This window comes from Stenotrophomonas thermophila (assembly GCF_001499715.1).
In the GTDB taxonomy this organism is placed as follows: domain Bacteria; phylum Pseudomonadota; class Gammaproteobacteria; order Xanthomonadales; family Xanthomonadaceae; genus Stenotrophomonas; species Stenotrophomonas hibiscicola.
Genome location: NZ_CVIW01000001.1, coordinates 340,178 through 452,798, shown reverse-complemented (window position 1 = coordinate 452,798; position 112,621 = coordinate 340,178). Strand labels below are relative to the sequence as shown.

Below are 112,621 nucleotides of genomic sequence, written 5' to 3'. Positions count from 1 at the left end.
AGTTCGTGCCGGGCCACCCGAACCGCGAGCTGGTGGCGCGCGTGCGCGGCCCGGCGGTGGCGCATCTGGAAGCCGTATTCGCCAGCGACTGGTACATGGAGACCGGCCAGCGCCTGGATGTGATCACCGATGTGCCCGAATGCGGCGACGACATCGCCACCCAGCTGCTGCCCAGCGGCCCGGCCTACCCGTACAGCAACGCGCGCGACGCGGTTGCGGCGCTGATCCACCTCGCACGGCGCCGGCTGGTGATGGTCACCCCGTACTTCGTGCCTGACGAAGCCACGCTGAGTGCGCTGCGTATCGCCGCATTGTCCGGCGTGCAGGTGCAGCTGATCCTCTCGGCCAGCAACAACCAGCGGCTGACCTCGTGGGCGCAGGAGGCGTACTACGACGAACTGCTGCGCTGTGGCGTGCGCATCGCGCTGTACGAGCCGCAGTTCCTGCATGCCAAGCACATGAGCGTGGACGAGGACATCGCCGTGCTCGGCTCGATCAACATGGACATCCGCTCGTTCGCGCTGAATGCCGAGATCGGCCTGGTCTGCTACGACCGCGCGCTGGTGCAGCAGCTGTGTGCGATCGAGGATGGCTACCTGCGCGAGTCGCGGCAGCTGGACCTGCAGCAGTGGCGCAGTCGCCCCACGTGGCGGCGCAGCCGCGAAGGCATCGCACGGCTGGCCGATGCGTTGATGTGAGCGGAGCGCGCAACCGGCGGGGTAGATGCAAGCGGCAGGGGGGATGCAACCGATGGGGTGGATGCAACCGGCGGGGTAGAGTCGACTGTTAGTCGACTGCTCTTGCGACAAAATCCCGCGCTGCGCGCGATAGTCGACTAACAGTCGACTCTACCCTGTCACTTCCGACGTTTCAGTCATTCCCGTCATTACAGCGGTCGTTCCCGCCCGCTTCGGCAACCCGGCCCGTCATCGCCGATGGCCTACAATCGGCGCATGACTGATTCACCGCGTAATGGCGAACTGGACCTGGCGATCATCGGTGGTGGTGCGGCCGGGGTGCTGGTGGCGATCCAGGTACTGCGCCAGGCCCAGGCGCCGCTGGTGCTGGCCATCTTCGAACCGGCTTCGCAGCTGGCGCAGGGCATCGCCTATGCCACGCCGTGGCCGGAGCACCTGCTGAACGTGCCGGCGGCGAAGATGAGTGCGTTTGCCGACCAGCCTGGCGATTTCCTCGACTACCTGATGGCCGCCAACGCCTACCCGGGCGAGGCGCGCGAGGTGCTGGGCGAGCGTTACGTGTGCCGCCACTACTTTGCTGCCTACCTGCAGCAGCGCCTGCAGGAGGCCGCCGCGGCGAGCCCGGCGCAGCTGCAGGTGATCGCGCAGCCGGTACTGGGCCTGCAGCCGGATGACCACGGCTACCAGCTGACACTCGGCGATGGCAGCACGCTGCATGCCGCGCAGGCGGTGCTCGCCACCGGCAACAGCATGCGACCGCTGCCGGTGGCTGGTGCCGACGCACTGCCCGCCGATGACGTGATCGAGGCCTGGGACTACGACGGTGTGCGTACCCTGGCCGGCGACCAGGCCGTGGCCATTGTCGGCTCCGGCCTGAGCATGGCCGACACCGTGCTGGCGCTGGTCGCCGCCGGTCATACCGGCCCGCTGCATGTGATCTCGCGCCACGGGCTGCTGCCGCTGCCGCATGCGCATGGTGGCCTGCCCACGTTCGACCCGGCTGCGCTGCTGCCGATGAGCCTGCGCCAGCGCCTGCGCGCGTTGCGCGGGTTCGCGCGCCAGGCGCAGGCCGACGGCCTGCCGTGGCAGGGCGTGATGGACCGCATCCGTCCGCACGGGCAGGCGCTGTGGTGCAGCCTCGACGCGGCCGACCAGCGCCGCTTCCTGCGCCATGTGGTGCGCTACTGGGACGTGCATCGCCACCGCATCGCCGAAGAGGTCGACGCACAGCTGCAGGCGCTGACCGAAAGCGGCCAACTGCGCATTCACCGGTCCCGCCTGCAATCCGTCGGCCGCGAAGGCGATGCCCTGCGGCTGTCGGGTCGCGATGCCAACGGCAATGAACAGCACTGGACGATCGGCGGTGTGGTCAACGCCACCGGCGTGGAAATCCGCGCCAGTGCGTTGCGCAATCCGTTGCTGCAGCAGCTGCAGGCCGATGGCCTCGCTCGCCCCGGCCCGCATGGGCTGGGCCTGGACAGCACGGTGCCGGGCGACCGCCTGCGCAGCGCCAGTGGCCAGCCGCAGGCACGGCTGGGCGTGCTCGGCAGCCTGCGCATCGGCAGCCTGTGGGAAAGCCTGGCGGTGCCTGAACTGCGTCAGCAGGCACAGGCACTGGCCACCCAGGTGGTCGCAGGAGCCGCGACGGCGATGCCGTAAAATGGGGGCATGGATGTCTCCCACCTGCTTGATGGCCTGAACCCGGCCCAGCGCGAAGCCGTCTCCGCTCCTCCCGGCCACCACCTGGTGCTGGCCGGTGCCGGTTCCGGCAAGACCCGCGTACTCACCCACCGCATCGCCTGGCTGCATGAAGTCGATGGCGTGCCGACCCACGGCATTTTCGCGGTGACTTTCACCAACAAGGCGGCCGGCGAGATGCGCCACCGCATCGACGCCCAGCTGCCCCATGGCAGCCGCGGCATGTGGATCGGCACCTTCCACGGCCTGGCCAACCGTCTGCTGCGCCTGCACTGGCAGGACGCGAAGCTGCCTGAAGGCTTCCAGGTGATGGACTCGGACGACCAGCTGCGGCTGGTCAAGCGCGTGGTACAGGCACTGGAACTGGACGACGGCAAATACCCGGCCAAGCAGATCGCGTGGTGGATCAACGCGCAGAAGGACGAAGGCCGCCGCCCGCAGCACATCCAGCCCGAACCGCACGACGCGTGGCTGGAAACCATGCGCCAGGCCTACATCGAGTACCAGGCACGCTGCGACCGCGCCGGGCTGGTGGACTTCGCCGAGCTGCTGCTGCGCGCGCACGAACTGCTGCGCGACAACCCGGCGCTGCTGGCGCACTACCGCGCCCGCTTCCGCGAAATCCTGGTGGACGAGTTCCAGGACACCAATGCCATCCAGTACGCCTTCGTGCGCGTGCTGGCCGGTGATTCCGGCCACGTGTTCGTGGTCGGCGACGATGACCAGGCCATCTACGGCTGGCGTGGTGCCAAGGTCGAGAACGTGCAGGGCTTCCTGCGCGACTTCCCGGGTGCGCAGACCATCCGCCTGGAGCAGAACTACCGCTCCACCGCCAACATCCTCGGCGCCGCCAACGCGGTGATCGCGCACAACCCGGACCGCATCGGCAAGCAGCTGTGGACCGACAGCGGCGACGGTGAACCGATCGACCTGTACGCGGCGTATAACGAGATGGACGAGGCGCGCTACATCGTCGAGCGTGCCCGCCAGTGGGTGCGCGACGGTGGCAGCTACACCGAAGTGGCCGTGCTCTACCGCAGCAACGCACAGTCGCGCGCGCTTGAAGAGGCGCTGCTGAGCGAACAGGTGCCCTATCGCGTGTACGGCGGCATGCGCTTCTTCGAACGTGCCGAAATCAAGGACGCGCTGGCTTACCTGCGCCTGCTGTCCAACCGCAACGATGACGCCGCCTTCGAGCGCGCGGTCAACACGCCTACCCGGGGCATCGGCGACCGCACGCTGGACGAAGTGCGCCGCGAGGCGCGTGCGCAGGGCATTTCGTTGTGGGAAGCGACGATGCTGGTCACTCAGGGCAGCGCGCTGGCCGCACGTGCGCGCAATGCACTGGCCGGCTTCCTGGGGCTGGTCAACGAGCTGCAGGCCCAGACCGTGCACATGACCCTGGCCGAGCGCGTGGACCACGTGCTGGCCCGCTCGCAGCTGCGCGAGCACTGGAGCAAGGAAAGCCGCAATTCGCTGGATTCGGAATCGCGTACCGACAACCTCGACGAACTGGTCTCGGTCGCCTCGCGCTTCGTGCGCCGCGCCGACGACGTCGAGGAAGTGGGCGAGGACATGGACGAGCTGGTCGCGTTCCTGGCCTATGCCGCGCTGGAGGCCGGTGAAGGCCAGGCGCAGGCCGGCGAGGACGGTGTGCAGTTGATGACCCTGCACTCGGCCAAGGGCCTGGAATTCCCGCTGGTGTTCCTGGCAGGCATGGAAGACGGCCTGTTCCCCAGCGCACGTTCGCTGGAAGAAAGCGGGCGGCTGGAGGAAGAGCGTCGCCTGGCCTACGTCGGCATCACCCGCGCGCGCCAGAAGCTGGTGCTGAGCTACGCCGAATCGCGCCGCATCCACGGCCAGGACAACTACAGCCTGCCGTCACGCTTCCTGCGCGAGATTCCGCGCGAACTGCTGCACGAAGTGCGCCCGAAGGTGCAGGTCTCGCGGCCGGCATCGATGGGCGCCAGCCGGGTGATGGGCCATGCTTCGATCGAGGCGCCGCCAGTCAAGCTCGGCGCGCTGGTTACCCATCCCAAGTTTGGCGAAGGCATGGTGACCGACTACGAAGGCAGCGGCGCACACGCCCGCGTGCAGGTCGAATTCGCCGACGCCGGCAGCAAGTGGCTGGTGATGGCCTACGCCAACCTGACGGTGATCTGATCACCGTCGAGGGGGCGGGAATTCCTGTAGAGCCGAGCCATGCTCGGCTGCTTTTACCGCCAAAAGCAGCCGAGCATGGGCTCGGCTCTACAATAGGTGGCACTTCTACCAGGACCGCTCCCATGACCGAACCCACGCTGCACGTCACCGTGAAGTTGAATGCCCGGCTGCAGCCGGAGCATCGCCACGAACTGTTCGAGGATCCGCTCGACGCGCTGCTGCAGGCGGCCCAGGTGGGCGAGCTCACCGGCGGCGGCACTGCGATGTCCGATCTGGGTGAGGCCGAATACGGCGACATCGAAGTGGCGCTGGTCGATGCGGGTGGCGTGCCGAAGCTGATCGACCTGCTGGAGCAGCTGGGTGCACCGAAGGGTTCGCAGCTGCAGGGGGCTGGCGAGGCCGACCGCAGCTTCGGCGTGACCGAGGGGCTGGGCATCTATCTGGATGGCCTGAACCTGCCGGACGAAGTCTACGAACAGTGCGATTCCAACCACGTGTTCGAGCAGCTGTCCGAGCGCATTGATGGCCTTGGCGAGATCTGCAGCTGGTGGCAGGGCCCGACCGAGACCGCGCTGTACATGTACGGCCAATCGTTCGAGGCGATGCGCGATGCGATTGACGAGTTCGTGGCCAGCTACCCGCTGTGCCAGAATGCGCGCATCGTGCAGATCGCCTGAAGGTAGGGGCGCTGTAGAGTCGAGCAAGCTCGACTCTACGGCAGCAGGTTATCGGCCGGCTGACTGCCGGGCGTTGTCGCGCAGCGCCATGTCCTTGCCGATCTGGTAGCCGCCGAACAGCACCGCCAAGGCGATGATCGCGGCGACCATGATGGACTTCTGGGAACTCCAGACGGGCGGCTTGTCGTCCTGCATGTCGGTCGTCCTTGGGCGCGGCAGTGCGCCGCCCGCCGAGCATGCGCCGCCCGACCGGTGCGTGCAAGCGGGCGGTGCGCACGCCCCTGCGCGGCGCCGGATTGATCCTGCTCAAGGCGTGGCCTGCACATCCGGTGTGTAATGGTGTTGTTCCCATCTGGCAGACCGCCACGGAGCCCCACCATGTACAAGCGCATCCTGATTGCCACTGACGGGTCCGAGCTGGCCGACAAGGGCCTGGCCAAGGGCCTGGAGCTGGCCAAGGACCTCAATGCCGAGGTCGATATCGTCACTGTTTCCGAGCCGTGGGCCGTCGGCATGTATGACGCCATGGGCTGGAGCGTGGGCTACATGAACAGCCCGGAATACAAGGCCGACCGCGAGGAAGGCGCGCAGAAGGTGCTGCAGCCGGCGCTGGCCAAGGCCGCCGAGCAGGGCATCACCGCCAACCCGGTGCACGTGCTGGACCGCTACGCGGCCGACGGCATCATCGAGACGGCGGCCGAGCGCAACAGCGACCTGATCGTGATGACCTCGCATGGCCGCCGGGGCGTGACCCGCGTGCTGCTGGGCAGCCAGACCGCCGAGGTGCTGGCGCGCAGCACGCTGCCGGTGCTGGTCATCCGCTGATCCACACCCACTGATCCAAGCGTTCCCGGGGAGGGGACCCGACGCCGGCCGCAGGATGCGCGCCGGCGTTGCTTTTTTGTCGGGGATCGGGGGGCGGATCCACGCATGGCGTGGATCTACTGATAGGCGGTCACCCACGCATGGCGTGGATCCACGTTCGTTGTCCCGGTAGATCCACGCCATGCGTGGATGGGCCGTGCCGATGGCCTTGAGGGGTCAGAGCCCTTTCCTGTGGAGAGGGATCCGACCCCGGTCACCTCACCAGCTGTACAGCTTCCAGTACACCGGCGACACGCCATCCTTGTCGTTGTCGAATCGGCCATCGCCGTTCTTGTCATACATGTAGAACGGGGCACCGCGCGACGGGGTCACCTTGACCATGCGCAGCTGGCCGGACACACGGTATTCCTCGATGACATCGCCGTTGTCCATGGTGCGCTTGGAGACATCGGCGCCCTTGACGTCCACCGGGGGAGCACCTGCGCCACCCATGCTGGCGCAGCCAGCGAGCAGGAGCAGGGAAGCCAGCATCAGGGTCTTCATCGGCGGGGGCCTTTGCCTGGAGAGAGCCCTGATTATGCCCCATCGCCAGGTGCGGGCCGTGTCGTCGCGCTGCAGGCACGGGCGCGTAGAATCGGCGCATGAGCAGATTAGTCCTGATCGACGGGTCCAGTTACCTGTACCGCGCGTTCCACGCGCTGCCGCCCCTGTCCAATGCACAGGGTGAGCCCACCGGCGCGCTGTTCGGCGTGGTCAACATGCTGCGTTCGACGCTGAAAGAACGCCCGGCCTACGTCGCGTTCGTGGTCGATGCGCCCGGCAAGACCTTCCGTGACGACCTGTACGACCAGTACAAGGCCAACCGCCCGCCGATGCCCGATGAGCTGCGCAGCCAGGTCGAGCCGATGTGCCGCATCGTCGAGGCGCTGGGCATCAGCATCCTGCGCATCCCTGGCGTGGAAGCCGACGATGTGATCGGTACGCTGGCGCTGCAGGGCCTGGCGCAGGACCTGAAGGTGACCATCTCCACCGGCGACAAGGATTTCGCCCAGCTGGTGCGGCCGGGCATCGAGCTGGTCAACACCATGACCGGCAGCCGCATGGATTCGGATGCGGCAGTGATGGAGAAGTTCGGCGTGCGCGCCGACCAGATCATCGACCTGCTGGCGCTGATGGGCGACTCGGTCGACAACGTGCCGGGCGTGGAGAAGTGCGGGCCGAAGACCGCCGCCAAGTGGCTGGCCGAGTACCAGCACCTGGACGGCGTGATGGCAGCCGCGCCGACCATGAAGGGCAAGATCGGCGAGAACCTGCGCGCTGCACTGGGACGCCTGCCGCTGAACCGCGAGCTGGTGACCATCCGCACCGACCTGGCGCTCGAGGCCAGCCCGACCAGCCTGGCGCTGCGCGAGCAGGACGTGCCGGAGCTGACCGAACTTTATACGCGCTACGGCTTCACCCAGGCGCTGAAGGAACTGGGTGCGCCTGTGCCGGCGCCGGCAGTGGCCAGCGAGGCCACCCCGAGCCTGCGCGGTACCGCGGCCGGCTTCGCGCGGGGCAGCGCCGAGGCACCGGCAGCGGACACGCTGGATCCGGCGCTGGCCGCACCAGGTGAGTACGAGACCGTGCTGACCGCCGAGCAGCTGCAGGCCTGGGTCGAACGCCTGCAGCAGGCCGACCTGATCAGCTTCGACACCGAGACCGACGCACTGGATGCGATGCGCGCGCGCCTGGTCGGCATCAGCCTGGCGGTCGAGCCGGGCAGGGCGGCCTACATTCCGGTCGGCCACGATTACCCGGGTGCGCCGGCCCAGCTGCCGATGCAGCAGGTGCTGGACGCACTGCGCCCGGCGCTGCAGGACCCGGCGAAGAAGAAGCTGGGCCAGCATGGCAAGTACGACCTGCATGTGCTGCGCCGCCACGGCGTGGACGTGCAGGGCTACCACGACGACACCATGCTCGAGAGCTTCGTGCTCAACTCCACCGCCACCCGCCACGACATGGATTCGCTGGCCCTGCGTTACCTGGGCTACAGCACCATCAAGTTCGAGGACGTGGCCGGCAAGGGCGCCAAGCAGATCCCGTTCTCGCAGGTGGGCATCGACGAAGCCAGCCGCTATGCGGCCGAAGACGCCGACATCACCCTGCGCCTGCATCGCGCGCTGCAGCCGCAGCTGCTGGCCGAGCCGGCGCTGGACAGCGTGTACCGCGACATCGAGATGCCGCTGGTGCCGGTGCTGGCCAGCATCGAAGCCAATGGCGTGCGGATCGACACCGACGAACTGCGCCGGCAGAGCCAGGACCTGTCCTCGCGCATGCTGGCCGCGCAGCAGAAGGCCACCGAGCTGGCCGGCCGCAGCTTCAACCTGGATTCGCCCAAGCAGTTGCAGGCGGTGCTGTTCGACGAGTTGAAGCTGCCGGCGGTGGTGAAGACCCCGAAGGGCCAGCCCAGCACCAATGAAGAGGCGCTGGAGGCGATTGCCGACCAGCATGAACTGCCGCGGGTGATCCTCGACTACCGCGGATTGGCCAAGCTGCGCAGCACCTACACCGACAAGCTGCCGGAGATGGTCAATCCGGACACCGGCCGGGTGCACACCAGCTACCACCAGTCCGGCGCCGCTACCGGCCGCCTGTCCTCGTCGGACCCGAACCTGCAGAACATCCCGATCCGCACCGAGGACGGTCGTCGCATCCGCCGCGCGTTCATCGCCCCGGAAGGCTGCCAGCTGCTGGCCGCCGACTATTCGCAGATCGAGCTGCGGATCATGGCGCACCTGTCCGAGGACCCGGGCCTGGTGCGCGCCTTCGAGCAGGGTGCCGACGTGCACCGTGCCACCGCCGCCGAGGTGTTCGGGCGCACGCTGGAGGAGGTGACCCCGAACGAGCGCCGCGCCGCCAAGGCGATCAACTTCGGCCTGATGTACGGCATGAGCGCCTTCGGCCTGGCCCGCAACCTGGGCATCGACCGTGGCCAGGCGCAGGACTACGTGGCGCTGTACTTCAGCCGCTACCCGGGCGTGCGCGACTTCATGGAGCGGATGCGCCAGCAGGCCCGCGACCAGGGCTATGTGGAAACCCTGTTCGGCCGCCGCCTGTACCTGAACGACATCCACGCCCGCAACCAGGGCCTGCGTGCCGGGGCCGAGCGCGCCGCGATCAACGCGCCGATGCAGGGCACAGCCGCCGACATCATCAAGCGCGCGATGGTGGATGTGGACCAGTGGCTGCGCGACAGCGGGGCACCGGCACGGATGATCCTGCAGGTGCACGATGAACTGGTGTTCGAAACCGAAAGCAGTTTCGTCGAAGACTTGCGCTTGCAGGTGGTGGAACGCATGTCGCAAGCGGCCAAACTGCGGGTGCCGCTGGTGGTCGATACGGGCGTCGGCAGCAACTGGGATGAAGCGCACTGACCGCATTCCGGGCCGAAAACGACGTGAATGTGTTCATGAGTCGGGGGTTTCTGACTCGACCATGAATGTTGCCCCGATTGAATTTCATTAAATGGGGCCCCTTCACGAACCGTTAGTGTTCGGAGTGCTTCTATAACTCCCGACAGGCGCAATGCCTGTTGTGGATCTCTCCCATCCCCTGGAGCAGATCTCGGAACGGGGACTCCTCCCCAAGTGCCCGTTCCCCGGCCCCGTTGACCTCCCCCTGGTCAGCGGGGCTTTTTATTTGTGCCGATGGCATACCCCGGGCGCTGATGGGGCAGAGGGATCTGACCCCAGGTGCTAGGCTGGGCCACCGTTCCGCAGGGGAAGACCATGCCCGACCTGTTCGCCCTGGCCATGCCGTGGTGGGAATTCATCCTGCGCGCGGTGGTGGTCTACGTCGTGGTGCTGGGCATGGTCCGGCTGGGCGGCAAGCGGGCTCTGGGGCAGATCACGCCGTTCGACGTGCTGCTGATCGTGCTGCTGGGCAACGCGGTGCAGAACGCGCTGCTGGGCACGGATACCTCGCTGGGCGGCGGCCTGCTGCTGGCGGCGACCCTGATCCTGCTGAACTACGGGGTGGGCTGGCTCACCACTCGGAATCGGCGCATGGAGCGGTTGATCGAAGGAGAACCCACCGTAATCGCCCGCGATGGTCGCCTGTTCGAGGCGGTACTTCGCCGCGAGCTGATCAGCCGCGCCGACTTCGATGCCGCGCTGCGCCAGCAGGGCGGGCTGCAGATTGAAGATGTGCAGATTGCCCTGCTGGAGACGACAGGGCACATCACCATCATCGCGCGGAAGGGCAGCTGACCAGCGCCCAGCCCACGCCCCGCGCGACGACACCCCTCAGAGCCAGTCGCGCGGCACCAGGTAGTCGGCCAGGCGCGATTCGGGGCTGCCGGGTTCGGGCGAGAAGCCGTACTCCCAGCGCACCCGCGGCGGCAGGCTCATCAGGATGCTTTCGCTGCGGCCGCCGCTCTGCAGCCCGAACAGGGTGCCGCGGTCATAGACCAGGTTGAATTCCACGTAGCGGCCGCGGCGGTACAGCTGGAACTCGCGTTCGCGCTCGCCATAGATGGCGTCCTTGCGCTGCTGCACGATCGGCAGGTAGGCGTCGAGGAAGCCATCGCCGACCGCGCGCAGATAATCGAAATCGCGCTCGAAGTCGCCGTGCAGGTCGTCGAAGAACAGACCGCCGACGCCGCGCGTTTCGTTGCGGTGGCGCAGGAAGAAGTACTCGTCACACCAGCGCTTGTGCGCGGCGTAGCGTTCGTCGCCGAACGGTGCACACAGATCGCGTGCGACCCGGTGCCAGTGCTGCACGTCCTCGTCGAACGGGTAGAACGGGGTCAGGTCGAAGCCGCCGCCGAACCAGCTGGCCACCACTTCACCGTCGCGCTGCGCCTGGAAAAAGCGCACGTTGGCATGGGTGGTCGGCACGTACGGGTTGAGCGGGTGGAACACCAGCGACACGCCGGTGGCGCGCCAGGAGGCGCCCGCCAGTTCCGGGCGGTTGGCCGAGGCCGACGGCGGCAGGCGGCTGCCAGCAACGTCGGAGAAGCCGATGCCGGCCTGCTCGAACACCGCACCGTCGCGCAGCACGCGGGTACGCCCGCCACCGCCCTCGGCACGCTGCCACAGGTCTTCCTGGAAGCGGGCCCGGCCATCGACGGCCTCGATCGCCGCACAGATGCGGTCCTGCAGGTCGGTGAGGTAGGTGCGCACGCGCTCGAATTCATTCATGGCGCGTACTTTACCGCAGGGCCCGGGCAGGCAAGCCCCTTACTGCTTGTGGTTGGGGGTGCGTGGCGCCGGTCCGGTCTGATCCTCGTCCGCCGACTGCTCCTGGACAGCACGCTGCAAGGCCTGGCCGAAACCCAGCAAGCTCCAGTTGCGCGTCGCCAGCACGTCACATGCCACGTGGCGGCCACTGCCCTCGGCCTCGCAGACGGCCTCAAGCATGGGGCGGACGTCCACACTGCTGCTGTTCTCCATCACGCTGGCCAGGTTTTCACAGCCTTCGCGGATGCCGGCCTGGCACACCTTCTGGTAGTGCTGGCTGGCCTCGACCCACTTCCCGCCCAGCGCGGCGCGGCTGCCCAGCACATTGCAGCCCTGCATCCTGCCGGCCGCGCAGCAGGCTTCTGCTTCGCCGTCGACCGACGCGCGTGGGCAATCCTGCGGGAATGGGATTTCGTCGAACACCAGCGGTGCGCTGCACTGGGCACTTCCCGGCTGTCGCTGGAAGCGCTCAAAACGCATCGAATCGTCCAGCCCCAGCAGGTCACCGTTGGCCAACGGTTGCAGCACGTAGTCACCCCCCAGCTCGTGGCGCATGCGGATCTGGCCGTCCTGCACGCGTGCACGCACCCGCGAACCGTAGCCCACCTCCACCAGTCCACCATCGCCGAACGTCAGTTCGTCCAACAGCCCGCCGGAGGCCACGTAGTGGCCACAGGGCACGGCGCTGGCGGCCTGCGGCAACAGCTCCCCATCCAGCGCCCGCAGTGCAGCCGCCTGCCGGCAGGACGTCTCGTTGCCGCCTTCGCAGGCCATCTGCAACGCCGCCCTGCCGTCCTGCAGATTGCCGGCGGTCCACTGCAGGGTGGCAACCTCCATGCAGAAGTCACTTTCACCCACCTGCGTGCATAGGTCCTGCAGGCGCTGCAATCGCGCGTCGGACAGCGCAGGCTTGGCTGCAGGCGAGAACACTTCAACCATCTTGGCCGCCATCGAGGCCGTGCGGATGGCAGTGGCGACGGCCTCGACCAGCTCTGGCCGCTCTTCCAGGATGGCCATGCAGGCCTCGGTGTCGGCCGCAGGGTCATCCTTGCGACACTGGCGGGGGAAGTCCATCTCGACCATCTCCTTTTCCATCGTGGCCTGTATCACCGCGATCTGTGCTTCGGTCGGTGTATCGCTGCCGGGGGCCTGGTCAGCCTCGCGATAGCGATCGGGCAGGCGCTGGCACAGAAATGGAACCCCTTCGGCACAGGCCGATTCCAGCGCCGTCAGGCTCAGCTCATGATGATGCCTGTCAAGGCAGCGCTGGGCATCTGCCAGGCAGCTGCCTGGCGCGTGCTCGACCGGGGGCAGGCACGCCGCTGGCTGGATCAGGCGGTAGCGCGTGTTGCCCTGCTGCAGGACGCGACCGCCACGCTGGACGTTCAGTCCAGATGTAACTCCGAAGGTGAGGTTGACGAGGCTCAGCTCGCCATCGATCTCTTGGACAACGAAGGGCCGATCAGAGATGTGCGTGTTCTTCGCCACCCCGCGGTCAGGCCCATCCACGCGCAGCTGGTTGCCACCGCCTTCGGCCGCGAATAGTCCACAGCGTGGCAGACCGGTTGCGGCCGCCTGCTGCGCCCAGGTCAGCAGCAACAAGGCAATGAAGGCCGGAATCAGGTGACGTGGGGCGAAAGGAGGCATCTTGGAGCCAGGGCAGAAAGACGCGGGCCACGATAGCCAACCGCCACCGATCCGCAATCAAACCCGCTGGAACGCCTGTGCTGCGGTCACGGCGTCTGTGCCGGGCAGGTCGTTCGCGTCAAAAATGCCGGGGGCGAGAGCTCAGCGGAAGCGCGCGCGCACGTCGGGGCGCAGCAGGCGCCAGGCCAGCCAGCCCTGCAGGCCGAGAAGCACGAACGACATGCCGACCACGGTCAGCGTGATCAGCCAGCGTTTCAGCTGCAGCTCCTGCAGCAGGGCCGGGTCATCGGCCAGCAATGGGATGAGGTCGCGCATGAACACGTCCAGCCACCAGGCGACTGCGAAGTTGCTCAAGCCGCTCAACAGCAGCAGCACCACGAAGCTCCACAGGCCCCAGCGACGTTCACGCAGCAGGCCCCAGCTGGACACGGTCGAGGCCAGGCACAACAGCGCGACGACCATTGACGCGGCCACCGGGTGCGCCAGCAGCCAGACCAGGCTGTGCAGCTGCTGGTGCTGCACTTCGCTTTCCACCAGGTGCCACAGCGTGAGGTTCTGCAGCGGCCACAGCACCAGTCCCTGCAGCACGAAGTAGGCCGTCAGCAGCAGTGACAGCCAGAACGAAGCCTGTGCCACCGGGCGCACCCAGGCGTGATAGGCCGGGGACGGCGGCGAGGGGATCGACGGGATCGACATTGACATCCGATGTCCTTGCAGTCGGCGCCCGCCTGCTCAGCGGACCGTCACCCGGGTGGCGACCGCCGGCAGGATATGGTGTTCGCTCAAGGGTGCCAAGGGCAGGCCATGCGGCGCCTGCAGCGGCACCCAGGCCAGCTCGGCGATCTCGGCGCGGGCCTGTGGCGTGCCGTCCACCCGCACCCACCAGGCCTGTGCCTGCACGCGATGGCCGGGCTCGTTCACCGCCCAATCCTCAAAGGTGCCCAGCGCGATGGCGGTTTCGGCGCACAGCTGCACACCGAGTTCTTCGTCCAGTTCGCGGGCCAGCGCCTGCAGCGGCGCTTCGCCGGGTTCGGGCTTGCCACCTGGCTGGATGAAGCGGCGTGCACCGTGCTTGCGCACCACCAGCGCCTGGCCGCGGTCATCCAGGATGACCGCAGCCACGATCCGGATCGTGGCTGCGGCGTTGCTCACTTCAGGTTCTGCTCGAACAGCTTGAGGATGCGCTTGTACTGGTCCAGCCAGGAATCGGCACGCACGTAGCCGTGGCGCTCCAGCGGATATGGTGCGATCGACCAGTTGTCCTTGTGCAGTTCGATCAGGCGCTGGGTCAGGTTCACCGAATCCTGGAAGAACACGTTGTCATCCATCATGCCGTGGGCGATCAGCAGGTTGTCCTGCAGGTTCTGTGCATACTCGATCGGCGAGGAAACGCGGTACGCCTCCGGGTCGATGTCCGGGGTGTTGAGGATGTTGCTGGTGTAGCCGTGGTTGTAGTTGTGCCAGTCCACCACCGGGCGCAGCGCGGCGCCGGCCTTGAACGTGCCCGGTGCACGGAACAGCGCCATGAAGGTCATGAAACCGCCGTAGGAACCACCGTAGATGCCGGCGTGGTCGCGGTCACCCTGCTGGGTGTCGACCAGCCAGTCCAGGCCGTCCTTGTAATCTTCCAGTTCCGGGTGGCCCATGTTGCGGTAGATGGCCGTGCGCCAGTCGCGGCCGTAGCCCTCGCTGCCGCGGTAATCCATGTCCAGCACGATGTAGCCCTTCTGCACCAGCAGGTTGTGGAACATCTGCTCGCGGAAGTAGGCCGGGTAGCGCTGGTGCACGTTCTGCAGGTAGCCGGCGCCGTGCACGAACATCACGATCGGGTACTTCTTCCCCGGCTCCTTGTTTTCGGGCTCGTAGTACTTGGCCCAGACCACGCCGGCACCGTGCTTGGATGGCACTGCCACCAGCTTCGGCTGGATCCACTGGCGTGCCTTGTAGTCGGCGGTGCGGGTGTCGGTCAGCACGCGGGCCTGGCCTGCGCCAGTGCTCGGTACCACGGCCAGCTGTGCCGGCAGGTAGGCGCCGGAGTAGCGCACCAGCAGTTGCTGGCCGTCCGGCGACAGCGAGAAATCCTCCACGCCGTTGAGGCTGGTCAGCTCGCGCACCTGGCGGCTGCCGGTGTCGACCGCGCAGACTTCGTAGTCATGCGGCGCCTGCTGGTTGCACAGGAAGTAGAAACCCTTGCCATCGGCCGACGGCACCGGCGCCGACGTTTCCCACTTGCCGCTGGTCAGCGCCTGCGGCTTGGCGGTGCCGGCCTGGGTATACAGGTGCGAGAAGCCCGATTCCTCCGACAGCAGCCACAGCGTGCGGCCATCGGCCATCCAGCCGAAATCGTTGAAGCCCCAGTTGATCCAGGCGTTGTCGGTCAGGCGGTGGCGGTTCTGCACACGGCCGTCGGCAGCGCTGACGCTGATGATCCAGCGGTCCTTGTTGTCGTTGGCACGCAGCATCACCGCGGCCTGCTGGCCATCGGCGCTCCAGCGGATGCCGCCGCCCATGAAGTCGCTCATCACCTGCACGCTGCGCTCACCCTTCAGCGCGTCCTTGCCGGCCTTGCGGCGCAGTTCGGCCAGCGGGTCGGTGCTGATGCCCGGCAGGCTGGCCAGCGAGACCTTATCGGCCTTGCCGGTGCGCACGTCCACGTACCACAGCGTGTGCGGCTCGAAGCCATTGCGGCCGACGCGGGTGCGGGTGTCCTCGGTTTCCTCGTAACCCGATTCGGTCACGTACAGCGGCATCTTGCTGGTGCGGCCGTCGTCGAAGTCCTTCGGCTTGGTCACCACGATCAGGTGGGTGAGGTCCGGCGACAGCACGCTGTCGGCGATCTCCACGTCGGCGCCCAGGTACACCGGGCCCGGCGCACGCGTCGGGTCGGCCTGGCGCCAGCGCTGGTCCTGGTCCTTCAATGCCTCGCGCTGCTCGCGGTCGCGGCGCAGGGTTTCCAGCGTGCGCAGCTGCTGGTCGCGCAGCACGTCGGCCTTCGGCGGCGTACGCGGGTCCTTTTCGGCCTTCAGGCTGGCCACCTGCTGCACGCCGCTGGCGGCAGTCCAGTGGAACCAGTTCTGGCCGACGCGCCAGATCACGCCGCTGTCGGCAGCGAAGTTCACGTTGCCCGCGCGCTCGTTGCTGCGGGTCAGCTGCGTCAGCGCGCCGCTGCGCAGGTCGCGCACGAACACGTCGCCATTGCGCACGAAGGCGCTGCGGCTGCGGCTGCGGTCGTAGACCGGCTCGGCCACGTCCAGGGTGCCGCGCTGGTCATCGGCCACCTGCGCGGCCACGCCACCGGCTACCGGCTGGCGGAAGGTATCGCGTACCGGGCTGCCGTTGCGCTTGAGCTGGTATTCCACCTGCTGGCTGTTCCACGACCACCAGGCCTTTTCGACCGGCGGACCGATCCAGTCCGGGTCGGCCATCGCCTGTTCAATGGTGATCGGCGTCGGCGCGGCGTGCGCGGCCGGTGCGGCCAGCACGGCCGACAGCAGGAGGGACAGGGGCAGCACTCGGGACATGGGCGGACGGCACCAGTAGAGGAAACCGGGCAAGCGTAGCAGCCGCACGGGCCCGGGGCAGGGGCCACAGGTCATGGCAGCGGGATTGGCAAAGTAGTGCAACCGCTGGCCGGCCTCGCGCATCCATTCTCCTGAACCCGCATCATCCACCGAACAGGAGCCCGACCATGCAGGAACTGATCCCGATCACCCTCTTCATCTGCATCGCCTACGCGATCCATGCCATTGCCGATGCCCGCGCGCGCAGCAAGCTGGTGGCCCCGCACGTGCCGGAGGAAGTGATCCGCTCGCTGGCCTTGCTGGAAGAAGAGCGCCGCCGCCAGGGTGCGCTGCGCTGGGGCATCAGCCTGGTCAGCTTGGCCGTGGCGATGGGCCTGCTGGAGGCGATCGGTGCGCGTGACCTGACCTTTGGTGCCGCTGCCGCGCTGGTCGGCAGTGCCGGCCTGGGCCAGCTGCTGGCCTGGCACTTCACCCGCCCCGCCGCACGCAAGGGCTGAGCCGGCGCATGCCACGGGCACAGGGGGCGCCCCGTAGATGAGCCTGCTCGGCGAAGCATTGTCGGCACTGCGCGGCCTTCGCCGCGAGGATAGGGCGGCGACGGCGGCCCCCGCCAAAGCGCTGGACGCGGACCAGGCCCTGGTGCGAGCCATCATCGATGGCTCGCAACCGGCCTTCGCGCAACTGGTTGAAGCCCACCAGCGCACCTGCGCGCATGTGATCGGACGCATGGTGGGCGACCGCGACCAGGTGGCTGACCTGCTGCAGGAAACCTTCCTGGCCGTGTTCCGCCAGCTGCACCGGTTCCGCTTTGAATCTTCGTTGCGTACCTGGGTTTCGCGGGTGGCCTACACCACTGCACTAAAGCACCTGCGCCGACGGCGGCTGGAGGCGCAATGGATGGTGGCCGTGGAGGTGCCGGAGGAACTGGGGATCGGCGATGAAGGCCCCGGGCCCGCCGAGTTGAGCGAGGCGCTGCAGGCCGGGCGCCAGCTCGGCGTGGCACTGGAACGGCTGAGCGCGCCGCAGCGCCTGATCGTCGGCCTGCATTACCTGGAGGATTTCGATCTGGCCGAGATCGAGCAGGTGACCGGGCTGGCACGCGGTACCATCAAGAGCCACCTGTACCGCGCGCGCCAGGTCCTGAAGCAGGAACTGACGCGGCATGCCACCGCCGGAGAACTGCTGTGAACCCACCGACCGACCCTCGCGATGCGGAAAAGCGCGCGCTGGCGCAGGCGTTGCGTGAGCAGGCGCAGCAGGAACAGACACCGAATGTGAGCGAGGCGCTGCAGAAGCGCATTGCCGCTGAGTCGCGCGACAGCGGCGTGGGCTATGTGATGGTGCAGGTGGTGTTGCTGGGGGCGTTGGTGGCAGGGGCTGTTTGGTACTTCTGGCGCTGACAGGACGTGGTGATGCGTTAGACGCATTCTGCGTGGTCTGCAGGACCAACGACCTGGAATGAGGACTCGCAAAATTCGCGAGCTTCATCAAGATGTGGTGATTGGTGCCATGACGAGTCGTGATCGCATCGCTAATCGTAAGCTGATGCTGCCGACAGTGATTCTGAGCTCTCAACCATCTTGAGGATAGTTGCAGAGTTCCATTCTGCTATTGAGGTTCGTGTGCGTCCTGGGGAACGCTCGGTCGTCGGCAGTCGCTGACACAGGTCATAGCCGGGGAGGCTTGAACCTGTTCGCGTTCCATCAACTTCAACGGAGATGAGTCATGTCGAAGATCGACAAGTCTGTGCTGCTTCCTCCCACTCTCGTAGCACTGCTCGGCCTGTCCGGCATTGCAGCTGCAGCGCAGTCGGATGTGTCGCCACCGGTTCAGAGCCTCTCGGTCCCGGAAATCAGTATCGACAGCGGGATCGCTACGCACGAACTGTCTGACGATCACGGAATCGCAGGCACGCAGTGCACGAGCTACTCGAGTGGCGGGACCCATTGCGGGCACTACTCCACCGGAGATCAGCAAAAGGAGAATTTCAGGTTTGCGCATGTAATTCCTGAAGTCCGGAAGTTCATTATCTGATAGAACGGGCGATCGTCGTACAGGCGATCGCCCGCCATAAAGGAGCGATTGATGGATCTGTGCTTTGAAGATCTGAAGCGTGCGATCGATGAGCCCGGACGCACGGTCGACGTGTGCGTGGCGTTGATGGAATCGTGGCTCGAACTCACCGGGCAACGCTTGGGAAATGCGCTTTCAGTCAAGCTGAATGAAGGGCCCGGGATTCAGCGTCGGGTCGATGCGATAGATCGTGCAATTCATCATCTTGACGCTGCCGGAAGACGGAGGCTACTTGCCTCGCCTTGGGTATCAGCATTTCTGGACGAGCCGGCGGGCATCGCATATGAGAATCAGCATGGTGAGCCGGTTTCGACACTCGACGCTCTGTGGTTTGCGGCTATCGCCGAGTGCCCGATTCAACAGCACACCCATGAGAATGAGCTGAGGCTGCTTACTGACGCGAACCCGCTCGAAAGTTCTCTGGGCGACTGGTTTACAACGAGTGAGAGCGACATCGCTGCAAGGATAGACAGACCCAGGATTGGTGGAGTGATTGTTCTTGATGTGGACAGCCGGCTTTCGCAGAGGTACGAGCCCGAGAGCGGAACGTTCTGCCAACCATCATTGGGTATCCCGCTGCACGAGATCCAAGTGATAAGGAAGAAACTTGAAGCGGCTATTTCTATGGTGGACGAGTCAGCCCCGCATCTCGGTTTGTTGATTCGAACATTCACAAGACGTGTTCTTGTCAGAAAATCCATTGGCGCCGGTGACAGCGTAGCCGAGCTCAATCTTGGGTCGGAGTATCGGCCAACTCATGTGGGCTGCATTCGGGTGCTGAATGTCCATAGGGAAGAAATGACGGTGGATCTTTGCGCAGAAGCGATCCTGCATGAGTCTGTGCATTCGTTTCTTTCGGCATATGAAGATGTCTACGGGAAGTTCATGTCCAGCGCAATCCGCGTTCGGCCGGTTTCGCCCTGGTCGGGAAATTTCATTCCAAATCACTCGCTGGTCCATGCTGTGTTCGTCTACTACGCCATTCATCATTTGCTCGCTCGTGCTCTGGAATCTCGCGCGGGCTTTGACCACGCAGAAATCAAGAGACTGAAGCGAAGGCTGATGCACATCGATGGAGGGTTCTTCACCGAGAGGAGAATATCGACGCTTTTCGTTTTGGAAGAAGCGCCTTCAGAGAAGCTCATGGCACTGGTCGACGAAATGCAGGGTGCAATAAAGAAGGTTGACAGGGCTCAAGAATGCGCTGTGGCCACGAAGGCGGTGGCATGAAAAGTGCAATTGTCGTTCTTCACTCGGATGAGCAGGACGCAGTCGCGGTCGCTCTGCGCGACGTCAAGGACGTAACTGTGATTCATCTGGACCAGCTGACCAGACTGTGGACGATTCGGGAAGCGACGCCGATCGTTGCCCAGCGTCCCGATCGAAATCCGATGCTGCATGCAGGCTACGTAATCAACAGGGTGTTTGATATCTCTCGTTGCGATATTGGCATGAAGCTCCGCGAGTGTGGACTGCATGAGAACTGGGCACATGCTGCACTGGGCTCTCTCCTGGCGGGTACCGCAACACTGGCGCATGGAATCGGTACTCGCGGGGTGAGTAAATCACTTCTTCCGCTTAATGTTCAGTGGATGCTGATTTCTGGCCTTGTTTCGGACATCAGAGTTCCATCATTCGCGTTTGGCTTTGGCCACAGGATGCCAGACACTTCTCATCTCAAGGATCCTGTACAGAAATCCGTATGGTCCTACTTCAAGTGGGATGGTACGTCGGATGTAGAAGAGGGAGAGGAGCAGTGGCATCCCTTCTTCGTCGAACGGCCTGAGGGAGTGCCCGTAGTCTGCAGCTATCACGGCGATGCGGTTGACCTTGAGTTTCCACGAGGCGCGGTATCGACCGACGCGAGTTCTATCACATCGCTAGTAGCTGCATGTCGCGAAACCTTCGATAGCAGAATTGGCGAGATCTTATTCTACGTCCAAGGGACGAAAATCACGTTCTGTGCATTCAGCCCCTATCTGGCCACCCTTGGCGATCCGGTGAGAAGCAGGGATCTGCTCCTGCGTGGGATGCCGATCGCGTCGGTCTAGGCGAAGGGTCAACGCTATGGAGGGTGTGTGATTTTCTATTACGTTTCTCTGTCGCTTAAGCGCTTTCGGCAGCGCCTCGGGACGCACATTGCCGTGGCCCTCATGCTTGGCGCGGGCGTGGGAACCGCGATGGTGATGCTGTCCATTGTGCTGCAGGCATCCTCCGATCCGGCCCCGGGACGCAGCGGGTCGCTCTTCCGTCCACACCTGGATGTGCGCCCGCGGGCACAGCATGCGGCAGCGCCTGATCCTGGGCAGGGGTTGACCTGGCCTGATGCCAAAGCCCTGCTGGAGCAAGGGCATGCCTGGAACCAGGCAGCCATGGCCGGTGGCGCCGTGACCCTGCTGAAAGCCGGGCAATCAAGTGCCCGGCTGCGTGCGAGATACGCGACGTCAGAGGTGTTCAGCGTGCTCGGGATCACGCTGGTGCAAGGGCGATCGTGGACGGCGGAGGAAGGGCAGGCCGGAAGTCGGATCGCTGTGCTGTCGCAGGCAGCCGCAGCGGTCGAGTGCCCGGCAGGATGCATCGGCCATCCGCTGGAGCTGAGCGGGCGCACGTACACGGTTGTCGGCGTGGCGGAGGACTGGCATCCGGTGCCGATGTTCCAGGGAGACGTGACCCGCCGTCCTTTCGTGGAACCCGATCAGATCTATCTGCCGGTTGAAACCGCCATTGCGGACGGGTTGACCGTGGTCGACGGCGTGGCGGTCTGGGGCGGCGGCGAGGGGGTGGAACTTGGCGGCGCCCAGGCGTCCTGGCTGCAACTGTGGGCATGGCTACCGACAGTGGATGACGTGTCTGGATACCGCGCGATGCTGAATGCGTATGCACAGGCCCGGGATGTGCAGGTCGACCCGGATGGCGATCAGGTCGGGCTCTGGCCGCTGATGGCGTGGCTGGATCGACAGGGGCTGGTCCCTGAGCGCACGCGGACCCAGCTTCATCTGGCACTGCTTCTGCTGGTGGTCTGCATCGTCAATGCGGCCGCGCTGCTGGGATTCAGCTTGGGCGCACGCCGTCGCGAGCTTGCGATACGTCGCGCGCTGGGTGCCCGGCGGGGGGATGTCTTTGCCCAGCTCATGTGGGAGTCGGCATCGTCGGGATTGGCCAGTGCCACATTGGCGGCCATTACGTATGCGGTGGGCATGCGGCTGGTGGCGACAGGGAAGGTGCTTCCGTCGGCAATCACTACGCTGGATCCGGCATCCGTACTGATGGCGGCCGGGGTTGGGTTCGCGACAGCACTGTTGTGCGCGCTCATCCCGGCGCTGGAAGTCTGCCGGAGCGGGTCGCTGTCGCGGTTGTTTGCAAAGGGAGCGGCGTGAAATGCTGGATTCAATGCAGGAAGTCCGCAACCACCTGGGGCGCGCGTCGCTGCTGTTTGTACAGGCCGCACTGGCCAGCCTGGCCTGCGCCTTTGCCCTGCAGTCTGCCGCAGATGGTTTCTCACGATTGAACACGCGGGGCATCGAGGGAGCACAGGCGATCGGTGTCATCCGGGTCTCCGATATCGAAGAGAGGGTGGCGCCTTCGGTGGTGCGATCGGACCTCTCCGCCATCCAGCTCCCTGGCGTCCGGCAGGTGGTCGCCAGCGATTCGGTTCCGTTCGGAGGCAGGGCACATCACTACGGCGCATGCACCAGCGATGCAGCCATGGCACGCGCCATGGCGGCTGGCAGCAGCGACGTGGCTGGCTGTGATCGCATTCCCGTGGTAACCGCCAGCCCAGGCCTGTTGACGATGCTGGGGGCACAGGTGGTGACGGGGCGTTTGCCGGCAGACCATGAGGCGACCGACGGCGCGCCTGTCGTGCTGATCAGCGAGGCATTGGCCGTGCATCTGTTTGGCTCGGAGAGCGCCGTGGGTCGTCAGCTGTACTTCGGGCCGGGAAGCAGCAGGGTGATCGTGGGTGTGTTCTCGTCCATCGTCGGGCCTGCGCCAGGGGGAAACGATCGGGACTCGCAGTGGGCGCTGTTTCCCGGTTTTCCAAGCGGTGCGAGCCGCCATTACCTGATCGGATCCCACGCGGAGGTGGACCGCGTGCTGCTTGACCGCACCGTTGTGGCGCTGCGGCAGCCCTATCGCGTCGTGAATCCGACAGGCGTTGACACGTTGGCGGGATATCGTGATGCCTACCTTCGGGCAGACCGCTTCACGACGGCCATGCTTGCTTTCATGGCGGCGGTGGTCCTGGGTGTGCTGATGGCCGGCGTGTCTGGCGTGGTAGGCGCATGGCTGGAGCGCAGGCGGCGCTCCATCGGTATTCGTCGAACATTGGGTGCCCGCGGATCGGTGATTTTCGCGGAGATCATCTTCGAAGTCAGCATCTTCACTGTTCCCGGCGCTCTGCTGGGTGCGTGGTTGCTGCACCTGCTCTGGTCGCCGCAGCACGAGGTCGCGATATCGCCTTGGCTGACAGGGTCGCTGGCGTTCATGCTGGTGATGCTGGCGAGCCTTGCCGCCCTGCTGCCCCGTGCATGGCGGACGGTCCGGGAGGAACCGCTGGCATTGTTGAAACCGTTCTGACGCGCTCACCGATGAAAACGCTCGCCCCCTGCGACAAAGTGAAGCAGCGCGTCACCCGGTCGCATCCCGCCTTAACGAAATCCTCCTAAAGTGGTCCGGTATCCCACCGGTCACAGGCAGGAGGCGTCCCTTGGACGCGTTGTTGTTGTCCCGGATCCAGTTCGGATTCGTCATCAGTTTCCATGTGCTGTTCCCCGCCTTCACCATTGGCACGGCCAGCTGGCTGGCCTTCATCGAATGGCGCTGGCTGCGCACGAAGTTGCCCGTGTGGCGCGAGCTGTATTTCTTCTGGCAGAAGATCTTCGCGGTGTCGTTCGGCATGGGCGTGGTCAGCGGCATCGTCATGGCCTTCCAGTTCGGAACCAACTGGCCACGGCTGAGCGAGGTGGCCGGCACGGTCATCGGCCCGCTGCTGACCTACGAAGTGCTGACCGCGTTCTTCCTGGAAGCCAGCTTCCTCGGCGTGATGATGTTCGGCTGGGGCCGGGTTTCGCCGCGCCTGCATTTCCTGTCCACCTGCATGGTGGCGCTGGGCACGCTGTTCTCCACGTTCTGGATCCTGTCGTCCAACAGCTGGCTGCATACGCCGGCCGGCTACGAGATGGTCAACGGCGTGGTGCATCCGGTGGACTGGTGGCAGGTGGTGTTCAACCCCTCGTTCCCCTATCGCCTGGCGCACATGGCGCTGGGTTCGTTCATCACAACCTGTTTCGTGATCGGTGGTGTCGGTGCGTGGTACCTGCGCAAGGGCACGCATGTGGAAGCGGGCCGGCGCATGCTGGTGGCAGCGGTGGCGTTCGCGGCACTGACCGTGCCGGTGCAGATTTTCGTCGGCGACATGCATGGCCTGAACACGCTCAAGCACCAGCCGATGAAGATCGCGGCGATGGAAGCGCACTGGCATGAAACCAAGGAGGGCGAGGGCGTACCGCTGGTGGTGTTCGCGCTGCCGAACGAGAAGGAAGAGCGCAATGATTTCGAAGTTGCCATCCCGAAGCTGGGCAGCGTGATCCTCACCCACTCGCTGGATGGCACCTTCGACCCGCTGACCTCGGTACCGGCCAGCGAGCGGCCGCCGGTGACGCCGGTGTTCTTTGCCTTCCGCATCATGGTCGGGCTGGGCACGCTGATGCTGCTGTTGGCCTGGGTGTCAGCGTTCCAGCTGTGGCGCAGGAAGCTGCTGGATTCACCGTGGCTGCTGCGTGGATGGAACTGGATGCTGCCGAGTGGCTTCATCGCGCTGCTGTCCGGGTGGTTCGTCACCGAGATGGGCCGCCAGCCGTGGGTGGTGTATGGCGTGCTGCGCACCGCTGATGCGGTCGGCCCGCAGAGCGCGTGGATGACCGCGCTGTCGCTGGCGGTCTACGTCGTTGGCTACGCCTTCGTGTTCGGTTGGGGCATCTGGTACCTGGTGAAGATCCTGCGCCACGGACCGCGTCCGCACGATGATGGGCCGTCGCTGGACCACGGCAGCCACACCCCGGCACGCCCGCTGTCTGCGGCCGACGAACCGCTGGAGGAGCGCTGACATGGACCTGATGACCTGGCTGCCGGTGGCGTGGTTTGCGGTGATCGGCTTCGGCGTGCTGATGTACGTGGTGCTGGACGGCTTCGTGCTCGGCATCGGCATCCTCGCCCCGTTTGCCGAGGACGAGCAGCAGCTGGACCTGATGATGAACACCGCCGCGCCGATCTGGGACGGCAACGAGACCTGGCTGGTACTGGGCGGCGCCGGGCTGCTGGCGGCGTTCCCGAAGGCCTATGCGGTGCTGTTGTCGGCGCTGTACCTGCCGGTGCTGTTGCTGGTGGTGGCGCTGGTGTTCCGCGGCGTGGCCTTCGAGTTCCGCTTCAAGGCACATCGATCGCGCCGGGTGTGGAGCGTGGCGTTCGGCCTCGGTTCGCTGCTGGCGACCTTTGCCCAGGGCGTGATCCTCGGCACCCTGGTGCAGGGCATCCCGCTGGTGGACGGCGTCTACCAGGGCGGCGCATTCACCTGGTTCAGCCCGTTCGCGATGCTGACCGGTGCTGCGTTGGTGGCTGGCTATGCGTTGTTGGGCAGCACCTGGCTGATCCTGAAGACCGAAGGGCGCGTGCAGGCGCTGGCCCGGCAGATGACCCGGCCGCTGGTGGTGGCGGTGATCGCGGCGATGGGCCTGGTCAGCAGCTGGCTGCCGTTCCTCGATTCGCGGTTGATGGCGCGCTGGTTCAGCGACGGCAACTTCTGGTGGCTGTCGCCGGTGCCGCTGTTGACGCTGGCGGTGGCCGCCGCGCTGTGGCGCAGCGCGACCCATCCGCGCCACGACCTGCCGGCGTTCCTGCTCAGCCTGGCCTTGTTCGTGCTTGGCTTCCTCGGCCTGGTGCTGGGCATGTGGCCCTATCTGCTGCCGCCGTCGATGACCCTGTGGCAGGCCGCCGCGCCGGCCTCCTCGCTGGGCTTCAGCCTGGTCGGCCTGGTCATGCTGCTGCCGGTCATCCTCGGCTATACGGCGTGGTCGTACCGGGTGTTCCGCGGCAAAGTGCGCGCCGATAGCGGTTACCACTGATCGATTGAAGCGGGGCCCGCTGGTGCCGGGCCCCTGTTGTGGAATGTGAAATCTGCACACCCCGGGCGGGACGTGCTAGCGTGCGCTCCTTTCCGGCAGCCAGGGGGGCAGCCGGCGACGTCCTGGACGGACGCACGGCTGCAGGAACGGGGGGCCGCCGCGCGTCGCCGTAATGGCTCGTGCCTATCGTTCTCCCGTTGAAGCACCTTCGCTAATGATCGAATTCTCCATCGTCGACTGGGCTGCCTGGGCGCCCGGCCTGAGCGAGCGTAGCCAGTGGTTGGGCTGGGCCGATGCGCCGTATCCGCCGGTTGGCGAAGACACGCCGCCGCTCGCCGAAATCCCGGCAATGCAGCGCCGCCGAATCGAGCGGCTGGGCCGGATGGCGATCCAGGCTGCCTGCTGGTGCGAGGACGGGCAGGGCGCTGACAGCCAGGTGCCGCTGGTGTTCGCCAGCCGCCACGGCGACGTGGCCCGTTCGATGGAGCTGCTGGGGGCGCTCGCCAGCGATCAGCCCCTGTCACCGACGGGGTTCGGCCTGTCGGTGCACAACGCGATCGCTGCGTTGTACTCGATCGCGCGCGGTCACCGCGGCAACTACCTGGCGCTGGCCGCCGGCCAGGCCACGGTCGAGACCGCCTGCCTGGAAGCGGCCGGTCTGCTCGCCGATGGCGCCCGCGAAGTGCGGGTGGTGGTCTATGAGTCGCCGCTTCCTGAAATTTACGCGACGTTTGCCGACGAACCTGACCCGTTCTTTGCCTGGTGCTGGCGTTTGACGGCGCCGATGCCGGGCCAGCCGATCCTCTCCCTGCAGTGGGAGGCGGCGCCGGAGGCCACTGCCACCGCCCCGGGCACGCTGCCGCACGCGCTGGACCTGCACCGCTTTCTGCTGTCCGGCGCGCCGGCGCTGGAGCACGTGGCTCAGGGCCAGCGTTGGCGCTGGGGGCGCCGTGGCTGAGGCGCTGCGCCGTCTCGATCATGCTTGGCGGGTGCTCGGCACCGGCCTGAGCTTTGCCGCATTCGGTTTGGGCGGGCTGCTGCTCGGCGTTCTGGTGATGCCGGTGCTGCTGCTGATGCGTGATCCGGTGGCGCGGCGCCGCCGTGCCCGGCGCGTGGTCCAGGTCGCGTTCGCCAGCCATCTGCGGCTGATGCGCGGGCTGGGGGTGATGACCTACGAGATCGAGGGCGGCGAACGCCTGCAGCGCGACGGCCTGCTGGTGCTGGCCAACCACCCGACCCTGATCGACGTGGTCTGCCTGATCTCGCTGCTTCCCAACGCCGACTGCGTGGTCAAGCGGGCGGTGGCCTGCAACCCGTTCATGCGCGGCCCGGTGCGGGCTGCCGGCTACATCTCCAATGACGATGGCGCCGGCCTGGTCGATGACTGTGTGGCCGCAGTGCGCGCCGGAGGCACCCTGGTCATCTTCCCGGAAGGCACCCGCAGCGTGCCGGGGCAGCCACCGCGGCTGCAGCGCGGGGCCGCCAACATCGCCGTACGGGGCCGCATCGACGTCACCCCGGTGCGGATCACCTGCAGCCCGCCAACGCTGACCAAGGGGCAGAAGTGGTATCGTGTCCCCTCACGTCGCTTTCACGTTCGGCTGCAGATCGGCGAAGATATCCCGATCGCGCCATTTCTGGCCGAAGACGACTCGCCAAGGGGGGATGCCTTGGCGGCCCGTCGCGTCACCGAGCACCTTTCTCGTTATTTCGACCTGTCTGGAGATCCGAACCGTGCAAGCACTTGAGCACGAGATCAAGGAATTGATCATTTCCTCCCTTTCGCTGGAGGACATCACGCCGGAGGACATCGATCCGACCGCGCCGCTGTTCGTCGAGGGCCTCGGCCTGGATTCGATCGACGCGCTGGAGCTGGGACTGGCGCTGCAGAAGAAGTACGGTGTCAGCCTCTCGGCCGATTCGGAAGAAACCCGTCGCCATTTCTCCAGCGTGCGCGCGCTCGGCGAGTTCGTCGCCGCCCGCCAGTCGTAACGGCGCCAGGAATTGCCATGACCAAGAATGAACTGTTCGAACGCATCGTCAGCATCCTGACCGACAGCTTCGAGATCGAAACGGCCCGGATCACCCCGGAAGCCCGCCTGTACGACGACCTGGACATCGACAGCATCGATGCGGTGGACCTGATCGTGCAGCTCAAGCCGCTGCTCGGCCGCAACCTGCAGCCGGAAGCGTTCAAGGCCGTGCGTACCGTGCAGGACATCGTCGATGTGGTGCACAGGCTGCTGCCGGACCAGGCAGCCGCCTGACCGCAGCGCCGACGGCTCCACCATGGCACGCGCACGCACGGTCGTGGTGGCTGCGATCTCGCTGGCCTACCCGGTACTGGTGTACCTGGCGATGGGTCGTTTCGAGCCACGCTGGCTGTCGCTGCTGCTGTTCACCCTGGCCCTGCTGCGCGCGCTGAGTTCGCGCCAGCCGCTGTGGTGGGCCGCAGCGGCGGGCACCGGCCTGCTGGCGGTACTGGCTACCGTGCTCAACCAGGCCCTGCCACTGAAGCTGTACCCGGCGCTGGTCAATGCGGTGATGCTGGCAGTGTTCGGCACCAGCCTGCGCTTCGGGCCACCGCTGGTGGAGCGCCTGGCGCGGATGCAGGAGCCGGACCTGCCCCCGTTCGCGGTGGCCTATACCCGACGCGTCACCCAGGTGTGGTGCGGGTTTTTCGTTCTCAACGGCAGCCTGGCCCTGCTGACCGCGCTGTACGCGTCGGACCGGGCCTGGATGCTCTACAACGGATTGTTGGCGTACGTCATGATGGGCGTGTTGTTCGCAGGTGAGTGGCTGGTGCGGCGGCGGGTGAAGGCGGCGCACGCGCATGGCTGAGTGGATTGCCCTTGACAGGCTGCTGCTGGCGGCGCTGCCGCATCGAAGCGTTGGCGTCTGCGATGGCGAGGTGATCGACCACGCCCACTTCCGCCAGCGCGTGCTGGCCTGGCGCGCCGCATTTGCGACGGCCGAAGGGCGTGACTGGGCCCTGTATTTCGATGATGCGGTGGCCTTTGCCGCGGCGTTGTTCGGTGCCTGGCATGCCGGCAAGCGGGTGTTCCTGGCCGCCGACAACCTGCCGGCCACGTTGCAGGCGCTGCAACCGCAGGTGAGCGGTTTCGCAGGCGACGTGTCGGCCGACTATCGCCCGCTGGCGGCGCTGGACGCCACGCTGGACGACGAACTGCAGGCGCTGGACGAACGCGCCTGCGAGCTGAGCGTGTTCACCTCCGGCAGTACCGGCCAGCCGAGCGCGATCGGCAAGCGCCTGGACCAGCTGGCGCGCGAGGTGGATGCGCTGCAGGCTGCGTTCGGCGCACAGATGGAGGGCGTGCAGGTGCATGGCACGGTATCCCACCAGCACATCTACGGCCTGCTGTTCCGCGTGCTGTGGCCGTTGGCCGCCGGCCGCCTGATCCATCCACGCCGGTTCTTCCATGAAGACCTGGTGGGTGCGCTGGCCGGTACCGACACGGTGCTGGTGGCGACGCCAGCCCACCTCAAGCGCCTGCCCGAGCAGCTGGACTGGGCCAGCCTGCATGGCCGCCTGCGCGCGGTGTTCTCCTCCGGCGGCCCGCTGCCGGAAGAAGCCGCACGCCAGGTGCGGCAGTGGCTGGGTGTGGCGCCGACCGAGGTTTACGGCAGCAGCGAAACCGGTGGCATCGCCTGGCGCCGCTGGGACACCGACCTGCCACCGTGGCAACCGTTGCCGGGCGTGCAGTGGCGCATCGAGGATGGCTGCCTGGCCGTCGCCTCGGCGCATCTGGAAACCCTCGACTGGTGGCGTACCCAGGACCGCGTGGAAGCGTTGGCCGATGGCCGGTTCCGCCTGCTGGGCCGGGCCGATCGCATCGTCAAGATCGAAGAACGCCGCGTCTCGCTGGATGCACTGGAGCGCGCGCTGCGCGAAGACGCCGAAGTGGACGACGCGCGCGTGCTGGTCCTGCCCGGCCAGCGCGAGCAGCTGGCGGCCGTGGTGGTACCGGCTGACCGGGCGCTGCTGGCGGGTGGTGACACCGCGCGCCGCGCCCTGGGCCAGCGCCTTGGCGCGCGCCTGGCGCACGCCCATGACGCAGTGACCCGGCCGCGCCGTTGGCGCCTGGTGCAGGCGCTGCCGATCAATGCGCAGGGCAAGGTAACCCAGGCGGCGCTGGCAGCGCTGTTCCAGCCACTGATGCCGGTGCCGGTCTGGGACCGCCGCGACGCCGCCAGCGCCACCCTGCGCATGACCCTGGACCCGACGCTGCGGCCGTTCCAGGGCCACTTCCCCCAGGCAGCGATCCTGCCCGGCGTGGCGCAGCTGGATTGGGCGGTGCGTTTCGGCCGCCAGGTGTTCGCAATGCCGGCAGCGTTTCTGCGCATGGATGCGGTGAAGTTCCAGCATGTGGCCCGCCCCGGCGATGAGCTGACCCTGCAGCTGGACTGGGATGCCGCACGCAGCGCGCTGGCCTTCCGTTACACCTCCAGCCATGGTGTGCATGCCAGCGGCAAAGTGGTCTTCGCCGATGCGGACTGATCCGGCCGTTGCCGGTGCCGCATTCGCGCCACTGGTGGTGATTCCCGTCTACGACCACGAGCACGCCATCGCGGCGGTGCTCGACGGCGTGCAGGCCGCGGGACTGCCCTGCCTGCTGGTCGACGATGGTTCGCACGATGGGTGCGCGGCGGTGCTGCGCGCGCTGGCACAGCGCCAGGGCGTCGACCTGCTGCGCCTGGACATCAACCAGGGCAAGGGCGGGGCGATGCTGGCCGGTTTTGCCGAGGCCGGCGCGCGTGGCTACAGCCACGTGCTGCAGATCGATGCCGACGGCCAGCACGATACCGCTGACCTGCCACGCTTCATCGAAGCCGCGCGCGCCCATCCCGAGGCGGTGATCTGCGGCATTCCGGCTTACGACGCCAGTGTTCCCAAGGCGCGCCTGTATGGCCGCTACGCCACCCACATCTGGGTCTGGATCAACACGCTGTCGCTGCACCTGCGCGACACCATGTGCGGCTTCCGCGTGTATCCGCTGCCGCCGGTGCTGCGCCTGATCGGTGAAGAGACCATCGGCCGGCGCATGGATTTCGATACCGAAATAATGGTGCGCCTGTACTGGCGCCGGCTGCCGGTCGAGCACCTGGCCACGCGGGTGACCTATCCGTCCGATGGCGTGTCGCACTTCGATGTGTGGCGCGACAACGTGCGCATCAGCCGCATGCATACCCGCCTGTTCTTCGGCATGCTCTGGCGTGCGCCGCGCCTGCTGTGGCGCCGCCTGCGGGGGCAGCGCTGAGATGACGGCCGCGCAGGGCGCCCCACACTGGGCCGACATCGGCGAATCCACCTCGGTGGCCGGCGTGCTGTTCCTGTGCTGGGTGCACCGCTGGTTCGGGCGCTGGCCGTTCCGCCTGTGCGTGTGGCCGGTGGTGGCCTGCCATTGGCTGGGCAACCGTGTGGGGCGACAGGCCTCGATGCAGTACCTGCAGCGGCTGCAGGCGCACAGCGGCGTGCTCGGCCGCGCGCCGAAACGGCGTGACAGCCTGCGCCACTTCTTTACCTTCGCCGACACGATGCTGGACAAGATCCTCGGCCTGGGCGGGCGCTACCCGGCCGAACGCATCCACCTGCACCGCGACCTGGTGCTGCAGAAGATCGCGCGCCGCGAGGGCGGGCTGATCCTCACCGCGCACATCGGCTGCCTGGAGCTGTGCCAGGTGCTGGCCGAGCAGGTGCCGGGATTCCGCATCACCGTGCTGGTGCATACCGCACACGCGCAGCGCTTCAACCGTCTGCTGCAGCGGCTGGACCCGCTGGCGGCGGTGGAACTGGTGCAGGTGACCGAAATGGGGCCGGCCACGGCGGTGATGCTGGCCGAGCGCGTTGCGGCGGGGGGCTTCGTTGCCATCGTCGGCGACCGCACGCCGGTACAGGGTGGCCGCAGCGTCACCGCCGATTTCCTGGGCCACCGCGCGCCGTTCCCGATCGGCGCCTATGTGCTCGCCGCCGCGCTGGGCTGCCCGGTCTACACCATGGCCTGCCTGCACCAGGGCGACGGCTATCGGGTGGCATTCGAACAGTTCGCCGAACGCATCGTGCTGCCGCGTGGCTCGCGCGACGCCGCGCTGGCCGAACAGGCACAGCGCTTCGCGCGCTGGCTGGAACTGCAGGTCATCCAGTCCCCGTTGGACTGGTTCAATTTCTTCCCCTTCTGGGATCAGGCTCCGCATGACGACTGACGCCGTACCCGTGTGCCGCTTTGGCGATGCACCGTTGACCATCGAAGACGTGGTTGCCCTGGCCCAGCGCCAGTGTGAGGCCGCACTGAGCGACGCGCCGGCATTCCGCGCGCACATCCAGCGCGGCGCCGACTTCCTCGACCGCCTGCTGCGCGAGGACGGCGTGATCTACGGTGTAACCACCGGCTATGGCGACTCGTGCACGGTGAACATCCCGCCGGCACTGGTGGCTGAACTGCCGCACCACCTGTACACCTACCATGGCTGCGGCCTGGGCCGTTACCTGGACCCGGTCGAGACCCGTGCGGTGCTGGCTGCGCGCCTGGCGTCGCTGGTGCGCGGCATGTCCGGTGTCAGCCTGCCGCTGCTGGAAGGCTTGGCCACGCTGCTGCAGCACGACGTGCTGCCGATGATTCCGGCCGAAGGCTCGGTCGGTGCCAGTGGCGACCTGACCCCGCTGTCGTACGTGGCGGCAGTGCTGTGCGGCGAACGCGAGGTGCTGCACGAGCGCCGCGTGCAGCCGGCGGCCGAGGTGCTGGCGAAGATCGGCATGACCCCGCTGAAGCTGCGGCCGAAGGAAGGCCTGGCGATCATGAACGGCACAGCGGTGATGACCGGCCTGGCCTGCCTGGCCTGGCAGCGCGCCGATTACCTGGCCCGCATGGCCACGCGCCTGACCGCGTTCAACGTGCTGGCCAGCGACGGCAACGCGCACCACTTCGACGAAACCCTGTTCGCGGCCAAGCCGCACCCGGGCCAGGGCCGCATCGCCGCGCGCCTGCGCAGCGACCTGCACAGCGAACGCCCGCCGCGCAATGAACAGCGCCTGCAGGACCGTTACTCATTGCGCTGCGCGCCGCACGTCATCGGCGTGCTGGAAGACAGCCTGCCGTTCCTGCGCCAGCTGATCGAAACCGAGCTGAACAGCGCCAACGACAACCCGCTGATCGATGCCGATGGCGAGCGGATCCTGCACGGCGGCCACTTCTACGGCGGCCACATCGCGCTGGCGATGGACACCCTGAAGAACACCGTGGCCAACGTTGCCGATCTGCTCGACCGGCAGCTGGCGCTGGTGGTCGATGCCCGCTACAACCATGGCCTTCCGGCCAACCTGTCGGCGGCCACCGGCCCGCGCGCGGCCATCAACCATGGCCTGAAGGCGCTGCAGATCAGCGTTTCGGCCTGGACCGCCGAAGCGCTGAAGCAGACCATGCCGGCCAGCGTGTTCTCGCGCTCCACCGAGTGCCACAACCAGGACAAGGTCAGCATGGGCACCATTGCCGCGCGCGACTGCCTGCGCGTGATCGAGCTGACCGAGCAGGTGGTGGCGGCAATGCTGATCGCCGCGCGCCAGGGCCTGGCGCTGCGTGAACGGGTTGGCCTGAATGCGCAGCTGCATGGCAGTCTGGCCGACATGTACGCCGACCTGGGGCAACGCATCGCCCTGGTCGAGGAAGACCGCGCGCTGGATCGCGAACTGCGGGAACTGCTGGTGGAGATCCGCGCGCAACGTTGGGAGCTGTATGCCGGTGAATGAGGCCATTGAACGGGTTGGCGAGATTGCGTTGACCCCCGCCTTCCATGACTGCGATCCGATGAACGTGGTCTGGCATGGCAACTACTTCAAGTACTTCGAGATCGCGCGCTGCGCGCTGCTCGGTCGCTACGACTACGACTACCCGCAGATGCTCGAATCGGGCTACCTGTGGCCGGTGGTCGATGCGCGGGTGAAGTACGTGCGGCCGCTGCTGTTCAACCAGGCCCTGCGCGTGGTCGCGCGCATCGTGGAATGGGAGAACCGGCTGAAGATCGAGTACGAAATCCTCGATGCGGAAAGCGGTCAGGTGCTGACCCGCGCGATGACCATCCAGGTCGCGGTGGACGCGGCCAGCAAGGAAATGCTGTACCAGTGCCCGCCGGTACTGTGGGAACGCCTGGGAGTGCCTGCACCGTGAACACCCTTGTCCGTCTTTCCAGCGCGCTGCTGTGCGCGCTGATCTTCGTTGCCGCACCGCAGGTGCAGGCGGCCGACCCCGCCATTGATGCGATCACCCAGGCGGTGGCGCGGCCGGACGTGCTGCGTGGCCAGTTCAGCCAGGAAAAGCAGGTCAGCGGCTTCAAGAACCCGCTGCGCTCGCAGGGCCAGTTCGTGGTCGCGCGCCAGCATGGCGTGATCTGGACCACGCTCAAGCCGTTCCCCTCCGAAGTGGTGGTCACCGCCGACCGCATCCTCAGCCGCCAGCGCGATGGCAGCACCCGTGTCGAGCTCGATGCACGGCAGCAGCCGGCGATGCGTTCGGTGAACGCGATCATGTTCGCGCTGATGAGTGGCGACGTGCAGGCGCTGTCCGGCCAGTTCAACGTGGCGGCCAGCCGTGAAGGGCAGGGCTGGCGGCTGCGGCTGACGCCGAAGTCGGCGATGCTGGCCAAGGCGTTCCAGTCGCTGACCCTGCAGGGCGACCGCTACGTGCGCCAGGTCGAGATCGTCGAGGCCAACAAGGACCGCACGCAGATCCAGTTCAGCGCGCTGAGCGAAGCGCCGGCCACGCTCACCGCCGACGAGGCACGCCGCTTTGAGTGAGGGGGCAGCATCGAACGGGCCGGACCGGTTGCGGCGCTGGTGGCACTGGCTGGGCATCGCCTGGCTGGTGCTCCTGCTGGTGTTGGGTGCGCAGCAATGGCGCCTGTGGAGCCAGCAGTCGCGGATCGACACCGACATCCTCGCCCTGCTGCCGCAGGATGCGCATGACCGCCTGTTGAGTGACGTCACCCGGCGCATCGCCGACGGCAGCTCGCGCCAGGTGGTGGTGCTGCTGGGCAGCAAGGATGGCGCCGCCGCCAAGCGCGCACAGGCGGCGTTCGCTGCGGCGATGGCGGCGGATGCCGACAGCGCGTTGCTGGTGCCCAGCGGTTCGATCGAAGGCTGGTTCGACGAGGCGCGCGCGTTCTACGCACCGTACCGCGACCGCCTGCTGACCCCGGCCCAGCGCGAGCAGCTGCAGGGCAGCGAACCGGGCGCGTTGGCCGAGCAGGCGTTGGCTGCGCTGTACGGCCCGATGGGCGCCCCGCGCCTGACCGACTGGCGCCAGGACCCGCTGTCGCTGTGGCCGCAATGGTGGCAGCAGCAGGCGCAGGGGTCGGGGTTGCGGCTGGGCGATGACGGCCTGCTCGAAGCCGAGGGCAGGCATTGGGCCGTGCTGCAGTTCGATACACCTGGTTCGGCATTCCAGCTTGACGGCGAACGCCATCTCGATGGCCTGCTGGAACGCGCCGGAAAGGCGGCCAAGGCCGTAGCACCGGAGCTGGAGATCCTGCACGCCGGCGTGCCGCTGCATGCGGAGGCAGCCGCAGTGCAGGCCAACCGTGAGATCAATACCATCGGCTGGGGCTCGCTGGCCGCGGTGCTGCTGCTGGTGTGGCTGGCGTTCCGTTCGCTGCGCCCGATCCTGCTGGTCGCCGCGTCATTGCTGATCGGCTGCGGCGTGGCACTGGCGGTGACCGTGCTGGTGTTTGGCAAGGTGCACGTGCTGACCCTGGTGTTCGGTGCATCGCTGGTGGGTGTGGCCGAGGATTACGGTATCCACTGGTTCGCCTCGCGCCAGGCCGAGCCGGCCGATCGTCGCTGGAAGCTGCTGCGGCACCTGCTGCCCGGCCTGTGGCTGGCCCTGCTGACCAGCGCGCTGGCCTACCTGGCACTGGGCCTGGCCCCGTTCCCGGGCCTGCGCCAGATGGCGCTGTTCTCGGTGGTCGGCCTGGCGGCTGCTTTCCTCACGGTGATCTTCTGGTTCCCGTGGCTCGATGGCGGCGAGATCCGCCAGACCCGGTTCTCGCAGTGGCTGGGCAATACGCTGGAACGTTTCCCGCGCCTGCATGGCCGTCGCGGGGTGACGATGTTCGTGGTGATCACGCTGGCACTGTCTGCAATCGGCATCGCACGCCTGCACAGCAACGACGACCTGCGCAGCCTGCAGTCATCACCGCCAGCGTTGATGGCGCAGCAGATCCGCCTGAGCCAGCTGCTGGGCATGCCCAGCCCGGCGCAGTTCTACCTGGTGCAGGGCGCGGATGCTGCGCAGCTGCTGCAGCGCGAGGAAGCACTGACCGAGCGCCTGCGTGTACTGGCCAACGACAAGCGCATTGGTGGCTATCGCGCGATCAGCGATTGGCTGCCGTCGCCGGCACGCCAGCAGGCCGATGCCGCGCTGACCGCGAAGGTGGAACCTGGCGTGCTGTCGGCCGTGTCCGAGGCGGTGGGAGAGCCGCTGCAGCGTCCGCAGTTCGCCGCAGCGCCGCTCACCGCCGAAGCCTTCCTGGCCTCGCCGGCCTCGCAGCCGTTCAGCCACCTGTGGGTGGGTGAAGTCGGTGGGCAGATGATCAGCGTGGTAATGGTCGACGACCTGTCGCGCGCCGATGCCCTGGCCACGCTGGAAGGTGCCGCCGAGGGCCTGCCCGGCGTTCGCTGGGTAGACCGCACCTCCGATTTCTCCAAGCTGCTGGGCCACTACCGCAAGCTGATGGGCGGGCTGCTGCTGGTCGGCATCGCACTGGTGTTCGGTGCGCTGTGGCTGCGCTACCGCCGCCAGGCCTGGCGCGTGTTCGCGCCGACCCTGATTGCCGGCGCATTGACCCTGGGCCTGCTTGGCCTGTTCGGCCAGCCGCTGCAGCTGTTCAACGTGCTGGCACTGATGCTGCTGCTGGGCATGGGCATCGACTACGGCATTTTCCTGATCGAGCACCGCGGCGACGCCAGTGCCTGGCTGGCCGTGTGCGTGGGCGCGGCCAGCACCTGGCTGTCGTTCGGCCTGCTGGGCCTGTCGCAGACCCCGGCGTTGCGCGCGTTCGGCCTGACCCTGCTGTTCGGCATCGGCCTGGTCTGGCTGATCTCGCCGCTGTTCCGTCCGCCGCCGCACGATCTGCCGCCGGCCTGAGCCTGTTTTCCGACTTCCTTCTTTCCACTTGATCGAGCAACAAGGACGCACCGATGAACACTGCTGTGGATGCTGTCGAACGTACTGAAATCCTGATCATCGGCGCGGGCCCGGCCGGTTCGGTGGCTGCGGCGATGCTGCGCCAGCAGGGCCGCCAGGTGCTGATGCTGGAACGCCAGCAGTTTCCACGCTTCTCCATCGGCGAAAGCCTGCTGCCGCAGAGCATGGAGTACATCGAGGCGGCCGGCCTGCTGCAGGATGTGGTCGAGGCGGGCTTCCAGTACAAGAACGGTGCCGCCTTCGTGCACGGCGAAGCGCGCACTGCATTCGACTTCAGGAAGAAGTTCTCGCCGGGTTGGGGCACCACCTACCAGGTGCAGCGCGCCGACTTCGACAACGTGCTGGCACGCGGTGCCGAGCGCATGGGCACCACGCTGCGCTTCGGCGACGAAGTGCTTGCTGTCGAGCCGGGCGAGCAACCGGCGGTGACGGTGCGCCGCCCGGACGGCAGTGAATACCGCATCGAGGCCGATTTCATCCTCGATGCCTCCGGCTTCGCGCGCCTGCTGCCGCGCCTGCTGCAGCTGGAATCGCCATCCAACTTCCCGGTGCGCGGCGCGATCTTCTGCCACGTGCGCGACAACATTCCGGCCGAAGCGGACTTCGATCGCAACAAGATCCTGATCACCACCCACCCCGAGCACATCGACGTCTGGTACTGGACGATCCCGTTCTCCAACGGCTGCTGCTCGCTGGGCGTGGTCGCCGAGCCGTCGTTCTTCGAGCGCTACGAGGGTGACGACCTGCAGAAGCTGCAGGCCATCGTCGGCGAGGACCCCAACCTGACCCGCCTACTGGCCAACGCCGAATGGGCGGTGCTGCCGGTGCGCCGCATCACCGGCTACTCGGCCAACGTCAGCTCGCTGTGGGGGCCCGGCTATGCCCTGCTGGGCAACGCCGGCGAGTTCCTCGACCCGGTGTTCTCGTCCGGTGTGACCATTGCCTTCAAGTCCGCGCAGCTGGCCAGCGAATGCCTGGCGCGCCGCTATGCCGGTGAAACCGTCGACTGGGAAGCTGAATTCTCGATCCCGCTGCGCGCCGGCGTGAAGACCTTCCGCCGCTTCGTCGAAAGCTGGTACGAAGGCGGCTTCCAGAAGATCATCTACCACCCGCAGCAGCAGCCCGAAGTGCGCGACATGATCAGCTCCATCCTGGCCGGCTACGCCTGGGACACCAACAACCCGTATGTGGCCGACGAAAGCGGCCGTCGCATGCGCGTGCTGGAGGAACTGTGCAGCGCCTGATCTTCCGTACTGCGGCCCTGCTGCTGTGCCTGCTGCTGGCCGCCTGTGCCGGGCGCATGCCCAAGCCACAGGTGGAACTGCCGCCGCTGCGCCTGTCGCCGGCCAGCCTGCCGGCGCCGCTGGCGCTGCAGCAGCAGCTGCATTTCCGCTTCGGCACGCATGAGCGCGATCTCGACGCGCTGCTGGAAGCCGACGCCCAGCAGGTGCAGCTGGCCGTGCAGGCGATGGGCCAGACCGGCGTGCGCCTGCAATGGGACGGCCAGCAGCTGACCCAGCAGCGTGCGCCATGGTTGCCGCCGCAGGTGCGTGCCGAGCGTGTGCTGGATGACCTGCAGTTCGCGCTGTGGCCGACCGCGGCCATCGCCGCAGCGCTGCCGGCGGGCTGGCAGGTCAGTGATGATGGTCATCAGCGCAGCCTGTCGCGTGATGGCACCGTGTGGCTGCGCCTGCAGCGCCTGTACGATGGCAGCATGCAGCTGGACAACCGCGCCGAAGGCTATGCGCTGCGCATCGAATCAATCGACATGGCCGGGCAGGACCGATGAGTGCACCGATCTACCTGAACGACCTGGGCATGGTCTGCGCGCTTGGCGAGGACCGTGCCACAGTGGCGTCGGCGCTGTTCGCCGATGTACCGGGCGGGCTCAGCACCAACGGCAGCCTGATGCCGGGGCGCACCCTGGCGCTGGGAGAAGTACGCACGCCGCTGCCGGCGCTGGAAGACCTGCCGGTGGCCCTGCGTGGGCGCAACAACGCCCTGCTGGACATGGCACTGGCGCAGATCGCTCCGGCGGTGAGCGCAGCCATTGCCCGCCATGGCGCCGAGCGCGTAGCGGTGGTGTTGGGCACCAGCACCTCGGGCATCGGTGAATCCGAGCAGGCCTTGCGCACCCATGCCGAGCAGGGCCAGTGGCCGCCAGGGTTCGATTACGCCCAGCAGGAAATGGGTACCGCCGCGCAGTTCGTGCGCCAGCGCAGTGGCGCGCTGGGACCGGCGTGGACCCTGTCCACGGCGTGTTCGTCCAGCGCCAAGGCATTGATGTCGGCCGCGCGCATGCTGCGCGCCGGCATCGTCGACGCCGTGATCGCAGGCGGCGCGGACTCCCTGTGCCGCTTCACCGTGGCTGGCTTCAGCGCGCTGGAATCGGTCTCGGCCCAACGCTGCAATCCGTTCTCGCAGCATCGTACCGGTATCAACATCGGCGAGGGTGCCGCGCTGTTCCTGCTCACCCGCGAACCCGGCCCGGTATGCCTGGCGGGGTGGGGCGAGTCGGCCGATGCCCACCACATGTCCGCGCCTGACCCGCAGGGCCTGGGCGCCATCGACGCCCTGCAGCAGGCGCTGCAGCGTGCTGGCTGGGCCGCCGGCGAAGTGGACTATGTGAACCTGCATGGGACAGCTACCGGCCACAACGATGCGATGGAAAGCCTGGCCGTGTCGCAGGTACTGGGCAGCCACGTGCCGGCCAGTTCGACCAAGCCGTTGACCGGCCACACGCTGGGTGCCTCGGGCGCCATCGAGGCGGCGCTGTGCTGGATCGTGCTGGCCGAGAACCCGCAGCAGCAGCTGCCGCCGCACTGGTGGGACGGCGTGGCCGACCCAGCGCTGCCGGTGTTGCCGCTGGTCGCACCGGCCACCCGCCTGGCGCAGCCGCCGCGACGGGTGCTGAGCAATTCGTTCGCTTTCGGCGGCAGCAACGCCGTGCTGGCACTGGAGCGTCGATGAACACGCTGTATGCAATCGAAGAGGTGGTGCCGCACCGCCAGGACATGTGCCTGCTGCAGCGCATCACGCATTGGGACCAGGACACCCTCGAGGCCGAACTGGTGGTGCCCGAGGCCGGCCTGTTCGTGGAGAACGGCGAAGTGCCGGCGTGGGTCGGCATCGAATACATGGCGCAGGCCATTGCGGCCTGGGCCGGCTGCCGCGCGCGTGCGGCCGGCAAGCCGCCGCAGCTGGGCTTCCTGCTCGGCAGCCGCCGCTACAGCAGCGCGCGCAGCAGCTTCCCCAGCGGTTCGCGACTGCGCGTACAGGCGCGCTGCGAGCTGTTGGGTGACAATGGATTGGGGATGTTCGCCTGCCGCATCCAGGCAGGTGAGGACGAATGGGCGACAGCCAACGTGTCGGTGTACGAACCGGCCGACGCGATGGCCTATCTGGAGAGTGGACAGGCATGACAGGGAATCGAAGCGTGCTGGTGACCGGCGCCAGCCGGGGCATCGGCCGGGCCATTGCGCTGCGCATCGCGCGCGATGGCTTCGACGTGGTGGTGCATTGCCGCAGCCGCCTGGAAGAGGCACAGGCCGTGGAGGCTGAGATCCAGGCACTGGGCCAGCAGGCCCGCGTGCTGGTGTTCGACGTGGCCGACCGCGAGGCCGCGAGGGCCGCGCTGGAAGCCGATGTCGAGGCACATGGCGCGTATTACGGCGTGGTCTGCAATGCCGGCATCGCCCGTGACGGCGCCTTCCCGGCGCTGTCGGAGGACGATTGGGACCAGGTCATCCACACCAACCTGGATGGCTTCTACAACGTGCTGCATCCGCTGATCATGCCGATGGTACGGCGGCGCAGGCCGGGCCGCATCGTCACCCTGTCGTCGGTATCCGGGTTGGCCGGCAACCGCGGCCAGGTCAACTACAGTGCTGCCAAGGCCGGCATCATCGGTGCCACCAAGGCGCTGGCGCTGGAACTGGCCAGCCGCCAGATCACCGTCAACTGCGTGGCTCCGGGCCTGATCGAAACCGAAATGCTCAACGATGAAGTGGTTGAACACGCGCTCAAGCTGATTCCCGCCGGCCGCGTCGGCCGTCCCGACGAAGTGGCGGCGACGGGGGCGTTCCTGCTGTCCGAGCCGGCCGGCTACATCACCCGCCAGGTGATCTCGGTGAACGGAGGCATGCTCTGATGGCCGCCAATCGTCGCGTGGTGGTCACCGGTGCCGCCGCCATCAGTCCGCTCGGCCACGATTGGCCGACCATCGAGGCACACCTGCGCAGCTGCCGCAATGCGGTGCGTGCGATGCCCGAGTGGGATGTGTATGCCGGGCTGAACACCAAGCTGGCGGCGCCGGCGCAGGATTTCGCGCTGCCGCCCAACTACAACCGCAAGACCACCCGCTCGATGGGCAAGGTCGCGATCATGTCGGTGCGCGCCACCGAGGTGGCGCTGCGCGAGGCAGGCCTGCACGAGCACCCGGTGCTGCGCAGCGGCCGTACCGGCGTGGCCTATGGTTCCTCGTCGGGCAGCCATGAGGCCACCGGTGAATTCGGACGCATGCTCAACGAGTTCACCACCGATGGCATCAGTGCCACCACCTACCTGAAGATGATGAGCCACACCGCGCCGGTCAACATCGGCGTGTTCTTCGGCCTGTCCGGGCGCGTGTACACCACGTCCAGCGCCTGCACCTCGGGCAGCCAGGGTGTGGGCGCGGCCTATGAAGCCATCCGCAGCGGCAAGCAGACGGTGATGGTGGCCGGCGGTGCCGAGCAGCTCGATGCCACCGCTGCGGCGGTGTTCGATACGCTGTTCGCCACCAGCGTGCGCAACGACGCGCCGCAGACCACGCCACGCCCATTCGATGCCGGCCGCGATGGCCTGGTGCTGGGCGAGGGCGCCTGCACGCTGATCCTGGAAGACCTGGAACACGCGCAGGCGCGTGGCGCCACCATCCTGGCCGAGGTGGTCGGCTACGGCACCAACAGCGATGGCCAGCACGTCACCCAGCCCAGCGCCGACACCATGGCCCAGGCGATGCGCCTGGCGCTGGAAGATGCCGGCCTGGACACGGCGCAGATCGACTACGTCAACGCCCATGGCACCGCCACCGACCACGGCGACATCGCCGAGACCCAGGCCACCGCACAGGTGTTCGGCAGCCGCGTGCCGATCAGCTCGCTGAAGAGCTACGTCGGCCACATGCTGGGTGCCTGTGGCGCGTTCGAGGCCTGGCTGAGCATCGAGATGATGCGCACCGGCTGGTTCGCGCCGACCCTGAACCTGGCCGAGGTCGATCCGCGCTGTGGCCAGCTCGACTTCATCACCGGGCAGGGCCGCGAACTGCAGGCCGAGTACGTGATGAGCAACAACTTCGCCTTCGGCGGCATCAACACCTCGCTGGTGTTCCGCCGCTGGCGCGAGTGAACCACCGTCCCACCGCACTGTTTCCGCTACCCACCCGCACCCCTGACAAGGAGAAGTTTCGATGCGCCGCACTCTCATGATCGCCACTGCCACTGCGCTGCTGGCCCTGACCTCCACCGCCTCTGCCCGCGACACGCGTGTCGAACAGTCCCTGCAGGAACTGGTCAATTCGCAGGCCGCCAAGGACGCTGGCATCGACGGCAGCGTGCGCTTCTATCTGGCCGGCCAGCCGGTCAGCGTGCAGCAGCGCCTGGGCGAAGACGTGACCAACAAGAAGACCAACGCCGCCAACAAGAGCGATGCCGAGGCCTGCCGCTGGGTTGCGTTGTCGGCACTGCGCGCGCTGCAGGACGGTGCCAAGTCGCGCGGCGCCAACGCCGTGGTCGACATCGTCAGCTATTACAAGAAGAACGAGTTCAAGAGCAGCACCAACTACGAGTGCTACGCCGGTGCCATCCTCGCGGGTGTCGCGCTGAAGGGCACCTACGCCAAGGTCAAGTAAGCGCCCGTGTGGTGGCAGCCGTGGCTGAACGACGCCGCCACATTGCTGAACCTCGCCGGGGAAACGCCGTCGATCACGCCGCCGACGTCGGCTGACGGCTTTCCCCGGTGTCGGCTTTCCGACACAATCATGGCTCTTCCCGGGTTATCGTCCCGCGGACATGCACGCCTACGTCTATAAAAGCCAACTCAAGCCGGACACCTACGTCTACGTTCCCCGTCGCGATGATTTCAGCGCGCTGCCCGCGCCGCTGCTCACCTCGCTGGGGACGCTCGCCTTCGTCCTGGAGGTGGCCCTGGATGCCCAGCGCCGCCTGGCGCAGGCTGACCCGGAAAAGGTCCGCAGCGAAATGAGCGAGCGCGGGTTCTACCTGCAGGTGCCGCCGTCGGTGGCCAGCCTGATGCCGCGCCACTATGACTGACGCCTCCCGTCCGCGCCTTGTGTCAATTGCCTTCGCCGCGGGCGCGGTGCTGGCGCTGGGCGCCGCCGTGGGTGGCTTCCCGGGTGCCGTCCTGGCCGCACTGGCGCAGCCAGCGTTCGCGCTGGCGATCTCATGGTGGCGTCGCAGCCGCGCGCTGCTGCCGCTGAAGGTGGTCTCTCGCCAGGACCTGCCGGCGCTGCTGGCGTTGTGGACGGCCGCGCCGCTGCTGCTGGCGCTGTTGCTGGCCTGGCCGCTGGCGGCGCTGCGCGACAGCGGCAGCCTTGCGGCGGTGCTGGGCCTGAGCGTGCTGGTCAGTGCCGGCCTGCTCGCCGCCTGGCGCACCTGGCCGTTGTGGAACGATGTCGAACGCCTCGACGGCAGCCTGGCCCAGCACTGGCAGGCGCTGGCTGGGCGTGACCTGGGCGCCTGGCGCGGCCTCGGTGTGGCCGCGCTGGTGATCGCGCTGGCCGCGCTGGTGGTGCTGCCGGCCTGGCCGGGGCTGCTGCCGGAAAGCGCACACTGGCCCGCCGCGCTGGCGGTGGTGCTGCTGTCTCCCGTGCTGCACCTGCTGCTGCAGCGGGTGGCGCCGGCACCGCTGGTGTCGCTGCGCGCAGGCCCGCTGGCTACGGCCAGCGACGAGCGCGAACCGATGTTCTCCGCTGCGGTCGAAACCACGCCGCTGGAGGCGATGGCGCCGCAGGAGCTGACCCCGGCGCTGTATGAAGCCGCCCGCCATGGCCGCATCGACCGGGGCCTGCAACTGCTGCAGGCCGGTGCCGATCCGTATGCGCTGCCGGACCCGAACTGGCGCGACCAGCGCAGCCTGGCGGTGCTGGCAGCGGTGCTGCCGGACCTGCGCCTGCTGCGCGAGCTGATCGCCCGCGGCGTCGATGTGAACGCACCGCACCGGGGCATGACCCCGCTACTGGCCGCCACCCGTGACAGCTGGCATGGCCGCCCCGAGGCGGTGATGACCCTGCTCGCCAACGGTGCCGACTCGCGTGCCACCGACAGCGATGGCAACACGCCGCTGCACCATGCCGCGCGCAGTTCCGACCCGGGTGTGGCGGCGCTGCTGCGCGATGCCGCCGCCGAAGTCGATGCGTTGAACAACGAGGGCTGGTCGCCGCTGGCCGTGGCCTGCCAGGTCGGCAACTGGCGCCTGGCCCGTTTCCTGCTCGAACGCGGTGCACGCTGCGAACCGGCCGATGGCACCCCGGTGCTGCTGGCCGCCGCCGCCACCGAGGACGACGATCCGGCGGGCGTGCAGCTGCTGCTCAAGCACAAGGCGCGGGCTGACGCGCGTGATCGCCAGCGTCGCAGCGCGCTGCATGAAGCGGCGCTGGCCGGTCACGTCGAGATCATCGGCGTGCTGCTGGCTGCCGGCGCCAATCTGGAAGCGCGCGATGCGCTGGGCCGTACGCCGTGGCTGGAAGCGGCCCGTGCCGGTCGCGCCGCCGTGATCGAGCATCTGCTGCCGCACAAGCCGGACCTGGTCGCGGTGGACGGCGAAGGCCGTAATGCGGTGCAGCTGGCGGCGATGGCCGAGGATGTCTCGCCGCTGCTGATCAAGCGCCTGGTCGAACTCGGCATCGCCGCCGATGCCACCGATCCGGTCGGCCGCCGTGCGGTGGACTATGCCGCCGAAGCCGGCCGCTGGGCGATCGTGGCTCTGCTGGACCCGTCCTATCCCTTGCCGGCTGCGGTCAGCGATGGACTGGCCGAGCGTGGCGAAGCCGCCGGCGCAAGTGGCCTGCTGCCGGACCGCCCGCCGCTGACCCTGCTGCGCGAAGCGCTGGGCTTCGGCAACACTGAAGGCATGGCCGCGCTGGCCAAGCTGTGCCAGCCGGAAGAGCTGGGTGGCCTGCTGCTCGATCCGGAGCTGGCGCTGGAGCCGCGTGCGGTCGATTGGCTGCTGGCCCACGGTGCCGATCCCTACGTGCGTGACGCCTGTTCCGACACGCCGATGTTCGCGCTGTTGTCGCGTGGCATCGACGCGGTGCCGGCGCTGCAGGTCATGCTGCAGCGTGGCCTGTCGCCGGCCGGACGCGGTGGCCTGGCACGCTTCCTCGCAGCGTGTGCACAACACGACCAGGCCGCCCGTGGCCTGGAACAGCTGGCACTGGAACTGCTGGAACGTGGCGCCGATCCGTTCGCCGCCTCGCCGGCCGGCGATCCGCCGCTGTCGCTCGCGGTGCGCCTGGGCTGGCTGCGCCTGCAGCAGGCCCTGCTCAAGGCCGGTGTCGATCGTGAAGCGCGCGACAGCCACGGCATGACCGCATTGCACCTGGCCACCGCGTTGGCCCGCGAAGGCGCACTGAAGCTGCTGGTGCAGCACGGTGCCTCGCCGGAAGCGCGCGCCGCCGACGGCCAGACGCCGTTGGGCGTGGCGCTGTCGATCGGTCGCCGTGATCTGGCCGACTGGCTCGACTGGCGGGTGTGGCCATTGCCGCGCCGCACGCTGCGCGAGGCCGATCTGCCGGCTGCTGCAATGGCAGGTGATGTGGATGCGGTGCGGCGCCTGATCGATCTGGGTTTCGCCGTCGATGCGGTCGACGCACAGGGCTGCACCGCACTGCTGCGTGCAGCCGGTGGCGGCCACCTGGCGGTGACCGACCTGCTGCTGGCGCGCGGCGCCGATCCGCAGCACGCCGCGGCCAGTGGCGCGACGCCGCTGTCGGCGGCGGTCAGCATGCGCCAGGTGGACATCGTTTCGGCCCTGCTCGATGCCGGCGCCAAGCTGGAACATCGCCTGCCGGGTGGGGTGACCGTGCTGATGCTGGCCTCGGCGCTGGGTCTGCCGGACATCGTCGCGCGCCTGCTCACTGCCGGTGCCGACGTGCATGCCGGTGACGCGCAGCAGCTGGGCCCGCTGCACTGTGCCGCGCTGTACGGTTTCAGTGCCCGCGACCGCTCGCGCCTGCTGGCCCTGCTCGACACCCTGCTGTTGGCGGGCGCCGAGCCGGACCAGGCCGCCGCCGGTTCGGTCACGCCCCTGCTGCTGCTGCTGGGCGCTCGCGCCGAGCCGGGTACCGCCTGCGACGAGCAGGTGGTGATGGCGGCGGTAGAGCGCCTGCTGGATGAGGACGTGAGCTTGGACGTGCGTGATCCGCGCGGCTTCGGCCCGTTGCATTTGGCCGCGCTGCATGGCCTGCCGCTGCTGGTGCAGCGCCTGCTGCGCGCGGGGGCGGATCCGGAAGCACGCGACAGCCTCAACCGCAGCCCGCGCGAGATCGCCGTGATGCGCGGCTTCATCGACGTGGCCGGTGAGTTCGAACCGCGCGTGCCGGGCGTTTCGTCGATGGCGCGGTTCCTGCGCGACAACGGCTGATCGCTGGAAAAGGGTAGTGCCGGCCGCTGGCCGGCTACCTCATGACATCTCCGGGATGACGGGATTGCCGGCCAGCGGCCGGCACTACCGGGTCCGCCATTGATCGGGTGGGGGCCGACCGTTGGTCGGCACGCCTACTTGCCTTCGCTTTCCGCGTCGGCCTCGAAAAGATGCATCAGGTCGTTGCGTGCATCGCGCGAGGTCTGGATCACCGCCGCCTCGTCGTCGTACACCAGGTACTGGTCGCGCAGCAGCTGCTCATCGTGCTCGCGGAAGCGCTGCACATGGCGTTCGGCCACGTCCGGTGCCACGCCCAATGCGGTCAGCACGCGGCCGCTCATCTCCAGGCTGGTGCCAAACACTTCGCGGAACGGCTCGGCCGACATGTCCATCAGGCGCCAGGCATGCTGGCGGTTGCGCGCACGCGCCAGCACCTTCGCGTCCGGGTACAGCCGGCGCACCATGCGCACCGCGCGCAGGTTGGTCTCCGGGTCGTCCACGGTGATCACGAACACATCGATGTGCTCGCCGCCCGCCGCACGCAGCATCTCCGGCCGGGTCGGGTCGCCGTAGTACAGCTGGTTGCCGAAACGGCGCAGGTCGGCCACGGTGTCCGGGTTCGCCTCCAGCGCCACGAACGGCACCTTCTGTGCCGTCAGCAGGCGTGCGATGACCTGGCCGAAGCGGCCCATCCCGGCGATCAGCACCTTGGGGCGGTTGTCCGGCGCCACCTTATCGGCCTCGGCTGCCTCGCGCGGTGCGGCCTTCTCCTGGCCGAGCAGCTTGAGCAGCGCGATCATCAGCAGCGGCGTGATCGCCATCGACAGGCCCACGATCGCCACCAGCCGGTCGTGGTTGGCATTGCCGAGCAGGTGCGCGCGCTGCGCTTCGTTGAACACCACGAAAGCGAACTCGCCGCCCAGCCACAACACGCTGCCCAGCAGCAGCGACTGCCGCGGACTGAGCCGGGCGATGCGGCCGATCGCGTACAGCAGGCTGAACTTGACCACCAGCAGGATGCCGACGCCAGCCGCGATCAGCCACGGTTCGGCGGCAATGCGGTCCAGGTCGATGCCCATGCCCACCGCGATGAAGAACAGGCCCAGCAGCAGGCCCTTGAACGGCTCGATCTGCGCTTCAAGTTCGTGCCGGAACTCCGAATCGGACAGCAGCACGCCGGCCAGGAACGCGCCGAGGCTGGGGCTGAGGCCGGCTTCCTGCATGAACCAGGCGGTGCCCAGCACCACCAGCAGTGCGGTGGCGGTGAACACTTCCGGGCTGCGGGTGCGGGCGATGATGCTGAACACCTTGCGCAGCACCGGTCGCCCGCACAGGATCACCACGGCCAGCGCACCGAGGGCCACGGCGGCGTCTTCCCAGCGCAGGGTCTCGTTCTTCACCCCGCCCAGCAGCGGGATGGCCGCCAGCAGCGGAATCGCGATCAGGTCCTGGAACAGCAGGATGGCGAACCCGAGCCGCCCATGGTCGCTGTTGATCGCCTTGTGCTCGGACAGCAGCTGCAGGCCCACCGCGGTGGACGACAGCGCCAGCGCCACGCCCACCACCAGCGCGCTCTTCCACTGGAAATGGTCGAGCAGCAGCAGGCCACCGAGCACCAGCCCGGACAGCGCCACCTGCGCCGCCCCGGCACCGAACACCGAGCGCCGCATCACCTTCAGGCGCGCTGGCGACAGCTCCAGGCCGATCACGAACAGCAGCATCACCACCCCGATCTCGGCGGCACCGAGGATGCGGTCGGCGTCCTGCACGAAGCCCAGCCCGTCCGGGCCCAGCACCACACCGGCGGCCAGGTAGCCCAGCACCGCGCCGAAGCCGAACTTCTTGAACACCGGCACGGCGATGACCGCCGCCAGCAGCAGCACCAGGGCCAGTTCCAGACCACCGCTATGCATGGGAATACCTGGTCATCGGGGGGAGCCGCTGTGCGTCCGTTCGGGTTGGGAAAAGCGTGGCGAACACCACCGCGCCATTATGCGCGCCGGCCTGTGCATGCACGAGAACAACCTGCGGGCAGGGTGCTGCCGCGGCGGGACCGGGTTGACCTGCATGGTCCACGGGTCCAGACTGCCCGCCGCTGGCGGCGCGTCCGTCGGCACACGCATCCCGGAGTCCCCAACCCATGTCCAGCGACAGTAGAAGTCGACCTCGTTCGACGCCAGCGATGGCCACCGCCTGACATCGGGACGGTTTGCCTGCGTTGGCGTTGCGCGAGGTCGCACCCCCACAAGGCAAACCCGATGAACCAAAAGCAATTGCTGCGCCCGGTGGCCGATGCCGCCGCACTGGCCGCGCCGCTGGCGAACTTCAACACCGCCGATGCGGTGGAATTCCTCAACACGCTGGAGCTGAACCGCGCCGCGGAAACGCTGGCTGCGCTTCCGTTGCCGCGTGCAGTGAAAATGCTGGAAGCGCCGGAACTGCACCGCAGTGGCGAGCTGGTGGCTGCGCTGCCCCCGGCGCGCGCTGCCGCCCTGCTCGGCTTGATGGCCGACGACCGCGCCACCGACATCGTCCATGAGCTGGATGAGGAAGAACGCGCGCGGTTGATCCCGCTGCTGGGCACCGACGCCCGCCAGGCCATCCAGAAGCTGCTGAGCTACCCGCCGAACACCGCCGGTGCGCTGATGACCACCGAGTACGTGGCGGTACCCGCCAGCTGGACCGTGGCGCAGACCCTGCAGCACATCCGCCAGGTCGAGCGCACCCGTGAAACGGTGTACGCGATCTACGTGCTGGAGCCGTCCAGCCAGCAGCTGCAGCAGGTGGTGACCATGCGCCGGCTGATCACCGGCCTGCCGGAGGAGTCGATCCTGGACGTGGCCCAGGTCAATCCACCGGTGACGGTGGACGCACTGATGGACCAGGAAGAAGTGGCACGGCTGATCCGTCGCCACGACTTGCTGGCGATCCCGGTGGTCGATGCGCAGCAGCAGATGCTCGGCATCGTCACCGTGGACGACGTGCTCGACGCGCTGATCGAGGAATCCACCGAGGACGCGCACAAGTTCGGCGGCATGGAGGCACTGGACAAGCCCTACATGCAGATCGGCTTCCTGGAGATGCTGCGCAAGCGCGCCGGCTGGCTGAGCGTGCTGTTCCTGGGCGAGATGCTGACCGCCAGCGCGATGCAGCACTATGAGGACGAACTGGCGCGCGCGGTGGTGCTGACCCTGTTCATTCCGCTGATCATGAGCTCAGGTGGCAATTCTGGTTCGCAGGCGACCTCGCTGCTGATCCGCAGCCTGGCGCTGCGCGAACTGCGCCTGCGCGACTGGTGGAAGGTGGCCATCCGCGAGATTCCGACCGGCATGGTGCTGGGTGCCATTCTTGGCTGCCTGGCCATCGTGCGCATCGTGATCTGGCAGCTGGGCGGCCTGCACGACTACGGCGAGCACTGGATACTGCTGGCGATCACCATCGGTGCCGCGCTGGTCGGCATCGTCACCTTCGGTTCGCTGTCCGGCTCGATGCTGCCCTTCATCCTCAAGCGGCTCGGTTTCGACCCGGCCAGCGCCTCGGCCCCGTTCGTGGCCACCCTGGTGGACGTGACCGGCCTGGTGATCTATTTCAGCATCGCCGCGATGATCCTGCACGGCACGCTGCTGTAACAAAAAAGGGGACGGAGGGGATTAAGTCGTTTGTGCCACAAGCGACTTAATCCCCTCCGTCCCCTTTTTTGGGTACCGTAGGCGCATGAGTACCTACCACCTGCAGTCCGTGTTCCGTCCGCAGTCGGTCGCGGTGATCGGCGGCAGCCCGCGCGAGCGTTCGGCCGGCCGCGCGGTGATGCGCAACCTGCGCGGCACCGGTTTCCCCGGCAAGGTGGCGTGGATCAACCCGCGGCATGCCGAGATCGATGGCATCCGCACGGTCAAACGGTTGAAGGACCTGGACTGGGTGCCGGATCTGGTGGTGATCACCGCGCCGGCGTCGATCGTGCCGCAGGTAGTGCGCACCGCTGCCGAACGCGGCGTGCAGGCGGCAATCATCCTCACCGCGCACCTGGGTGAAGGCCCGGGCTCGCTGTCGGCGCAGGTGGAGGCGGTGGCGCGCAAGCATGGCCTGCGCATCCTCGGCCCACACTGCCTGGGTGTGATTGCACCGCACGCACGGCTCAATGCCAGCATCGCCGCGCACTTCCCGCAGGCCGGTGATCTTGCGTTGATCTCCGAATCCTCGGCCATTGCCGCCGCGCTGGTGGAATGGGGCGTGGCGCGCTCGGTCGGGTTCTCCGCCGTGGTCTCGCTGGGCGACACGCTGGACGTCGACTTCGGTGACCTGCTCGACTACTTCGCCACCGACTACCGTACCCGCGCCATCCTGCTCTACGTTGAGCAGATCAAGGACGCGCGCAAGTTCATGTCGGCTGCGCGTGCCGCCGCCCGCGCCAAGCCGGTGGTGGTGGTGAAGTCGGGGCGCGCCGAGCGCGTGCAGCCCGGCAGCCGCGATACCCATGTGCAGGCCCTGGCCAGTGCCGATGATGTGTACGGTGCCGCCTTCAACCGCGCCGGCCTGCTGCGCGTCGGTGCGCTGGACGAGCTGTTCACCGCCGCCGAATCACTGGGGCGGCTGGGCACCTTCCCTGGCCGCCGCCTGGCCATTCTCAGCAATGGTGGCGGCGTCGGTCGCCTTGCCGTGGACCAACTCATCGCGCTGCGTGGCACGCTGGCCACCCTGTCCGACAGCACGGTGCAGAAGCTCGATGCAGTATTGCCACAGGGCTGGTCGCGCAGCAATCCGGTCGACATCGTGGTCGACGCCGATGGTGACCGCTATGCCGCGGCCATCGAAGCGTTGCTGGCCGACAACGAGAATGATGCGGTGATGGTGGTCAACGTGCCGACCGCATTCACTTCATCCGCAGACGCCGCACAGGCGCTTACCCGCACGCTCGGACTGCGCCCGCGCCATCACCGCGACAAGCCGGTATTCGCGGTGTGGCTGGGCAACGATGACCAGGCCACCGCCACGCTCAACGCGGCACGGGTGCCGACCTATCCGACCGAGGCCGAAGCGGTGCGCGGCTTCCAGCATCTGGTGCGTTACCGCGAAGCGCAGAACGCGCTGATGGAAACACCGCCCAGCCTGCCGCAGGACTTCAGTGTCGACGCGGCGGCCGCACGCGCGCTGGTCGATGCGGCATTGGCCAAAGGCCAGCAATGGCTGGACCCGTTGGCCACCCACGAACTGCTCAAGGCCTACGGCATTCCCTCCGCGCCGGTGATGCACGCGCGCGATGCGCACGAGGCAATGGACCTGGCGCAGCCGTTGCTGGAGCGTGGCGCCAGCGTGGCGCTGAAGATCCTGTCGCCGGACATTCCGCACAAGTCGGAAGTGGACGGCGTGCGCCTGAACCTGTCCACGCTGCCGGCGGTGCAGAGCGCGGCCAACGCGATCCTGTCGCGTGCACGCCAGCTGCGGCCGGATGCGCGCATCGATGGCCTGCTGGTGCAGCCGACCATCGTTCGCCCGAAGGCGCGCGAGTTGATCGTCGGTATTGCCGATGACGCGACGTTCGGCCCGGTGATCGTGGTCGGCCGTGGCGGTACCGCGGTTGAAGTCATCAATGACAAGGCGTTGGCGCTGCCGCCGCTGGACCTGCGCCTGGCCCACGAGCTGATCGGCCAGACCCGCGCCTCGCGCATCCTCAAGGCCTATGGCGATGTGCCTGCCGCCGACGAGCGCGCACTGGCATTGGCGCTGGTCAAGCTGGCACAGCTGGCCGCCGACATCCCCGAAGTGCGTACGCTGGACATCAATCCGTTGCTGGTCGACGGCAAGGGCATCCTCGCCCTCGACGCACGCGTGGCGGTGGCGCCGTCGCGCATCCTGCACAAGGGCCGTGGCCATCCGCGCTTCTCGGTGTTCCCGTACCCGAAGGAGTGGGAGCGCACCATCGAACTGTCCGATGGCGGCCGTGCCTTCGTGCGCCCGGTGCGGCCGGAGGACGACGCGCTGTTCCGTGCGTTCTTCGCCCGCGTCAGCGACGAGGACCTGCGCCTGCGCTTTTTCCAGTCGGTGAAGCACTTCAGCCACGAGTTCATCGCGCGCCTGACCCAGCTCGACTACGCACGCTCGATCGCACTGGTGGCGATCGAACCGCGCAGTGGCGAAATGCTTGGCGCGGTGCGCCTGCACGCCGATGCGGATTACCACCGCGGTGAGTACGGCATCCTGATCCGCTCGGACCTGAAGGGCCATGGCATCGGCTGGCGGCTGATGGCGATCATGATCGAGTACGCCAAGTGGCTGGGCCTGGACGTGGTCGAAGGCCAGGTGCTGCGCGAGAACAGCACCATGCTGGCGATGTGCCAGAGCCTGGGCTTCAAGACGAAGCTGGACCCGGATGACCCGACGGTGATGATGGTGACCCTGCCGGTGCAGCAGGTCGAGGTGCCCGAAACCCCATTGTAGAGCCGAGCCCACGCTCGGCTGCCTTGCATCTCACGGGCACGCCTGAGCCGAGCATGGGCTCGGCTCTACAAGATCACCGCTGCGGTTCCACCGCCACCGCCGTGCCATAGCACAGCCGCACGGTCAGCCCGGTCATCACATAGATGGCGTCGTAGCGCATGCCGATGATCGGGTTGGCAGCCAGCTGCCGTGCTTGCTTGTCTCTGCTGCGCCAGGTTTACTCGCGGCCTGTTCGCACAGCGCGGTGTAGATGGTGATGGTGTCGCCAAAGAGCGGCTCCGCCGCTGTCTTCTGTAGCGTCGAGCCATGCGCCACTGGCTATGCAGCCGTCGAACGTGGCTCGACGCTACAATCCGCCCCCTGTTGCGGCATGGTTCCGTCACCGTGCTGGCGCGACAATACCCCCATGACCGACCGTATTCCTCTGCTGCTGCTGCCCGGCCTGCTCAACGATGCCGAGCTGTGGCGCGCGCAGCTGGCCGACCTGGCCGACGTCGCCGACTGCACCGTGGGCGACCAGACCCGTGGCGAGACCCTGCAGGCGGTGGCCGAGGACGTGCTGGCACAGGCGCCGGAGCGCTTCGCCCTGGCCGGTTTCTCGCTGGGTGGCTTCGTCGCCCAGCAGATCGTGCGCATCGCGCCCGAGCGTGTGCTGCAGCTGGCGCTGGTCGATACCTCGATCCACGCCGATTCACCGGAACGTGCCGAACAGCGCCGCAGCCAACGCGCCAGCGTACGCCTGCCCGGCAAGTTCCATGGCTTCGGCGACGTGCTGATGCGCAGCTACATCGATGCCTCGCGGCTGGATGATTACGTGCTGGTGCAACGTGTGCGTGACATGACCGCCCGCCTGGGCGCGGACGTATTCCTGCGCCAGAGTGCGCTGGAACGCCGTGACGGCCATGACGTGCTGGCGGGTTACCGCGATCCGCTGTTGATCGTATGTGGCGCCAACGACCGCATTACGCCACTCGCGGTCAGCGAGGAAATGCACGCCCTGGTGCCGCACTCGCAGCTGGTGGTGGTGCCGGACTGCGGGCACCTGGCACCGATGGAAAAGCCGGATGAGGTCAGTGCGGCAATGCGCGGGTGGTTGTTGCAGGCCTGATGGATCCGCCGGGCATGGCCCGGCGCTACCCACGCGTATCCGGTAGCGCCGGGCCATGCCCGGCGGCCGCTCTTCAATCCCAGGCCGGCGCAATCCCTTCCGGATTCGCCAGGCGATGGCCACGATCCAGCTTGGCGATCTGCGCCATGTCTTCGTCGGTCAGGCGGATCGCTGCCGCTTCCAGGTTGCTGGCCAGGTTCTCGCGCTTGGTCGACGACGGGATCACCGAGAAGCCCTGCTGCAGCGCCCAGGCCAGCGCGATCTGCGCCGGAGTGGCCTGGTGGCGGCCGGCAATGGCCTGGATCACCGGGTCCTTGATCACCTCGCCATAGGCCAGGCTCATGTAGGCGGTGACGTGGATGCCGTTGTCCTGCAGGAACTTCACCAGCAGGCGGTTCTGCAGGTAGGGATGGATCTCGATCTGGTTGGTGGCGATGGCATCGGCGCCAAGGATCTCGATGGCCTTGCGGGTCTGGGCGATGGTGAAGTTGGAGATGCCGATCGCCTTCGTCAGGCCCTGTGCCTTGGCCTCGGCCAGCGCCGGCAGGTACTCCTCCATCGGCACGTCGACCTTGTCGTTCGGCGACGGCCAGTGGATCAGCGTCAGGTCCACATGATCGGTACGCAGCTTTTCCAGACTGGTACGCAGGCTGGCCAGCAGCGCTTCGCGCTTGAACGCGGTGATCCAGACCTTGGTGGTCAGGTAGATCTCTTCGCGCGGCACGCCGGAATCGGCGATGGCCTGGCCGACTTCGGCTTCATTGCCGTAGATCTGCGCGGTATCGATGGCGCGGTAGCCGACATCCAGCGCGTTGCGCACCGAGTCGATCACGGTCTGGTCTTTCAGGCGGAAGGTACCGAGACCGAAGGCGGGGACAGTCATGGGGGCTCCAGCAGAGGGGGAGGGAGGCGGGAATATCCACGAAAGGGTAGGCCAGCGGCCGTGTGCATGCCGGCAACGGTGCATTGCATCGACGTGTACGACGGCAGGTGGTGGTGGGTGCGGACCGTTGGTCCGCACTGTTCATGCCGCCACCCATGCAGCGTTGGGAGCTGCCGGCCAGCGGCCGGCGCTCCCCCTGTCTGCGCTCCACGGTAGTGCCGGCCGCCGGCCGGCAACCGGATCAATCAGGCCGCGCGCATCAGCGCGTCCTTCGCTGCGGCGGTGGTCGACAGGTCGAACACATCCACCGCGTCGATCAACCGGTTCGCCTGCTGTTCCAGGCTGCGTGCGGCGGCGCTGGCTTCCTCCACCAACGCGGCATTCTGCTGGGTGGTGCCGTCCATCTGGATCACGGTCTGGCTGACCTGTTCGATGCCCGCGCTCTGCTCCTGCGAGGCGGCGGAGATCTCGGCCATGATGTCAGTGACGCGCTGCACCGACGCCACGATCTCGGCCATGGTGTCACCGGCCTCGCGCACGCGCCGTGCACCGTGGCCGACCTGTTCCACCGACGCTTCGATCAACGCCTTGATCTCCTTCGCGGCTGCCGCCGAACGCTGTGCCAGGGTGCGCACTTCGCTGGCAACCACCGCGAAGCCGCGGCCCTGCTCGCCGGCGCGTGCCGCTTCCACCGCGGCGTTCAGCGCCAGGATGTTGGTCTGGAAGGCGATGCCGTCGATCACGCTGATGATCTCGGCGATCTGCCGCGACGAGGTTTCGATCGCGCCCATCGTCGTCACCACCTGGCCGACCACGCTGCCGCCGTGAGAGGCAACGGTGTGCGCGCCGATCGCCAGCTGGTTGGCCTGGCGCGCATGCTCGGCGTTCTGGCGCACGGTGGAGGTCAGTTCCTCCATCGATGCCGCCGTCTCTTCCAGGTTGGCGGCCTGCTGTTCGGTACGGCGCGACAGATCGTTGTTGCCGGCGGCGATCTCCGCCGCCGCCGTGTGGATGTTGCCGGAGGCGTGCTTGATGTCGGTGACGATGGTTGCCAGCTGCGTAGCGGTGGTGTTGGCGTCGCCGGCGATACGCGCGAACACGCCCTGGAAATCACCGTGCATGCGCGCGCCGAGGCGGCCATCGGCAATCGCGCGCAGCATGCTGGAGACCTCGCCTAGGTTCAGTTCAGTGGTCTGCATCAATCGGTTCAAGCCGTCGACCATTGCGCGGAAATCATGCTCGAAGCGTGCGCTGTCGCCGCGCTGGCTGAAGTCACCGGCGGCGGCGGCTTCGGCCAGGCGGCGGATCTCGCCGTTGATCATGCCGAGATTGGCCTTGGCCGTATCCAATGCGTTGGTGATCACGGCCTTTTCGCCGGGCAGGCGTTCCATGTCCTGGCTGAGGTCACCGACGGCATAGCGGCCCATGATCGAGATCGCGCGCATCTTCACCTGGATGTGCGCGTCAACCAGCGTGTTGCAGTCGGCCACCATGGTGCCGAACGCGCCCGGGAACGCACTGGCATCCATGCGATGGCTGATGGTGCCGGCGTCATGCGCCTGCGCCATCGTCGCCTGTGCGTCCAGTACGCCGCGCAGCGTGGACTGCACCGCCTGCATCGCCTGCGCGAGGCGACCGATCTCGTCGCGGCTGCGCACCTGCACCGCGTGCTGCAGATCACCGGCGGCCACGGCACGCGCAGCGGCTTCCACCGCCAGCACCGGCTGCACCACCGCGCGCCGCAGCCACCAGGCCAGGCCCATCAGCAGCAACACGGCGGCCAGCACGGTCAGCGCCGCGCACAGCAGCAGGGTCTGCCGGGCCTGCTGCGACCGCGCCGCTACGGTTGCTTCGGCCACCTGCGTGGCATGCGTGCTCAGCGCATCCAGTGCGGTCGCCACCGGGCGGTCCTTGCCACGCACCAGATTGTCGCCGGCGGCGGGATCGTAGCCGGCTTCCGCAAACGCCTGCAGGGCGGCGTGGTAGTCCTTCTGCAGCTGCGTGTGCAGGCCCATGAAGGACTGTGCCAGTTCGCGCGTGCGTATGTCCGGGCTGGCTACGAGGCCCCTGGCCAGCTGCTCGACCAGGCGGCCCTCGCTGTCAAAGGCGTCCAGATGGCGCTGGCGCAGCGCGTCGTCGTGGCCGCGCAACAGCACGTTCTTCCATTCCTGCACCTGGCCGCGGAACTCGCGCTGCAGGCGTTCGGCGTCGCGGCTGTGCGCGACTTCGGGTGGAACCTCGGTGGACAGCTTCAACCAGGCGGAGGCCAGGCCCGCCAATGCGCAGAGCAGGACCACGGCCAGACCAACGGAAACCGCGCCGAGCAGCTTGGACTGCAGGCGCGGAGCACGGACAGACGCTTTCATGGAAGGGACTCTCGGGAAGGGGCAATGCGGTATCGACCTGTCCCCACGCGTCTGAAGTGCGACGCTCATCACATTACCGTTTCGTTTAGTGATGTGAAGGGGATGTTTCATAGGACAAATGTGTCCATATGGAACGAAAGAAGACCCTCGACAGAGAATTTAAATGTAACTATCGTTGTTACATGAAATCCGCAAATCCACTGTCCGACGCCCTGCATGTGATGGCGCACCTGGTCGGCCATGCCGCCCCGCGTACGTCCGAGCAACTGGCGTCCTGCCTGCCGACCCATCCGGTGGTGATCCGTCGCCTGCTGGCACAGCTGCACAAGGCCGGCCTGGTGCGCAGCACCCGCGGCCACGGCGGCGGCAGCCTGCTGGCACGCGACGCCGCGGCGATCACCCTGCATGACATCTACCTGGCGGTGGGCGCACCACCGCTGGTCCAGGTCAGCGCACGCGACTCCGGCGGTGGCTGCCCGATCCAGCGGCTGGTCAACAGCGCCTTGCTCGATGGGGCGCGCGAAGCGCAGCGCCTGCTCGAAGCGCGGCTGCAGGCGACCACGCTGGACCAGCTTGGCGCCGACTTCGCCCGCCATCTCGCCCATCACCGTTCCCTGGAAGGTCACCATGAATCCTGATGTGCTCATCGTCGGCGGCAGCTATGCCGGCATTGCCGCCGGCCTGATCCTCGCCCGCGCCCGTCGCCCGGTCACCGTCATCGATGCCGGTTCACCGCGCAACCGTTTCGCCGGCCATTCGCACGGCGTGCTGGGGCTGGATGGCATCAGCGGCGCCGAGCTGCTGAAGACCGCGCGACAGCAGCTGCTGGACTACCCCACAGTGCGTTGGGTGCATGCCGAAGCCGTGCAGGCCACCGCCCGCGCCGAAGGCGTGGAAGTGCGTACCGCCGATGGCCAGGTCCTGGCCGCGCGCAAGCTGCTGCTGGCCAGCGGTATTGCCGACCAGTTGCCGGCGTTGCCGGGCCTGGCCGAGCGCTGGGGCAGCACCGTGCTGCATTGCCCGTACTGCCATGGCTATGAAGTGGGTGGTGGTGCCATTGGCCTGCTTGGCGGTCATCCGATGTCCGCCAGCAAGGCGCCGCTGTTCGCCGACTGGGGCAATGTCACGTTCTTCAGCATGGGACTGGACATCACGGATGAGGAACGCGCCGCCATGCAGCAGCGCGGCGTGCAGATCGAGACGTCACCCGTGCTGGGCGTGCAGGGCGACCAGCCGACCTGGCTGGAAGTGGAGCTGGCCGACGGCCGCCGAATCGCCCAGCGTGCGTTGTTCGTGCCGGCCACCCAGGCGATGGCCACGCCATTGGTGCAGCAGCTGGGCTGCACGTTGGTCGAGAGCCCGCTGGGCGTGCTGATCGAGGTCGATGCGATGAAGCAGACCTCGGTGCCGAACGTGTATGCCGCAGGCGATGCGACGACGGTCGGCAACATCACCCTGGCCATGGCCGAAGGCGTGCGCGCGGGCATCGGCGTGCACCACGCGCTGGTGGCCGAAGACAGCATCGCGCGCTGAACGTTGCACAGGTAGAGGCCGACCTTGGTCGGCGCTGTTCCATCCACGCATGGCGTGGATCTACTGCAATCGGGTGCGGTGGGTGCCGGCCTTGGCCGGCACCGCTCCGTTACCCCTTCACGCACAACACCTGGCGCAGGGTGTGCACCACGTCGACCAGGTCCAGCTGCGCGGCCATCACATCGTCGATCGACTTGTACGCGGCCGGTGACTCGTCCAGCACGCCGCTGTCCTTGCGGCATTCCACGTGCGCGGTGGCCTCGCGATGCTGGGCCAGCGTGATCTGCTGGCGCGCGGCGCCACGGCTCATCACCCGGCCGGCACCGTGGCTGCAGCTGTGGAAGCTGTCCGCGTTGCCTTTGCCACGCACGATGTAGCTGCGCGTGCCCATGCTGCCGGGAATGATGCCCAGCTCCCCCTCGCGAGCGCTGACGGCCCCCTTCCGGGTCACCAGCAGCTCCTGCCCGTGGTGCGTTTCCTTCTGTACATAGTTGTGGTGGCAGTTCACCGCCATTGCCGCCAGCTGGAACTTCGGCAGCCGGTGGCGCATCTCGGCCAGCACGCGCGACATCATCGCCTCGCGGTTCTGCCGGGCGTAGTCCTGCGCCCACGACACGGCTTCGACGTAGTCATCGAACAGCGGCTCGCCTTCCATGAAGAACGCCAGGTCCTTGTCCGGCAGGTGGAAGCCCAGCACGCGCCGGGCCAGTTCCTCGCGCGCCTTCTCGATGAAGTAGGTACCGATCAGGTTGCCGGTGCCGCGCGAGCCGCTGTGCAGCATCACCCACACCGTATCCGTCTCGTCCAGGCACAGTTCGATGAAGTGGTTGCCGCCGCCCAGCGTACCCAGCTGGCGGTCCAGCTTATCGGTGCGGATCCTGCGGTGCTTGTCCTTGATCTTCTCCAGGCCGTCGGCCAGCCCGGACTGCACCAGCCGCGTGTGGATGCTGTCGGGCATGCGGTGATGCTCGCCGCCGCGCCCGTTGCCGACCGGAATGCTGCGCTCGATGCTGTTGCGCAGCTGCCGCAGGTCGTCGGGCAGGTCGTTGGCGCGCAGCGTGGTGCGCACCGCCGCCATGCCGCAGCCGATGTCAACGCCGACCGCGGCCGGGATGATCGCACCGCGGGTCGGGATCACCGAGCCGACGGTCGCGCCCTTGCCCAGGTGCACGTCCGGCATCACGGCCACCCACGGCCCGACGAACGGGATCGCGGCGATGTTGCGCAGCTGCTCATGCGCCTGCGCTTCCAGCGGCACACCGTTGACCCAGCCCTTGATCGGCGTGGTGCCCTCGACGTGCAGCCATTGATAGTTGTGTTGAGTGTCCATGTCTTCGTGTATGTCCTTGATGGGCCGGCGGCGCGTCCCTGCGCCGCCGCTACCCCCTACCTGATCGTCACCAGCTGCTTCAGCACGCCATCCAGGCCGCCGAACACGGTGAGCGTGTCGATCTTCTCGGTGACCTTCTCCAGTGCCTCCAGCTCCTTCAAGCGCATCAGCACCGGGTTGTCCTCGATCAGCTTTGCGGTGTTGAGCTGTGATCGCGTGGCGTTGGCCTCCTCGCGGCGACGGATCACGCTGGCCTGGGCCTGCTTCTCGGCCAGCACCACGCCGTTGAGGATCTCCTTCATCTCGCCCGGCAGGATCACGTCCTTGATGCCCACGCCAAGCAGCCGTACGCCGTGGCCCGCGATCGCGGCCTGCACATGGGCGGCAATCTCGCCGTCCAGCGCCGCCTTGTCACCCAGCAGCTCATCCAGGCTGCGCACGGCAATCGCCTGGCGCAGGCCGAACTGCAGCTGCCGATAGATGAACTCATCGGCATTGCTCAGCGTGCGGTGTGCACGCACCGGGTCGACCACCTGCACGGTCGCGGCCAGGTTCACCCGCAGGGTGACCTTGTCGCGGCTGAGCAGTTCCTGGCCGGACACGTCCAGCGAACGTGCACGCAGTTCCACGCGCTCCACCGACACGTTGCCGTTGAAGTTCCAGAACGCGTGCAGGCCGGCGTCCAGCGTCTGCCGCAGCGTGCCATCGATGAACAGCAGGCCCACCGACTCGCTCGGCACGGTGCTGATCACCGCCACACGCGGCAGCACGCCCAATTGACCCAGCCGCTGCTGCACGTCGGCCGGAATGCGCGGCTCGTCACCCAACGCCATTACCTGCACCTGGGTATCGACCGAACCGCGCCAGTACAGACGGCGGCTGCCCGGCGGCAGGACTTCATCGATGCGGCCGTTGCGCAGCAACAGGCCGACCTCGCTGGCGCCGACATTGGCCAGCACGAAGTGCGTGCCCAGCTGCGCGCCCAGCGCGTCGATCAGGCTGTCCTGGTCGCTGCCGGTGTAGGCCGCACCCTTCGATGCGGTGTGGACGTCCACCTGCGGGCGGCCGCCGAACCGCGACAGGCGGTGCACGCCCGGCAGCAGGATCTGCTGGAAGCGACGGTTGCGATACACCAGGCCGCGCTCGCCGTCGCCGATCACGACCTTGATGGTCCAGAACATGGGAGTCTCTCCTTGTATGGCTCTGGTGATTCGACCCGTTGCGAATGAATCGCCATGACCCGGGTCGATCAGGTCGTGGCGAGCCGCCTGCACACCAGGTGCAGGCAGCGGAAGAGGGCGGCCATCGGTGGACGGTCCGCGCGCGGAGCCTTCGGTGCGCCGGCAGTGCTGCCGTCGTCGTCCCCGGCAGGCAGCGCCGGTGCGGAACGAGGCTGGCAGTGGCGGCGGGCCGGGGCCCGGCGTGTGGTCCGTTGCCTTCCACGTTCCCGCCCGAGGGCGAAGACGGTGGATGGCGACGATGGCCGCTGGGGCTTGCGCCCCGGGTGTTGCTTCAGGTCATGACGTGACAGGTCATGTGGTTGGAGTGGGAGTCGAACCCACGACAGACGGAATCAGGATCCGTTGCTCTAACCAAGCTGAGCTATCCAGTTGGGGACCGCGCGGAATCGAACCGCGTACCGGCGAACCGGCGCCTGCTTCCAGCAGGCGATCCAGGCGATGGCGTGTCCGCGACCTCCGGCATACGCCACGGCAACGCCGCGCGCACCAGCCCGTGGTTGAAACGGGACCGTTGGAGAATCGAGGGTGCAGGCCACCGACATTATCGGCGAGCGATAATGTTTGGGAGCGATGCAGATAATGTCCAGGCGCTGCCGGTTGCGCGAAGTAAATCCTTCGCGCGGGGTGGAAATGCCTGGATCAGTGAGCGGCGGGCCGCCGCGCGGGGTGCAGTTCTGGCATCGCGGGTCCTTGTGCCGACGCATACGAAAACGCCCCCGGGAATTGCGTTCCGAGGGCGTCGTCAGGCCTCGGAGATCGGGGTCGCCGATCTCCGCAGGGCGGGTATCAGGCCGTTGTCAGCTGGTCTTCCTTGCCGAACGCGCGCGCCAGCCGGTCCATGCGCAGGCATGGCAGCAATGTGGCGGTGGCGACGGAATGCGCGTTCAAGGGAAGTTTCCAGTGGTTGTTGAAACGAGGTGCGCACGATAAACCACGATTTAGTCGCGCGCAACCATTTTGTTCAATTATTTTCCAGGGCATCCGTGCAATCCCGGCCGGCGGCCGGCACTACCCGGTCTCAAGCTTCCGCGCTGGCGGCATCCAGCTGCGCGATGTCCTGCACGCTCAGCGACAGGTTGGCCGCCGCCAGCAGATCGTGCAGCTGCTCGACACTGGTGGCGCTGACGATCGGCGCGGTGATCGACGGTCGCGCGATCTGCCATGCCAGCGCGATCTGTGCAGCGCTGGCGCTGTGCTTGCTGGCCACGTCATCCAGTGCCTGCAGGATGCGCAGGCCGCGCGGGTTCAGATAGCGCTTCACCACGGTCTCGCCACGCGCCGGGCTCTTGGCTGCATCGGCCGGCGTGCGGTACTTGCCGCTGAGGAAGCCACTGGCCAGCGCGTAGTAGCCGATCACGCCGATCTGTTCGCGCTGCACCAGCGGTTCCAGTTCCTTCTCGTAGCCGGCACGGTCGTACAGGTTGTATTCCGGCTGCAGGGTTTCATAGCGCGGCAACCTGTAGTCGGTGGATACCTTCAGCGCATCGGCCAGGCGCGTGGCGCTGTAGTTGGACGCACCGATGGCGCGCACCTTGCCGGCTTCGATCAGCCGGCCGAACGCGGCCAGGGTCGCTTCCAGCGGCGTCGACTCGTCATCCTCGTGGGCCTGGTACAGATCGATCACGTCGGTCTGCAGGCGGCGCAGCGAGTCCTCGACGGCCGCATTGATGTTGTCCGGGGCCAGGCCGGGGCGTTCGGCCCACTTGGCTACCTTGGTCGCCAGCACCACCTTGTCGCGCTTGCCGCTGCGGGCAAACCACTTGCCGATCAGCGTCTCGGACTCGCCGCCCCGGTTGCCCGGTACCCACGCCGAGTAGACGTCGGCGGTGTCGACCAGGTTGAAGCCGGCGTCGACGAAGGCATCGAGCAGGGCGAAGCTGGCCTTCTCGTCGGTGCTCCAGCCGAACACGTTGCCACCGAAGGCGAGCGGACGTACATGCAGGCCGGAGCGGCCCAGTTGGCGGGTTGCCGTCATCAGCACGGTCTCCTTGGGGAAGTGGTCCAGCATAGAGCGCGTTGTGTTAGCGCGTCGCGGCGGTGGCCACAAAACAGTGTTCCGCGATGCGCACGCGGCTAACGTTTTGTGAACACCTGCGTCGCATGGGCTGCTAGTCTCGCCGCATCTTCCGCTGGAGTCGTCCCGATGATGCCCGCTTCGTCCCTGCGTGGTTGCCGACTGCTGCTTGCTTCGGCCCTGCTTGCTGCTGTTCCCGCGTTCGCCGCACCGGCCACGGTCGCGCCGGCGAAGATCGAGGTCTCGCCGGCCATCGACGCGGCGGTGAAGGCGCCCACCCGCGATGCCAACAACGTCAAGCGCGATGGCTTCCGTCATCCGGCGCAGACGCTGTCGTTCTTCAGGGTGGCTCCGGAAAAGACCGTCATCGAGATCACCCCCGGCAACGGCTGGTACTCGGAGATCCTGGCGCCGCTGCTGCATGACAAGGGCCACTACGTTGCCGCCGTGGTCGACCCGATGGCGGTGCCCGAAGGCCGCGGCCGTGACTACCAGCAGCGCAGCCGCGACAGCCTGGAGAAGAAGTACGCCGGTGCGCCGGCACAGTTCGGCAAGACTGCCGTGGTCGCCTACGATCCGGCCAAGCCGGTGTTCGGCCCGGCCAATTCAGCCGATGTGGTGCTGACCTTCCGCAACGTGCACAACTGGCGCAAGGCCGGCCAGGCGCAGGGCATGTTCCAGGGCTTCTTCAACGTGCTCAAGCCGGGCGGCGTGCTGGGCGTGGTCGAGCATCGCGCCAAGGCCGACGTGGCCGATGACGATGACACCGGCTATGTCGGCCAGCAGCAGGTGATCGCAATGGCCGAAGCCGCCGGCTTCAAACTGGACGCGCGCAGCGAGGTCAACGCCAACCCGCGTGACACCAAGGACCACCCGAACGGCGTGTGGACGCTGCCGCCGACCAACCAGCACGACAAGGCCGATGATGCGAAGTACCAGGCGATTGGCGAAAGCGACCGCATGACCCTGCGCTTCATCAAGCCGTAGCGGGTGGCGCCGGGCCGCGCCCGGTGAGCGCTGCGGCGTCACAATGGACGTAACGTGTATCCGCCGGGCATGGCCCGGCGCTACCATCCATGGAGTGGACTGTTGAAGAAAGTGTTCTACATCGCCGTGGCCGTGCTGGTGCTGGCGCGGCTGATTGATTTCGTGTTCTACGGTGGCCATGCCTACGACCTGGTGGCGACGGTGGGGTTTGCCGTGCTGTTCGCCGGTGCGCTGCTGGAGGAACGTGCGCGTGCCATGAATCCGCCACCGGTCCGCCTGCGGCGCCGGGCCAATGTCATCGCGGCGTGCGGCATCGCACTGGTGCTGGGTTCGTTCCTGCTGGAGTGGAAGGTCTTCGGCTGATCCCGCCGCAGCCTCGGCCAAAGCGGTGCCCGGCGAGCGAGCAGCGCGGCGTGGGACAATGCGCCATCTGCCGCCCGCCGTGCCCGCAATGCTGATCGCCTTCAACAAGCCCTTCAACGTGCTCTGCCAGTTCACCGACCGCAGCGTACCGCCGCGGCCGACGCTGGCCGGGTTCGGCCTGCCGCCGCGTGTGTATGCCGCCGGTCGCCTGGACCATGACAGCGAAGGCCTGCTGCTGCTGACGGATAACGGTACGCTGGCGCACAAGCTGACCGACCCCAGGCACAAGGCCGACAAGACCTACTGGGTGCAGGTCGAAGGCACGCCCAGCGATGAGCAGCTGCAACGGCTGCGCGATGGGGTGGAGCTGAATGACGGACCGACCTTGCCGGCGAAGATCGAGCGCCTCGATCCGGCGCCGTCGCTGTGGACACGCGATCCGCCGGTGCGCTTCCGCAAGACCGTGCCCGACAGTTGGCTGGCGATCACGATCCGCGAGGGTCGCAACCGCCAGGTGCGGCGGATGACCGCGGCGGTGAACCTGCCGACGCTGCGGCTGGTCCGCGTGTCGATGGGACCCTACCGCCTGGACGACCTGCAGCCGGGGCAGTGGCGGCAGATCGGCTGAAACAGGAAGGGCTGATGGGCTCAGTTCCTGCGGAAGGAAGCCGACCCCGGCAGACTCAGGCGTCGCTGCCGATATCGCTGTGCTCGTCCACCACGGTGTCGTTGCGGCGGTCACGCGCATTGATGCGCTGCGCCTGGCCATTCACCACGTGGCCGTTGGCGGCCTTCTTCTTCTGCTGCTTGCGGTACAGCGCATAGCCGAGCAGGCCGACACCCACCGCAGCGGCGGCAATGGTCACCGCCGGGTTGCGCCGGGCGAACTTGGTGGCCACCTTGCCACCGGTCTTGACGGCGCCCAGCGCCGCGCCGGTCTTGATCCAGTCACTGGCCTGCGGCCCAAGGTGGCGCAGGCTGCCACCGGCACTCTTCAGGCCGTCGCCGGCGCTGTGGGCCAGGTCCAGGGCGCGCTCCAGAGCGCGGTCGGTGATTACGGTCAGCTTGCTCATGCGGGGGTCCTTTGCCTCGGGTCGAAGTCCAGTGTCGCGTGTTGCCCGTAAACGGTATGTCAGTCGAGGTGGCACGCGGTGTGACTTTACCGCAGCCATTCAGGATCAGGCAGGGTCCGGCTACGTCCCGCGCGGCTTGGCCCGATGCGTGGCCGTGGCCGTCCACGGGTCATCCGGCCACGGATGACGCGGGTAACGGCCCTTCATTTCCTTTTTCACCTCGGAGTAGGTGCTTTCCCAGAAGTTGCGCAGGTCCTGGGTGACCTGCAGCGGGCGGCCGCCGGGGGAGAGCAGGTGCAGGGTCAGCGGCACGCGGCCATCGGCGATGCGCGGCGTGTCGGCCAGGCCGAACAGTTCCTGCAGCTTCACCGCCAGCACCGGCGGCAGCGGTTCGCCGCTCTCGCTGTCCAGTGCGTAGGTGATCGGCCGCTCCAACCCGGAGGGCACGGTGATGCGGGTCGGTGCATGACGCTCGACCAGCTGCCGTTGTAACCACTCCAGGGGCGACTTCAACGCTTCGCCGAAGCTGGCTTCATCCAGCGCATCCAGACGGCTCTTGCCGGCGAACGCTGGCTGCAACCACTGCGCGCGGTTGGCCAGCAGGGCGTCGTCGCTGCAGTCGGGCAGGCCGAGCTCCGGCATCCAGCGTCGAAGCGATTCCACCCGCGCCTGCCACTGGTGCAGGCTCTCGGTCCACGGCAGGGCCTGCAACCCGAGTTCGGTCACCGCGTCGGTCAGTGCCTGCGCGGCGTGCTGCGGATCGACCCGGCCGGCCGAGCGGCTGTCCAGCACTATGCGGTCGAAACGGGTCTCGCGCAGCGCAACCAGGGCGCGGCGTTCGCTGTCCCAGCGGACCACGTCTTCGGTGACGAAGCGCTCCGGCCACGCATGGCGCAGAGCACTTTCATCTACCGGTGCGGCACGCAGCAACAACGCATCGCGCGCTTCGAAGCGCAGTTCGCTGGCCACCAGCCACGGCTCGCCGCGCAGGTCGCTCAGCTCGTGCAGGCGCGCGCTGCGGCCATTGGCCAGGAGGTAGCGCAGCGGATCGCCGGGATGCTGGAAACCGATCCGGTCGGGAAAGGCGTGTGCAAGCAGATCGCCCAGTTCGTGCGCCTCGATGCTGGCCGGCGGCGTAGCCTCGCAGCGCAGGCGGCGACGCCACTGCCTGGCGGCGGCATCAATGGCGGCCAGCCCGCTGCGGTTGGCATCGCCCGGGGCGCGGCCAGTGCGGAACGCGGCCAGTGCGCGCCAGCGGCTCGCCAGCGCGTCACCGCCCTGGCGCAGCGGGTCGCGCGCTTCCAGCAGGGCGGCCAGATCGGTGGCCAGCGCCTGCGCGCGGGCATCGGGCGCTGCCAGCAGCATCGCCGCCATCCGCGGGTGCGTACCCAGCGCCAGTACACGGCGCCCGAGTGCGGTGATCGCGCCCGAGTCCGACAGTGCACCCAGGCGTTGCAGCAGTTCGCGCGCCGCACCCATCGGGCCGGCCGGTGGCGGGTCGAGGAAGCGCAGGTCGCTGCTGCCCCACGCGGCCAGTTCCAGCGCCAGTCCGGCCAGTTCCACCTGGTCGATCTCGGCACGGCGCTGCGGTTCCAGTCGCTGCGACTGCGGCCACAGCCGCCAGGCCACGCCTTCGGCCACGCGACCGGCACGGCCCGCGCGCTGGTCGGCCGACGCCTGGGCGATGGCCACCACGTCCAGCCGGGTAAAGCCGCTGTTGGGGTCATAACGCGGTTCGCGCGCCTGGCCGCTGTCGATCACCACGCGCACGCCAGGCAGGGTCACCGACGACTCGGCCACGTTGGTCGCCAGCACCACGCGACGGCGGCCATCGCTGGCCATCTGCAGCACGCGCGCCTGTTGTTCCACCGGCAGCTCGCCATGCAGCGCCAGCACCTCGACGTTGCCATCGAGTGACTCCTGCAGGCCGGCCTGGACGCGCGCGATCTCGCGCTGGCCGGGCAGGAACACCAGCAGGTCACCGGGGTGATCGGCCAAGGCCTGCTGCACCGCGCGGCGCACCTGCAGTTCCAGCGTCTCATCGCGGCGCGCCGGGAAATGGCTGATCGCCACCGGGTAGCTGCGGCCCTCGCTGCTCAGCCGCGGCGCATCGAGGAAGCGTGCCAGGCGCTCGCCATCCAGCGTGGCCGACATCACTACCAGACGCAGGTCATCGCGCAGCTGCGCCTGCACGTCCAGCGCCAGCGCCAGGCCGAGGTCACCGCTGAGATGGCGCTCGTGGAATTCGTCGAACAGGATCGCACCGACCTCTTCCAGCATCGGGTCGTCCTGCAGCATGCGGGTCAGGATGCCTTCGGTGACGACTTCGATGCGCGTGCGTGCCGAGATCCTGTTCTCGAAGCGGATGCGGTAGCCGACCGTGCCGCCGACGTCCTCGCCGAGCTGTCGCGCCATGAACAGCGCGGCGCTGCGTGCAGCGACCCGGCGCGGCTCCAGCAGGATGATCTTCCGGCCCTGCAGCCACGGTGCGTCGAGCAGGGCCAGCGGCACCTGGGTGGTCTTGCCGGCGCCAGGTGGGGCCTCCAGCACCAGCCGGGGCTGTGCGGCCAGCTGCTGCTGGATCTGCGGCAGCAGCGGGGAAATCGGGAAGAGCGGGGTGTTCATGTGCAAAGGATAAGGGGCCATGGCGGGCGCAGGTACAATGCGCGGGCACTTTTCCCCCGCGATGACCATGCACCTGATCGATATCGGCGCCAACCTGACCCACGACTCCTTCGACCGCGACCGCGATGCCGTGCTGGACCGCGCACGGCAGGCCGGCGTGGTGCAGATGGTCATCACCGGTGCCAGCCGCGAGCACTCGCCGCTGGCCGTGCAGCTGGCGCAGCAGCACCCGGGCTTTCTGTATGCCACCGCCGGCGTGCACCCGCATCATGCGGTGGAATACACCGAGGAATGTGATGCCGAGATGCGCGCGCTGCATGCCCACCCCGAAGTGGTGGCGGTAGGCGAGTGCGGACTGGACTACTTCCGTGATTTCTCGCCGCGCCCGGCCCAGCACCGTGCGTTCGAGCGCCAGCTGCAGCTGGCGGCAGACAACGGCAAGCCCCTGTTCCTGCACCAGCGCGACGCGCACGCCGATTTCATGGCGCAGATGAAGAACTTCGAAGGCCGCATCGGCCCGGCGGTGGTGCATTGCTTCACCGGCGAACGCGATGAGCTGTTCGACTACCTGGACCAGGACTGGTACATCGGCATCACTGGCTGGCTGTGTGACGAGCGCCGTGGTGCGCACCTGCGCGCGCTGGTGAAGAACATCCCGGCCAACCGCCTGATGATCGAGACCGACGCGCCGTACCTGCTGCCGCGCACGCTGAAGCCGATGCCGAAAGACCGCCGCAATGAACCGATGTTCCTCTCGCACATCGTGGAAGAACTGGCACGTGACCGTGGCGAGGACGTTGCAGTGACGGCGGCCAATGCCACTGCCGCCACGCGTGCGTTCTTCCGCCTGCCCGACGCGGGTTGATGGTAGTGCCGGCCGCTGGCCGGCAGCACATCTTGATTGCCGGCCAACGGCCGGCACTACCGGAGCAGGTCGCGCAGGCCCTCACGGTAGCTGGGGAATCGCGGCTGCCACCCCAGCGCGGCACGCGTGCCGCGACTGTTGATGCGCTTGCTGCTTTCGTAGAAGCGCCGCAGGGCCGGGCTCAGCGCCGGGTCATCCCAAGCCACGGCGGGTGGCATCGCGAATCCCCCCAGCTGCGCGGCGAAGGCCAGCACGTCCTGCGGCGGTGCCGGCTCGTCATCGCTGGGCAGGTACATGCCCTGCGCTACCGGTCGCTGCATCGCCGCGATGATCACCGCGGCCAGATCCTGCACGTGCAGGCGGTTGAACACCAGGCCAGGGCGCACCACGTGGCGTGCACGCCCCTGCGCCAGCTGCAGCAGCGCATTGCGACCCGGGCCGTAAAGGCCGGGCAGGCGCAGTACCGCAGAGGCAATGCCCCGTTGTTCGGCCAGCGCACGCCACTGGGCTTCCGCGAGCCGGCGCTGCACGCCGACGGCTTCAGTGGCGTCCGCCAGGCTGGATTCGTCGATCCAGCCGCCGGCACGGTCGGCATACACCGAGGTCGATGACAGATAGCCGACCCAGCGCAAGGCCGGGCTGGCGTGAAGCGCCGGCAGCAGCATGCGCAGCGCCGGGTCACCCTCGGCATCGGGCGGTACGCTGCACAGTACGGCCTCGGCGTGCGCGATCTCCTCGAGCAGGCCGGGCGCAGGCGGGGTACCGGTCTGCAACGGGTACCGACGCAGGCCATCGTCGGGCGACGCTGCCGGATCACGTACTGTCCCGGCAACCTGCACGCCGCGCGCCTGCAGCTGCGCGGCCAGCACGCGTCCGCTCCAGCCCAGGCCGAGGATCAGCACCCGTCCCGGCAGCGCGCTCGCCTGCGGGCTGAGGCTCACGCGCCGCGCAATGCCTGGTAGGCCTGCAGGCTGCTGTAGGCCACCTGCAGCAGCAGCGCTTCCTGGTCGGCCTTGCGCGCACGCGCCAGCATGTCGCCGACGATCTGCTCGGCCTCCACCTGCTGGCCCGCTTCCAGGTCACGCAGCATCGATGCCTTCAGTGCCGAGCCGGCCTGGGTCAGGGTGCCGCGCGCGGTGTCCTGCGCGGCCTCGGGAATCGGTTCACCGGCGGCTTCGGCCACGGCCAAGCATTCGTCGTACAGGCCGCGCACGATCGCCTCGCCATCATCGGTGGCAACGATGGTGCCGATATCCGCGCGCAGCAGGCAGGTGGCCGCGGCCAAGGCGGTCAGGAAGGTGTACTTGATCCACTGCTCCTGGCCGATGCGTTCGCTGGCCAGGTGGTCGAGGTTGGCCTGTGCGCAGACAGCGGCGAAGGCACGCACGCGTGCGGACGCCGCGCCGCCATCGCGTTCGCCGAAGGTGAGCTTGGCCGGCTTGCCCAGATGCAGCACGGCGCCATCAGGTGCCTTGGTGGCGCTGATGAAGCACAGGCCGCCGAGCACCGCCTCGCGGCCGAAGCGCAGGTCCAGCGCATTGTAGTGATGCAGGCCATTGAGGATGGGCAGTACGGCAGTGTTCGCGCCCACGGCTGGAGCAATGGCGTCGATCGAGCTGTCGAGGTCGTAGGCCTTGCAGCTGAGGATGACCAGATCGAACGGCTTCTGCGCGGCCAATGCGGGCAGCGCATCGGCGGTGACGTGCTGCACCGGGAAGCTGGCATCGCCGAGCGGGCTGCGGATGACCAGGCCATCGCGGTCCAGCTGTGCGGCGCGCGCGGGGCGTACGAGGAAGGTTACGTCCACGCCGGCCTGGGCCAGGCGACCACCGAAGTAACCGCCGGTACCGCCGGCGCCGAGGATCAGGATGCGCATTGCACGTTCACCGCTTTCTGGGGGAATCAGATCTGCGATTGTGCCGGAGATTGCGGCCAACGGCGGAGCCCCTCGTGGTGGTTCGCGCAGTTGGTTTCATGAGCTGGGTCGTGTGCGATGGGTTCGCGGGGGACGCCGTGAACCCATCCTTGGGGGCTTAGCCGCGCCATCCATGGCGCGGATACCCCCGCGAGCCCATCGCACACGACCCCTGACAGTTTCCGGGTGCGGCCACCACGGAAAACAGATCAGGAGCGGAGGCGGGTCGCTCGCTGCGCTCGCTCGTGTAGAGCGGTGCTCAGGGCAGTTGTTCGCTGAAGTCTTCGGTGTAGCCCAACAGCAGTGTGGTGCGGGTGGCCAGGGTTGCAGCCAGTTTTGACCACGTGTCATGCGTTCCGGCCGCGTAGACGCGCTGCAGGTCCGCGACCAACGCATTTGCCTGTGCAGGCGACGGCGCGCTGTCGCGCTGGAAGCCGAGCCACGATGCGCCGAGTCCGAACAGGCGGTAGTCATGGTGTTCCTGCAGGTGCCGGATCAGGGCATGGTTCTGGAATATGTCCCAGTCCGCGCTGAAGTAACCGTTGGGCAGGGCGGCAATCAGCAGGTCATTGCGGTCCACCGGTACCTGCTGCACGCAGACCACCTCGTCGACGATCAGGTCCGGCGTTGCATTGGCGGCGACCAGCGCCTCGACGTCCTCGTTGCTGCACATCAGCGTGCCCGCCAGCGCGCTCCATTCCAGCCGATGAGAGGAATGCTCGAGCTGCGCGACCACATGCGCCAGCAACCGCTCGCGTGCCGCCAATGCACCTTCGGGGGTTTCCGGATCTTCGTCCTCGTACAGCGCGATGCGCGCGTCGTCGGACGCATGCATGCTGGTGTAGCGGCATTGGCCGACATCATCGAGCGTGCACAGGTAGCGATACCGGGGATCAGCCGCGTGCCGCGAGGCCAGGTATTCCAGCACCTCATCCAGCGTGGGTGAATCGCCCAGCAACGCATGGCTGAAGGCATCGATGGGGCCGTCTGACACGGCCTTGTCCAATGGAATGGAAGTGATCTTCATCGCCACAGCCTAGCCGCAATCCCGAACGAAAAGAGCCGAGCATCGGCTTGGAACGCTTCATCCACGCATGGCGTGGATCCATCGTGTCGACCAAGGTCGACACCCACCAACAGCAGCGGCAATCTGTCGAAGGCGGGGTGGGTCCGGTTGCGGGGGTGTCCGCGGCATGGATGCCGCGGCCAAGCCCCCAGGATGGGTTTACGGCGTCCCCCGCAACCGGACCCACCCCGCCATCCCCCGGCTAGTCAGCTTTTGCCGTTGAAGTTGACGTTGACGTTGATTCAGCGGGTGCAGGGCCGCAGACCCTGCAGGCAAAACTCAGCTGCGCATGCCCACGCCGCGACGCAGCAGCCACAGCGCCAACGCCGTCAGCACCACCACGAAACCGATCATCAGGCCGTAGGCCACCGGCAGCGGTACATCGCTGCTGCCCAGCAGGCCATAGCGGAAGGCGTTGACCATGTAGAAGATCGGGTTGGCGTGCGTGGCCGCTTCGGCCCAGCCCGGCAGCAGCTTCACCGAATAGAACACGCCACCCAGGTAGGTCAGCGGGGTCAGGATGAAGGTCGGCACGATCGCCACGTCATCGAACTTCTTGGCGTACACCGCGTTGATGAAGCCGGCCAGCGAGAAGATCGTCGCGCCCAGGATCACCGTGGTCAGCATCACCAGCGGGTGCGGGATGCGCACCGGGGTGAAGAACATCGCGATGATCAGCACGATCACGCCCACCATCAGGCCGCGCAGCACCGCGCCAGCCACATAGCCCCACAGGATCACCCAGTTCGGCATCGGGCTGACCAGCAGCTCTTCGACGTGGCGGCCGAATTTGGCGCCGAAAAACGAGGAGCTGATGTTGCCGTAGCTGTTCTGGATCACGCTCATCATCACCAGGCCCGGCACGATGAACTGCATGTAGGTGTAGCCGCCCATGTCACCCACGCGCGACCCGATCAGGTTGCCGAAGATGAGGAAGTACAGGGTCATGGTGATCGCCGGCGGCACCAGGGTCTGGCCCCAGATGCGCATGATGCGGGCGACTTCGCGGCGCACGATGGTCATCAGCGCGATGCGGTTGCGCTGGCCGTCGGTCAGCTCGGTGGTGCTCATGCGGGCTTCTCCATGTTGCCGGTGAGGCGCACGAACAGTTCCTCCAGGCGGTTGCTCTTGGTACGCATCGAACGCACGCGGATACCGGACGCGTTGAGCGTCGCAAACACGCGGTTGAGGTCCATCGCGCGTGGCATGTCGATGTCCAGCGTGTGCGGGTCCGGGGCGGTCAGCGTCGCGCCCTCGATCACCGGCAGCTGCGCCGGCAGGTCACCGTCGATGTCCAGCAGGAAGCCTTCCACGTCCAGCTTGGCCAGCAGGGTGCGCATCGGCCCCTGTTCGACGATCTGGCCATGGTTGATGATCGCCAGGTGGCGGCACAGGTATTCGGCCTCTTCCAGGTAGTGCGTGGTGAGGATGATCGTGGTGCCGGCACCGTTGATCTCCTTCAGCACGCGCCACATGTCGCGGCGGATCTCGATGTCCACGCCGGCGGTCGGTTCGTCCAGGATCAGCAGGCGCGGGCGGGTCATCATCGCGCGGGCGATCATCAGCCGGCGCTTCATGCCGCCGGACAGCGTGCGGCTCATCACCTGTGCCTTTTCCCACAGGTGCGCGCGCTTCAGTTCCTCTTCGGCGCGCTGCTCGGCTTCCTCGCGCGGCACGCCATAGAAGCCGGCATAGTTCACCAGGATGTCGAAGGGCTTCTCGAACAGGTTGAAGTTGATTTCCTGAGGCACCAGCCCGATCAGGCGCATGGTCGCGCTGCGGTTGCGCACCAGGTCGCTGCCGAACACTTCCACCTGGCCCTCGCTGAGGTTGACCAGGGAGCTGATGATGCCGATCAGGGTCGACTTGCCGGCGCCATTGGGGCCGAGCAGGGCGAAGAAGTCGCCCGGGGCCACTTCCAGGGAAACCCCCTTCAGGGCCTGGGTGCCGTTGTCGTAGGTCTTGCGCAGGTCGCGCACGCGCAGGGCGGGCGCCGTATCGTTCTGGGATGCCAAGCTCGAAGCCTTCGCGCCCATGGGCTGGCGCTGGAGAGGGGCGGGGAGGGGCTATTATAGAAGACCCCGAGGGCTTGCCCCGGCTACACACTGTCCCGAAAAGTCGTGCCTGTTCAATTCCCCCTCAAGCTGGTCGGCTGCCGCATGCTGGCCCCGACCGTCGGCCACTACCAGTTCGTGCGTGACGATGGGCAGCCGCTGGATTTCCAGCCCGGCCAGTTCATCCAGGTCCATTTCAGCTACGCCGACGGCACCGAAACCAAGCGCAGCTACTCGCTGGCGACCATCCACGACCATGCGCTGGGCCCGGGCGAGGCGGTGGATATCGCGGTCAGTTTCGTGCCCGGTGGTGCTGCCACGGCCCTGTTCGAGGCACTGGAGCAGGGCAGCCAGATCAGTGCGTCCGGCCCCTATGGCCGGTTCTGCCTGAATCCCGGTGACCACAACGCCCGTTACCTGCTGATCGCCACCGGTACCGGCGTTACCCCGTACCGCTCGATGCTGCCGCTGCTGGAAAAGGCCATGGCCGAACGCGGTGTGCAGATCGTGCTGCTGCAGGGCGCGCGCAGCCCGGGCGAGCTGCTGTACAGCGAAGATTTCTACAGCTTCGCCGAAAAGCACGCGAACTTCCGCTATGTTCCGTGCCTGTCGCGCGAACTGCCGGCCGATCCGCACCCGGACGTACAGCACGGCTACGTGCAGCAGGCGCTGGCCGGTTTCACGCCGGACCCGGCCACCGACATCGCCTACCTGTGCGGCAACCCGGACATGGTCGATGCCTGCGCCGAGCTGCTGAAGGCCGCCGGCCTGGGCAACCCGCAGATCCGCCGCGAGAAGTACGTCAGCAGCAAATAGGTCCGGCTGGGGCCGGCCGCTGGCCGGCAACCCCACGAACCTGGTAGTGCCGGCCGCTGGCCGGCAACCCTGGAAACCGGAGGCGACCCCACGCCGCCCCCGGTGCCCTGCCTTCAGTACTCGATCCAGGCATCACGCCAGGCAGAGCCGGTACCCGGACGGTAGGCCTCTGCATTGATGTTGCACCAGGCACCCTCCGGGAACGGCCGGCAGGCATACAGCTTGCCGTCGGTGCCCTTGACCACGGTTTCGCCCGGCGTGTAGGTGCCGATACCGGCCGGATACACGAAGTCGTAGTCGTCACCCGGCGGCGGATCGACCGGCTCGACCGGGCCCGGCAGGCGGGTATCGATCTGGAACAGGTTGCCCGGCTTCAGGTAGACGCGGTTCTCGGTGGCCGAGGCGACCGGCGTGATCACGCCGTTCCTCATTACGCCCACACGCGCCTGCTGTGCACTGGCGTTGACCTTGCGGGCCAGCGCCAGCGGCCACTGGTTCGCAGCGGTCTGACCTGCGGCCAGGGTGATCTCCGGACGCTCCAGATCATTGCCCTGGGCGTTGAACACGCGCAGCGTCAGGGTGGTGCCTTCTTCCAACGCACCGCGGGCGGTGACCGGGCCGGCGTCCTGCCACTGCGGCGGCGGTTCAACGCCACCACCGCCTTCGAAGCGCACATCCGCGCAGGTATAGAACGCTTCACCGGAATCCGAGCGCTGCCAGGTGTTGTAGATGATGTGCTGGCCGCTGCGCTTGGGCAGCGGGCAATCCAGCTTGTAGACGTCGCCGGAGACCGGCACGTTGCCCAGCGTGCAGAATTCCTGCAGGTCGGCCCAGCGCAGCGGGCTGCCCGGCTGCCAGCCGTCGCGGGTGACGTAGAACTTCCACTCGCGGGTAGCATGCGGGGCCGGTGCCTTGAACTCGAAGGTGTAGCGCCCGCGCGAATCGGCGCGGATCGGCGAGGTCGGCCAGTCACTGCGGTTCAGATCGAGGCCGCGGTACTTGCTGTTGCCGCCGCTGCACAACTCGCCATCTGGAACCACCGCTTGATGGTTGCCGTTGGCGTTGGCCTGGTTGACACCGGCCCAGTCGTAGAACGGCTGGGCGCCGCCGATGGCCTTGGCGGCGGCGCAGGCCGGGTTGGTCGGGTTTTCAGGATTTCCCTGGTAGCAGGAATAGACGCGGCTGGAGGGCTTGGACAGGGTGCCGTGGGCGAACGCGCTGCCTGAAGCGGCTACGCCGGCGATCACGGACAGCGCGAGGACGGCCCGCTGGGAAAGATGCATTGAGATTTCCTTTGGGTGGTGGAACCCCGCGAAGTCTCGGCATCCCGGTTGCCGGTATCCATCGGATTACTTTGAAAAACGCGTTGCGTTGTGTGGCGTGGGAGTGACTTCACACTCGCCTGCCAGCGCATCTCACACTTTGCAGGGAACGGTGCTCTGCCACCGTTCCTTGCACCCGGTCTCAGTACGCGATCCAGGCATCCCGCCAGGCAGCGCCGGTGCCAGGACGGTACGCCTCGGCATTGACGTTGCACCATGCACCTTCCGGGAACGGGCGGCAGGCATATAGCTTGCCGTCGCTGCTCTTCACCACGGTCTGGCCCGGCACATAGCTGCCGATGCCCGCCGGGTACACGTGGTCGAAATCACCACCCGGCGATGGTGTACCCGGGTCCGGCACCTGGGTATCGAGCTGGAAGCGGTTGCCGTCCTTCAGGTACACGCGATTGTCGGTGGCCGACGCCGTCGGCGTGATCACGCCGTTGCTGAGCACACCCAGCCGCGCATGCTGTGCATCGGCATTGACCTTGCGTGCCAGCACCAGCGGCCACTGTGCCGGGGCTGTCTGGCCGCTGGCCAGAGTGGCCTCCACGCGCTCGACATCGTTGCCGTTGGCGTTGAACACGCGCAGCGCCAGCGTCGTGCCGACCGGCAGCTCACCGCGCGCAGTGACCGGGCCGGCATCCTGCCATTGCGGCGCTGGCGTGGTGCCGCCGCCCTGGAAGCGCACGTCCATGCAGGTGTAGAACGCTTCGGTCGAATCCGAGCGCTGCCAGATGTTGTAGATCACGTGCTGGCCGCTGCGCTGCGGCAACGTGCACTGCAGCTTGTAGGTGCCATCGGCCGACAGCGGCGTATTGCCCAGCGTGCAGAATTCCTGCAGGTCGGCCCAGCGCAAGGGGCTGCCCGGCTGCCAGCCTTCGCGGGTGACGAAGAAGCGCCAGTCGCGCGTGGCATGCGGCGCGGTGGCCTTGAACACGAAGGTGAATCTGCCATTGGCATCAGGCTGGATCGGCGTGGTCTGCCAGTCGCTGCGGTCCACGTCCAGGCCGCGGAAGGTCGGGTTGTTGCCGCTGCACAGCTTGCCATCGGGCACCACCGCCTGGTGGTTGCCATTGGCGTTGGCCTGGTTGATGCCATTCCAGTCGTAGAACGCCTGCGAGCCGCCGATCGCCTTGGCGGCGGCACAGGCCGGGTTGGTCGGGTTCTCGGGATTGCCCTGGAAGCAGGCATAGACACGGCTGACCGGCGTGGTCATGGTGCCGTGGGCGGCTGCAGTGCCGGGCAGGCCGAGGCCTGCGGCGGCGAACGCGGTGGCCAGCAGCAACGGTGTGGATCGGAATGACATGGCGCATCCTTGTGGTCGTCGAAAGGGAACGGTGACCGCAGGCGTTGCGCTGCGCGGCGGACTTGCGGCGGCACCACCGCGAGTATCGAGTCGTGGTGCGGGCGGCGGAACCCTGGAAATGCCGATCCGTGACTGTGCATGTGAAGCCTTTCCCGCAGGCTTCACGCGGTGCTGAACGGATGCGCCAGCGGTCACGCGATCGGCGTGCCATCGATCACGTCATGGAGGTGGCGCTACGTGGCGTTGATGCCGACCCGATCTGCCTGGCATGAGAAGCAGCCATGCGCTGCGTTGTGCAGCTGGACGAAGGCCACCGCTGGATCGGCGAAGATCGTGTCCAGCTGGGTGGCAACCTCGGAGCCGGCGCAGACCTGCGCACTGCGCATCAGCGCTGCGCGGTCGTAGGCACGCAACGAAATCATGCGGCGCTGCACATAAGGCGGCACTTCCCCGGCGGGCAGTACGCAACGGGTCACGCCGCGCTGCACGAAGATCGGGCCGGAGGCGCGATAGGGCGAGTGCAACGGCAGGTGCACATGGGACAGCAGGAGCAGTTCGCTGCCGCAGGGAGCATCGCTCAGGCTGATCCGGCAAGGGTGTCCTCCCGAATCGCCTGCCCAGCGGCGCTGGATTCCCAGTGCAGCCAGCGCGTTGTCACTCATCTCGAACAGGGGCAGGAAGGGGCGGTGGTCGATGCCACCGAGGTACCACGCGTGCATGGGCGTCTCCTGGGGCTGCGGCGGATTCTGCGCGTGCGCCGGCGGCCGTGCTCGCCGTTTTCAGACCCCGCATCGCCGTTGGGCCGGGGCACTGGCCCATGGGGGCTGCGGGCCGCCGCCGATGCCGCCCTGTGCCGGCCAAGGCCGAGGGGCAGGACCGTCTGGTCTGCGCGCCGTTGGCGGCGGATTCGTCATTGCCCATCGCCGTCGGCGCGCTGCCCGTGTAAGTTGGGTCACATCTTCCGCGGCAGCCCGTCGTGGTTGCCAGGAACGTCTTCCAGGGGAAACGAGCACGATGCAAAGACTCCACCTCGCGTTGGCCGCAGCGTTGGCCAGCCTGATGCTTGCCGGTTGCAGCCAGCCGCCGTCACCCGGCGCCGAGGGCGCCACTGACGCACCCGGCCGCCGCTTCGGCACGATCGATTTCCAGCCCTGCACGCTGTCCACGGTAGGTGCCAGCGCCAACGTGGAGGCGCAGTGCGCCACCCTGCAGGTGCCGGAGGACCGGGCCCAGCCTGACGGTCGCCGGATCGGCCTGCGTATCGCCTGGCTGGAATCGGGCAGCAGCGGCGCCAGCCAGCCGGATCCGGTGTTCTTCCTGGCCGGCGGCCCCGGCCAGGCGGCCAGCGAGGTGGCGGTCATCGTCGATACTGCACTGCGCCAGGTGCGCAAACAGCGCGACGTGTTCCTGATCGACCAGCGCGGCACCGGCGGTTCCAACCCGCTCAGCTGCCTGGGCGCGGACGGGAAGGAGCTGCCGATGGACGAGGATGCGGCGCCCTCCGAGGCCTTGCTGCGCGACTATGCCCAGCGATGCGCGGCTTCCCTGCAGGGACGTGCGGACGCACGTTTCTACACCACCACCGAAGCCATAGCAGACCTGGACGCAGTCCGCCAGGCCTTGGGCGTGGACCGGGTCAACCTGATCGGTGCGTCCTACGGCACCCGCGTGGCCCAGCGCTATGTGGGTACCTATCCACAGCACACCCGCAGCATCGTCATCGATGGCGTGGTGCCGAATGAGCTGGTGGTGGGCGGCGATTTCGCCAGGACATTCGAGGACGCGATCGCCCTGCAGTCGGCGCAGTGCCGCAAGGACGTTACCTGCAGCAAGCGCTTCCCGACCGATACCCGTGCGCAGCTGCGCAGCGTGGTCGAGACCCTGCGCCGTGCACCGGTTCCGGTCGAGTATCGCGACCCCGGCACCTACGGGACCCGGAAGGATGTGCTGACACCGGACAGCGTGGTGGGCCTGGCTTTTGCGTTTTCCTACGTACCCCAGTACGCCTCATTGCTGCCGCTGGTTCTTGATGAAGCCGCGCACGGCCGCTACGCGCCGCTCGCCTCGCTGGCCCGCGGTGCGAACCGCAGCATGGATTTCCAGATCAACCGCGGGATGCATTGGTCGGTGATCTGCAGCGAAGATGCGCCGCGCTACCACGCGCCGGCCGAGGATCCCGAGCGGCTGTTTGGCAACGAGGTGGCCAGTGCGTTCTTCGCGGCCTGCCCGGTGTGGCCGCACCGTCCGGCGCCGGCAACCGATGCCGTGCCGCTGCGCAGCGACGTGCCGGCACTGCTGCTGTCCGGCGAGCTGGACCCGGTGACCCCGCCGCGCTACGCCGAACAGGTCCTCAAGGGCCTGCCCAATGGCCGCGCGCTGGTCGCCCGTGGGCAGGGCCATGGCACGTTGACCGCTGGCTGCATGCCGCGGCTGCTCGGCCAGTTCATCGACAAGACCGACGCCAAGGCACTGGATGCCGGCTGCCTGGACACGCTGAGCTACGTGCCGGCGTTCACCTCATTCAACGGATGGGAACCATGATCGTCGCCGACAACCTGCACAAGGCCTTCGATACCCGCACCGGCCGCATCCAGGCGGTCGCCAACGTCGGCTTCCGCGCCGGGGATGGCCGCATTACCGGCCTGCTGGGGCCCAATGGTGCCGGCAAGACCACCACCATGCGCATGCTGTACACGCTGATGACGCCCGATCAGGGCAGCATCACTGTCGACGGCATCGATGCGGCGCGCAATCCGGTGGAGGTGCGTCGCCACCTCGGCGTGCTGCCTGATGCGCGTGGCGTCTACAAGCGCCTGACTGCGCGCGAGAACATCGCCTACTTCGGCGAACTGCATGGCCTGTCGGCCGAGCGCATCCGCGAACGCATCGAGGTGCTCTCGCATGCGCTGGACATGAGTGACATCCTCGACCGCCAGACCGATGGCTTCTCGCAGGGCCAGCGCACCAAGACCGCGATTGCCCGCGCGCTGGTGCACGACCCGCGCAACGTCATTCTCGATGAACCGACCAACGGCCTGGACGTGATGACCACACGCGCGCTGCGCCGCTTCCTGCTGGGCCTGCGCGAAGAGGGTCGCTGCGTGATCCTGTCCAGCCACATCATGCAGGAGGTGGCCGCGCTGTGCGATCACATCGTGATCATCGCCAAGGGCACGGTGATGGCCGCCGGCAGCGCCGACGAACTGCGTGCGCAGGCCGGCGAATCCAACCTGGAAGATGCGTTCGTGAAACTGATCGGCAGCGAAGAGGGCCTGCACGCATGAGCATGATGTCGACCCTGATGACGGTGATGCGCAAGGAGCTGCGTGACCTGTCGCGTGACCGCCGCACTCTGCTTCTGACCCTGCTGTTCGGGCCACTGCTGTACCCGGTGCTGCTGCTGGGCATGGGCAAGCTGGCCGAGAGCCGGGTGCGCACCCAGATCGAACAACCGCTGCAGATTCCGACCATCGGTGCGGACAACGCGCCGAACCTGGTGCGCTTCCTCGCCGCGCAGGGGCTGAACACCGCACCGGCACCGAAGGACCTGGCCGAGGCCATCCGCACCCAGGACATCGATGTGGCGCTGCGCATCAGCGATGAGTTCGGCAAGGACTGGGCCGAGGGCAAGCCGGCGCTGGTGGAGGTGATCAAGGACAGCACGCGTCGCGCGGCCGAAGTACCCAGTGCACGCCTGGAGGCGGCGCTGGCCACCTACAACGGCCAGGTCGGTGCCTTGCGCCTGATGGCACGCGGCATCGACGCACAGGTGGCACGCCCGCTGGACGTGGCGCGCCAGGACCTGGCCAGTGCCGAGGCCAAGCGTGGCATGATCCTGTCGATGCTGCTGCCGGTACTGCTGACGCTGACCTCGTTCATCGGTGGCGCCTACCTGGTGATGGACGCCACGGCCGGCGAGCGCGAGCGGCAGTCACTGGAACCCTTGCTGGCCACGCCGGGCTCGCGCAGTGCGATCGTCAGCGGCAAGATCGCCGCCGCCTGCGTGGTCGGTTTCGTGTCGCTGCTGCTGACCCTGGTCGCGTTCAAGGTGAGCGCGCAGATCGCGCCCGGCAACATCGGCCGCCAGTTCAACATGAATGTCGGCTCGATGCTGCAGATGCTGCTGGTGATGTTGCCGATGCTGCTGATCGGCACCTCGCTGCTGACCTTCCTGTCGGCTGCGGCCAAGAGCATGAAGGAAGCGCAGAGCCACATGACCTGGCTGATGCTGCTGCCGATGCTGCCTGGCTACGCCCTGGTGGCCTATCCGCTGAAGAGCGAGATGTGGCAGTACGCCGTGCCGTTCCTGTCGCAGAACCAGATGCTGCTGAAGGTGATCCGCCACGAGACCATCACCCCGACGGTCTGGGCGATCTACCTCGGTGCCAGCCTCGGCCTGGCCGCCGTACTGTGGTTCGCCGCCGTGCGCCGCTACCACAACGAGCGCCTGGCCATCTCTGGTTGACCCCAAAAAAGGGGACGGAGGGGATTAAGTCGTTTCTGCCCCTCCCGACCCCTCCTTGCGCGGGCGGCCTTGTCTTCGCATCGCCACCGGCCGCCCGAGCGTCTTCTCTAACATCCGCAGGAACGCAGCATCCCCCAACGGACGCTGTTTGGCGCTATGACTGCGGATTGCGGGCAGATCGCCGGACGCATTCACATCGCGCAGGAATCGCGCATACACCGCCGTCCTGTTGCGAGCGGTCGCGGCCAACGCTCTGAATGCGGGATGCGGGGTCAGCATGGGGTCATCGCGTCGTTGAAGGTTGCCGTGCACGCTGGACCACGGATGATCTTCAGCACTGACCGCAATGCCGGCACGAACGGGATTGCGTTCGATGTAGCGGTATACGCTGAGCAGGTAAGCGTCGCTGTCGATCATCGAGGAATGGAAGCGGCCCTGCCACAGGGGACCGGTGCGGCCGTGCCGCTGGTTGAAAGCCTGCACATAGTTGTTGCCCTGCATGCGCATTGCATCGGACAGCCCACGCTGCGTGGATGGCGTGGCCAGCAGGTGGATGTGGTTGTCCATCAGTACGTAGGCATGCAGTGCGACGCGGTGCTTGAGCAAAGCGCTGTGCAGCAGATGCAGGAACAGTTGCCGGTCGATGTCGTCGACAAAGATCGCACCCTTGTTCACACCGCGCTGGATCACGTGATAGGCCTGGCCGGCCAGCACCAGGCGCGCTTGTCGGGGCATGGGATTCCCAGGTCGAAGGGTGCCTCAGCCTGGCATCGGCACCGTGGCGTGGGGCATCAGGTAATGCCGCGCCGGCGTATCGGAGGAGTCAGAAGCGACTTAATCCCCTCCGTCCCCTTTTGCGTACCGCGCGGGCGTTACCCCCATCACGCGCTTGAACACGTTGATGAAGGAACTGGGCGTGTCGTAGCCCATCGACAGGGCGACGCTGATCACGGGTTCGCCTGCCAGCAGGCGTGGCAGTGACAGCAGCACGCGCAGGCGCTGCCGCCACTGGCTCAAGGTCATGCCAGTTTCGGCCTGCCAACGGCGGGCGAGACTGCGGCTGGACAGTCCGCTGGTGGCTGCCCACGCTTCGACGCTGCGAAGGTCGTCCGGCGACCGTGCCAGCGCCGCCGCGATCCGCCGCAACCGTCGATCCTGCGGTTGTGGCAGGGCAAGTGGCAAGGGAGTGCTGGCACGGATCTCATCGGCGATGACGCCGGCCAAGCGTGCCTGCGCAGCGTCCAGTGCCTGATGCGGCCAGCGCAGTGCCCGCGTCACCGCCGCCTGCAACAGCGCATCGGGTTGAAAAATACGGGGCAGCGGGGGCAGATCCAGGCCGGTATCGGCGCGGACGTACAGGCTCCAGCCATCGAATGCGTCTGCCCCTACCAGGGCGTGGGGCAGCAAGGGCGGTATCCAGGCAACATGCCCCGCCGGCAGCAGCCAGTGCAGGTCGCCGGCCTCGATCCGCAGCAGGCCGTGGTGGGCACCCAGCAACTGGCCGCGCACGTGCTGGTGGCGCGCGGTGCGCCGCCTTCCGGGCACGCGCAGCTGGCCGGCCAGCACGATGGGGCCGTCGTCGGCGTCCGCCAATGCCGGATCAATCAAGCCGGTCGGTGTCTGATCTGCCATATCCATTGGCAGTTATACGGCAGAAGCGCCGATCTGCGCGCGCCACACTGGCGCCCATTCCAACACGAGCCGCCCCGATGCAGCCCCAGGACATTCTTCCCGACCATCAGAACGAGGTACAGGTAAACGGGCTCACCGTGCGCAAGGGCAGCGTGGGCGCCTTCCTCGCCAGCGTCCGTGACTGGCAGGACCCCGCCAGCGATGACGCCACCCGCGCCACCGCCGAAGCAGATCTGCGTGCGCTGCTGCCGGGCCTGCATGCGCTGGGCCTGTTCCAGGTGCTGGCCGCGCGCGATTCGGCACTGCAACGCCTGATTGACAGCCTCTCCTGAAGCGGACACGGCCCGGAGATGCCGGGCCGTGTGGTCATTTTGGGGCGGAAACGACTTAATCCCCTCCGTCCCCTTTTCTGCGGTCAGCCGCCTGGCGCGAACACCAGGGTGCGGCGGGTGGTGACCGGCGCGCTGACCGGCTCGAAGCGCCAGCGCTTGACTGCGTTCAGGGCTTCGCGGTCGAAGGTGCGGCCGGAGGTTGCGCGCAGCACGCGGGCGTTGACCACCGAGCCGTCGGTACCGACCGTGATCTCCACCAGCACTTCGCCCGACGTTCCCGAACGCAGTGCCTCGGCCGGATAGCGCGGCGCCGGCGTACTGATCGGGCGCAGGGTGGGCGCGGCGGCAGCCGCGGCCTGGCGCGCCGCGCTGGCCTGCTGGGCCGCGGCCTGCTGCTGCTTCTGTTCGGCTTCGCGGCGTGCGGCGGCCTGGCGCTCGGCTTCCTGGCGTTCGTTGTCGCGGCGTGCGGCGTCCTGCTGGGCAGCGATCTGCTTGGCCGCGTCGGCTTCCTTGGCGCGTTGTTCGGCCAGGCGCTGCTGTTCGATCTGCTGCTTGCTGCGCTCCTCGGCGTCCTTCTTTGCCTTCTCCGCTTCGGTCTCGGTGCGCTTGGCCGCGTTTTCCACGCCCTTGGACAGACCGTCCTTCAGGCGCGGCAGGGCGGGCGCGGAGGCATCCACCTTCTCGATCAGTGCCACCAGGCGCTGTGCTTCGGTGTAGTCCTCGCGGCCCAGGTGCTGCTCGGCGGCGATCAGGGTGTAGGGCAGCAGGTCGGTCAGCGCGCTCTTCACCGAGGCGTCGTCCGGGGTCTTGTCGCGCAGGGCGAGGTAGTACTCGATGGCATTGTCGCCGGCCGGCGCGTACATGCGGTTCTCGCGCAGGGCCTGGCTGGCCGACTCACGCAACTGCTCGGTGCCCATCGACTGCACCTTGGCGGCGACCACCGGTGCGGCCGGTGCAGCGGCGGTGGGCGCGGCGGCCGGAGCCGGTGCTGCGGATTCTTCCTTGTCCGAGCAGGCGGCCAGCGCCAGTGCCAAAGCAACCGGCAGCCACCGGCGCGCGGCGGTGATCGTTGAGACGTGCGACATCCTGCTCCCCTCTAGAAGACGACGTGACGTAAATCATTGATATGCATGGCCGGGACCCGTGGTCCAGGCGCGGCAGGGGGGGGTTTCCCGACGCCACCGCCGGCAATGGCGAGGGTGCAATCTAGCATCCCGGCCGCCGCCGCGTACAAGAGCAGTGGCCGGGATGGGCAACGGCGGCCGTGCCGTTGCCGGCGCCGACCTCAGTGGTCGTGTGCCTTGTCGTGCGACTTGCTGTGGCCGTTGGACATCAGCTTGTCGGTCCAGGCGATGCCGATCGCCGACAGGATGAACACGCAGTGGATGATGGTCTGCCACAGCACACCTTCCTGGGTCATGGTCGTGCAGGTATCGACGCCAGCGTTGTAGAAACTGGTCGACGCCGAAGACACTGCCGCTGCCCATTGTTCCGGTTTGCACAGCGGCAGTCCCTTCAACGCGCTGGTGGCGATGAAGGTCTTCAGCAGGTGGATCGAGGAGATGCCGATGATCGCCATCGCCAGCTTCACCTTCAGCACGCTGGCGTTGACGTGGCTCAGCCATTCCGGCTGGTCCGGGTGGCCTTCCAGGCGCAGGCGCGAGACGAAGGTCTCATAGCCGCCGACGATCACCATCACCAGCAGGTTGGAGATCATCACCACGTCGATCAGGCCCAGCACGATCAGCATGATCTGCTGTTCGCCCATCGACACCGAGTGGGACAGCAGGTGCCACAGTTCCTTGCCGAACAGGAACACGTAGACGCACTGGGCAAGGATCAGGCCCAGGTACAGCGGCAGCTGCAGCCAGCGCGAGGCGAAGATCAGCGAGGACAACGGGGACAAGGGACGAGGACTGTGGCTCATGCAGGACAGTGCGTTTCGGGGGAGCCGCGAGGTTACCGGCCCGCCATGACGGTGCCAACCCAACTCACGCACTAGACTTCAGGTTCCTTTCCGCACCCCGAGCCGCCGCCATGATCGACCTGTATTACTGGCCCACCCCGAACGGCCACAAAGTGACCCTGCTGCTGGAGGAAGCCGGCCTGGAGTACCGCATCCATCCGGTCAACATCGGCTCGGGCGACCAGTTCAAGCCGGAATTCCTGGCCATCTCGCCGAACAACAAGATGCCGGCCATCGTCGACCATGCCCCGGCCGATGGCGGTGCTCCCCAGAGTGTGTTCGAGTCCGGCGCGATCCTGCTGTACCTGGCCGAGAAGACCGGCCGCTTCCTGCCCAGCGACGCGCGTGGCCGCGTGACCACCCTGGAATGGCTGTTCTGGCAGATGGCGGGCCTGGGCCCGATGAGTGGCCAGATGGGCCACTTCAACGTGTACGCGCCGGAGAAGATTCCCTATGCCATCGAGCGCTACGACAACGAGGTGCGCCGCCTGCACGGGGTGATGGACAAGCGCCTGGCCCAGCACGCCTTCCTGGCCGGCGATGAGTACACCATCGCCGACATGGCCAGCTACCCGTGGGTCGGCGCCTACGACACACTGCCGGTGGACTTCGCCGCGTTCCCGAACCTCAAGCGCTGGCATGAAGCGATTGCCGCACGCCCGGCCACCCAGCGCGCCTATGCCCTGCGCCAGCAGGTGAACCCCAACGCCGGCAAGCCGCTCAGCGACGAAGAGCGCAAGCACCTGTTCGGCCAGCGTTGAACCAGGACGGCGTCATCCACGCGTGACGTGGACCTACGGGTGGTGGGTGCCGACCGTTGGTCGGCACTCGTCCGCACTGCTATGGGCAGAAGGTCATGCTGCCTTCCCGCACGGGCTTGGTTAGGATGGGGGGACGACCGTCCCGCGCCCCGCGTGGAGGCGGACCTGCCGTTTGCCGGGATCCTCCATGCGCCACCTGTTCGCTTCGCTCGCCCTCATGCTTGCCACCACAACCGCTGCCCACGCTGAAAAGCTGACCCTGGAAGCCATCACCGGTCCGCTGCCGCTGTCCGGCCCGACCTTGATGAAGCCGAAGGTGGCACCGGACGGATCGCAGGTCAGCTTCCTGCGCGGCAAGGACAGCGACCGAAACCAGCTGGACCTGTGGACCTACGACATCGGTAGCGGCCAGACCCGGCTGCTGGTTGATTCCAAGGTGGTGCTGCCCGGCACCGAGACCCTCAGCGACGAGGAAAAGGCACGCCGCGAGCGCCAGCGCATCGCCGCGATGACCGGCATCGTTGATTACCAGTGGTCGCCGGACGCGCAGCGCCTGCTGTTCCCGCTGGGCGGCGAACTCTACCTGTACGACCTCAAGCAGCAGGGCCAGGCGGCCGTGCGCCAGCTGACCCACGGTGAAGGTTTCGCCACCGACGCCAAGCTGTCGCCCAAGGGCGGTTTCGTCAGCTTCATCCGCGGCCGCAACCTGTGGGTGATCGACCTGGCCAATGGCAAGCAGCTGCAGCTGACCCACGACGGCAGCACCACCATCGGCAACGGCGTGGCCGAGTTCGTCGCCGATGAGGAGATGGATCGCCACACCGGCTACTGGTGGGCGCCGGATGATTCGGCCATTGCCTTTGCCCGCATCGATGAATCGCCGGTGCCGGTACAGAAGCGCTACGAGGTCTATGCCGACCGCACCGACGTGATCGAGCAGCGTTACCCGGCCGCCGGCGACGCCAACGTGCGCGTGCAGCTGGGCGTGATCGCACCGGCCGCCGATGCGCAGCCGCGCTGGGTCGACCTCGGCAGGGAACAGGATATCTACCTGGCCCGCGTCGATTGGCGCGATCCGCAGCACCTGAGTTTCCAGCGCCAGTCGCGTGACCAGAAGCAGCTGGACCTGGTGGAAGTGGCGCTCGACTCCAACCGCCAGCGCGTGCTCGCCCACGAGACCAGCCCGACCTGGGTGCCGCTGCATAACAGCCTGCGCTTCCTGGAAGACGGCAGCGTGCTGTGGTCGTCCGAGCGTACCGGCTTCCAGCACCTGTACCGCATCGACAGCAAGGGCAAGACCACCGCGCTGACCCACGGCAACTGGCCGGTGGACGAACTGCTGGCGGTTGATGAGAAGGCCGGCAAGGCCTACTTCCGCGCCGGCATCGAAACCTCGCGCGAAAGCCAGATCTACGCGGTATCGCTGCAGGGCGGCGAGCCGCAGCGCCTGTCCAAGGCACCGGGCATGCACAGCGCCACGTTCGCCCGCAATGCCAGCGTCTATGTCGACAGCTGGTCCAACAGCACCACGCCGCCGCAGATCGAGCTGTTCCGCGCCAATGGCGAGAAGATCGCTACGCTGGTGGAGAACGACCTGGCCGATCCCAGGCACCCGTATGCGCGCTACCGCGACGCGCAGCGCCCGGTCGAGTTCGGCACGCTGACCGCCGCCGATGGCAAGACCCCACTGAACTACAGTCTGATCAAGCCGGCCGAGTTTGATCCGTCCAAGCGCTACCCGGTGGCGGTGTATGTCTATGGCGGCCCGGCCAGCCAGACCGTCACCGACAGCTGGCCCGGCCGCGGTGATCACCTGTTCAACCAGTACTTGGCCCAGCAGGGCTACGTGGTGTTCTCGCTGGACAACCGTGGCACCCCGCGCCGTGGCCGCGACTTCGGTGGTGCGCTGTATGGCAAGCAGGGCACGGTGGAAGTGACCGACCAGCTGCGCGGCGTGGCCTGGCTCAAGCAGCAGCCGTGGGTGGACCCGGCGCGCATTGGCGTGCAGGGCTGGTCCAACGGCGGTTACATGACCCTGATGCTGCTGGCCAAGGCCTCGAACCAGTACGCCTGCGGCGTGGCCGGTGCGCCGGTGACCGACTGGGGCCTGTACGACAGCCACTACACCGAACGCTACATGGATCTGCCGGCACGCAATGAAGCCGGTTATCGCGAAGCGCGCGTGCTGACCCATATCGACGGCCTGCGCTCGCCGCTGCTGCTGATCCACGGCATGGCCGACGACAACGTGCTGTTCACCAACTCGACCAGCCTGATGAGCGCGCTGCAGAAGCGTGCACAGCCGTTCGAGCTGATGACCTACCCGGGTGCCAAGCATGGCCTGTCGGGCGCCGATGCGCTGCATCGCTACCGCGTGGCCGAAGCCTTCCTGGGACGCTGCCTGAAACCCTGATCCGCAACCGGGAAGGAGCCCGCCGATGACCCTGCCACCGCCGATTCCCGCCCATCGCCAGACGTCCACCGGATGGTGGCGCCGCCACTGGCGCTGGGCGATGCCGCTGACGGTGGTGCTGGTGCTGGGCGGCGCCGGTGGCGTGGTGACCTGGAGCCTGTTGCGCTGGAGCGAGGCGGCACGCGAAAGTCCACCGATGCGCGAAGCGTTGCGCCGCGCGGGCTGCAGCATCGAACTGGTGGAAGCCTTCGGCGAGCCGCTGCATATCGAATCGATGCCGCTGGGCAGCATGCAGACCGCCATCAACGGCCAGCGCGACGTTGGCCTGACCGTTGCACTGGAAGGGCCGCAGGCACGCGGGCGGTTGTTCGTGCAGGGCATCCGTCGTGACGATGTCTGGGACTACCCGGTGATGTACGTGCTGGCCGAAGACAAGCAGACCTTCGACCTGACGGCGCTGGATGATGATGAGGCGGCGCAGGAGTGCGAGCTGCAGGCCTGCCGCGAACGCGGCGAATGCCCGCTGACCGCCGCGTTGTGACCTCCACGGGCAGGCGACTGCGGGACGTCGACCGGGTAGAGTCGACTGTCAGTCGACTGCTCTTCGATCAGATAGCGAAACCCCCGCGCTGCGCGCGATAGTCGACTGACAGTCGACTCCACGCCGGCAGGCTTCCGCGGAGCCCCGGCTGCACAACCAGTCGCCATGACTTCCCGCCGATTGTCGCCATCGCCGTGAGCGCGTAGGGTGCGGGCAACCCCGTCCTGGAGTGCACCATGAAGCCGATTGCGTTCGCCGTTGCCCTGGCCCTGACTGCCGCACCGCTGCTGTCTGCGCCACCGGCGCTGGCGGCACCCGCCGCCAAGTCCGCCACCCCGGCCAGCCCGGCCTGGGTCGCCCGCAGCAATGCGCTGGCGCAGATTCTGCTGGACGCCCAGGGCCCGTTCCAGCCGGAGGAAACCGGCTTCTTCGGTGTGCCCGGCTACGACGACAAGGTGGCCGATCTCGGCCCGGACAACGGCAAGCGCTACCGCGCTGCCATGGCCAAGGCACGCGACGAACTGAAGGCAAAACTGGCCGTCGAGAAGGATCCCAATGTCCGCCAGGACCTGGAGATCATGATCCACGCCGCCAGCCAGAACATCGAAGGCAGCGAGCTCAACGAGAAATACCTGCTGCCGTGGAGCGATGCGCCGCAGACCGTGTTCAGCGGCCTCAACCTGCTGCTGTCCGACCAGGTGCCGGCCGAGCGCCGGGCCAAGGCGGTCGACCGCCTCAAGGCCTATGCCGGCCTGCAGCCGGGCGGCACCGCCTTCACCACGCTGGCCCGCCAGCGCTATGAAGAGCGCCTGAAGGACAGCAGCCTGCTGCAGCCGACCAGGATCGAAGTGCAGCAGTCGCTGGACAACGTCGAGACCTACATCACCGGTATCGAGTCGCTGCTGAAGAAGTACCAGATCGCCGGCGCCGATGAGGCGATGAAGGCGCTGGCCGGGCAGATGAAGGACTACGCCGCCTGGACCCGCAAGGAAGTGCTGCCGAAGGCACGCACCGATGCGCGCCTGCCAGCGCCGCTGTACGCCTACCAGCTCAAGCAGGTCGGCATCGACATCGACCCGAAGCTGCTGATGCAGCGCGCGCAGCTGGAGTTCATGGAAACCCGCTCGGCGATGCAGCAGCTGGCGCCGCTGGTGGTGAAGGACAAGGGCCTGAAGGTGGCCGACCCGAGCGACCCGGTGGCGGTGATCCGCGCGCTGAAGGCCGACAAGATCGCCGACGACCATCTGGAAGGCCACTACCGCAAGGTGATCGACGCGATCGATCCGCTGATCCGCGAGCATGCCATCGTCGACGTGCCCCAGCGCGCCATGCAGATGCGCTTGGGTTCGGCCGCCGAGAGCGCGGCCAGTCCCGCGCCGCATTTCCTGCCGGCGCCGCTGGTCAACAACACCGGGCAGCAGGGCACCTTCGTGCTGCCGCTGGGCAACCCGGCGGCGGGCCCGGGCGCACAGTACGACGATTTCAACTTCGGTGCGGCGGCGTGGACGCTGAGCGCGCATGAAGGCCGCCCCGGCCACGAGCTCCAGTTCACCGCGATGGTCGAGCGTGGCGTGTCGCTGGCACGCACCATGTTCGCGTTCAATTCGGTGAACGTGGAAGGCTGGGCACTGTATGCCGAGGCCGAGATGGTGCCCTACGAACCGCTGGACGGTCAGATGATCGCCCTGCAGTTCCGCCTGCTGCGCGCCGCGCGCGCGATGCTGGACCCGATGCTCAACCTGGGCCTGACCGACCGCGCCAATGGCGAGCGCGTGCTGATGGAGCAGGTCGGCCTGTCCAAGGCAATGGCCACCCAGGAACTGGATCGCTACATGGTGCGCATGCCGGGCCAGGCCGGCAGCTACTTCTACGGCTACACCCGCATCCTGGAACTGCGCATGCAGACCGAGCTGGCACTGGGTGCGAAGTTCGACCGCCTTGCGTTCAACAACTTCCTGCTCGACCAGGGCCTGCTGCCGCCGGACCAGCTGGCTGATGCGGTGAACAAGACGTTCGTGCCGAAGTACAAGCGCTGAGCATTACGGGTAGTGCCGGCCGCTGGCCGGCATTGTCCCTGGCGCAGGAAGGACTCCTGAGGGTTGCCGGCCAGCGGCCGGCACTACCTGCGGTGACGCTGCTGCCTCACCGCTGCGGGGTAATCACCTGTGTCGGCAATCGCGCCGGCGGTGCCGGATTCGGCACCCAGATCGCGACGCCGGCGGCGCGCTTCTGCGTGGTCGGAATACCGATGCCGACGCCGCCACCCACATGCGAGCCGAACGTGCCGGCGCCCACCGACATGCCCACCGGCGAGCCACTGCTGCCCACGCCCATCAGCACCACGCCATTGGCGCCCAGCGCGGCGGCCTCACGCTTCAGGCGTGCCACAGCGGCATCAGTCTGGCCCTGTGTGCCGAAGCCGACGGCGGACGCCGATTCCAGCTGGGCGATTTCCTGGGACCCGGCCGGCGGGGTCGAGTAGATCTGCACCAGTGCCGGATCGATGGGTGCGCGGGCGCGGCCCAGCATCACCTTGGAGGTGCTGGCACAGCCAGCGGCGACCAGCAGGATGGCCGCCAACGCGGCCCAACGGATGTTCATGGCACGACCCCTGTAGGACTGGTTGCGATCATCGGCGGGCCACTCTGAATCGGCGCCAACACCCGGGCCAGGGCACGCACAGCAGCACGCTAGCACGCCGGGGGTGACAGCCCCGCCAACGGCAGTAGGCGACGGCAGCGGGAACGTCTATGGTTGGGGCAGGAACCAACTGCGGGAGAGTGGCATGGGCGTGATCAGTCTGTTGTGGGGAGTACTGGCGCTGTTGTGGATGATCCTGGCGCTGATTCCACTGCTCGGCTGGGGCAACTGGTTCCTTATCCCGTTCGCTGCGGTGGGCGCGGTCATCGCCGCGCTGGGCATCCTGTTCACCCACCCGAGCAAGCGTGGCCGGGCCTGGGCCGGCCTGGTCCTGAACGGCATCGTGGTGGTGGTGGGCATCCTCCGCCTCGGCCTGGGTGGTGGCGTCATCTGAGCCCGTGCCCGGGTGCGACAGGGCGTCGCAGGCGCACGGCCGATGGCCGGGCGGGGGCGTACAATGAATGGCTGCGCGAGCCCCCCGCGTGCCTGTGAATCCGCGCCCGGCGCGGCTGCCCCATGATCATCCGACCCCGTCCCCACGGCTGGCAACTGCTGTACATCCTGCGCGGTTCGATCGTCAAAGCGATCGCGCCCAAGGTGCTGGCCATCCTGATCCTGTCCATCGCCGTGGCTGCGGTGGTGGAACTGGCGCCGCCGACCGGCATCGAACGCGTGTCGGTCACGCCGTTCACCCTGCTCGGCTTGGTGCTGTCGATCTTCCTCAGCTTCCGCAACAGCGCCTGCTACGAGCGCTGGTGGGAAGGCCGCAAGCTGTGGGGCCAGCTGGTCTACGAATCGCGTTCGCTGGCCCGCCAGGTGAACCTGCTGCTGGCCGATGACACCGGCCGCCGTCGCCGCATCGCCTACGTCACCACCGCGTTCGCCCACGCCCTGGCCGGGCGCCTGCGTGGGCGCATCGTGGCGCTGATGGCCCTGCCGTGGCTGGACAAGCGCCAGCGCGAACAGCTGGGCCAGCGCGAGAACGTGCCCGACGCGCTGCTGGCGATGATCGCCGCCGAACTGGCCCAGGCGCTGCGCAGCGGTGAGCTCGATCCGATCCTCTACACCCAGCTGGAAGAGCGCCTGCACGCGATGTCGTCGATCCAGGCCGGCTGCGAGCGCATCCTCACCACGCCGCTGCCGTTCGCCTACACCCTGCTGCTGCACCGCTGCGCGTGGATGTTCTGCGTGCTGCTGCCGTTCGGCCTGGCCAGTTCGCTGGGCTGGGGCACGCCGGTGCTGTCGGCGGTGCTGGCTTATGCCTTCTTCGGCCTGGACCAACTGGGCGAAGAAATGGAAGACCCCTTCGGCCTTGAGCCGAACGATCTGCCGCTGGACGCGCTGGTGCGCACGATCGAGATCGACCAGCTCGATGCGCTCGGCGAACGCCCGTTGCCCGAACCCCTGCTGCCGCAGGGCTACCTGTTGCAATAGCCACTCCTCGGAGCCTGCCATGTCCCACCCGCTGTACCGCCCGCGCCGCATGCGCCACGACGAGTTCTCGCGCCGCCTGATGCGCGAGAACACGCTGACCACCGACGACCTGATCTACCCGGTGTTCGTGCACGAACTGGCCGGCCGCACCGCAGTGCCGTCGATGCCGGGCGTGGAGCGGCTGTCGATCGAAGAACTGCTGAAGGTGGCCGAAGAGGCGCTGGAGCTGGGCATTCCGGTGATCGACCTGTTCCCGGTGATCGACCCGTCGCTGAAGTCGCTGGATGCATCGGCCGCCTGGGCCGAGGACGGCCTGGCGCAGCGTGCGATCCGCGCGCTGAAGTCGCGCTTCCCGGAGCTGGGCGTGATGACCGACGTGGCGCTGGACCCGTACACCACCCACGGCCAGGACGGCATCATCGATGACAAGGGCTACGTGCTGAACGACATCACCGTGGAAGCGCTGGTCAAGCAGTCGGTGTCGCACGCCGAAGCCGGGGTCGACATCGTCTCGCCGTCGGACATGATGGACGGCCGCATCGGCGCGATCCGTCGCGCGCTGGATGCCGACCACCACGTCAACGTGCGCATCATGGCTTACTCGGCCAAGTACGCCTCGGCGTTCTACGGTCCATTCCGTGATGCGGTGGGCAGCGCGGCCAGTCTCGGCAAGGCCGACAAGAAGACCTACCAGATGGACCCGGCAAACGGCGACGAGGCACTGCGCGAGATCGCGCTGGACCTGGAAGAAGGCGCCGACATGGTGATGGTCAAGCCGGGCATGCCGTACCTGGACCTGGTGCGCCGGGTGAAGGAGAAATTCGGCGTGCCGACCTTCGCCTACCAGGTCAGTGGCGAGTACGCGATGATGAAGGCCGCCTTCGCCAATGGCTGGCTGGACGAGCGTGCCTGCGTGCTGGAGTCGCTGCTGGGCTTCAAGCGGGCCGGCGCCGACGGCGTACTGACCTATTTCGCGCCGCAGGTGGCGCGATGGCTGCGCGAGCGCTGACAATAGCGACACGATAGACGGAGGACTGCGCGATGGCACCCGAACTGGGATGGATGCAATGGCTGATCTGGGGCACCGGAACACTGGTGTTCGGCGCCATCATCGTCGGTGTCTTCATCGCCGCCTGGCGGGGCGGCAAGCGCCCGCCGGAGCAGCTCTCCGCTGCCCGCCACGTGGCCCGAGAGCAGGCGCTGCCGGACAGCGTGCAGGCCGAGCTGGCCGCGTTGAACCAGCGCAAGGACAACGGCCAGCTGAGTGAGCTGGAGTACGAGCAGCAGCGCGCCAAGGTGTTGTCTCGCTGACGGGGCGTTTCATCCACGTGGCGTGGATCTACTGGTAGTCGCCAAACTTGGTTGGCGCTTTCACGTATGCCAACCAAGGTTGGCATCTACCAAACGGCTATCCACGCATGGCGTGGATCTACCGCGCGCACCCGGCCACCGCCGCCATCTTCGGCACCGCCAAGCGGTACACGTCCACGCCACCGGCGCGCGGCGCCTTCGCCGCGCTGCTGGCGACCAGCATCTCGCCTGGCTTGGCGTTGTCGATCACCGGCGCGCCGGTCCAGCCGCCGGTCTGGTTGAACGACAACGCCAGCGGCTGCAGCGCCGCGCCGCTCCACGCACAGCCGCTGCTCCAGACCTGCGCGGTACTGCCGCTGCCGCGGCTGAACACCACGGCACCGTCCTGGCCGAGCCAGTCGCCGTCGGTCTCGTCGTCGGCGCTGTTCAACGCGCTCAGTGCGCTGGCCGGGCCGCGCAGGCCCTGCGCATCCAGCGTCGCCACGAACAGGTCCCAGCCGGCGCCACGGCCTTGCTGGCGGGCAAACAACAGCTGCTTGCCGTCCGCGCTCAGGGCCGGGCCGCGCTCTTCCCGGCGCCCGCCGTCACCGGCCAGCGGCTGCGCCGGGCCCAGCCGGCCGTCGGCGGCCAACGCGGCGCGGTACAACGCCAGTGCGCCCTCGCGGCCGGCCGCGAACAGCAGCCAGCGGCCGTCACGGCTGAAGTAGGGATCACGGGCCTCACCGGCCACGCCTACCGGCAGGGCCTGCGCCTGCTGCCAGCGGCCGTCGACCACGCGCGCCTCCCACAGGCCCCAGCCAGCCTCACCGCGGCGGGCAAAGACGATGCGCTGGCCATCGGGACTGATCGTGGCGCGGCCCTCGTCGGCACGGGTGGAGACCACGCCCATGCCTTCGATGCCGTACTCGTTCAACGCCATCGCCACGGGGGCAGAGAGTAGACTGGCGGCAAGCACCAGCAGGGGCGGGGTGATGCGCATCATCCGGGTCCGTGCACGAAAGAGCATCAGTCTAGCCAGCTTGAGGATTCCATGACCGACCGTTACGCCGTCTTCGGACACCCCGTTGCCCACTCGAAGTCGCCGCAGATCCACGCGACGTTCGGTCGCCAGGAAGGCATCAGCATCGACTACCGTGCAATCGACCTGGCCCCTGATGCGTTCCTGGCCGGCCTGGAAGCCTTCGCCGCCGAAGGCGGTGTCGGTGCCAACGTCACCTCGCCGCACAAGGAAGCCGCGTTCTCGGTGTGCACCACCCTGACCGCGCGCGCGCGCCGCGCCGGCTCGGTCAACACGCTGCTGCGCAAGGGCGACCGCTGGCACGGCGATACCACCGATGGCATCGGCCTGGTGCGTGACCTGACCGACCGCCATGGCCTGGACCTGCGTGGCCGCCGCGTGCTGCTGATCGGCGCCGGCGGTTCCGCGCGCAGCGTCGCGCCGGCGCTGCTCGATGCCGGCATCACCGAGCTGGTGGTGGTCAACCGCACACCGGAACGCGCCGATGAACTGATCGACGCGATGGGCGAACCAGGCCGCGCGATCAGCCGCTACTGGGAAGACCTGCGTGACCTGGGTGACTTCGAGCTGATCGTCAATGCCACCTCGGCCGGCCGCGACCGCGACGTCGAGTTCAAGCTGCCGCTGTCGCTGGTCAACTCGATGACCACCGCCGTCGACCTCAACTACGGCGAGGCTGCCATCGCCTTCCTGGCCTGGGCACGCGCGTCCAACTGCCGCAATACCGTGGATGGGCTGGGCATGCTGGTCGAACAGGCCGCCGAGAGCTTCCTGCAGTGGCATGGCGTGCGCCCGCAGACCGATGAGGTCTACCAGTCGCTGCGGCAGGGCTCGGCCGTGCTGGCCGGCGAGGACTGATCGATGGACGGCGCAACCCTGCTGGTGACCGTGCTGAGCATGGTGGGCGTGCGCCTGCCGGTGCTGATCGCGCTGTGCATCGGCCTGGTCTGGGTGGTCGGCGCGCCGCGCGATGCCACCCGCACCGGCGCCCTGGCCGGCCTGCTGCTGTTGCTGCTGTCCAGTCTCGGCGGCCTGGCAGCGGGCATCCTGCCGATGTGGCTGGTCAGCAGCGGTAACTTCGGCGCCGTGTCGGGCATCGGCACCATCCTCGGCGTGCTGCACTTCGCGCTGGCAATGGTTGAAGCCATCGGCGTGGTGCTGCTGGTGTGGGCGCTGGTGCGCCTGCTGCGGCTGCGTGGCAACGTGGTGCAGTGACCTCCCGGTGACGGCCCTGGTCTGTCCCCAGTAGCGTCCGGCGTGTTCATCCGGCCGCCGGGTGTCGTCGCTGGCTTGTTCAGGCAGGCAGCGGCGGCGGTCGTGGCCGGCCATGCGACAATGACCGGCCTGATCCAGCTACGGTAGTTCCCGGCGTGACCGAAACCGTCGCCGCTCCGCGCATGCTCGATGACGCCTTGAAGGACGCGATCCGCAAGGCGTACACCACGCTGCAGGCCAATACCCCCGGCTTCTCCACCCGCCGCTCGCAGAGCCAGATGATCGGCGTGGTGTCGCGTGCGCTGTCGAAAAGTGGCGGCGTCGGCGTGGTCGAGGCGCCCACCGGCGTCGGCAAGAGCTTGGGCTACCTCACCGCAGGCGTACCGATTGCGCTGGCCACCAGGAAGAAGCTGGTGATCAGCACCGGCACCGTGGCGCTGCAATCGCAGCTGGTCGAGCGCGATATCCCGAATTTCCTCAAGGCCACCGGCCTGGAAGCAACCGTGGCGCTGGCCAAGGGCCGTACCCGCTACCTGTGCACGCGCAACGCGGCCGAGGCGCAGGGCGAGGGCTCGCAGGGCGGCATGTTCGAGGATGACGCGCCGCTGTTCGACCGGCCGCTGGCGCCGATCGAGATGGACATCGCCAAGCGCCTGACCGACGCCTTCACCAGCGGCAGCTGGGATGGCGACATTGACAATGCGCCGGAGACCATCAGCCCCGGCCTGCGCAGCCGCATCACCACGCCGGCTTCGGGCTGCGCCGGGCGCCGTTGTGCGTATTCGGCGCAGTGCGCGGTGCTGCGCTCGCGCAATACCGTGCGCGATGCGCAGATCGTGGTCACCAACCACGCGCTGCTGCTGTCGGCGTTGTCGATCGGTGACAGCGACAACGGCCAGCCGTTGATTGCGCCGCCGTCGGACATGCTGCTGGTGCTGGACGAAGGCCATCACATCGGCAACGTGGCCATCGACCAGGGTGCGGCCAGCCTGGCGCTGGATGAAATGGCCAAGCGCACCGGCCGCCTGCAGATCCTGATTGCCGGTGCCTACCGCGCAGTCGACAAGGACCGGCTCGGCAACCTGCTGCCCAACGAAGCCATCGAGGTCGCCAGCAACGTGGCCAAGCAGCTGCGCGCGTTCCGCGATCACATCGAGCGGGTGTGGATGCCGGCGCCGGCGGACGAGGAACCGATGTGGCGCGCGGCCAACGGGCGCCTGCCCGAGGCCTGGCGCGAGCCGATCGAGGCGCTGGCCGACGATACCCGCAGCCTCTACAACTGGGCGCATGCCGCCACCGCGCAGGTGGCCAAGGGCAAGCCGGACGATGCCGCACGCGAGCGCCTGCAGCGCAACCTGGGCATGGCGCTGGAGATGATCGAGCAGCAGTACAACCTGTGGCAGGCGTGGCGCCGCGAGGACAAGGACGGCGCGCCGCCGATGGCGCGCTGGGTCACCGCCACCCGCGACGGCGACCTGGTGCTGCACGGCTCGCCGGTGTCGGCCGCGCACGTGCTGCGCAAGCTGCTGTGGGATGAAGTGGACTCGGTGGTGATGACCTCGGCGACGCTGACCGGCGGTGGCGATTTCCAGTCGCTGGCGATCGACAACGGCATTCCGGAAGAGGCCGAGATGGTCTCGCTGTCGTCGCCGTTCGACCTGCCCAACCAGGCCGAGCTGATCGTGCCGAAGTTTCCGGTCACCCCCGACGATCGCGAAGGCCATCCCCGCGAAGTGGCGCGCTACCTGGACACCGAGCTGGACTGGGCCAAGGGTTCGATGGTGCTGTTCACCTCGCGCTGGAAGATGGAGAAGGTGGCCGGGCTGATGCCGGCCGCGCGCCGCAAGCAGGTGCTGGTGCAGGGCGAGATGTCCAAGACCCGGCTGATCGACGAGCACCTGCGCCGCGTGGCCGCAGGCGAGGGTTCGGTGCTGTTCGGCCTGAACTCGTTCGGTGAAGGCCTCGACCTGCCCGGCGAAGCCTGCACCACCGTGGTGATCACCCAGGTGCCGTTCGCGGTGCCGACCGACCCGCAGACCGCCACCCTCAGCGAGTGGTTCGAAGGGCGCGGGTTGAATGCCTTCAACCTGATCGCCATTCCGCATGCGCTGCGCACGCTGACCCAGTTCGCCGGCCGCCTGATCCGCACCTCCACCGACACCGGCCGCGTGGTCATTCTCGATTCGCGGCTGCTGACCCGCCGCTACGGCAAGCGCATCATCGACGCGCTGCCGCCGTTCAAGCGCGTGATCGGCTGAGACGGGGTCGGATCCCTTCCGAAGGAAGGGCTCTGACCCGACCACGCCCTCTGTCGCTCAATCGCCCTCCGGATTCCGGCAGGCCTGGTTGCCCATCGCATTGTGGTAATCGCGATCAAAGCAGCGCAGGAAGCCATCGAGCACGTCCAGGTTGGGCGGCCACGGCACATCCACCTTCTGCCCGCCGGCGGTCGTGAAATGATAACGCCCATCCTTCAGCGCCTTGGCAATCTGCTCCGGCGCAGGAATCGCAATCAACCTTGCTCGCGCTTTCTCCAGCGCCGCACGATCACGCTGCAGGAAGGCGATCGTGCCGTCCACGTAGGCGTTCCAGTAACCGGGGTCGGTGGCGGTGGGCTTGTAGGTGCGCTGCATCAGCGCCACCGCCTCCGGGTACTGGCCCGCCTCCGCACGCATCTGGCTTTCATGCCACAGAATCATGGTGTTGCCCGCAGCCTTGGGCAGCACAGCATAGGCGGCGAGCAGATCAGCGGCTTCACGGTGGCAGCCACGGTCGGCCAGCGTGCGCCAGCCACCTTCCAGGTCCTGATCGAACGCATCCGGTTCCATCGCCAGCATCGCTGCACGGTCGTAGCTGCAGTCGGGTGCTTTGGGTGGTTCTGCTGACGTGCCCATGGCAGCGGCCAGTGCAAAGAAAAGCAACATCCTCTCAACCTCCGTGTTGATGACCTCCTGGCCACCATAACGGATCACGACGGGTAGTGCCGGCCGCTGGCCGGCAACCTCAATGATGTGGGACGCGGCGTGCAGATGCCGGCCAGCGGCCGGCACTACCGCGCAGGGATCAATCGCCGAGCAGGGCGGTGTTGCGTACGGCGCCCTTGTCGGCACTGGTGGCGAGCAGGGCGTAGGCCTTCAACGCGCTGGTGACCTTGCGCGGGCGCGGCGCACGCGGTTTCCAGCCGCGTGCATCGGCCTCGCTGTGGCGCTGGACCAGCGTGGCCTCATCCAGCAGCAGGTCGATGCGGCGGGCCGGGATGTCGATGCGGATGCGGTCGCCGTCTTCCACCAGGCCGATCGTGCCGCCGCTGGCGGCTTCCGGCGAGACGTGGCCGATCGACAGGCCCGAGGTACCGCCGGAGAAACGGCCGTCGGTGAGCAGCGCGCACTGCTTGCCCAGTCCCTTCGACTTCAGGTAGCTGGTCGGGTACAGCATCTCCTGCATGCCCGGGCCGCCCTTCGGCCCTTCGTAGCGGATCACCACCACCTCGCCCGGCTGCACCTCGTCGGCGAGGATGCCGGCGACGGCGGCGTCCTGGCTTTCGTAGACGCGTGCGGGGCCTTCGAACACATGGATCGATTCATCCACGCCGGCGGTTTTCACCACGCAGCCATCGACGGCCAGATTGCCTCGCAGCACAGCCAGGCCACCTTCCAGCGAATACGCATGTTGCAGCGAGCGGATGCAGCCCTCGGCGCGGTCCAGGTCCAGCGCGGGCCAGCGCGTGGCCTGGCTGAAGGCCTCCTGGGTGGGGATGCCGGCCGGGCCGGCCTTGAAGAAGGTATGCAGGGTGTTGTTGTCGCTGCGCACCACGTCCCAGCGTTCCAGCGCTTCGGCCAGGCTGGCGCTGTGCACGGTCGGCACTGTGGTATCGAGCAGGCCGGCGCGATCCAGTTCACCGAGGATGCCGAACACGCCGCCGGCGCGGTGCACGTCCTCGATGTGGTACTTCGGTGTGTTCGGCGCCACCTTGCACAGCTGCGGGACGCGTCGCGACAGCGCGTCGATGTGGGTCAGGTCGAAGTCGACCTCCGCTTCCTGCGCTGCGGCCAGCAGATGCAGGATGGTGTTGGTGGAGCCGCCCATGGCGATGTCCAGGGTCATCGCGTTGGCGAACGCGGCCTGGGTGGCGATGCCGCGCGGCAGCGCGCTCGCATCTTCGCCGCCATACCAGCGATGGCAGAGTTCGACGATCAGGCGCCCGGCACGGCGGAACAGCGCCTCACGGTCGGCGTGGGTGGCCAACGTGGTGCCGTTGCCGGGCAGTGACAGGCCCAGCGCCTCGGTCAGGCAGTTCATCGAGTTGGCGGTGAACATGCCCGAGCAGGAGCCGCAGGTAGGGCAGGCGCTGCGCTCGAACGCGGCCACCTTCTCGTCGGAGGCGCTGTCATCGGCGGCCACCACCATTGCATCGACCAGGTCCAGCTTGTGCTCGGACAGCTTGGTCTTGCCCGCTTCCATCGGCCCGCCGGACACGAACACCACCGGGATGTTCAGGCGCAGCGCGGCCATCAGCATGCCGGGGGTGATCTTGTCGCAGTTGCTGATGCACACCAGTGCGTCGGCGCAATGCGCGTTGACCATGTACTCCACGGCGTCGGCGATGATCTCGCGGCTGGGCAGCGAATACAGCATGCCGTCGTGGCCCATCGCGATGCCGTCGTCCACGGCGATGGTGTTGAATTCCTTGGCGACGCCGCCGACCTGTTCGATCTCGCGCGCGACCAGTTGGCCGAGGTCCTTCAGGTGCACGTGGCCGGGCACGAACTGGGTGAAGGAGTTGGCGATGGCGATGATCGGCTTGTGGAAGTCGCCGTCTTTCATGCCGGTGGCACGCCACAGGGCGCGGGCGCCGGCCATGTTGCGGCCGGCGGTGGAAGTGCGGGAACGGTATTCGGGCATGGCGGGCGGAACGGGCGTGCCGTACGACGTGGGGGTCAGCCGATCATGGCCAATTTTTTCGGTTGCTGCTGCAACCACCGGGGAGAGAACGGCAGGGCTGCGCCCTGCACCCGGGGTAGTGCCGGCCGCTGGCCGGCAACCTCAACAGCAACAGCTGGGCTATCCGTGGGATGGCGGGGGGGGTCCGGCTGCGGGGGACGGCGCAAGTACGTCCATGTAGCCTCGGTCGCGCCATCCATGGCGCTCACGCCCCCGCAACCGGACCCACCCCGCCTTCGACAGTTTCCTGCGATCTGACGGGGTCGGATCCCGTTGCTGCGCGACGGGCTCTGACCCCCGATTGCTGATTGGAACGACGAAAATGAAAGGCCGTTCATCTTTCGCACTTTGCCGATTCCGGTTGCTGGCCCGGATTTGGCATCATTGGGGCATTGATCCGTCGACAGGGCATGAGGCCATGAAACGTTCCCGCACCACCGCGCTGCTGCTGATGAGCGCCGCGCCGCTGCTGTTCACCGCCTGCCAGAAGGAGCCGGAGGTGAAGGTGCAGGAAGGCCTGTACACCTCGGTGGAGGCCTGCACCGAGGCCACCGGTGATCCGTCGTCGTGCCGCAATGCCTTTGCCGAAGCGCAGAAGCAGGCCGCCGATGCGGCACCGAAGTACGCCAGCAAGGAAGCCTGCGAGAAGGACTACAAGCCGGAACAGTGCGTGCAGCAGCACACCTCGGCCGGTACCTCGTTCATCGGCCCGATGATGATGGGCTTCTTCATGTCGCAGATGCTGAGCAACCGTGGCGGCCTCGCCCCGCAGGCGCCGGCGTCGTCACCGGCTTACCAGGACAAGAACGCTGGCTGGGCGCGCCCGGCACCGGGCGGCACCGGCGGCCTGAACACCGCCAGCGGCATCGGTGCCGGCAAGGCCGGCCTGGCGCCGGTCACCAGCGAGCCGAACCGTGCGGTCACTGCCAGCCGTGGTGGCTTCGGCAACACCAGCGCGCGCCGCAGCAGCAGCGGCAGCTACGGCGGCTGATCGACCCATGCAGCGTATCCGGATTGCCGAGCGTGCCCAGTGGCGGGCACGCGCGGAGGAAGCGGGTTTCCGTTTCCATACCATCGATGGCCAGCCGTACTGGGATGAACGCGCGTACTACGCGTTCACCCTGCGCCAGATCGAACAGGACATCGAAGACCCCAGCGCCGAGCTGCACCAGATGGCGATGGACCTGGTCGGTGATGTCATCGCCAGCGAGCGCCTGATGGACCAGCTGGCGATTCCGTCGCATTACCGCGACTGGATCGCCGACAGCTGGCGCCAGCGCCAGCCGCACCTCTACGGCCGCCTGGACCTGGCCTACGACGGCACCGGCCCGGCCAAGCTGTACGAGCTGAATTACGACACGCCGACCTCGCTGTTCGAGGCCAGCTTCTTCCAGTGGCAGTGGCTGGAAGACCAGCGCAACGCCGGCCGCCTGCCGCAGCATGCCGACCAGTTCAATGCGATCCATGAGGCGCTGGTCGAGCGCTTCGGCGAACTGGCCACGCAGCTGCCGCCGCCGCTGTTCTTCAGCGCGGTGGGCAGCTCCGAAGAAGACCGTGGCACTGTCGATTACCTGCGCGACTGCGCCTCGCAGGCCGGTCTGCATGGCCAGGCCATCGCCATCGAGGATATCGGCCTGTCCGAGGACGGCCGCTTCACCGCGCTGGATGATTCGGTGATCGGCACGCTGTTCAAGCTGTACCCGTTGGAAGACCTGATGGCTGAAGAGTTTGGCCGCGCGCTGCCCGGTTCCGGCGTGCAGCTGCTGGAGCCGGCCTGGAAGGCGGTGCTGAGCAACAAGGGCATCCTGCCGCTGCTGTGGCAGCGCAACGTGGGCCATCCGAACCTGCTGGAGGCTCACTTCGATGACGGCAGCACGCTGCCGTCGGGCTGGGTGCGCAAGCCGCTGTTCTCGCGCGAGGGCGCCAACATCGAGATGCACCTGGCCGATGGCAGCACCCAGCGCAGCGACGGTCCCTACGATGGCCCGGCGATCATCCAGCGCGCACATCCGCTGACCCGCTTCGAAGGCGGCTATCCGCTGATCGGCAGCTGGGTGATCGGTGACCACGCCTGCGGCATCGGCATCCGCGAGGACGACAGCGCGATCACCCGCGACAGTGCGCGCTTCGTGCCGCACGCGATCGTAGATGAGGCGCCAACGCGGATCTACGTCTGATGACGGTGCAGCGCTGGCCTGGCCGGCATGGGCGTACCACGCCCGTGCCGGGTCGGCATTTCGATGACGGGCGCAGCCTGCAGGCATTCGCGGACCGCGTCGCGGTGCGTTGCCATCGCTGCGACACCCCCGGTTGGGTTATCGCCAGCTGGAAACCCTATCGATGGACTGCGCGTTTCCGCTGCACCGGCTGCAGTTCTGCGTTGGATAGTGGTGACTGGGTCGGTGCGGTCTACATGCTGGGCCGCCAACCTTGTGGATTCTGCGGGCATCAGTGGCTGCATGTGTGTCGACCGATTCCCGTCGGCATCCCCGCGCCGGCATCCTTCCCCGCGCGATGCGCACAGTGCGGTCGCAGCACCGAGGTCGCGGTCTCGATGCGCCCACTGCGTGACGCCGAGCCTGCCGATCCGCATTTCGGTCTGCCGCTGCGCCTGGTCGAATCGACCCGCGCGGGCCTGCTGTGGGCCTACAACGCCGAACATCTGCAGGCACTGCACGAATACGCGGGCGCGACGCTGCGCGAGGGCCGCGGCCATCATCGATCCATGTTCTCGCGCCTGCCGCAGTGGATGAAGCTGGCCCGCAACCGGGTGCTGCTGCAGCGTGCGGTGGAGCGGTTGCAGCGGCGCTTGCTGCAGGGGTAGTGCCGGCCGCTGGCCGGCAGCCGAGCAAGGGCTCGGCGCTACAGACAACCCGATTCGTGTAGAGCCGAGCCCACGCTCGGCTCAGAGCAGCCCTTCGCGCTTCACCGCCAGGTAGCGCTCCACCAGCGCGCCGGGCAGGGCGTCGGCGGTCACGTCCAGCACCATCACCTTCTCGCTGCGCAGTGCCTCGTGCGCCTTCGCGCGCTGCTGCAGGTACAGCGCGGCGGCACCGGCCTGGGTGGCGTCTTCCAGGGTCTGCACGTCACCCTCCAGCGCGCCATCCAGCTCGCGCTCGCGCAGGCTGGCCACGCATACCAAGTGGCGTTGCTGCAGCAGGCGCACCGCGGCCAGCAGGTCTTCGATGTCCTCGTCGCGCACATTGCTGACCAGCATCACCAGCGCACGCCGTCGCTGGCGCAGCGATACTTCGGTGGCCGCAGCCAGGTAGTCGGTGGCCACCGCGCGCGGCTGCAGGTCGTAGCTGGCGCGCAGCAGGTGCTCGACCGTGCCCATGCCGCGCTGTGGTGCCACCCAGCGGCGTTCGCCCCCGGCAGCGTACAGGCCGGCGGCATCGCCCTGGCGCAGCGCCAGGTAGGCCACCACCAGCGAGGCATTCAAGGCATGGTCGAAGTGCGAGAGCCCGCCTTCGCTGGCCAGCATGCGCCGGCCACTGTCGAGCATCAGCAGCAACTGCTGGTTCTTCTCGTCCTGGTACTCGCGCGAGATCAGCTTGCGCGCACGTGCGGTGGCCTTCCAGTCCAGCTGGCGCAGGCTGTCGCCGATGCGGTACTCGCGCATCTGGTGGAAGTCGGTGCCTTCGCCACGGCGGCGCTTCACGTGCGCACCGACCAGCCGCGAGGCCTGGTCGGCACTGAACAATGCGAAGCGGGTGAGCGGCACGAAGTTCGGATAGACCCGCACCTCCAGCGCCGGCGGCAGCGTGCGTTGCTGCCACCACAGGCGCCACGGCGAACGCATGCGCAGGTGCACCCCCTCGAAGCGGAAGTGCCCACGCTGCAGCGGCTGCAGGTGGTAGTGCAGGGTGGACGCCGTACCGGCCTGCAGGCTCACGCGCTGCGGCAGCGCTTCCAGCGGCCAGCCGCCGGGCACCAGGTCGAACACCTGTACCGTCATCGATTGCTCGGCCTGCAGACGCAACGCCGCCTCGCGGCGCACGCCCAGCGCCAGCGCTTCAGGCAGCTCGCGCTGCACCTGCGGCGATGCACGCCGCCACTGCCGCCACAGGTCCCACATCGCGGGCAACGCGATGGCCACGGCCGCCAGTGCCCAGCTCCAGCGCGGCAGCCATCCGCCCAGCACCAGCCCGCCCAGGGCGGCCCAGGCCAGCAGCAGCGCCAACAGCAGCGGGGCCGGCCTCATCGGCGCGGCGCTTCCACCTTGGCCAGCAGCGCGCCCAGCACATCGTCGGCGTCCTGGCCTTCAATCTGCAGTTCCGGGGCCAGCGCGATGCGGTGCCGCAGCGCCGGGCGGGCGATGTCGCGCACGTCGTCCGGCGTGACGAAGTCGCGGCCGGCCAGCACCGCCTGTGCGCGCGAGGCACGCACCAGCGCGATGCTGCCGCGCGGACCGGCGCCGACGGCGATGCCCGGCCACTGCCGGGTGGCGGCGACGATGCGCACCGCGTAGTCGATCACCTCGTCATCGACGGTGATCGCCGCAGTGGCACGCTGCAGTTCCAGCAGCTCGCCGGCACCGAGCACACGCGGCACCTGGCTCAGGTCGAAATCGCTGGCAGCGCGGCCGCTGGTAATCGCGGTCACCATGCGCTTCTCGTCCTCCAGCTGGGGGTAGTCGATCAGCACCTTCAGCAGGAAGCGGTCCAGCTGTGCTTCCGGCAGCGGGTAGGTGCCTTCCTGCTCCAGCGGGTTCTGCGTGGCCAGCGCCATGAACGGCGGCGCCAGGGTGAAGGCCTTGCCCTCAATGGTCACCTGGCCTTCCTGCATTACTTCCAGCAGGGCCGACTGGGTCTTGGCCGGGGCACGGTTGATCTCGTCGGCCAGCAGCAGGTTGGTGAACACCGGGCCGCGACGGATCTTGAAGCTCTCGCTCTTCGGGTCGTACACCGCGTGGCCGCTGACGTCGCTGGGCATCAGGTCGGGGGTGAACTGCACGCGCCCGTAGTCCAGCTCCAGGGCCTGTGCCAGTGCACGCACCAGCAGGGTCTTGCCCAGCCCGGGCACGCCCTCGATCAGCACGTGGCCACCGGCCAGCAGCGCCACCAGGATCTGGTCCAGTACATCGGCCTGGCCGATGAAGGCGTGTCCAACGGCGGTGCGGATGGCATCGACGCGTTCGATCAGGCGCGCGTTGGCGGCCGCCGGCAGCTCGGGGACTTCGGTCATAGCAGGGATCTCATCTGGAGCAGCAAGCGGATACGCTCGCGCAGGGCGGAGGAATCGTGCGGCGGAGGTGGCGTCAGTGCGGCGGCAACACGGCCTTGCGGCCACTTCAGCAGTTCGGCGATGGCCTGTTCGCGTGGCGCACCATCCAGTGCGGCAGCCACCGGTGCGCGCAGGCGCAGGCGGTGCAGGAACAGGGCGAGAACGGCCTCGTACAGGCGCGTACCGTGGCCGAAACGCAGCAGCAATTCACCACTGGCGTGCACGTGTTCCAGCAGCGAACGGCGTTCCAGTACCGGTGACGGCAGCAGGCTGCCGAAGCGTTGCGAGCGGGCCCACAACCAGCCCAGCAGGGCCAGCAGCAGCGGCGCCCACAGCGGCCAGCCCTGGTAGAACATGCGCGACCACAGCGACGGTGGGCGGCTGGCATAGATCAGCCAGACCGCACCCTTGCCGTAGTTCGGATCGAGCAGATAGCGGGTCAGGTCGCGGTGAGCCTTGTCGTGCAGGCCATCGCTGGCACCGCCGGCGGCCGCGGCCAGGCGCGCGGCAGGCGAGTCGACATCACCGCGCAGGAACTCCATGTCCGCCAGCACGCTCACTTTGCCCTGGCCATGGCGCAGGCGCGCGAACACCAGGTCACGGTCACCGCCCCAGCGGCGTTCGGCCTGCGCATTGGCGGCAAAACCCAGGGTGAAGCGGCGGCCAGCACAGAATTCAACGTGGCCAGGATCGTCGTCGACATGGAACGGCTGGCAATCGCTGCGCTGGAACAGGCTGTCCACGCCCAGCCGGTCCAGCAGCGGGCCCTGCGTGCTGCCGGCATCGTCCTCGACCGGCGGCGGTGTACGTACAAGCAGGTGGCCGCCACGGTCGACCCAGTCCAGCAGCGCGCTGGCAACGGGCGCCGGCAGTTCGCTGCTGTCCTGCAGCACCACCACCGTGTCGTGCGGACCCAGCGCCATCTGCTGCAGGTCCAGCCGCGGCCGCGAGTGCACGGCGATGCCATCAGCGCGCAGGGCCTGGCCGAGCACGTACAGCGGGTTGTAGGCCGCCTCGCCCCGTGGCGGCAGCCGGATGGTCTCGGTTACCCGCTCGTGCGTGCGCAGGTAGAGGATCGCCAGCGGTATGCCGAGCAGCACCAATGCACCGAGCAGCAGCGACCAGGACAGGCGCGGACTCATGCCTGCCACCCGTACTGCTGGCGCAGGGCATCGGCCATCGCATCGAAATCGGCGCGGCTGGGCAGGCGGCCACCGTAGGCGGCGTACTGCCACATGCGCACGATGCGCGCGAACAGGTCACGGTCGCTGGCCTCGGGCATGCGCCGCGACGCGCGCAGGCATTGCGCTTCGGTGGCACCGGGTGGAAGCGCGATGCCGCTGCGCTCGCCCACCGTGCGCACGCTGGCGCGGTACAGAAGGGCCAGCGCCTGCCGCGGCCGGCCCTGGTCCCAGAGCAGGCCGGCCTGGGTGGCCACGTCCGGCGGCAGCACCACCGGCAACTCCACCTGTTCCTCCACCACCGGCGGTGCGGCCTCGGCCTTGCGTCGGCCGCTGCCCCGCAGCCACGGCAGCCACAGCCGTGCGGTCAGCAGCAGCACCAGCAGCAGGACGCCGAGCAGCCCCCACAGGCCCCATTCGGCCAGCCGCGCCAGCCAGGCGATGCCGTCCTTGCGCGCTTTGCGTTCACCGTTGCTGTTGGTGTCACGCTGCAGCTGCTTGTCTTCCTTCTTCTCTTCCTCGGCCTGTTCGATCGGCTTCCAGCGGGTGACCTGGCGGGTCGGGCGCTGCAGCGGGTCTTCATAGGCGCGGTTCACTGCCTGACGGAAACCGGCGGTGTCCACCGGCGTACCGCCGAAGATCGTTGCCGGGGTGTTGGCCGGGTCGATGGTCGGTGCTTCGTCGCTTCCCTCGGCGTCGATGCCACGGTCGTTGGGCTTGCCTATGGCTCGTTCGGGCTCGGCGTCTGTGTCCTGCGCATGCACCGGTGCGGAGACCAGCGGCAGTGCCAGGCACAGCAGCAGGGCCAGCGTCGATGCCGCCGGCAGCAGCCGCTCGCGCAGGCGGCGCAGGGCGATCTCCACATCCCAGGCTTCCATCTGCGTGCGCCGGTTCAAGTACAGGCCAAAGCCCGCACCGACGAAGAACGGGCCGATCAGCACCGAGGCCAGCCAGCACGCCAGGTTGAAGCCCAGCCGTGCCCATGCGGGTGTGTCCTGGCCGATCATGTCCCATGCGGCGCGCCATGATTCGGACATCAGCTCCAGTGGCATGAACATGAACACCGCACCGATCGCGCCGGATACCAGTACCACTTCGAAGGCCATGCAGCTCACGGTCAGCACCAGTGCCGCGCCTGCAGCCCCGGCGGCCACCGCACGGCGGCGTGGGCCGCGCTGGTCTGGTGTGTTGCCTTCCAGCAGGTTCACCGGCAGGCACAGGCTGCGCAGTACGCTGAAGCGGCGCCAGCCCAGGTAGCCCCAGAAGCCGCTGTTGCCCCAGTGACGTTGCGCACGCAGCGCGGCCAGCGTGCCGACTGGTTCACCGAAGATGCCGCGCGACAGCACATACAGCGGCGCACGTTCGAACAGCGGTTTGCACCACCACATCGCCAGCCAGGCCCAGCCGAAGGCATCCAGCCACCAGCCCAGCGCGTTGAAGATCACGAACAGCGGTGCACTGGCCAGCAGCCAGCTGCCCCACAGCGCGCGCGCGTGACGGCGGGACAGCGCGGTGCCCAGCTCCATCGCTTCCCAGCCACTGCGGGCACGCAGCGCCACGTCCAGGTGGTCAATGCGCATGGCCAGCTCCACGTCCGCCGCGCCACAGCCACAGCAGCACGCCGGCCCACAACACACCGGCCACGCTGAACTTGCCCCATGCAGGTACTTCGGCGATCGATGACCAGAAGGCTTCGATGAAGGCGGCCACCAACAGCATGAAGGCGACGCCGAGGCACAGCCGCGCGCCGATGCGGCCGCCGTCGACCAGTGCATCCAGGCGGCTGCGCCGGCCCGGCGCCAGCAGCTTCATGCCCAGCTGCAGGCCGGCACCGCCAGCGATCACGATCGCAGTCAGCTCGAAGGCGCCGTGGCCGACCACGAAGCGCCAGAACGGGTCGCCATGGCCGATGTGCTGCAGGTGGCCTGCCACTGAACCGATGATCACGCCGTTGAACAGCAGCACCAGCAGCGTGCCCAGCCCGGCCAGCAGCCCGCTGGCGAAGGCGCGCAGGGCGATGCTGATGTTGTTCATGATGTAGTGGCCGAACATCATCCAGTCGGTGCCGCTGTCACGCCCCAGGCGCTCGGCGGCGGGATCGTACATGCGCTCCATCTCGGCGATCTGGCGGTTGTCCATCAGCATGTGGATCAGGTCCGGATAGACCTGCACCAGCACGAAGCAGGCCACCGCCGGCAGCGCGAACATCGCCAGCGCCGCCCACATGCTGCGCGCCTGGCTGCGCACCAGCAGCGGAAAATCGGCCACCAGGAACTCCAGGGCACGCCGCCAGCGCGTTGGCGGCGTGCGGTACAGCACGCTGTGGCCCTGCTGCATCAGCTGTTGCAGGCGTTGCACCAGCTGCGGGCTGTAGCCGCGCTCGCGGGCCAGCGCCAGCTGCTGGCACAGCCGCCGGTAGCGCTGCGGGAAGGTAGTGTCGTCCAGTGCCAGGCCGCTGGCCTTGCGGCGCGTGCGGCGTGAGGCGCCAGCACGCAGCAGCAGCCACTGCTCCAGATCCTGCCATTCCTGCTGGTAGCGGGCGACGAACTGCTCCTGTTTCATCGCCGCCCCAGCAGCCAGTTGGCCATCGCATACAGGCGCAACACGCCGACCTGGCCGTGGGTGCCGGTCAGTGGCTCGGCAATACCGGCCAGCTCCTGCTGGCGCGCCGCCGACAAGCGTGGCGCGCGCTCGGCGAAGGCCATCAGCGCGGCCTGTTCCTCTGGTCGCAGGGGCTGCGGCGGGGCCAGCACGCTGCCGATGGTCGGCGGCGGTGGCAGGTACAGCGCGGGTGCATGCACCACCACAGTGCCCGCCACCAGGTCGCCCAGACGGCGGCCATGCGGATCGAACAGGCTGCTGATCAGGCCCAGCGCATAGCCGAAGGGCAGCATGTCCACCGTGCGCAGCAGGTTGCGGGTGATCGCCGCCATCCAGCCTGCCGGCGCGCCATCGCGGGACAGCACGCGCAGCCCCAGCGCACGCTTGCCCAGGGTGCGTCCCCACACTGCTTCGCAGACGATCGGGTAGGCCCAGTAGACCAGGAACATCAGCACCAGGTAGAGGCCGGAGCCGAACTGGTCCAGCAGTGCCAGCGGAATCGACATCAGCACCAGTGCCGCGATGCGCACGCCGAGATCGACCAGCCAGGCCATCGCCCTCGGTACCGGGCCGGCTGCAGGCAACTGCAGCGGCACACCCTCCGGCGTTACCACCTCGCGGTAGGTATCGAGCATCGGTGCGGCCATCAGCGTGATGGCCTTCGTTGTGGGCGCCGGAGTCCTCTCCGGCAGGCAGCCACAGGCATGGGGGTCTCGACAGGTCCTGGTCGGGCCCAGACTTTAGCAGAGCCGCATGGCGGCGTTGGCCGCTCAGCCCAGGTATTCGTCCTTCAGCCGCACGTAGTGGTCGGCCGAGTAATGCAGCGCCTCGATTTCCTTGTCGCTCAGCGTGCGTGCCGGGCGGGCCGGGTTGCCCACCCACAGCTCGCCTTCGCCGACCACCTTGCCCGGGCCGACCACGGCACCGGCGCCGACGAAGCCATGGCGCTCGACCCGCGCGCCGTCGAGGATGCAGGCACCCATGCCGATCAGGCTGTAATCACCGATGGTGCAGGCGTGGATGATGCAGCCGTGGCCGACGGTCACGCCTTCGCCGATCAGGGTCGGGTAGCCGGCCTTGTTGTAGGGGCTGTGGTGGCTGACGTGGATGATGGTGCCGTCCTGCACATTGGTGCGTGC

General features: G+C 67.6%; 104 protein-coding genes, 1 tRNA gene and 1 pseudogene (2 of these 106 cut by a window edge). 66 read left to right on the top strand and 40 right to left on the bottom strand.

Features of this window, described 5'->3' with window-relative positions; all coding sequences use genetic code 11:
- The 4 genes from cls to BN1263_RS02010 all read left to right on the top strand — a co-directional run.
- A protein-coding gene (gene cls, locus BN1263_RS02025) for a cardiolipin synthase (RefSeq protein ID WP_058979211.1) crosses the window boundary here: on the top strand, positions 1-698 show its 3' end. It extends 721 nt beyond the left edge of the window; the window shows 698 of its 1,419 coding nt (coding positions 722-1,419); its start codon lies off the left edge, out of view; its stop codon occupies positions 696-698.
- Positions 699-935: 237 nt separating this feature from the next.
- Entirely contained in the window at positions 936-2,357 is a 1,422-nt protein-coding gene (locus BN1263_RS02020; protein WP_058979209.1) for an FAD/NAD(P)-binding protein, read from the top strand.
- 9 nt (positions 2,358-2,366) lie between these two features.
- Positions 2,367-4,559: a DNA helicase II gene (gene uvrD / locus BN1263_RS02015; RefSeq protein ID WP_058979206.1), complete on the top strand. Its 2,193-nt coding sequence runs from the start codon at positions 2,367-2,369 to the stop codon at positions 4,557-4,559.
- Between the two features lie 122 nt (positions 4,560-4,681).
- Positions 4,682-5,236, top strand: a complete 555-nt coding sequence (locus BN1263_RS02010) for a hypothetical protein (RefSeq protein ID WP_058979204.1) — start codon at positions 4,682-4,684, stop codon at positions 5,234-5,236.
- Positions 5,237-5,284: 48 nt separating this feature from the next.
- On the opposite strand, the gene BN1263_RS20655 is transcribed toward BN1263_RS02010, so the two are convergent.
- On the bottom strand, positions 5,285-5,431 hold the full coding sequence (locus BN1263_RS20655; protein WP_186008945.1) for a hypothetical protein: 147 nt from the start codon (positions 5,429-5,431) through the stop codon (positions 5,285-5,287).
- Positions 5,432-5,614: 183 nt separating this feature from the next.
- Here BN1263_RS20655 and BN1263_RS02005 point away from each other — a divergent pair, with 183 nt between their 5' ends.
- Complete coding sequence (locus BN1263_RS02005; protein WP_005420335.1) at positions 5,615-6,061, top strand: universal stress protein; 447 nt, start codon at positions 5,615-5,617, stop codon at positions 6,059-6,061.
- 258 nt (positions 6,062-6,319) lie between these two features.
- On the opposite strand, the gene BN1263_RS02000 is transcribed toward BN1263_RS02005, so the two are convergent.
- Positions 6,320-6,604 carry a DUF2782 domain-containing protein gene (locus tag BN1263_RS02000; protein ID WP_005411628.1) on the bottom strand — a complete coding sequence of 95 codons (285 nt, stop codon included), beginning with the start codon at positions 6,602-6,604 and terminating at the stop codon, positions 6,320-6,322.
- A 98-nt stretch (positions 6,605-6,702) separates the two neighbouring features.
- Here BN1263_RS02000 and polA point away from each other — a divergent pair, with 98 nt between their 5' ends.
- Together polA and BN1263_RS01990 are read left to right on the top strand one after the other, a co-directional pair.
- The gene (polA, locus tag BN1263_RS01995) at positions 6,703-9,477 is read left to right on the top strand and encodes a DNA polymerase I (protein ID WP_058979202.1); all 2,775 of its coding nucleotides are present in this window, start codon (positions 6,703-6,705) and stop codon (positions 9,475-9,477) included.
- Between the two features lie 354 nt (positions 9,478-9,831).
- Positions 9,832-10,311, top strand: coding sequence for a DUF421 domain-containing protein (locus tag BN1263_RS01990; RefSeq protein WP_021203514.1), 480 nt, complete (start codon positions 9,832-9,834; stop codon positions 10,309-10,311).
- A gap of 36 nt (positions 10,312-10,347) precedes the next feature.
- On the opposite strand, the gene hemF is transcribed toward BN1263_RS01990, so the two are convergent.
- The 5 genes from hemF to BN1263_RS01965 form a co-directional block, all read right to left on the bottom strand.
- Entirely contained in the window at positions 10,348-11,244 is an 897-nt protein-coding gene (hemF, locus tag BN1263_RS01985) for an oxygen-dependent coproporphyrinogen oxidase (RefSeq protein WP_021203513.1), read from the bottom strand.
- A gap of 39 nt (positions 11,245-11,283) precedes the next feature.
- Entirely contained in the window at positions 11,284-12,930 is a 1,647-nt protein-coding gene (locus BN1263_RS01980) for a hypothetical protein (protein WP_058979199.1), read from the bottom strand.
- A 141-nt stretch (positions 12,931-13,071) separates the two neighbouring features.
- The gene (locus tag BN1263_RS01975) at positions 13,072-13,632 is read right to left on the bottom strand and encodes a hypothetical protein (RefSeq protein ID WP_058979196.1); all 561 of its coding nucleotides are present in this window, start codon (positions 13,630-13,632) and stop codon (positions 13,072-13,074) included.
- A 30-nt stretch (positions 13,633-13,662) separates the two neighbouring features.
- The gene (locus tag BN1263_RS01970; RefSeq protein ID WP_058979193.1) at positions 13,663-14,082 is read right to left on the bottom strand and encodes an NUDIX hydrolase; all 420 of its coding nucleotides are present in this window, start codon (positions 14,080-14,082) and stop codon (positions 13,663-13,665) included.
- Positions 14,079-16,451, bottom strand: coding sequence for a S9 family peptidase (locus BN1263_RS01965; RefSeq protein ID WP_058979191.1), 2,373 nt, complete (start codon positions 16,449-16,451; stop codon positions 14,079-14,081). Before BN1263_RS01965 ends, BN1263_RS01970 begins: the two co-directional genes overlap by 4 nt.
- A 167-nt stretch (positions 16,452-16,618) precedes the next feature.
- On the opposite strand from BN1263_RS01965, the gene BN1263_RS01960 reads away from it, so the two are divergent.
- The 31 genes from BN1263_RS01960 to BN1263_RS01810 all read left to right on the top strand — a co-directional run bounded on the left by BN1263_RS01960 (position 16,619) and on the right by BN1263_RS01810 (position 46,500).
- Positions 16,619-16,948 (top strand): hypothetical protein, encoded by a 330-nt coding sequence (locus tag BN1263_RS01960; protein ID WP_058979189.1) that lies wholly within the window; start codon positions 16,619-16,621, stop codon positions 16,946-16,948.
- A gap of 37 nt (positions 16,949-16,985) precedes the next feature.
- Positions 16,986-17,639 carry an RNA polymerase sigma factor gene (locus BN1263_RS01955; RefSeq protein ID WP_058979187.1) on the top strand — a complete coding sequence of 218 codons (654 nt, stop codon included), beginning with the start codon at positions 16,986-16,988 and terminating at the stop codon, positions 17,637-17,639.
- A complete protein-coding gene (locus BN1263_RS01950; RefSeq protein WP_058979185.1) occupies positions 17,636-17,851 on the top strand; it encodes a hypothetical protein in 216 nt (71 codons plus the stop codon). Before BN1263_RS01955 ends, BN1263_RS01950 begins: the two co-directional genes overlap by 4 nt.
- 325 nt (positions 17,852-18,176) lie before the next feature.
- Positions 18,177-18,485, top strand: a complete 309-nt coding sequence (locus BN1263_RS01945) for a hypothetical protein (protein ID WP_058979182.1) — start codon at positions 18,177-18,179, stop codon at positions 18,483-18,485.
- 51 nt (positions 18,486-18,536) lie between these two features.
- Positions 18,537-19,754, top strand: coding sequence for a hypothetical protein (locus tag BN1263_RS01940; protein WP_058979180.1), 1,218 nt, complete (start codon positions 18,537-18,539; stop codon positions 19,752-19,754).
- The gene (locus tag BN1263_RS01935) at positions 19,751-20,575 is read left to right on the top strand and encodes a hypothetical protein (RefSeq protein WP_058979176.1); all 825 of its coding nucleotides are present in this window, start codon (positions 19,751-19,753) and stop codon (positions 20,573-20,575) included. The genes BN1263_RS01940 and BN1263_RS01935 overlap by 4 nt, the downstream gene beginning before the upstream one ends.
- A 27-nt stretch (positions 20,576-20,602) precedes the next feature.
- On the top strand, positions 20,603-21,901 hold the full coding sequence (locus BN1263_RS01930; RefSeq protein ID WP_058979173.1) for an ABC transporter permease: 1,299 nt from the start codon (positions 20,603-20,605) through the stop codon (positions 21,899-21,901).
- Between the two features lies 1 nt (position 21,902).
- Positions 21,903-23,102, top strand: coding sequence for an ABC transporter permease (locus BN1263_RS01925; RefSeq protein WP_058979169.1), 1,200 nt, complete (start codon positions 21,903-21,905; stop codon positions 23,100-23,102).
- A gap of 130 nt (positions 23,103-23,232) precedes the next feature.
- A complete protein-coding gene (locus tag BN1263_RS01920) occupies positions 23,233-24,630 on the top strand; it encodes a cytochrome ubiquinol oxidase subunit I (RefSeq protein ID WP_058979168.1) in 1,398 nt (465 codons plus the stop codon).
- Position 24,631: 1 nt separating this feature from the next.
- Entirely contained in the window at positions 24,632-25,645 is a 1,014-nt protein-coding gene (gene cydB, locus BN1263_RS01915; RefSeq protein ID WP_058979166.1) for a cytochrome d ubiquinol oxidase subunit II, read from the top strand.
- 214 nt (positions 25,646-25,859) lie between these two features.
- A complete protein-coding gene (locus BN1263_RS01910; protein ID WP_019661717.1) occupies positions 25,860-26,603 on the top strand; it encodes a beta-ketoacyl synthase chain length factor in 744 nt (247 codons plus the stop codon).
- Positions 26,596-27,393: a lysophospholipid acyltransferase family protein gene (locus tag BN1263_RS01905; RefSeq protein WP_021203501.1), complete on the top strand. Its 798-nt coding sequence runs from the start codon at positions 26,596-26,598 to the stop codon at positions 27,391-27,393. Before BN1263_RS01910 ends, BN1263_RS01905 begins: the two co-directional genes overlap by 8 nt.
- Positions 27,380-27,637 carry an ApeE family acyl carrier protein gene (gene apeE / locus BN1263_RS01900; protein ID WP_005411610.1) on the top strand — a complete coding sequence of 86 codons (258 nt, stop codon included), beginning with the start codon at positions 27,380-27,382 and terminating at the stop codon, positions 27,635-27,637. The genes BN1263_RS01905 and apeE overlap by 14 nt, the downstream gene beginning before the upstream one ends.
- Before the next feature lie 17 nt (positions 27,638-27,654).
- On the top strand, positions 27,655-27,912 hold the full coding sequence (locus tag BN1263_RS01895; protein ID WP_006402206.1) for an acyl carrier protein: 258 nt from the start codon (positions 27,655-27,657) through the stop codon (positions 27,910-27,912).
- A 22-nt stretch (positions 27,913-27,934) separates the two neighbouring features.
- Complete coding sequence (locus BN1263_RS01890; RefSeq protein WP_058979164.1) at positions 27,935-28,486, top strand: COG4648 family protein; 552 nt, start codon at positions 27,935-27,937, stop codon at positions 28,484-28,486.
- Positions 28,479-30,164: an ApeI family dehydratase gene (locus tag BN1263_RS01885; RefSeq protein WP_058979162.1), complete on the top strand. Its 1,686-nt coding sequence runs from the start codon at positions 28,479-28,481 to the stop codon at positions 30,162-30,164. Before BN1263_RS01890 ends, BN1263_RS01885 begins: the two co-directional genes overlap by 8 nt.
- Complete coding sequence (locus BN1263_RS01880) at positions 30,154-30,924, top strand: glycosyltransferase family 2 protein (protein WP_058979160.1); 771 nt, start codon at positions 30,154-30,156, stop codon at positions 30,922-30,924. The genes BN1263_RS01885 and BN1263_RS01880 overlap by 11 nt, the downstream gene beginning before the upstream one ends.
- A gap of 1 nt (position 30,925) precedes the next feature.
- Positions 30,926-31,867 (top strand): lysophospholipid acyltransferase family protein, encoded by a 942-nt coding sequence (locus BN1263_RS01875; protein ID WP_019661712.1) that lies wholly within the window; start codon positions 30,926-30,928, stop codon positions 31,865-31,867.
- Positions 31,857-33,407, top strand: a complete 1,551-nt coding sequence (locus BN1263_RS01870) for an HAL/PAL/TAL family ammonia-lyase (RefSeq protein WP_058979158.1) — start codon at positions 31,857-31,859, stop codon at positions 33,405-33,407. Before BN1263_RS01875 ends, BN1263_RS01870 begins: the two co-directional genes overlap by 11 nt.
- Positions 33,394-33,825, top strand: coding sequence for an acyl-CoA thioesterase (locus tag BN1263_RS01865; protein ID WP_005411603.1), 432 nt, complete (start codon positions 33,394-33,396; stop codon positions 33,823-33,825). Before BN1263_RS01870 ends, BN1263_RS01865 begins: the two co-directional genes overlap by 14 nt.
- Positions 33,822-34,451 (top strand): ApeL family LolA-like protein, encoded by a 630-nt coding sequence (gene apeL / locus BN1263_RS01860; protein ID WP_058979156.1) that lies wholly within the window; start codon positions 33,822-33,824, stop codon positions 34,449-34,451. The genes BN1263_RS01865 and apeL overlap by 4 nt, the downstream gene beginning before the upstream one ends.
- Positions 34,444-36,798: an ApeM family transporter gene (apeM, locus tag BN1263_RS01855; RefSeq protein ID WP_058979154.1), complete on the top strand. Its 2,355-nt coding sequence runs from the start codon at positions 34,444-34,446 to the stop codon at positions 36,796-36,798. Before apeL ends, apeM begins: the two co-directional genes overlap by 8 nt.
- Before the next feature lie 53 nt (positions 36,799-36,851).
- Positions 36,852-38,102, top strand: a complete 1,251-nt coding sequence (locus tag BN1263_RS01850; protein ID WP_019661707.1) for an NAD(P)/FAD-dependent oxidoreductase — start codon at positions 36,852-36,854, stop codon at positions 38,100-38,102.
- The gene (gene apeN / locus BN1263_RS01845) at positions 38,090-38,647 is read left to right on the top strand and encodes an ApeN family LolB-like membrane protein (protein WP_058979152.1); all 558 of its coding nucleotides are present in this window, start codon (positions 38,090-38,092) and stop codon (positions 38,645-38,647) included. The genes BN1263_RS01850 and apeN overlap by 13 nt, the downstream gene beginning before the upstream one ends.
- On the top strand, positions 38,644-39,828 hold the full coding sequence (locus BN1263_RS01840) for a beta-ketoacyl-[acyl-carrier-protein] synthase family protein (protein WP_058979150.1): 1,185 nt from the start codon (positions 38,644-38,646) through the stop codon (positions 39,826-39,828). Before apeN ends, BN1263_RS01840 begins: the two co-directional genes overlap by 4 nt.
- Entirely contained in the window at positions 39,825-40,280 is a 456-nt protein-coding gene (locus tag BN1263_RS01835; RefSeq protein ID WP_058979148.1) for a hotdog family protein, read from the top strand. Before BN1263_RS01840 ends, BN1263_RS01835 begins: the two co-directional genes overlap by 4 nt.
- The gene (locus tag BN1263_RS01830; protein ID WP_058979146.1) at positions 40,277-41,008 is read left to right on the top strand and encodes a 3-ketoacyl-ACP reductase FabG2; all 732 of its coding nucleotides are present in this window, start codon (positions 40,277-40,279) and stop codon (positions 41,006-41,008) included. The genes BN1263_RS01835 and BN1263_RS01830 overlap by 4 nt, the downstream gene beginning before the upstream one ends.
- Positions 41,008-42,246: a beta-ketoacyl-ACP synthase gene (locus BN1263_RS01825; RefSeq protein WP_058979144.1), complete on the top strand. Its 1,239-nt coding sequence runs from the start codon at positions 41,008-41,010 to the stop codon at positions 42,244-42,246. Before BN1263_RS01830 ends, BN1263_RS01825 begins: the two co-directional genes overlap by 1 nt.
- 61 nt (positions 42,247-42,307) lie before the next feature.
- Positions 42,308-42,748 (top strand): hypothetical protein, encoded by a 441-nt coding sequence (locus tag BN1263_RS01820; RefSeq protein WP_005420284.1) that lies wholly within the window; start codon positions 42,308-42,310, stop codon positions 42,746-42,748.
- A 160-nt stretch (positions 42,749-42,908) separates the two neighbouring features.
- Entirely contained in the window at positions 42,909-43,169 is a 261-nt protein-coding gene (locus BN1263_RS01815) for a YcgL domain-containing protein (protein ID WP_014648833.1), read from the top strand.
- On the top strand, positions 43,162-46,500 hold the full coding sequence (locus BN1263_RS01810) for an ankyrin repeat domain-containing protein (RefSeq protein WP_058979141.1): 3,339 nt from the start codon (positions 43,162-43,164) through the stop codon (positions 46,498-46,500). Before BN1263_RS01815 ends, BN1263_RS01810 begins: the two co-directional genes overlap by 8 nt.
- A gap of 134 nt (positions 46,501-46,634) precedes the next feature.
- Here BN1263_RS01810 and BN1263_RS01805 read toward each other — a convergent pair whose 3' ends face one another.
- Positions 46,635-48,413 (bottom strand): monovalent cation:proton antiporter-2 (CPA2) family protein, encoded by a 1,779-nt coding sequence (locus BN1263_RS01805; RefSeq protein WP_058979139.1) that lies wholly within the window; start codon positions 48,411-48,413, stop codon positions 46,635-46,637.
- Between the two features lie 345 nt (positions 48,414-48,758).
- Between BN1263_RS01805 and mgtE the strand changes: the two genes are divergently transcribed.
- Together mgtE and BN1263_RS01795 are read left to right on the top strand one after the other, a co-directional pair.
- On the top strand, positions 48,759-50,129 hold the full coding sequence (mgtE, locus tag BN1263_RS01800; protein WP_058979137.1) for a magnesium transporter: 1,371 nt from the start codon (positions 48,759-48,761) through the stop codon (positions 50,127-50,129).
- Between the two features lie 85 nt (positions 50,130-50,214).
- The gene (locus BN1263_RS01795) at positions 50,215-52,935 is read left to right on the top strand and encodes a bifunctional acetate--CoA ligase family protein/GNAT family N-acetyltransferase (protein WP_058979135.1); all 2,721 of its coding nucleotides are present in this window, start codon (positions 50,215-50,217) and stop codon (positions 52,933-52,935) included.
- Positions 52,936-53,008: 73 nt separating this feature from the next.
- Here BN1263_RS01795 and BN1263_RS20985 read toward each other — a convergent pair.
- Positions 53,009-53,205 (bottom strand): annotated as a pseudogene (locus BN1263_RS20985) (heavy metal-binding domain-containing protein); the annotation flags it as partial.
- A gap of 136 nt (positions 53,206-53,341) precedes the next feature.
- Between BN1263_RS20985 and BN1263_RS01785 the strand changes: the two are divergent.
- Positions 53,342-54,043, top strand: coding sequence for an alpha/beta fold hydrolase (locus tag BN1263_RS01785; RefSeq protein ID WP_058979133.1), 702 nt, complete (start codon positions 53,342-53,344; stop codon positions 54,041-54,043).
- Between the two features lie 73 nt (positions 54,044-54,116).
- On the opposite strand, the gene dkgB is transcribed toward BN1263_RS01785, so the two are convergent.
- Positions 54,117-54,926 carry a 2,5-didehydrogluconate reductase DkgB gene (dkgB, locus tag BN1263_RS01780; protein WP_058979131.1) on the bottom strand — a complete coding sequence of 270 codons (810 nt, stop codon included), beginning with the start codon at positions 54,924-54,926 and terminating at the stop codon, positions 54,117-54,119.
- 245 nt (positions 54,927-55,171) lie between these two features.
- Positions 55,172-57,292: a methyl-accepting chemotaxis protein gene (locus BN1263_RS01775; protein ID WP_058979129.1), complete on the bottom strand. Its 2,121-nt coding sequence runs from the start codon at positions 57,290-57,292 to the stop codon at positions 55,172-55,174.
- A 182-nt stretch (positions 57,293-57,474) separates the two neighbouring features.
- Here BN1263_RS01775 and BN1263_RS01770 point away from each other — a divergent pair, with 182 nt between their 5' ends.
- Both BN1263_RS01770 and BN1263_RS01765 read left to right on the top strand, forming a co-directional pair.
- Positions 57,475-57,930 (top strand): Rrf2 family transcriptional regulator, encoded by a 456-nt coding sequence (locus tag BN1263_RS01770; RefSeq protein ID WP_058979127.1) that lies wholly within the window; start codon positions 57,475-57,477, stop codon positions 57,928-57,930.
- Positions 57,920-58,825 (top strand): NAD(P)/FAD-dependent oxidoreductase, encoded by a 906-nt coding sequence (locus BN1263_RS01765; protein ID WP_058979125.1) that lies wholly within the window; start codon positions 57,920-57,922, stop codon positions 58,823-58,825. Before BN1263_RS01770 ends, BN1263_RS01765 begins: the two co-directional genes overlap by 11 nt.
- A 109-nt stretch (positions 58,826-58,934) precedes the next feature.
- On the opposite strand, the gene BN1263_RS01760 is transcribed toward BN1263_RS01765, so the two are convergent.
- The 4 genes from BN1263_RS01760 to BN1263_RS01745 all read right to left on the bottom strand — a co-directional run bounded on the left by BN1263_RS01760 (position 58,935) and on the right by BN1263_RS01745 (position 63,371).
- Positions 58,935-60,155, bottom strand: a complete 1,221-nt coding sequence (locus tag BN1263_RS01760) for an RtcB family protein (protein ID WP_019661691.1) — start codon at positions 60,153-60,155, stop codon at positions 58,935-58,937.
- Positions 60,156-60,211: 56 nt separating this feature from the next.
- Positions 60,212-61,336, bottom strand: a complete 1,125-nt coding sequence (locus BN1263_RS01755; protein WP_058979123.1) for a slipin family protein — start codon at positions 61,334-61,336, stop codon at positions 60,212-60,214.
- Positions 61,337-61,692: 356 nt separating this feature from the next.
- Positions 61,693-61,764, bottom strand: a tRNA-Gln gene (locus tag BN1263_RS01750).
- A 650-nt stretch (positions 61,765-62,414) separates the two neighbouring features.
- Positions 62,415-63,371: an aldo/keto reductase gene (locus BN1263_RS01745; RefSeq protein WP_058979316.1), complete on the bottom strand. Its 957-nt coding sequence runs from the start codon at positions 63,369-63,371 to the stop codon at positions 62,415-62,417.
- 168 nt (positions 63,372-63,539) lie between these two features.
- Here BN1263_RS01745 and BN1263_RS01740 point away from each other — a divergent pair, with 168 nt between their 5' ends.
- The 3 genes from BN1263_RS01740 to BN1263_RS01730 all read left to right on the top strand — a co-directional run bounded on the left by BN1263_RS01740 (position 63,540) and on the right by BN1263_RS01730 (position 65,388).
- Positions 63,540-64,397, top strand: coding sequence for a class I SAM-dependent methyltransferase (locus tag BN1263_RS01740; protein ID WP_010482267.1), 858 nt, complete (start codon positions 63,540-63,542; stop codon positions 64,395-64,397).
- 111 nt (positions 64,398-64,508) lie between these two features.
- The gene (locus BN1263_RS01735; protein WP_224329425.1) at positions 64,509-64,760 is read left to right on the top strand and encodes a hypothetical protein; all 252 of its coding nucleotides are present in this window, start codon (positions 64,509-64,511) and stop codon (positions 64,758-64,760) included.
- Positions 64,761-64,848: 88 nt separating this feature from the next.
- A complete protein-coding gene (locus BN1263_RS01730; RefSeq protein WP_026347220.1) occupies positions 64,849-65,388 on the top strand; it encodes a pseudouridine synthase in 540 nt (179 codons plus the stop codon).
- A 55-nt stretch (positions 65,389-65,443) separates the two neighbouring features.
- Here the strand turns inward: BN1263_RS01730 and BN1263_RS01725 are convergent, their stop codons facing one another.
- Positions 65,444-65,833, bottom strand: coding sequence for a hypothetical protein (locus BN1263_RS01725; protein WP_019661686.1), 390 nt, complete (start codon positions 65,831-65,833; stop codon positions 65,444-65,446).
- Positions 65,834-65,953: 120 nt separating this feature from the next.
- Positions 65,954-68,458, bottom strand: coding sequence for an ATP-dependent helicase HrpB (hrpB, locus tag BN1263_RS01720; RefSeq protein ID WP_058979122.1), 2,505 nt, complete (start codon positions 68,456-68,458; stop codon positions 65,954-65,956).
- Positions 68,459-68,525: 67 nt separating this feature from the next.
- Between hrpB and BN1263_RS01715 the strand changes: the two genes are divergently transcribed.
- Positions 68,526-69,323 carry a TatD family hydrolase gene (locus BN1263_RS01715; RefSeq protein WP_058979313.1) on the top strand — a complete coding sequence of 266 codons (798 nt, stop codon included), beginning with the start codon at positions 68,526-68,528 and terminating at the stop codon, positions 69,321-69,323.
- A 56-nt stretch (positions 69,324-69,379) separates the two neighbouring features.
- Here BN1263_RS01715 and BN1263_RS01710 read toward each other — a convergent pair whose 3' ends face one another.
- The 5 genes from BN1263_RS01710 to BN1263_RS01690 form a co-directional block, all read right to left on the bottom strand.
- Complete coding sequence (locus BN1263_RS01710) at positions 69,380-70,264, bottom strand: NAD-dependent epimerase/dehydratase family protein (protein ID WP_058979120.1); 885 nt, start codon at positions 70,262-70,264, stop codon at positions 69,380-69,382.
- Complete coding sequence (gene panE, locus BN1263_RS01705; protein WP_058979118.1) at positions 70,261-71,199, bottom strand: 2-dehydropantoate 2-reductase; 939 nt, start codon at positions 71,197-71,199, stop codon at positions 70,261-70,263. The genes BN1263_RS01710 and panE overlap by 4 nt, the downstream gene beginning before the upstream one ends.
- 298 nt (positions 71,200-71,497) lie before the next feature.
- Positions 71,498-72,265 (bottom strand): hypothetical protein, encoded by a 768-nt coding sequence (locus BN1263_RS01700; protein ID WP_058979116.1) that lies wholly within the window; start codon positions 72,263-72,265, stop codon positions 71,498-71,500.
- A 318-nt stretch (positions 72,266-72,583) separates the two neighbouring features.
- Positions 72,584-73,375, bottom strand: coding sequence for an ABC transporter permease (locus BN1263_RS01695; protein ID WP_005411568.1), 792 nt, complete (start codon positions 73,373-73,375; stop codon positions 72,584-72,586).
- Complete coding sequence (locus BN1263_RS01690; protein WP_019661681.1) at positions 73,372-74,340, bottom strand: ABC transporter ATP-binding protein; 969 nt, start codon at positions 74,338-74,340, stop codon at positions 73,372-73,374. The genes BN1263_RS01695 and BN1263_RS01690 overlap by 4 nt, the downstream gene beginning before the upstream one ends.
- Before the next feature lie 84 nt (positions 74,341-74,424).
- Between BN1263_RS01690 and BN1263_RS01685 the strand changes: the two genes are divergently transcribed.
- The gene (locus BN1263_RS01685) at positions 74,425-75,174 is read left to right on the top strand and encodes a ferredoxin--NADP reductase (RefSeq protein ID WP_072168039.1); all 750 of its coding nucleotides are present in this window, start codon (positions 74,425-74,427) and stop codon (positions 75,172-75,174) included.
- A 113-nt stretch (positions 75,175-75,287) separates the two neighbouring features.
- Here the strand turns inward: BN1263_RS01685 and BN1263_RS01680 are convergent, their stop codons facing one another.
- The 3 genes from BN1263_RS01680 to BN1263_RS01670 all read right to left on the bottom strand — a co-directional run bounded on the left by BN1263_RS01680 (position 75,288) and on the right by BN1263_RS01670 (position 78,524).
- Complete coding sequence (locus BN1263_RS01680; protein WP_058979111.1) at positions 75,288-76,457, bottom strand: lytic polysaccharide monooxygenase; 1,170 nt, start codon at positions 76,455-76,457, stop codon at positions 75,288-75,290.
- A gap of 181 nt (positions 76,458-76,638) precedes the next feature.
- The gene (locus BN1263_RS01675) at positions 76,639-77,805 is read right to left on the bottom strand and encodes a lytic polysaccharide monooxygenase (RefSeq protein WP_058979109.1); all 1,167 of its coding nucleotides are present in this window, start codon (positions 77,803-77,805) and stop codon (positions 76,639-76,641) included.
- Positions 77,806-78,038: 233 nt separating this feature from the next.
- Positions 78,039-78,524: a DUF1203 domain-containing protein gene (locus tag BN1263_RS01670; RefSeq protein ID WP_058979107.1), complete on the bottom strand. Its 486-nt coding sequence runs from the start codon at positions 78,522-78,524 to the stop codon at positions 78,039-78,041.
- A gap of 295 nt (positions 78,525-78,819) precedes the next feature.
- Here BN1263_RS01670 and BN1263_RS01665 point away from each other — a divergent pair, with 295 nt between their 5' ends.
- Genes BN1263_RS01665 through BN1263_RS01655 form a run of 3 tightly spaced genes read left to right on the top strand, consistent with a single transcriptional unit; the run spans position 78,820 to position 82,270 of the window.
- Positions 78,820-80,346 (top strand): alpha/beta hydrolase, encoded by a 1,527-nt coding sequence (locus BN1263_RS01665; protein WP_058979105.1) that lies wholly within the window; start codon positions 78,820-78,822, stop codon positions 80,344-80,346.
- Positions 80,343-81,089, top strand: coding sequence for an ABC transporter ATP-binding protein (locus BN1263_RS01660; protein ID WP_058979103.1), 747 nt, complete (start codon positions 80,343-80,345; stop codon positions 81,087-81,089). The genes BN1263_RS01665 and BN1263_RS01660 overlap by 4 nt, the downstream gene beginning before the upstream one ends.
- Positions 81,086-82,270, top strand: coding sequence for an ABC transporter permease (locus BN1263_RS01655; protein ID WP_058979100.1), 1,185 nt, complete (start codon positions 81,086-81,088; stop codon positions 82,268-82,270). Before BN1263_RS01660 ends, BN1263_RS01655 begins: the two co-directional genes overlap by 4 nt.
- Before the next feature lie 24 nt (positions 82,271-82,294).
- Here BN1263_RS01655 and BN1263_RS01650 read toward each other — a convergent pair whose 3' ends face one another.
- Together BN1263_RS01650 and BN1263_RS01645 are read right to left on the bottom strand one after the other, a co-directional pair.
- Positions 82,295-83,005, bottom strand: a complete 711-nt coding sequence (locus tag BN1263_RS01650) for a transposase (protein WP_058979098.1) — start codon at positions 83,003-83,005, stop codon at positions 82,295-82,297.
- Between the two features lie 99 nt (positions 83,006-83,104).
- The gene (locus BN1263_RS01645) at positions 83,105-83,902 is read right to left on the bottom strand and encodes a helix-turn-helix domain-containing protein (RefSeq protein ID WP_058979096.1); all 798 of its coding nucleotides are present in this window, start codon (positions 83,900-83,902) and stop codon (positions 83,105-83,107) included.
- Positions 83,903-83,979: 77 nt separating this feature from the next.
- On the opposite strand from BN1263_RS01645, the gene BN1263_RS01640 reads away from it, so the two are divergent.
- Positions 83,980-84,234, top strand: coding sequence for a hypothetical protein (locus tag BN1263_RS01640; RefSeq protein ID WP_058979094.1), 255 nt, complete (start codon positions 83,980-83,982; stop codon positions 84,232-84,234).
- A gap of 83 nt (positions 84,235-84,317) precedes the next feature.
- Here the strand turns inward: BN1263_RS01640 and BN1263_RS01635 are convergent, their stop codons facing one another.
- Both BN1263_RS01635 and BN1263_RS01630 read right to left on the bottom strand, forming a co-directional pair.
- Complete coding sequence (locus BN1263_RS01635; protein ID WP_058979092.1) at positions 84,318-85,319, bottom strand: energy transducer TonB; 1,002 nt, start codon at positions 85,317-85,319, stop codon at positions 84,318-84,320.
- 200 nt (positions 85,320-85,519) lie between these two features.
- Positions 85,520-86,161 (bottom strand): TIGR00645 family protein, encoded by a 642-nt coding sequence (locus tag BN1263_RS01630; RefSeq protein WP_019661669.1) that lies wholly within the window; start codon positions 86,159-86,161, stop codon positions 85,520-85,522.
- 110 nt (positions 86,162-86,271) lie between these two features.
- On the opposite strand from BN1263_RS01630, the gene BN1263_RS01625 reads away from it, so the two are divergent.
- From BN1263_RS01625 to BN1263_RS01610, 4 genes are all read left to right on the top strand, one after another.
- Entirely contained in the window at positions 86,272-86,961 is a 690-nt protein-coding gene (locus tag BN1263_RS01625; protein WP_019661668.1) for a glutathione binding-like protein, read from the top strand.
- A 187-nt stretch (positions 86,962-87,148) separates the two neighbouring features.
- Positions 87,149-89,374 carry a dipeptidyl aminopeptidase 4 gene (gene dap4, locus BN1263_RS01620; RefSeq protein WP_058979090.1) on the top strand — a complete coding sequence of 742 codons (2,226 nt, stop codon included), beginning with the start codon at positions 87,149-87,151 and terminating at the stop codon, positions 89,372-89,374.
- Positions 89,375-89,399: 25 nt separating this feature from the next.
- Entirely contained in the window at positions 89,400-89,915 is a 516-nt protein-coding gene (locus BN1263_RS01615; protein ID WP_058979088.1) for a cytochrome c oxidase assembly factor Coa1 family protein, read from the top strand.
- A gap of 236 nt (positions 89,916-90,151) precedes the next feature.
- On the top strand, positions 90,152-91,951 hold the full coding sequence (locus tag BN1263_RS01610; RefSeq protein ID WP_058979086.1) for a DUF885 domain-containing protein: 1,800 nt from the start codon (positions 90,152-90,154) through the stop codon (positions 91,949-91,951).
- Between the two features lie 106 nt (positions 91,952-92,057).
- Here the strand turns inward: BN1263_RS01610 and BN1263_RS01605 are convergent, their stop codons facing one another.
- Complete coding sequence (locus BN1263_RS01605) at positions 92,058-92,516, bottom strand: hypothetical protein (RefSeq protein ID WP_010482223.1); 459 nt, start codon at positions 92,514-92,516, stop codon at positions 92,058-92,060.
- Positions 92,517-92,700: 184 nt separating this feature from the next.
- Here BN1263_RS01605 and BN1263_RS01600 point away from each other — a divergent pair, with 184 nt between their 5' ends.
- The 4 genes from BN1263_RS01600 (at position 92,701) to BN1263_RS01585 (ending at position 95,300) form a co-directional block, all read left to right on the top strand.
- Positions 92,701-92,949 carry a hypothetical protein gene (locus BN1263_RS01600; RefSeq protein WP_006475755.1) on the top strand — a complete coding sequence of 83 codons (249 nt, stop codon included), beginning with the start codon at positions 92,701-92,703 and terminating at the stop codon, positions 92,947-92,949.
- Between the two features lie 122 nt (positions 92,950-93,071).
- Complete coding sequence (locus tag BN1263_RS01595) at positions 93,072-93,989, top strand: bestrophin family protein (protein WP_019661664.1); 918 nt, start codon at positions 93,072-93,074, stop codon at positions 93,987-93,989.
- Positions 93,990-94,008: 19 nt separating this feature from the next.
- The gene (gene hemB, locus BN1263_RS01590) at positions 94,009-94,998 is read left to right on the top strand and encodes a porphobilinogen synthase (RefSeq protein WP_058979084.1); all 990 of its coding nucleotides are present in this window, start codon (positions 94,009-94,011) and stop codon (positions 94,996-94,998) included.
- A 32-nt stretch (positions 94,999-95,030) separates the two neighbouring features.
- Positions 95,031-95,300 (top strand): hypothetical protein, encoded by a 270-nt coding sequence (locus BN1263_RS01585; RefSeq protein ID WP_058979082.1) that lies wholly within the window; start codon positions 95,031-95,033, stop codon positions 95,298-95,300.
- Between the two features lie 118 nt (positions 95,301-95,418).
- Here BN1263_RS01585 and BN1263_RS01580 read toward each other — a convergent pair whose 3' ends face one another.
- Entirely contained in the window at positions 95,419-96,282 is an 864-nt protein-coding gene (locus BN1263_RS01580; protein ID WP_058979080.1) for a TolB family protein, read from the bottom strand.
- A 48-nt stretch (positions 96,283-96,330) separates the two neighbouring features.
- Here BN1263_RS01580 and aroE point away from each other — a divergent pair, with 48 nt between their 5' ends.
- The 3 genes from aroE (at position 96,331) to dinG (ending at position 99,791) form a co-directional block, all read left to right on the top strand.
- The gene (aroE, locus tag BN1263_RS01575; RefSeq protein ID WP_019661661.1) at positions 96,331-97,176 is read left to right on the top strand and encodes a shikimate dehydrogenase; all 846 of its coding nucleotides are present in this window, start codon (positions 96,331-96,333) and stop codon (positions 97,174-97,176) included.
- Positions 97,177-97,179: 3 nt separating this feature from the next.
- A complete protein-coding gene (locus BN1263_RS01570; protein WP_058979078.1) occupies positions 97,180-97,533 on the top strand; it encodes a hypothetical protein in 354 nt (117 codons plus the stop codon).
- A gap of 182 nt (positions 97,534-97,715) precedes the next feature.
- A complete protein-coding gene (gene dinG, locus BN1263_RS01565; protein ID WP_186008947.1) occupies positions 97,716-99,791 on the top strand; it encodes an ATP-dependent DNA helicase DinG in 2,076 nt (691 codons plus the stop codon).
- Between the two features lie 57 nt (positions 99,792-99,848).
- Here the strand turns inward: dinG and BN1263_RS01560 are convergent, their stop codons facing one another.
- The gene (locus tag BN1263_RS01560; RefSeq protein ID WP_058979311.1) at positions 99,849-100,457 is read right to left on the bottom strand and encodes a hypothetical protein; all 609 of its coding nucleotides are present in this window, start codon (positions 100,455-100,457) and stop codon (positions 99,849-99,851) included.
- A 139-nt stretch (positions 100,458-100,596) separates the two neighbouring features.
- Positions 100,597-102,435, bottom strand: a complete 1,839-nt coding sequence (gene ilvD / locus BN1263_RS01555) for a dihydroxy-acid dehydratase (RefSeq protein ID WP_058979073.1) — start codon at positions 102,433-102,435, stop codon at positions 100,597-100,599.
- 457 nt (positions 102,436-102,892) lie between these two features.
- On the opposite strand from ilvD, the gene BN1263_RS01550 reads away from it, so the two are divergent.
- The 3 genes from BN1263_RS01550 to BN1263_RS01540 are packed head-to-tail and all read left to right on the top strand — an operon-like array spanning position 102,893 to position 105,298.
- Positions 102,893-103,465: a DUF1190 domain-containing protein gene (locus tag BN1263_RS01550; RefSeq protein WP_021203331.1), complete on the top strand. Its 573-nt coding sequence runs from the start codon at positions 102,893-102,895 to the stop codon at positions 103,463-103,465.
- A 7-nt stretch (positions 103,466-103,472) separates the two neighbouring features.
- A complete protein-coding gene (locus BN1263_RS01545; RefSeq protein WP_058979071.1) occupies positions 103,473-104,651 on the top strand; it encodes a glutathionylspermidine synthase family protein in 1,179 nt (392 codons plus the stop codon).
- Positions 104,651-105,298: a hypothetical protein gene (locus BN1263_RS01540; protein WP_058979069.1), complete on the top strand. Its 648-nt coding sequence runs from the start codon at positions 104,651-104,653 to the stop codon at positions 105,296-105,298. Before BN1263_RS01545 ends, BN1263_RS01540 begins: the two co-directional genes overlap by 1 nt.
- Before the next feature lie 81 nt (positions 105,299-105,379).
- On the opposite strand, the gene BN1263_RS01535 is transcribed toward BN1263_RS01540, so the two are convergent.
- From BN1263_RS01535 to BN1263_RS01505, 7 genes are all read right to left on the bottom strand, one after another.
- Complete coding sequence (locus BN1263_RS01535; RefSeq protein WP_058979067.1) at positions 105,380-106,678, bottom strand: DUF58 domain-containing protein; 1,299 nt, start codon at positions 106,676-106,678, stop codon at positions 105,380-105,382.
- Complete coding sequence (locus tag BN1263_RS01530) at positions 106,675-107,661, bottom strand: AAA family ATPase (protein ID WP_014648782.1); 987 nt, start codon at positions 107,659-107,661, stop codon at positions 106,675-106,677. Before BN1263_RS01530 ends, BN1263_RS01535 begins: the two co-directional genes overlap by 4 nt.
- Positions 107,658-108,842 carry a DUF4350 domain-containing protein gene (locus tag BN1263_RS01525; RefSeq protein ID WP_058979065.1) on the bottom strand — a complete coding sequence of 395 codons (1,185 nt, stop codon included), beginning with the start codon at positions 108,840-108,842 and terminating at the stop codon, positions 107,658-107,660. The genes BN1263_RS01530 and BN1263_RS01525 overlap by 4 nt, the downstream gene beginning before the upstream one ends.
- Entirely contained in the window at positions 108,839-110,461 is a 1,623-nt protein-coding gene (locus BN1263_RS01520) for a DUF4129 domain-containing protein (RefSeq protein WP_058979062.1), read from the bottom strand. The genes BN1263_RS01525 and BN1263_RS01520 overlap by 4 nt, the downstream gene beginning before the upstream one ends.
- The gene (locus tag BN1263_RS01515; protein WP_021203337.1) at positions 110,451-111,443 is read right to left on the bottom strand and encodes a stage II sporulation protein M; all 993 of its coding nucleotides are present in this window, start codon (positions 111,441-111,443) and stop codon (positions 110,451-110,453) included. Before BN1263_RS01515 ends, BN1263_RS01520 begins: the two co-directional genes overlap by 11 nt.
- Positions 111,440-112,129: an RDD family protein gene (locus BN1263_RS01510; protein WP_019661651.1), complete on the bottom strand. Its 690-nt coding sequence runs from the start codon at positions 112,127-112,129 to the stop codon at positions 111,440-111,442. The genes BN1263_RS01515 and BN1263_RS01510 overlap by 4 nt, the downstream gene beginning before the upstream one ends.
- Positions 112,130-112,252: 123 nt before the next feature.
- Positions 112,253-112,621, bottom strand: partial view of a gamma carbonic anhydrase family protein gene (locus tag BN1263_RS01505; RefSeq protein ID WP_019661650.1) — the 3' portion only. Its footprint extends 162 nt past the window's final position; 369 of the gene's 531 nt are visible here — the last part of the coding sequence; the start codon falls outside the window, past its right edge; its stop codon occupies positions 112,253-112,255.

Bases quoted from the DNA above. Each gene is read 5' to 3' on its own strand.
- dkgB (WP_058979131.1), bottom strand. From the start codon at position 54,926: ATGACTGTCCCCGCCTTCGGTCTCGGTACCTTCCGCCTGAAAGACCAG.
- BN1263_RS01700 (WP_058979116.1), bottom strand. From the start codon at position 72,265: ATGAAGATCACTTCCATTCCATTGGACAAGGCCGTGTCAGACGGCCCC.
- BN1263_RS01530 (WP_014648782.1), bottom strand. From the start codon at position 107,661: ATGACCGAAGTCCCCGAGCTGCCGGCGGCCGCCAACGCGCGCCTGATC.
- BN1263_RS01595 (WP_019661664.1), top strand. From the start codon at position 93,072: ATGATCATCCGACCCCGTCCCCACGGCTGGCAACTGCTGTACATCCTG.
- BN1263_RS01585 (WP_058979082.1), top strand. From the start codon at position 95,031: ATGGCACCCGAACTGGGATGGATGCAATGGCTGATCTGGGGCACCGGA.
- BN1263_RS01865 (WP_005411603.1), top strand. From the start codon at position 33,394: ATGCCGGTGAATGAGGCCATTGAACGGGTTGGCGAGATTGCGTTGACC.
- BN1263_RS01510 (WP_019661651.1), bottom strand. From the start codon at position 112,129: ATGGCCGCACCGATGCTCGATACCTACCGCGAGGTGGTAACGCCGGAG.
- BN1263_RS01675 (WP_058979109.1), bottom strand. From the start codon at position 77,805: ATGTCATTCCGATCCACACCGTTGCTGCTGGCCACCGCGTTCGCCGCC.
- BN1263_RS01760 (WP_019661691.1), bottom strand. From the start codon at position 60,155: ATGGACACTCAACACAACTATCAATGGCTGCACGTCGAGGGCACCACG.
- BN1263_RS01670 (WP_058979107.1), bottom strand. From the start codon at position 78,524: ATGCACGCGTGGTACCTCGGTGGCATCGACCACCGCCCCTTCCTGCCC.
- BN1263_RS01895 (WP_006402206.1), top strand. From the start codon at position 27,655: ATGACCAAGAATGAACTGTTCGAACGCATCGTCAGCATCCTGACCGAC.
- BN1263_RS01820 (WP_005420284.1), top strand. From the start codon at position 42,308: ATGCGCCGCACTCTCATGATCGCCACTGCCACTGCGCTGCTGGCCCTG.
- dinG (WP_186008947.1), top strand. From the start codon at position 97,716: ATGCTCGATGACGCCTTGAAGGACGCGATCCGCAAGGCGTACACCACG.
- BN1263_RS01695 (WP_005411568.1), bottom strand. From the start codon at position 73,375: ATGAGCACCACCGAGCTGACCGACGGCCAGCGCAACCGCATCGCGCTG.
- BN1263_RS01755 (WP_058979123.1), bottom strand. From the start codon at position 61,336: ATGTTCTGGACCATCAAGGTCGTGATCGGCGACGGCGAGCGCGGCCTG.
- BN1263_RS01715 (WP_058979313.1), top strand. From the start codon at position 68,526: ATGCACCTGATCGATATCGGCGCCAACCTGACCCACGACTCCTTCGAC.
- BN1263_RS02000 (WP_005411628.1), bottom strand. From the start codon at position 6,604: ATGAAGACCCTGATGCTGGCTTCCCTGCTCCTGCTCGCTGGCTGCGCC.
- BN1263_RS01795 (WP_058979135.1), top strand. From the start codon at position 50,215: ATGAGTACCTACCACCTGCAGTCCGTGTTCCGTCCGCAGTCGGTCGCG.
- BN1263_RS01625 (WP_019661668.1), top strand. From the start codon at position 86,272: ATGATCGACCTGTATTACTGGCCCACCCCGAACGGCCACAAAGTGACC.
- BN1263_RS01870 (WP_058979158.1), top strand. From the start codon at position 31,857: ATGACGACTGACGCCGTACCCGTGTGCCGCTTTGGCGATGCACCGTTG.
- BN1263_RS01910 (WP_019661717.1), top strand. From the start codon at position 25,860: ATGATCGAATTCTCCATCGTCGACTGGGCTGCCTGGGCGCCCGGCCTG.
- BN1263_RS01660 (WP_058979103.1), top strand. From the start codon at position 80,343: ATGATCGTCGCCGACAACCTGCACAAGGCCTTCGATACCCGCACCGGC.
- BN1263_RS01850 (WP_019661707.1), top strand. From the start codon at position 36,852: ATGAACACTGCTGTGGATGCTGTCGAACGTACTGAAATCCTGATCATC.
- BN1263_RS01765 (WP_058979125.1), top strand. From the start codon at position 57,920: ATGAATCCTGATGTGCTCATCGTCGGCGGCAGCTATGCCGGCATTGCC.
- cydB (WP_058979166.1), top strand. From the start codon at position 24,632: ATGGACCTGATGACCTGGCTGCCGGTGGCGTGGTTTGCGGTGATCGGC.
- BN1263_RS01815 (WP_014648833.1), top strand. From the start codon at position 42,909: ATGCACGCCTACGTCTATAAAAGCCAACTCAAGCCGGACACCTACGTC.
- BN1263_RS01525 (WP_058979065.1), bottom strand. From the start codon at position 108,842: ATGAGTCCGCGCCTGTCCTGGTCGCTGCTGCTCGGTGCATTGGTGCTG.
- BN1263_RS01770 (WP_058979127.1), top strand. From the start codon at position 57,475: ATGAAATCCGCAAATCCACTGTCCGACGCCCTGCATGTGATGGCGCAC.
- BN1263_RS01650 (WP_058979098.1), bottom strand. From the start codon at position 83,005: ATGCCCCGACAAGCGCGCCTGGTGCTGGCCGGCCAGGCCTATCACGTG.
- BN1263_RS01635 (WP_058979092.1), bottom strand. From the start codon at position 85,319: ATGTCGCACGTCTCAACGATCACCGCCGCGCGCCGGTGGCTGCCGGTT.
- BN1263_RS01960 (WP_058979189.1), top strand. From the start codon at position 16,619: ATGCAGGAACTGATCCCGATCACCCTCTTCATCTGCATCGCCTACGCG.
- BN1263_RS01630 (WP_019661669.1), bottom strand. From the start codon at position 86,161: ATGAGCCACAGTCCTCGTCCCTTGTCCCCGTTGTCCTCGCTGATCTTC.
- BN1263_RS01940 (WP_058979180.1), top strand. From the start codon at position 18,537: ATGGATCTGTGCTTTGAAGATCTGAAGCGTGCGATCGATGAGCCCGGA.
- BN1263_RS01830 (WP_058979146.1), top strand. From the start codon at position 40,277: ATGACAGGGAATCGAAGCGTGCTGGTGACCGGCGCCAGCCGGGGCATC.
- hrpB (WP_058979122.1), bottom strand. From the start codon at position 68,458: ATGAACACCCCGCTCTTCCCGATTTCCCCGCTGCTGCCGCAGATCCAG.
- BN1263_RS01640 (WP_058979094.1), top strand. From the start codon at position 83,980: ATGCAGCCCCAGGACATTCTTCCCGACCATCAGAACGAGGTACAGGTA.
- BN1263_RS01680 (WP_058979111.1), bottom strand. From the start codon at position 76,457: ATGCATCTTTCCCAGCGGGCCGTCCTCGCGCTGTCCGTGATCGCCGGC.
- BN1263_RS01545 (WP_058979071.1), top strand. From the start codon at position 103,473: ATGCAGCGTATCCGGATTGCCGAGCGTGCCCAGTGGCGGGCACGCGCG.
- aroE (WP_019661661.1), top strand. From the start codon at position 96,331: ATGACCGACCGTTACGCCGTCTTCGGACACCCCGTTGCCCACTCGAAG.
- BN1263_RS01945 (WP_058979182.1), top strand. From the start codon at position 18,177: ATGTCGAAGATCGACAAGTCTGTGCTGCTTCCTCCCACTCTCGTAGCA.
- BN1263_RS01880 (WP_058979160.1), top strand. From the start codon at position 30,154: ATGCGGACTGATCCGGCCGTTGCCGGTGCCGCATTCGCGCCACTGGTG.
- BN1263_RS01665 (WP_058979105.1), top strand. From the start codon at position 78,820: ATGCAAAGACTCCACCTCGCGTTGGCCGCAGCGTTGGCCAGCCTGATG.
- BN1263_RS01690 (WP_019661681.1), bottom strand. From the start codon at position 74,340: ATGGGCGCGAAGGCTTCGAGCTTGGCATCCCAGAACGATACGGCGCCC.
- BN1263_RS01745 (WP_058979316.1), bottom strand. From the start codon at position 63,371: ATGACGGCAACCCGCCAACTGGGCCGCTCCGGCCTGCATGTACGTCCG.
- BN1263_RS20655 (WP_186008945.1), bottom strand. From the start codon at position 5,431: ATGCAGGACGACAAGCCGCCCGTCTGGAGTTCCCAGAAGTCCATCATG.
- BN1263_RS01730 (WP_026347220.1), top strand. From the start codon at position 64,849: ATGCTGATCGCCTTCAACAAGCCCTTCAACGTGCTCTGCCAGTTCACC.
- dap4 (WP_058979090.1), top strand. From the start codon at position 87,149: ATGCGCCACCTGTTCGCTTCGCTCGCCCTCATGCTTGCCACCACAACC.
- BN1263_RS02020 (WP_058979209.1), top strand. From the start codon at position 936: ATGGCCTACAATCGGCGCATGACTGATTCACCGCGTAATGGCGAACTG.
- BN1263_RS01810 (WP_058979141.1), top strand. From the start codon at position 43,162: ATGACTGACGCCTCCCGTCCGCGCCTTGTGTCAATTGCCTTCGCCGCG.
- BN1263_RS01875 (WP_019661712.1), top strand. From the start codon at position 30,926: ATGACGGCCGCGCAGGGCGCCCCACACTGGGCCGACATCGGCGAATCC.
- BN1263_RS01975 (WP_058979196.1), bottom strand. From the start codon at position 13,632: ATGTCAATGTCGATCCCGTCGATCCCCTCGCCGCCGTCCCCGGCCTAT.
- BN1263_RS01535 (WP_058979067.1), bottom strand. From the start codon at position 106,678: ATGAGGCCGGCCCCGCTGCTGTTGGCGCTGCTGCTGGCCTGGGCCGCC.
- BN1263_RS01925 (WP_058979169.1), top strand. From the start codon at position 21,903: ATGCTGGATTCAATGCAGGAAGTCCGCAACCACCTGGGGCGCGCGTCG.
- BN1263_RS01515 (WP_021203337.1), bottom strand. From the start codon at position 111,443: ATGAAACAGGAGCAGTTCGTCGCCCGCTACCAGCAGGAATGGCAGGAT.
- BN1263_RS01615 (WP_058979088.1), top strand. From the start codon at position 89,400: ATGACCCTGCCACCGCCGATTCCCGCCCATCGCCAGACGTCCACCGGA.
- BN1263_RS01600 (WP_006475755.1), top strand. From the start codon at position 92,701: ATGGGCGTGATCAGTCTGTTGTGGGGAGTACTGGCGCTGTTGTGGATG.
- BN1263_RS01655 (WP_058979100.1), top strand. From the start codon at position 81,086: ATGAGCATGATGTCGACCCTGATGACGGTGATGCGCAAGGAGCTGCGT.
- BN1263_RS01725 (WP_019661686.1), bottom strand. From the start codon at position 65,833: ATGAGCAAGCTGACCGTAATCACCGACCGCGCTCTGGAGCGCGCCCTG.
- BN1263_RS01645 (WP_058979096.1), bottom strand. From the start codon at position 83,902: ATGGCAGATCAGACACCGACCGGCTTGATTGATCCGGCATTGGCGGAC.
- BN1263_RS01520 (WP_058979062.1), bottom strand. From the start codon at position 110,461: ATGCGCATTGACCACCTGGACGTGGCGCTGCGTGCCCGCAGTGGCTGG.
- panE (WP_058979118.1), bottom strand. From the start codon at position 71,199: ATGCGCATCCTGATCCTCGGCGCCGGCGGTACCGGCGGTTACTTCGGT.
- BN1263_RS01825 (WP_058979144.1), top strand. From the start codon at position 41,008: ATGGCCGCCAATCGTCGCGTGGTGGTCACCGGTGCCGCCGCCATCAGT.
- BN1263_RS01580 (WP_058979080.1), bottom strand. From the start codon at position 96,282: ATGATGCGCATCACCCCGCCCCTGCTGGTGCTTGCCGCCAGTCTACTC.
- BN1263_RS01540 (WP_058979069.1), top strand. From the start codon at position 104,651: ATGACGGTGCAGCGCTGGCCTGGCCGGCATGGGCGTACCACGCCCGTG.
- BN1263_RS01805 (WP_058979139.1), bottom strand. From the start codon at position 48,413: ATGCATAGCGGTGGTCTGGAACTGGCCCTGGTGCTGCTGCTGGCGGCG.
- BN1263_RS01965 (WP_058979191.1), bottom strand. From the start codon at position 16,451: ATGTCCCGAGTGCTGCCCCTGTCCCTCCTGCTGTCGGCCGTGCTGGCC.
- BN1263_RS01890 (WP_058979164.1), top strand. From the start codon at position 27,935: ATGGCACGCGCACGCACGGTCGTGGTGGCTGCGATCTCGCTGGCCTAC.
- BN1263_RS01955 (WP_058979187.1), top strand. From the start codon at position 16,986: ATGAGCCTGCTCGGCGAAGCATTGTCGGCACTGCGCGGCCTTCGCCGC.
- ilvD (WP_058979073.1), bottom strand. From the start codon at position 102,435: ATGCCCGAATACCGTTCCCGCACTTCCACCGCCGGCCGCAACATGGCC.
- BN1263_RS01835 (WP_058979148.1), top strand. From the start codon at position 39,825: ATGAACACGCTGTATGCAATCGAAGAGGTGGTGCCGCACCGCCAGGAC.
- BN1263_RS02005 (WP_005420335.1), top strand. From the start codon at position 5,615: ATGTACAAGCGCATCCTGATTGCCACTGACGGGTCCGAGCTGGCCGAC.
- BN1263_RS01550 (WP_021203331.1), top strand. From the start codon at position 102,893: ATGAAACGTTCCCGCACCACCGCGCTGCTGCTGATGAGCGCCGCGCCG.
- BN1263_RS01570 (WP_058979078.1), top strand. From the start codon at position 97,180: ATGGACGGCGCAACCCTGCTGGTGACCGTGCTGAGCATGGTGGGCGTG.
- BN1263_RS01610 (WP_058979086.1), top strand. From the start codon at position 90,152: ATGAAGCCGATTGCGTTCGCCGTTGCCCTGGCCCTGACTGCCGCACCG.
- hemF (WP_021203513.1), bottom strand. From the start codon at position 11,244: ATGAATGAATTCGAGCGCGTGCGCACCTACCTCACCGACCTGCAGGAC.
- BN1263_RS01840 (WP_058979150.1), top strand. From the start codon at position 38,644: ATGAGTGCACCGATCTACCTGAACGACCTGGGCATGGTCTGCGCGCTT.
- BN1263_RS01605 (WP_010482223.1), bottom strand. From the start codon at position 92,516: ATGAACATCCGTTGGGCCGCGTTGGCGGCCATCCTGCTGGTCGCCGCT.
- BN1263_RS01990 (WP_021203514.1), top strand. From the start codon at position 9,832: ATGCCCGACCTGTTCGCCCTGGCCATGCCGTGGTGGGAATTCATCCTG.
- BN1263_RS01935 (WP_058979176.1), top strand. From the start codon at position 19,751: ATGAAAAGTGCAATTGTCGTTCTTCACTCGGATGAGCAGGACGCAGTC.
- mgtE (WP_058979137.1), top strand. From the start codon at position 48,759: ATGAACCAAAAGCAATTGCTGCGCCCGGTGGCCGATGCCGCCGCACTG.
- hemB (WP_058979084.1), top strand. From the start codon at position 94,009: ATGTCCCACCCGCTGTACCGCCCGCGCCGCATGCGCCACGACGAGTTC.
- BN1263_RS01785 (WP_058979133.1), top strand. From the start codon at position 53,342: ATGACCGACCGTATTCCTCTGCTGCTGCTGCCCGGCCTGCTCAACGAT.
- BN1263_RS01560 (WP_058979311.1), bottom strand. From the start codon at position 100,457: ATGTTGCTTTTCTTTGCACTGGCCGCTGCCATGGGCACGTCAGCAGAA.
- uvrD (WP_058979206.1), top strand. From the start codon at position 2,367: ATGGATGTCTCCCACCTGCTTGATGGCCTGAACCCGGCCCAGCGCGAA.
- BN1263_RS01740 (WP_010482267.1), top strand. From the start codon at position 63,540: ATGATGCCCGCTTCGTCCCTGCGTGGTTGCCGACTGCTGCTTGCTTCG.
- polA (WP_058979202.1), top strand. From the start codon at position 6,703: ATGAGCAGATTAGTCCTGATCGACGGGTCCAGTTACCTGTACCGCGCG.
- BN1263_RS01885 (WP_058979162.1), top strand. From the start codon at position 28,479: ATGGCTGAGTGGATTGCCCTTGACAGGCTGCTGCTGGCGGCGCTGCCG.
- BN1263_RS01775 (WP_058979129.1), bottom strand. From the start codon at position 57,292: ATGAAAGCGTCTGTCCGTGCTCCGCGCCTGCAGTCCAAGCTGCTCGGC.
- BN1263_RS01980 (WP_058979199.1), bottom strand. From the start codon at position 12,930: ATGCCTCCTTTCGCCCCACGTCACCTGATTCCGGCCTTCATTGCCTTG.
- BN1263_RS02010 (WP_058979204.1), top strand. From the start codon at position 4,682: ATGACCGAACCCACGCTGCACGTCACCGTGAAGTTGAATGCCCGGCTG.